The organism is Aquimarina sp. 2-A2, assembly GCF_045505135.1.
Lineage (GTDB): Bacteria > Bacteroidota > Bacteroidia > Flavobacteriales > Flavobacteriaceae > Aquimarina > Aquimarina intermedia.
This window is the reverse complement of record NZ_JBJKFI010000005.1, coordinates 1-115343: the sequence shown is the minus strand read 5'-3', so window position 1 is coordinate 115343 and position 115343 is coordinate 1. Positions and strand designations below refer to the sequence as shown.

101 protein-coding genes (1 of these 101 running past the window's edge) are annotated in these 115343 nt (G+C 35.8%); 57 read left to right on the top strand and 44 right to left on the bottom strand.

The features are described from left to right. The 5 genes from ACJRPK_RS12660 to ACJRPK_RS12640 all read right to left on the bottom strand — a co-directional run. Window positions 1–867, bottom strand: partial view of a glycoside hydrolase family 13 protein gene (locus ACJRPK_RS12660; protein WP_407140409.1) — the start only. It extends 990 nt beyond the left edge of the window; the window shows 867 of its 1857 coding nt (coding positions 1–867); it begins with the start codon at window positions 865–867; its stop codon lies off the left edge, out of view. Window positions 868–944: 77 nt separating this feature from the next. Beyond that, window positions 945–3251: a glycoside hydrolase family 65 protein gene (locus ACJRPK_RS12655; protein ID WP_407140407.1), complete on the bottom strand. Its 2307-nt coding sequence runs from the start codon at window positions 3249–3251 to the stop codon at window positions 945–947. A gap of 6 nt (window positions 3252–3257) precedes the next feature. Continuing rightward, on the bottom strand, window positions 3258–3923 hold the full coding sequence (gene pgmB / locus ACJRPK_RS12650; protein WP_407140630.1) for a beta-phosphoglucomutase: 666 nt from the start codon (window positions 3921–3923) through the stop codon (window positions 3258–3260). After that, on the bottom strand, window positions 3923–5302 hold the full coding sequence (locus ACJRPK_RS12645) for an MFS transporter (protein ID WP_407140406.1): 1380 nt from the start codon (window positions 5300–5302) through the stop codon (window positions 3923–3925). The genes pgmB and ACJRPK_RS12645 overlap by 1 nt, the downstream gene beginning before the upstream one ends. 127 nt (window positions 5303–5429) lie before the next feature. Then, window positions 5430–6452, bottom strand: coding sequence for a LacI family DNA-binding transcriptional regulator (locus ACJRPK_RS12640; protein ID WP_407140404.1), 1023 nt, complete (start codon window positions 6450–6452; stop codon window positions 5430–5432). A gap of 223 nt (window positions 6453–6675) precedes the next feature. Between ACJRPK_RS12640 and ACJRPK_RS12635 the strand changes: the two genes are divergently transcribed. The 6 genes from ACJRPK_RS12635 to ACJRPK_RS12610 all read left to right on the top strand — a co-directional run bounded on the left by ACJRPK_RS12635 (window position 6676) and on the right by ACJRPK_RS12610 (window position 17506). Then, a complete protein-coding gene (locus ACJRPK_RS12635; protein WP_407140402.1) occupies window positions 6676–9621 on the top strand; it encodes a SusC/RagA family TonB-linked outer membrane protein in 2946 nt (981 codons plus the stop codon). 18 nt (window positions 9622–9639) lie between these two features. Next, entirely contained in the window at window positions 9640–11205 is a 1566-nt protein-coding gene (locus ACJRPK_RS12630; protein WP_407140401.1) for a RagB/SusD family nutrient uptake outer membrane protein, read from the top strand. A 42-nt stretch (window positions 11206–11247) separates the two neighbouring features. After that, a complete protein-coding gene (locus ACJRPK_RS12625; RefSeq protein WP_407140400.1) occupies window positions 11248–12372 on the top strand; it encodes a SusE domain-containing protein in 1125 nt (374 codons plus the stop codon). Window positions 12373–12381: 9 nt separating this feature from the next. Beyond that, window positions 12382–13830 (top strand): alpha-amylase, encoded by a 1449-nt coding sequence (locus ACJRPK_RS12620; protein ID WP_407140398.1) that lies wholly within the window; start codon window positions 12382–12384, stop codon window positions 13828–13830. Between the two features lie 160 nt (window positions 13831–13990). Then, window positions 13991–16195 carry a peptidase domain-containing ABC transporter gene (locus ACJRPK_RS12615; RefSeq protein WP_407140397.1) on the top strand — a complete coding sequence of 735 codons (2205 nt, stop codon included), beginning with the start codon at window positions 13991–13993 and terminating at the stop codon, window positions 16193–16195. Between the two features lie 18 nt (window positions 16196–16213). Next, window positions 16214–17506 carry an HlyD family secretion protein gene (locus ACJRPK_RS12610; protein WP_407140396.1) on the top strand — a complete coding sequence of 431 codons (1293 nt, stop codon included), beginning with the start codon at window positions 16214–16216 and terminating at the stop codon, window positions 17504–17506. Between the two features lie 137 nt (window positions 17507–17643). Here ACJRPK_RS12610 and ACJRPK_RS12605 read toward each other — a convergent pair whose 3' ends face one another. From ACJRPK_RS12605 to tilS, 4 genes are all read right to left on the bottom strand, one after another. Continuing rightward, entirely contained in the window at window positions 17644–19506 is a 1863-nt protein-coding gene (locus tag ACJRPK_RS12605; RefSeq protein WP_407140394.1) for a DUF885 domain-containing protein, read from the bottom strand. Between the two features lie 14 nt (window positions 19507–19520). Further along, window positions 19521–21371 carry a CocE/NonD family hydrolase gene (locus ACJRPK_RS12600; protein WP_407140392.1) on the bottom strand — a complete coding sequence of 617 codons (1851 nt, stop codon included), beginning with the start codon at window positions 21369–21371 and terminating at the stop codon, window positions 19521–19523. 91 nt (window positions 21372–21462) lie between these two features. Then, entirely contained in the window at window positions 21463–23445 is a 1983-nt protein-coding gene (locus ACJRPK_RS12595; protein ID WP_407140390.1) for a protein-disulfide reductase DsbD family protein, read from the bottom strand. Continuing rightward, a complete protein-coding gene (gene tilS / locus ACJRPK_RS12590; RefSeq protein WP_407140388.1) occupies window positions 23442–24716 on the bottom strand; it encodes a tRNA lysidine(34) synthetase TilS in 1275 nt (424 codons plus the stop codon). The genes ACJRPK_RS12595 and tilS overlap by 4 nt, the downstream gene beginning before the upstream one ends. Before the next feature lie 206 nt (window positions 24717–24922). Here tilS and ACJRPK_RS12585 point away from each other — a divergent pair, with 206 nt between their 5' ends. Further along, window positions 24923–25624, top strand: coding sequence for a hypothetical protein (locus tag ACJRPK_RS12585; protein ID WP_407140387.1), 702 nt, complete (start codon window positions 24923–24925; stop codon window positions 25622–25624). A 21-nt stretch (window positions 25625–25645) separates the two neighbouring features. On the opposite strand, the gene pabB is transcribed toward ACJRPK_RS12585, so the two are convergent. Together pabB and ACJRPK_RS12575 are read right to left on the bottom strand one after the other, a co-directional pair. Next, window positions 25646–26941: an aminodeoxychorismate synthase component I gene (gene pabB / locus ACJRPK_RS12580; RefSeq protein WP_407140385.1), complete on the bottom strand. Its 1296-nt coding sequence runs from the start codon at window positions 26939–26941 to the stop codon at window positions 25646–25648. Window positions 26942–26944: 3 nt separating this feature from the next. Further along, window positions 26945–27484: an NADPH-dependent FMN reductase gene (locus ACJRPK_RS12575; RefSeq protein ID WP_407140384.1), complete on the bottom strand. Its 540-nt coding sequence runs from the start codon at window positions 27482–27484 to the stop codon at window positions 26945–26947. A 76-nt stretch (window positions 27485–27560) separates the two neighbouring features. On the opposite strand from ACJRPK_RS12575, the gene ACJRPK_RS12570 reads away from it, so the two are divergent. Beyond that, a complete protein-coding gene (locus ACJRPK_RS12570; protein WP_407140382.1) occupies window positions 27561–28922 on the top strand; it encodes a DEAD/DEAH box helicase in 1362 nt (453 codons plus the stop codon). An 11-nt stretch (window positions 28923–28933) separates the two neighbouring features. Continuing rightward, complete coding sequence (locus tag ACJRPK_RS12565; protein WP_407140380.1) at window positions 28934–30709, top strand: ABC transporter ATP-binding protein; 1776 nt, start codon at window positions 28934–28936, stop codon at window positions 30707–30709. 64 nt (window positions 30710–30773) lie between these two features. Here ACJRPK_RS12565 and lpdA read toward each other — a convergent pair whose 3' ends face one another. Next, window positions 30774–32180 (bottom strand): dihydrolipoyl dehydrogenase, encoded by a 1407-nt coding sequence (gene lpdA / locus ACJRPK_RS12560; protein ID WP_407140378.1) that lies wholly within the window; start codon window positions 32178–32180, stop codon window positions 30774–30776. Between the two features lie 304 nt (window positions 32181–32484). Between lpdA and ACJRPK_RS12555 the strand changes: the two genes are divergently transcribed. Continuing rightward, window positions 32485–34023: a choice-of-anchor Q domain-containing protein gene (locus ACJRPK_RS12555; protein WP_407140376.1), complete on the top strand. Its 1539-nt coding sequence runs from the start codon at window positions 32485–32487 to the stop codon at window positions 34021–34023. Between the two features lie 10 nt (window positions 34024–34033). On the opposite strand, the gene ACJRPK_RS12550 is transcribed toward ACJRPK_RS12555, so the two are convergent. Both ACJRPK_RS12550 and glyA read right to left on the bottom strand, forming a co-directional pair. Beyond that, window positions 34034–34843 (bottom strand): hypothetical protein, encoded by an 810-nt coding sequence (locus ACJRPK_RS12550; RefSeq protein WP_407140375.1) that lies wholly within the window; start codon window positions 34841–34843, stop codon window positions 34034–34036. Window positions 34844–35056: 213 nt separating this feature from the next. Further along, entirely contained in the window at window positions 35057–36331 is a 1275-nt protein-coding gene (gene glyA, locus ACJRPK_RS12545) for a serine hydroxymethyltransferase (RefSeq protein ID WP_407140373.1), read from the bottom strand. Between the two features lie 110 nt (window positions 36332–36441). Here glyA and fahA point away from each other — a divergent pair, with 110 nt between their 5' ends. The 5 genes from fahA to ACJRPK_RS12520 all read left to right on the top strand — a co-directional run bounded on the left by fahA (window position 36442) and on the right by ACJRPK_RS12520 (window position 40410). Continuing rightward, the gene (gene fahA, locus ACJRPK_RS12540; protein WP_148783110.1) at window positions 36442–37722 is read left to right on the top strand and encodes a fumarylacetoacetase; all 1281 of its coding nucleotides are present in this window, start codon (window positions 36442–36444) and stop codon (window positions 37720–37722) included. Window positions 37723–37838: 116 nt separating this feature from the next. Further along, window positions 37839–39023, top strand: a complete 1185-nt coding sequence (locus tag ACJRPK_RS12535) for a hypothetical protein (protein WP_407140371.1) — start codon at window positions 37839–37841, stop codon at window positions 39021–39023. Window positions 39024–39036: 13 nt separating this feature from the next. Next, on the top strand, window positions 39037–39639 hold the full coding sequence (locus ACJRPK_RS12530) for a Crp/Fnr family transcriptional regulator (RefSeq protein ID WP_407140369.1): 603 nt from the start codon (window positions 39037–39039) through the stop codon (window positions 39637–39639). 87 nt (window positions 39640–39726) lie between these two features. Then, window positions 39727–39999 carry a hypothetical protein gene (locus ACJRPK_RS12525; RefSeq protein ID WP_407140367.1) on the top strand — a complete coding sequence of 91 codons (273 nt, stop codon included), beginning with the start codon at window positions 39727–39729 and terminating at the stop codon, window positions 39997–39999. Window positions 40000–40008: 9 nt separating this feature from the next. Continuing rightward, window positions 40009–40410, top strand: coding sequence for a group III truncated hemoglobin (locus ACJRPK_RS12520; RefSeq protein WP_407140365.1), 402 nt, complete (start codon window positions 40009–40011; stop codon window positions 40408–40410). Window positions 40411–40420: 10 nt separating this feature from the next. Here the strand turns inward: ACJRPK_RS12520 and ytxJ are convergent, their stop codons facing one another. Beyond that, window positions 40421–40825 carry a bacillithiol system redox-active protein YtxJ gene (ytxJ, locus tag ACJRPK_RS12515; RefSeq protein ID WP_407140363.1) on the bottom strand — a complete coding sequence of 135 codons (405 nt, stop codon included), beginning with the start codon at window positions 40823–40825 and terminating at the stop codon, window positions 40421–40423. Between the two features lie 197 nt (window positions 40826–41022). Here ytxJ and clpB point away from each other — a divergent pair, with 197 nt between their 5' ends. From clpB to ACJRPK_RS12500, 3 genes are all read left to right on the top strand, one after another. After that, window positions 41023–43623, top strand: a complete 2601-nt coding sequence (gene clpB / locus ACJRPK_RS12510) for an ATP-dependent chaperone ClpB (protein WP_407140361.1) — start codon at window positions 41023–41025, stop codon at window positions 43621–43623. 141 nt (window positions 43624–43764) lie between these two features. Continuing rightward, the gene (locus ACJRPK_RS12505; protein ID WP_407140360.1) at window positions 43765–44361 is read left to right on the top strand and encodes a TetR/AcrR family transcriptional regulator; all 597 of its coding nucleotides are present in this window, start codon (window positions 43765–43767) and stop codon (window positions 44359–44361) included. A gap of 17 nt (window positions 44362–44378) precedes the next feature. After that, window positions 44379–44861: a thioesterase family protein gene (locus ACJRPK_RS12500; RefSeq protein WP_148783118.1), complete on the top strand. Its 483-nt coding sequence runs from the start codon at window positions 44379–44381 to the stop codon at window positions 44859–44861. Between the two features lie 241 nt (window positions 44862–45102). Here the strand turns inward: ACJRPK_RS12500 and ACJRPK_RS12495 are convergent, their stop codons facing one another. Next, entirely contained in the window at window positions 45103–45288 is a 186-nt protein-coding gene (locus ACJRPK_RS12495) for a CsbD family protein (protein WP_407140358.1), read from the bottom strand. Window positions 45289–45389: 101 nt separating this feature from the next. Between ACJRPK_RS12495 and ACJRPK_RS12490 the strand changes: the two genes are divergently transcribed. The 3 genes from ACJRPK_RS12490 to ACJRPK_RS12480 all read left to right on the top strand — a co-directional run bounded on the left by ACJRPK_RS12490 (window position 45390) and on the right by ACJRPK_RS12480 (window position 48561). Next, a complete protein-coding gene (locus ACJRPK_RS12490) occupies window positions 45390–46523 on the top strand; it encodes an esterase-like activity of phytase family protein (protein WP_407140356.1) in 1134 nt (377 codons plus the stop codon). Window positions 46524–46527: 4 nt separating this feature from the next. Beyond that, window positions 46528–47037: a SixA phosphatase family protein gene (locus tag ACJRPK_RS12485; protein WP_407140354.1), complete on the top strand. Its 510-nt coding sequence runs from the start codon at window positions 46528–46530 to the stop codon at window positions 47035–47037. Between the two features lie 294 nt (window positions 47038–47331). Further along, window positions 47332–48561: a hypothetical protein gene (locus tag ACJRPK_RS12480; protein WP_407140352.1), complete on the top strand. Its 1230-nt coding sequence runs from the start codon at window positions 47332–47334 to the stop codon at window positions 48559–48561. A gap of 77 nt (window positions 48562–48638) precedes the next feature. On the opposite strand, the gene ACJRPK_RS12475 is transcribed toward ACJRPK_RS12480, so the two are convergent. Further along, window positions 48639–49385 carry a DUF6503 family protein gene (locus tag ACJRPK_RS12475; RefSeq protein ID WP_407140351.1) on the bottom strand — a complete coding sequence of 249 codons (747 nt, stop codon included), beginning with the start codon at window positions 49383–49385 and terminating at the stop codon, window positions 48639–48641. Window positions 49386–49536: 151 nt separating this feature from the next. On the opposite strand from ACJRPK_RS12475, the gene ACJRPK_RS12470 reads away from it, so the two are divergent. From ACJRPK_RS12470 to ACJRPK_RS12445, 6 genes are all read left to right on the top strand, one after another. Beyond that, a complete protein-coding gene (locus ACJRPK_RS12470; protein ID WP_407140349.1) occupies window positions 49537–49893 on the top strand; it encodes a DUF3887 domain-containing protein in 357 nt (118 codons plus the stop codon). Window positions 49894–49985: 92 nt separating this feature from the next. Further along, window positions 49986–50447, top strand: a complete 462-nt coding sequence (smpB, locus tag ACJRPK_RS12465; protein ID WP_407140347.1) for an SsrA-binding protein SmpB — start codon at window positions 49986–49988, stop codon at window positions 50445–50447. 55 nt (window positions 50448–50502) lie between these two features. Continuing rightward, window positions 50503–50769 carry a carboxypeptidase-like regulatory domain-containing protein gene (locus ACJRPK_RS12460; RefSeq protein WP_407140345.1) on the top strand — a complete coding sequence of 89 codons (267 nt, stop codon included), beginning with the start codon at window positions 50503–50505 and terminating at the stop codon, window positions 50767–50769. A gap of 29 nt (window positions 50770–50798) precedes the next feature. Continuing rightward, window positions 50799–52982 carry a DUF5686 family protein gene (locus ACJRPK_RS12455; RefSeq protein WP_407140343.1) on the top strand — a complete coding sequence of 728 codons (2184 nt, stop codon included), beginning with the start codon at window positions 50799–50801 and terminating at the stop codon, window positions 52980–52982. Window positions 52983–53122: 140 nt separating this feature from the next. After that, on the top strand, window positions 53123–53878 hold the full coding sequence (locus tag ACJRPK_RS12450) for an alpha/beta hydrolase (RefSeq protein ID WP_407140342.1): 756 nt from the start codon (window positions 53123–53125) through the stop codon (window positions 53876–53878). 23 nt (window positions 53879–53901) lie between these two features. Then, window positions 53902–54540: a class I SAM-dependent DNA methyltransferase gene (locus tag ACJRPK_RS12445; protein WP_407140340.1), complete on the top strand. Its 639-nt coding sequence runs from the start codon at window positions 53902–53904 to the stop codon at window positions 54538–54540. A 103-nt stretch (window positions 54541–54643) separates the two neighbouring features. Here the strand turns inward: ACJRPK_RS12445 and ACJRPK_RS12440 are convergent, their stop codons facing one another. Both ACJRPK_RS12440 and ACJRPK_RS12435 read right to left on the bottom strand, forming a co-directional pair. Beyond that, complete coding sequence (locus ACJRPK_RS12440; protein WP_407140338.1) at window positions 54644–55858, bottom strand: fibronectin type III domain-containing protein; 1215 nt, start codon at window positions 55856–55858, stop codon at window positions 54644–54646. Between the two features lie 136 nt (window positions 55859–55994). Beyond that, window positions 55995–56642: a protein-L-isoaspartate(D-aspartate) O-methyltransferase gene (locus tag ACJRPK_RS12435; protein ID WP_148783129.1), complete on the bottom strand. Its 648-nt coding sequence runs from the start codon at window positions 56640–56642 to the stop codon at window positions 55995–55997. Between the two features lie 143 nt (window positions 56643–56785). Between ACJRPK_RS12435 and ACJRPK_RS12430 the strand changes: the two genes are divergently transcribed. The 8 genes from ACJRPK_RS12430 to miaA all read left to right on the top strand — a co-directional run bounded on the left by ACJRPK_RS12430 (window position 56786) and on the right by miaA (window position 65813). Beyond that, window positions 56786–57751, top strand: a complete 966-nt coding sequence (locus ACJRPK_RS12430; RefSeq protein ID WP_407140336.1) for a Gfo/Idh/MocA family protein — start codon at window positions 56786–56788, stop codon at window positions 57749–57751. A gap of 26 nt (window positions 57752–57777) precedes the next feature. Continuing rightward, the gene (locus ACJRPK_RS12425; protein WP_407140334.1) at window positions 57778–58668 is read left to right on the top strand and encodes a 3-hydroxybutyryl-CoA dehydrogenase; all 891 of its coding nucleotides are present in this window, start codon (window positions 57778–57780) and stop codon (window positions 58666–58668) included. 12 nt (window positions 58669–58680) lie between these two features. Next, on the top strand, window positions 58681–59922 hold the full coding sequence (locus tag ACJRPK_RS12420) for a DUF1015 domain-containing protein (RefSeq protein ID WP_407140332.1): 1242 nt from the start codon (window positions 58681–58683) through the stop codon (window positions 59920–59922). Window positions 59923–59995: 73 nt separating this feature from the next. Beyond that, entirely contained in the window at window positions 59996–60658 is a 663-nt protein-coding gene (locus ACJRPK_RS12415; protein WP_407140331.1) for a YggS family pyridoxal phosphate-dependent enzyme, read from the top strand. Window positions 60659–60715: 57 nt separating this feature from the next. Further along, complete coding sequence (locus ACJRPK_RS12410) at window positions 60716–62089, top strand: exonuclease domain-containing protein (protein WP_407140330.1); 1374 nt, start codon at window positions 60716–60718, stop codon at window positions 62087–62089. Window positions 62090–62354: 265 nt separating this feature from the next. After that, window positions 62355–64052, top strand: a complete 1698-nt coding sequence (locus ACJRPK_RS12405) for a hypothetical protein (RefSeq protein ID WP_407140328.1) — start codon at window positions 62355–62357, stop codon at window positions 64050–64052. Window positions 64053–64081: 29 nt separating this feature from the next. After that, on the top strand, window positions 64082–64915 hold the full coding sequence (locus ACJRPK_RS12400) for an ion transporter (RefSeq protein ID WP_407140326.1): 834 nt from the start codon (window positions 64082–64084) through the stop codon (window positions 64913–64915). After that, window positions 64908–65813: a tRNA (adenosine(37)-N6)-dimethylallyltransferase MiaA gene (gene miaA, locus ACJRPK_RS12395; RefSeq protein WP_407140325.1), complete on the top strand. Its 906-nt coding sequence runs from the start codon at window positions 64908–64910 to the stop codon at window positions 65811–65813. Before ACJRPK_RS12400 ends, miaA begins: the two co-directional genes overlap by 8 nt. A 54-nt stretch (window positions 65814–65867) precedes the next feature. Here miaA and ACJRPK_RS12390 read toward each other — a convergent pair whose 3' ends face one another. The 19 genes from ACJRPK_RS12390 to ACJRPK_RS12300 form a co-directional block, all read right to left on the bottom strand. Then, the gene (locus ACJRPK_RS12390; protein ID WP_148783138.1) at window positions 65868–66581 is read right to left on the bottom strand and encodes a response regulator transcription factor; all 714 of its coding nucleotides are present in this window, start codon (window positions 66579–66581) and stop codon (window positions 65868–65870) included. A gap of 4 nt (window positions 66582–66585) precedes the next feature. Beyond that, entirely contained in the window at window positions 66586–68154 is a 1569-nt protein-coding gene (locus ACJRPK_RS12385) for a sensor histidine kinase (RefSeq protein WP_407140323.1), read from the bottom strand. Window positions 68155–68238: 84 nt separating this feature from the next. Further along, window positions 68239–68817, bottom strand: a complete 579-nt coding sequence (coaE, locus tag ACJRPK_RS12380; protein ID WP_407140321.1) for a dephospho-CoA kinase — start codon at window positions 68815–68817, stop codon at window positions 68239–68241. Then, window positions 68814–69764, bottom strand: a complete 951-nt coding sequence (locus ACJRPK_RS12375; protein ID WP_407140319.1) for a CdaR family protein — start codon at window positions 69762–69764, stop codon at window positions 68814–68816. Before ACJRPK_RS12375 ends, coaE begins: the two co-directional genes overlap by 4 nt. 35 nt (window positions 69765–69799) lie before the next feature. Continuing rightward, entirely contained in the window at window positions 69800–70792 is a 993-nt protein-coding gene (locus ACJRPK_RS12370; protein ID WP_407140317.1) for a glycosyltransferase, read from the bottom strand. 78 nt (window positions 70793–70870) lie between these two features. Further along, a complete protein-coding gene (locus ACJRPK_RS12365) occupies window positions 70871–71689 on the bottom strand; it encodes an enoyl-ACP reductase (protein ID WP_148783143.1) in 819 nt (272 codons plus the stop codon). Window positions 71690–71821: 132 nt separating this feature from the next. Beyond that, window positions 71822–73477, bottom strand: coding sequence for a DNA repair protein RecN (recN, locus tag ACJRPK_RS12360; protein WP_407140315.1), 1656 nt, complete (start codon window positions 73475–73477; stop codon window positions 71822–71824). A gap of 74 nt (window positions 73478–73551) precedes the next feature. Next, window positions 73552–74442 carry a DUF4835 family protein gene (locus ACJRPK_RS12355; RefSeq protein ID WP_407140313.1) on the bottom strand — a complete coding sequence of 297 codons (891 nt, stop codon included), beginning with the start codon at window positions 74440–74442 and terminating at the stop codon, window positions 73552–73554. Between the two features lie 47 nt (window positions 74443–74489). Beyond that, entirely contained in the window at window positions 74490–75701 is a 1212-nt protein-coding gene (gene coaBC, locus ACJRPK_RS12350) for a bifunctional phosphopantothenoylcysteine decarboxylase/phosphopantothenate--cysteine ligase CoaBC (protein ID WP_407140311.1), read from the bottom strand. A 2-nt stretch (window positions 75702–75703) separates the two neighbouring features. Further along, a complete protein-coding gene (locus tag ACJRPK_RS12345) occupies window positions 75704–76036 on the bottom strand; it encodes a DNA-directed RNA polymerase subunit omega (RefSeq protein WP_148783147.1) in 333 nt (110 codons plus the stop codon). Between the two features lie 15 nt (window positions 76037–76051). Continuing rightward, the gene (locus ACJRPK_RS12340) at window positions 76052–76843 is read right to left on the bottom strand and encodes an outer membrane protein assembly factor BamD (protein ID WP_407140309.1); all 792 of its coding nucleotides are present in this window, start codon (window positions 76841–76843) and stop codon (window positions 76052–76054) included. A gap of 171 nt (window positions 76844–77014) precedes the next feature. Beyond that, on the bottom strand, window positions 77015–77887 hold the full coding sequence (dapA, locus tag ACJRPK_RS12335) for a 4-hydroxy-tetrahydrodipicolinate synthase (protein WP_407140307.1): 873 nt from the start codon (window positions 77885–77887) through the stop codon (window positions 77015–77017). Further along, entirely contained in the window at window positions 77884–78402 is a 519-nt protein-coding gene (locus tag ACJRPK_RS12330; RefSeq protein WP_407140306.1) for a DUF6913 domain-containing protein, read from the bottom strand. Before ACJRPK_RS12330 ends, dapA begins: the two co-directional genes overlap by 4 nt. A gap of 104 nt (window positions 78403–78506) precedes the next feature. Next, on the bottom strand, window positions 78507–79205 hold the full coding sequence (locus tag ACJRPK_RS12325) for a hypothetical protein (protein ID WP_407140305.1): 699 nt from the start codon (window positions 79203–79205) through the stop codon (window positions 78507–78509). Window positions 79206–79237: 32 nt separating this feature from the next. Then, window positions 79238–79942, bottom strand: a complete 705-nt coding sequence (locus ACJRPK_RS12320; RefSeq protein ID WP_407140303.1) for a hypothetical protein — start codon at window positions 79940–79942, stop codon at window positions 79238–79240. A gap of 289 nt (window positions 79943–80231) precedes the next feature. Further along, window positions 80232–82226: an NAD-dependent DNA ligase LigA gene (gene ligA, locus ACJRPK_RS12315; RefSeq protein ID WP_407140301.1), complete on the bottom strand. Its 1995-nt coding sequence runs from the start codon at window positions 82224–82226 to the stop codon at window positions 80232–80234. Window positions 82227–82251: 25 nt separating this feature from the next. Beyond that, window positions 82252–82842 carry a TIGR00730 family Rossman fold protein gene (locus ACJRPK_RS12310; protein ID WP_407140299.1) on the bottom strand — a complete coding sequence of 197 codons (591 nt, stop codon included), beginning with the start codon at window positions 82840–82842 and terminating at the stop codon, window positions 82252–82254. A 6-nt stretch (window positions 82843–82848) separates the two neighbouring features. Beyond that, window positions 82849–83721, bottom strand: coding sequence for a peptide chain release factor N(5)-glutamine methyltransferase (gene prmC / locus ACJRPK_RS12305; RefSeq protein ID WP_407140628.1), 873 nt, complete (start codon window positions 83719–83721; stop codon window positions 82849–82851). Between the two features lie 21 nt (window positions 83722–83742). Beyond that, complete coding sequence (locus tag ACJRPK_RS12300; protein WP_407140297.1) at window positions 83743–84228, bottom strand: GNAT family N-acetyltransferase; 486 nt, start codon at window positions 84226–84228, stop codon at window positions 83743–83745. Between the two features lie 247 nt (window positions 84229–84475). Between ACJRPK_RS12300 and ribD the strand changes: the two genes are divergently transcribed. The 4 genes from ribD to ACJRPK_RS12280 all read left to right on the top strand — a co-directional run bounded on the left by ribD (window position 84476) and on the right by ACJRPK_RS12280 (window position 87603). Beyond that, window positions 84476–85522, top strand: a complete 1047-nt coding sequence (gene ribD / locus ACJRPK_RS12295) for a bifunctional diaminohydroxyphosphoribosylaminopyrimidine deaminase/5-amino-6-(5-phosphoribosylamino)uracil reductase RibD (protein ID WP_407140296.1) — start codon at window positions 84476–84478, stop codon at window positions 85520–85522. After that, window positions 85515–86123, top strand: a complete 609-nt coding sequence (locus tag ACJRPK_RS12290; protein ID WP_407140294.1) for an HAD family hydrolase — start codon at window positions 85515–85517, stop codon at window positions 86121–86123. The genes ribD and ACJRPK_RS12290 overlap by 8 nt, the downstream gene beginning before the upstream one ends. 80 nt (window positions 86124–86203) lie before the next feature. Then, window positions 86204–86989 (top strand): EamA/RhaT family transporter, encoded by a 786-nt coding sequence (locus tag ACJRPK_RS12285; protein ID WP_407140292.1) that lies wholly within the window; start codon window positions 86204–86206, stop codon window positions 86987–86989. Window positions 86990–86997: 8 nt separating this feature from the next. Continuing rightward, window positions 86998–87603, top strand: coding sequence for an IMPACT family protein (locus ACJRPK_RS12280; protein ID WP_407140291.1), 606 nt, complete (start codon window positions 86998–87000; stop codon window positions 87601–87603). Here the strand turns inward: ACJRPK_RS12280 and ACJRPK_RS12275 are convergent, their stop codons facing one another. Next, window positions 87604–88011 carry an acyl-CoA thioesterase gene (locus ACJRPK_RS12275; RefSeq protein WP_407140289.1) on the bottom strand — a complete coding sequence of 136 codons (408 nt, stop codon included), beginning with the start codon at window positions 88009–88011 and terminating at the stop codon, window positions 87604–87606. Window positions 88012–88204: 193 nt separating this feature from the next. Between ACJRPK_RS12275 and dnaA the strand changes: the two genes are divergently transcribed. The 3 genes from dnaA (at window position 88205) to ACJRPK_RS12260 (ending at window position 91102) form a co-directional block, all read left to right on the top strand. Next, window positions 88205–89632: a chromosomal replication initiator protein DnaA gene (gene dnaA / locus ACJRPK_RS12270; RefSeq protein WP_148783193.1), complete on the top strand. Its 1428-nt coding sequence runs from the start codon at window positions 88205–88207 to the stop codon at window positions 89630–89632. Window positions 89633–89693: 61 nt separating this feature from the next. Next, window positions 89694–90161, top strand: a complete 468-nt coding sequence (locus ACJRPK_RS12265) for a low molecular weight protein-tyrosine-phosphatase (RefSeq protein WP_407140288.1) — start codon at window positions 89694–89696, stop codon at window positions 90159–90161. Window positions 90162–90373: 212 nt separating this feature from the next. Then, window positions 90374–91102, top strand: coding sequence for an SAM-dependent methyltransferase (locus ACJRPK_RS12260; protein ID WP_407140286.1), 729 nt, complete (start codon window positions 90374–90376; stop codon window positions 91100–91102). Window positions 91103–91223: 121 nt separating this feature from the next. On the opposite strand, the gene ACJRPK_RS12255 is transcribed toward ACJRPK_RS12260, so the two are convergent. From ACJRPK_RS12255 to dapF, 4 genes are all read right to left on the bottom strand, one after another. Continuing rightward, window positions 91224–91907: a peptidoglycan-binding protein LysM gene (locus tag ACJRPK_RS12255; RefSeq protein ID WP_407140284.1), complete on the bottom strand. Its 684-nt coding sequence runs from the start codon at window positions 91905–91907 to the stop codon at window positions 91224–91226. A gap of 263 nt (window positions 91908–92170) precedes the next feature. After that, window positions 92171–93214, bottom strand: coding sequence for an endolytic transglycosylase MltG (gene mltG, locus ACJRPK_RS12250; RefSeq protein ID WP_407140283.1), 1044 nt, complete (start codon window positions 93212–93214; stop codon window positions 92171–92173). Further along, the gene (locus ACJRPK_RS12245; protein WP_407140281.1) at window positions 93205–93735 is read right to left on the bottom strand and encodes a GNAT family N-acetyltransferase; all 531 of its coding nucleotides are present in this window, start codon (window positions 93733–93735) and stop codon (window positions 93205–93207) included. The genes mltG and ACJRPK_RS12245 overlap by 10 nt, the downstream gene beginning before the upstream one ends. After that, window positions 93729–94517, bottom strand: coding sequence for a diaminopimelate epimerase (gene dapF, locus ACJRPK_RS12240; protein WP_407140279.1), 789 nt, complete (start codon window positions 94515–94517; stop codon window positions 93729–93731). The genes ACJRPK_RS12245 and dapF overlap by 7 nt, the downstream gene beginning before the upstream one ends. A 154-nt stretch (window positions 94518–94671) precedes the next feature. Here dapF and ACJRPK_RS12235 point away from each other — a divergent pair, with 154 nt between their 5' ends. From ACJRPK_RS12235 to ACJRPK_RS12180, 12 genes are all read left to right on the top strand, one after another. Beyond that, the gene (locus ACJRPK_RS12235; protein WP_407140278.1) at window positions 94672–96087 is read left to right on the top strand and encodes a trypsin-like peptidase domain-containing protein; all 1416 of its coding nucleotides are present in this window, start codon (window positions 94672–94674) and stop codon (window positions 96085–96087) included. A 131-nt stretch (window positions 96088–96218) separates the two neighbouring features. Beyond that, a complete protein-coding gene (locus ACJRPK_RS12230) occupies window positions 96219–97667 on the top strand; it encodes a glyceraldehyde-3-phosphate dehydrogenase (protein ID WP_407140276.1) in 1449 nt (482 codons plus the stop codon). 121 nt (window positions 97668–97788) lie between these two features. Then, on the top strand, window positions 97789–98889 hold the full coding sequence (locus ACJRPK_RS12225; protein ID WP_407140274.1) for a DUF748 domain-containing protein: 1101 nt from the start codon (window positions 97789–97791) through the stop codon (window positions 98887–98889). 175 nt (window positions 98890–99064) lie between these two features. Further along, entirely contained in the window at window positions 99065–99688 is a 624-nt protein-coding gene (locus ACJRPK_RS12220) for a tRNA (guanine-N1)-methyltransferase (protein ID WP_407140272.1), read from the top strand. A gap of 54 nt (window positions 99689–99742) precedes the next feature. Then, a complete protein-coding gene (gene trmD, locus ACJRPK_RS12215; protein WP_148783168.1) occupies window positions 99743–100420 on the top strand; it encodes a tRNA (guanosine(37)-N1)-methyltransferase TrmD in 678 nt (225 codons plus the stop codon). Between the two features lie 136 nt (window positions 100421–100556). Beyond that, a complete protein-coding gene (gene rplS, locus ACJRPK_RS12210) occupies window positions 100557–100907 on the top strand; it encodes a 50S ribosomal protein L19 (RefSeq protein ID WP_407140270.1) in 351 nt (116 codons plus the stop codon). Window positions 100908–101778: 871 nt separating this feature from the next. Then, on the top strand, window positions 101779–104001 hold the full coding sequence (locus ACJRPK_RS12205) for an NADP-dependent isocitrate dehydrogenase (protein ID WP_407140269.1): 2223 nt from the start codon (window positions 101779–101781) through the stop codon (window positions 103999–104001). Window positions 104002–104083: 82 nt separating this feature from the next. After that, window positions 104084–104701, top strand: a complete 618-nt coding sequence (locus ACJRPK_RS12200; protein ID WP_407140268.1) for a hypothetical protein — start codon at window positions 104084–104086, stop codon at window positions 104699–104701. Window positions 104702–104893: 192 nt separating this feature from the next. Continuing rightward, on the top strand, window positions 104894–107269 hold the full coding sequence (locus ACJRPK_RS12195; RefSeq protein ID WP_407140266.1) for a TonB-dependent receptor: 2376 nt from the start codon (window positions 104894–104896) through the stop codon (window positions 107267–107269). Window positions 107270–107306: 37 nt separating this feature from the next. Beyond that, window positions 107307–108125: a DUF4249 family protein gene (locus ACJRPK_RS12190; protein WP_407140264.1), complete on the top strand. Its 819-nt coding sequence runs from the start codon at window positions 107307–107309 to the stop codon at window positions 108123–108125. Window positions 108126–108149: 24 nt separating this feature from the next. Beyond that, window positions 108150–108971, top strand: a complete 822-nt coding sequence (gene murQ, locus ACJRPK_RS12185; RefSeq protein ID WP_407140263.1) for an N-acetylmuramic acid 6-phosphate etherase — start codon at window positions 108150–108152, stop codon at window positions 108969–108971. Continuing rightward, window positions 108952–109188: a DUF6095 family protein gene (locus ACJRPK_RS12180; protein WP_148783175.1), complete on the top strand. Its 237-nt coding sequence runs from the start codon at window positions 108952–108954 to the stop codon at window positions 109186–109188. The genes murQ and ACJRPK_RS12180 overlap by 20 nt, the downstream gene beginning before the upstream one ends. 2 nt (window positions 109189–109190) lie before the next feature. Here the strand turns inward: ACJRPK_RS12180 and ACJRPK_RS12175 are convergent, their stop codons facing one another. Beyond that, the gene (locus tag ACJRPK_RS12175) at window positions 109191–109700 is read right to left on the bottom strand and encodes a DinB family protein (RefSeq protein ID WP_407140261.1); all 510 of its coding nucleotides are present in this window, start codon (window positions 109698–109700) and stop codon (window positions 109191–109193) included. A 261-nt stretch (window positions 109701–109961) separates the two neighbouring features. On the opposite strand from ACJRPK_RS12175, the gene ACJRPK_RS12170 reads away from it, so the two are divergent. From ACJRPK_RS12170 to ACJRPK_RS12160, 3 genes are all read left to right on the top strand, one after another. After that, complete coding sequence (locus ACJRPK_RS12170) at window positions 109962–110771, top strand: hypothetical protein (RefSeq protein WP_407140260.1); 810 nt, start codon at window positions 109962–109964, stop codon at window positions 110769–110771. Between the two features lie 152 nt (window positions 110772–110923). Continuing rightward, window positions 110924–112138, top strand: coding sequence for a DNA polymerase IV (gene dinB, locus ACJRPK_RS12165; protein WP_407140625.1), 1215 nt, complete (start codon window positions 110924–110926; stop codon window positions 112136–112138). A gap of 91 nt (window positions 112139–112229) precedes the next feature. Then, window positions 112230–115190: a DNA polymerase III subunit alpha gene (locus ACJRPK_RS12160; protein WP_407140258.1), complete on the top strand. Its 2961-nt coding sequence runs from the start codon at window positions 112230–112232 to the stop codon at window positions 115188–115190. The last annotated feature ends 153 nt before the right edge of the window (window positions 115191–115343 follow it).

The following is a 115343-nucleotide window of genomic DNA, read 5'->3' as shown; positions in this document are numbered from 1 at the left end:
ATCAAACCAACCATTCATACACCCTTTTTTGTCTACTTCGGAGGCATAGCTATCAAACTGAGTTGCCATTCTGTAATTACTTCTGGTAAAACCTTCTGGCCACTGGTGAATCCATTCTGCAAAAGGTAAATCCTTTATAATCCAATGCTTGGATCCCCAATGATTCGTTACATAGTCCATAATTAATTTCATATCACGCTCGTGCATCTCATCAGCTAACTTTTTATAGTCTTCGTTAGTTCCATACCGAGGATCAATACGATACAAATCGCTTTGGGCATACGTATGATAAGAGTATTTTGGCTCGTTATCTTCTAAGAGCGGCGTACTCCATATAGCAGTAGCTCCCAAATCATGAATATAGTCCAGATTATTGATCACCCCTTGAATATCACCACCGTGTCTGCCGCCGCCATTAGATCGCTCAACTTTTTCGCTCATCTCAGGATGAGAATCATTATCCCGATTGCCATTTGCAAAACGATCCGGCATAATAAGATATACGACATCACTGCTATCAAAACCTTTGCGTTCGCGAGAAGAAGGGTTTCTAGCTACAATTTCGTAAGGATGTGTAAACGCAATGGAGCCATCTTTTGAAAAACTAAAGGATGCAGTGGATGGCACTACATTTTTAGTGTTTACAGTAACAAAAAGGTAATTAGGATTCACAACTTTATCTACCTTGATGATTTGAAGTCCATCCGACTTTACCTCATAATTAGCGAGACTATCGCCATAAAATAATATTTGAATTTCAGAGGTTTCCATATCACTCCACCAATGTGGGGGTTCAACTTTCTTAATCTGTGCATTCCCAAAGGCTATAAAACAGCAGATACTTACTATAAACAGTTTAATTTTCATCGTTACTTCTCTTTTAATTACTTGCGTGAATCACTAACTACAAAGTTAATGAGAGTTTTCTATACAACTTACTTTACTTACACTGTTATCAAATTATTGGGTGCGACAAGAATTGTTTTATTATTTACAAGAATAGTCAACTCTTCACTCCCTTCTAATACAAAAGATACCCCTTCATGAGAAACAGAAACTTTCAAAATTTGATTCCTAAAATTCACTTTAAACGAATAGGCAGACCATTGTGATGGAATTTTGGGTGTAAAGGACAATTGATCATTTATGATACGTAGTCCACCAAATCCTTCCACAATACTCATCCATGTACCAGCCATACTGGTAATATGTAGGCCTTCTTCAACCTCTTTATTATAATCATCCAAATCCAATCGGGAAGTCCTTAAATAAAAAGTATAGGCCTGATCCACTCTTCCCAAGCTTGCTGCCTGAATACTATGTACACAAGGCGATAATGATGATTCATGAACAGTGAAAGGCTCGTAGAAATCAAAATGCTTTTCAAGTTGCTCCTTTGTGAAATGATCTTCAAACAAATAAAAACCTTGTAATGTATCCGCCTGCTTGATATAGGGTGAACGCAAAATACGATCCCAACTCCATTTTTGATTTATAGGACGTTCTGAAGGCTCCAAATCTGATACCGTAATCAATTCTTTATCCAGAAAACCATCTTGTTGTAGATATACGTCATGCTTTTCAGAATATGGAAAATACATACCTTCCGCCACAGCTGACATTTTTACAATTTCTGAAGCCGTCAAGTTAGTCTTCTTAATAATTCTGTTATAATCTTCTGTAAAATCAACTTTTACTCGGTTAAGATTCTCGATACAATAGTTTATACACCACTGCGCTAGGTAATTCGTGTACCAATTATTATTGACGTTATTTTCATACTCGTTGGGCCCCGTAACACCAAGAATAACATACTTATTCTTATCTGTAGAAAACGTTGCGCGCTGCTGCCAAAATCTAGCAATGGCTATCATAACTTCTAATCCCTTTTCCGGGATATAAGAGTAATCTCCCGTATAACGCACATAATTATAAATAGCAAACACCATAGCCCCATTACGATGAATTTCTTCAAAGGTTATTTCCCATTCATTATGAGATTCTTCTCCATTCATGGTAACCATTGGATACAACGCAGCTCCATTAGTAAAACCGAGTTTCTCTGCATTCTCTATAGCTTTATCCAAATGGTTATAGCGGTATACTAGTAAATTGCGTGCCACCTCATGATTTTTGGTAGCCATGTAAAACGGAATACAATACGCTTCGGTATCCCAATAGGTACTCCCGCCATATTTCTCACCGGTAAATCCTTTTGGACCGATATTCAATCGTGGATCTTTTCCTAAATACGTTTGATTAAGGTGAAAAATATTGAAACGAATACCTTGCTGTGCCTTAACATCGCCTTCAATTACGATATCGGCCATCTCCCATATTTGGGACCAAGCATCTTTTTGTTGTTGAAGTAACATGTCAAACCCTTTGTTTACTGCCGCATCAAGGGATTTTTTACTGGCTGCTTTTAACTGGTTCTGTGAGTGGTTTAATGAAACTGTATAACCCCCAAATTTGTGTAAAGCCACAGTTTGACCTTGTTTCACTGTTAGTTCATACGACTGTTCAATATATGTGTTATCTTGGGATATTTTTGCCTCTATATCTTGAACAGTACCATCTAACAGTACTGTATTAACCATACCTGTACAGACATGAAAGTCGGTTTTTAAGGTTTTAGAACAGATTTGGGATACTTGATTATCTTGTATAACCTCGTAAGTCTCCCAGAATTGGTCATCCCAATTCGTATCTTCATTGGTAATGCCAGAGTTAAGATAAGGTGTCAGTTTGATTGTAGCATCATGAGTCAAAGGTGTTACTTGATATTTAATAGCGCCTACCTCATCCTGAGACAAGCTTAAGAAACGAGTAGCTTTAACCTGAACTGTGACATCATTAGGTAAAACGGCTTCAAAGGAACGCTCATACCAACCTTCTTTCATGTTAAGCTCTCTCTTAAAATGAGCCACACTCTTACACGTATAGAGATCCAATACTTCACCATTAACCTCTACATTAATACCTATCCAATTGGGTGCATTTAGCACTTTAGCAAAATATTCCGGATATCCGTTTTTCCACCAACCAACTTTGGTTTTATCCGGATAATAAACACCAGCTATATAACTTCCTTGAAAAGTAGGTCCTGAGTAATGTTCTTCAAAATTTGCTCGTTGTCCCATAGCACCATTCCCGATACTAAAGAGGCTTTCTGAAGATTTGACACGAGCCACGTCAAATTCTTCTTCGATCAGTGACCAAACATTTGGTTGTATATAATCCTGATTCATAATTTTTTATACTTTTTCTGTGGTTATTAATTGGTTTATAAACTGGTCGTCCATCTCTTTAAAGTTCTTAAATACATGATCCGCTTCATATAGTATAGCGCTATCCCCTATACCTATACTGATCATTCCCGCAGCATTTGCTGCTTGAATTCCGGCTACAGAATCTTCAAAAACTACACAGTGTTCTGGCGCTATATTGAGCCGCTCTGCTCCTTTCATAAATACCTCGGGATCGGGTTTCGCCTTCGTTACATCTGTGCCATCAATAATTGTCTCAAAATGTTCGCGTAGGCTTACTTTATCGAGAATGATACGTGCATTTTTACTTGCAGACCCAAGAGCAATTCCACAATTCTGTGTCTTTAGATATTCTAAGACTCTGACAACATCAGGGAGAATTTCATTCTGATCCATTTTATCGATATACGACAAGTACTCTTCGTTCTTCTCTACAAGTAGCTTATCAAATTTATCCTGTGAAATTTCTAAATTCCCCCATTCTAGTATCTTTTCGAGAGATCGAATACGACTAACTCCCTTTAACTGTTCATTTTGTGTTTCTGAAAATGATATACCAAGTTCTTCTGCTAAATTTTTCCATGCGAGATAGTGGTATTTGGCTGTGTCCACAATGACACCATCTAAATCAAAAATAAATCCTTTCTTTTTCATCATTCTGTTACTTTTGGTATGTACGTAATTGCGTCTTTATTTGTTATAAATAAGTTGCACGCAGCTGCTATAATTAAACTAATACCAGCTACAATCATTGCATTAATCGTTTGTTCGCCAATTAATTTATACGCAAAATTAACGCCACCCAGTGCTGCAATAATTTGCGGAATCACAATAAACATATTGAAGATCCCCATGATTACACCCATTTTCTTGGGATCGACGGAACTTGACAACATAGCGTAGGGCATGGATAAAATACTTCCCCATGCAAATCCTACAAGAATAAAAGACCCCATCAGCCAAATCGGTGAGGGTACAAAATACATAGATATAAATCCTACCCCTCCCAACAATAGTGAGCCAAGATGTACAAACTTGCGATTGATTCGTTTTTTTGAAGTGTAAAAAGTTAGTAATAAAGCAAATGCCATAGAAGACAAACCGTAATATCCCATATAACGACCTACTTCGTTAGAAGATTTTTGAAATGCAGTATTAGCAACATTAAACGCTGTAGCAGATGCTGGTTGTTCCATATTAAAATTAGCTTCTACTGGTGCTGGGGTATCAAAGACATGTTCTGTGAGCGCGGGGTTGGCTAAACTCCACATAGTGAAAAATGCAAACCAACTAAAAAACTGAACAAGTCCCAGTTTTTTCATGGTTGTTGGCATATTTCCTATATTATTAAGAATATCAGGTATAAATTGATTTTTCTTTTTCTTCTCTAACTCAAATTCAGCCATATCCTCGGGAGGATATTCTGTCGTTGTAAATACGGTGTATAAAATACTTATTAGAAATACAAAAGCTCCTATTGCGAAAGCCACCTTTACGGACATTGGTATCACACCAACCGGAGCAGCATCGCTAACCCCCAACTGTGAGACCATCCAAGGCAAATTACTAGCAACCCAGGTTCCTATACCTATAATCAGTGTCTGAGTTACAAACCCATAAGAACGTTGAGAGTCAGGTAATTTATCAGCTACTAACGCTCTGAAGGGTTCCATGGAAATATTAATCGATGCATCAAGTATCCACAAAAAGCCGGCAGCAACCCATAGAACGGGTGAATGCGGTACGAGAAATAAAGCAATAGAACTCAAGATAGCTCCTATTAGAAAATAGGGTCTTCTTCTACCCCAACGAACGCTCCAGGTACGATCACTCAAATAACCTATAATAGGTTGAACCAGTAATCCTGTGAGGGGTGCTGCAATCCATAAATATGGTATAGCATCTTTGTCTGCTCCTAGTGTTTGGAAGATTCTAGACATAAAACCTCCCTGTAGTGCAAAACCGAATTGTATTCCCAGAAAACCGAAACTCATGTTCCAAATTTCCCAGAAACTTAACTTACGCTTGTTCATCAAGTATTTGTTTGAATATTAACTTGATAAGCGGTGAGACTTATCAAAACTTATTTCGTAGAAAGTAGAAATATAAGTTCTGATAGGTGTCAAAGATATTATATTTTTTTGATTAAACACATACCTATTATTTTTTTGTTGACTGACGTTCAATCAAACTTGTATCTATAATAACTGTTTTATATTCTTCGGTAGCTAGTGGATCACCTTCTAACTTATCGATTAATAGCTTTGCTGCGCGCTCTCCCATCTCCTCTCCATGTTGACTTATGGTGGTCAAACTTGGAATAAAATGTTTAGATAATATTCCATCGGTAAATCCTATCAGAGAAACATCATTAGGTATACTTTTACCTCGTTCACTTAAAATTTTTGCTGCTGTAACAGCAAATAATTCGTTTACGGCAAAAATTGCATCAAATTCATTACTCGCTAAAAAGGCTGCAATTTCTTCTTCACAATGCTCGATATCTTCAATTTTCAAAATAAACTCTTCGCGTTCGGGGATATCATGTGCTCTTAGCGCTCTCAAATAGCCGGTAGTTCTCAATTTACCAACACTTATATAGTCAACGGTCGACAAGATCGCAATTTTAACACAACCCTTTGACACTAAATGATTTACTGCTTTTTGAGCCCCTTTGGCGTCATCAATAATAACTTTATCACACACTAATTCATCAATGATTCTATCGAATAACACTACCGGCATCCCTTGACTCATGGTTTCTTCGATATGATGATAATCTTTGCGTTGTTGTGTTTCTTTTGCGACAGATATAATGAAACCATCAGCACTGCCACTAGCTAACATCTCCATATTAATTACTTCTTTGTCAAAAGAATTGTTAGAAGAACATATAATTACGTTATACCCTTTGGCATTTGCAACCTTTTCTACTCCACCTATTACTGTTGTAAAGAAATGATGTACTATTTCGGGTATAATGACACCAATAGTTTTAGTCTTTCTATTTTTTAAGCTTAACGCTATATTATTAGGTTTGTAGTTATAAAGCTTAGCAAAGGCCTTCACTTTTTCTCGGGTATCCTTACTTATCTCAACACTGTCTTTTAAAGCTTTTGAAACGGTGGAGATGGAAACATCAAGTTCTTTTGCAATTTGTTTTAAGGTCACTTTCTGTTTCATAGACTGAATATCAAATTAATAAATCCTGAATTTAAGCACGAAAATATAGTATATGAACAAATTATTACTTAAAATTTTACAGTAAATACAAAAGTTTTCCACACGAAAACGTTTGCGTAGACCCAAGAACGTTTTCGTAACAATTTTTAACATAGAAATTATCTACATTGTGAGCAGAAAGTAGAAATATAGGTTAAGTATACATTAACAAATCATTTTATTTATGAAAACATTTACTATAAGCTCTTGGATCTTTTTATGGTTGATTCCATTGAGCTTTTTTGCACAGTCTACGGTTAGTGGAGTCGTTTCTGACGCTGGCAATGGACAACCCATCCCTGGTGTAAATATAATTGTTAAAGGCACTTCGAACGGAACCACATCAGATTTTGATGGTAGATATTCTATCTCAAATGTAAACCAAGGTGACATTCTCACATTTTCCTATGTAGGTTTTAAACCTCAGGAAGTTACTTATGCCGGAAACAACACAATCAATGTTTCTCTAGAGGTTGATGCAGCCGAACTGGAGCAAGTAGTTCTTATAGGATATGGAACTACCAGAAAAAAGGACCTTACAGGTTCTGTATCTACGGTTACGGCCGAGGAACTGAACAAAGGTGTAACCACTTCTCCTGCGGATTTGTTAACAGGGAAAGCTCCAGGTGTTCAGATAACTTCTGCCGGAGGTGCTCCAGGTAGCGCTCAAACCATTCGTATTCGTGGTGGTGCTTCTTTAAATGCATCCAATAAACCGCTCTTTATTATCGATGGAGTACCTATCGATAATGATGATATTGCCGGTTTACGTGATCCTCTGAATATTATTAATCCGAATGATATTGAAAGTTTTACTATCCTGAAAGATGCCTCTGCCACAGCGATTTATGGTTCTAGAGCATCCAATGGTGTGATTTTAATTACCACAAAAAAAGGTACGAGTGGTAGTGATTTAAGAGTAAACTATGAGAGTAATATCTCAATACAAGACGTAACACAGAGTATCGATGTCTTATCTGCCGATCAATTTAGACAAGTTGTAAACGAGCGAGGTAATCCTACGCAAATTGGATTATTAGGTACCGCTAATACAGATTGGCAAGATGAAATTTTTCAGCAATCAATTAGTCACACTCATAACATTAGTCTTTCTGGTGGGATGGAAAATTTTACGTATCGCGCTTCGGTAGGTTATAATAATCAAGAAGGGGTGTTATTGACGTCGGCATTGGAACGTACTACGCTTTCTGCTGCTTTATCTCATAAATTCTTTGAAAACCACCTTAAGATCAATTTGAACACGAAAACAGCATTGATCAAAAATCGTTTTGCCGATACCGATGCTATTGGTGCTGCAATTGTTTTTGATCCAACACAGCCTGTATTCGGAGATTTTCCGCAATATGATAATTTTTATCAATGGACTGAGGCTAATGGAAGCCCAATAACTTTGGCAGCTAAAAATCCAGTAGCAATGCTTAGACAGCAGGATGACTCTTCAAACGCCTTCAAATCGATAAGTAATATTCAATTTGACTACAAATTTCACTTTTTACCAGAATTAAGAGCAAACCTAAATCTAGGTCTTGACAAAACTTCCAGTAATGGTAGCAAGGTTAGAACGCCAAGTTATTTTTCTTCTTATGCTTTCAATACTGGCTTATCTGCTCAAGATACTTATGCTCAAGAGAAAGAAAATAAGTTGCTAAATGCTACTCTTAATTATACGAAGGAATTTAACAATCTCAATTTTGGAGTGTTGGTAGGATATGAATACCAGGATTTTCATACAGAGCAAATAGACTTCACTAATATTCAGGATCCTGAGATTGAAACATTAAAAGATACTTTTCTTAATCTTAATCTACAATCCTATTTCACGCGTGTAAATCTGGGATATGACAGTAGATACTTATTTACTTTTACGTATCGTAGAGATGGAACATCTCGATTCAACGAAGATAATCGTTGGGGTAATTTTCCGGCTGCAGCCGTTGCATGGAATATCTCTAATGAATCTTTCTTAGAAGATTCGTCAACAGTATCTGATTTGAAGCTAAGAGCAGGATGGGGTATTACAGGACAACAGGATTTAGGTACTGGTTTCTACTTACCCTACATTCCAACTTATACCGGTAGTAATCAAAATTCTCAATATCCAGTTGGTAATGGATTTGTTACAACATTTAGAGCTGATCCCTACAATGACAACTTAAAATGGGAGGAGACTACCACCTACAATATCGGTTTAGACTACGGTTTTTTTAATGATCGTTTAAGTGGTAGCATTGACGCCTATTACAGAGAAACTGAAGATTTATTAATTACAAATCTTTCATTTCCTGCAGGATCAGGACTTTCAAACAAGGGAGCTGCTAATGTGGGGGTGATCGAAAATAGAGGTGTAGAATTTTCTGTTAATGCAATTCCTGTTCAAACAGATGATTTGAAACTTAATATTGGATTTAACATTACTTATTTTGATACTGAAATAAGTGAACTATACGCAACTCAAGATCCTAATTTTATAGGTATACCACAAGGAGGTATTGCAGGAGGAACAGGAAACAATATTCAAATTCATTCGGTAGGATATGCACCGTTTACTTACTACGTTTATCAACAAGTGTATGATACCAATGGTGATCCAATTGAAGGTGTATTTGTCGATCGTAATAATGACGGTCAAGTTAATCCTGATGATCTTTACCGTCACGAACAACCAACAGCTGAGATTTTTGCAGGACTTAATACAGATTTGAGCTACAAAAATTGGGGATTTAACATGGCATGGAGAGGAAGTTTTGGAAATTATGCTTATAATAACGTACAATCAAATACGGGGTATTATAATAACATGTTGCGTTATGACAATACTTTATCCAATTCGGTTGAAAATGTATTGGAAAGTAATTTTACTTCAGAAAACTTCTTATCTGATTATTACATACAAGATGCATCCTTTGTAAAACTGGATCGTGTAACGTTGAGTTATGATTTTAATAACCTCTTCGAAAAAATAAGAAATGTACGTTTGTATGCAACCGTTCAAAACGTATTGACCATAACTGATTATGATGGATTAGATCCGGAAATTCAAGGTGGAATTGATAATAACATCTATCCAAGACCTACCACCTACTTATTTGGAGTAAACGTAGATTTTTAATTGAAAAAAATTAATACAATGAAAAATTATAAAACATATTTAATCTTATTCTGTACAGGGATGTTTTTATTGGCATCATGTTCTGATGATCTCAACGTAGCTTTAGAGGATCCGGATATTACTGCTGCCGATGATTTATATAGTTCTGAAGATGCTTACTACAACGTTCTTATTCGTTTGTATGCAGGTTTATCTGTTTCCGGTCAAAGTGGCACGGAGAGTACTGATCTTTTTGACACCGATGTTAACGAATCGCAATATATTCGTGCCTATTGGTTACCACAGCAGCTTACAACCGATGAAGCCGTAATCGGGTGGGCTGATAGATCAATTGCTGACTTTCATGCACAAAGCTGGACCGTTGCCGATCCATTTATACAGAATATTTATGATCGTATTTTCTTTCAGATAAGTGCATGTAACGAATTTATCCGTCAGGCTTCAACCAGAGAGAATACTCCTGCAAATATTCAGGAATTAATTGCTGAAGCGAGATTTCTGAGAGCCTTAAGTTACTGGCATGCGATTGACCTTTTTGGTAATGTTCCTTTTGTTACTGAAGAGGATCAGGTTGGATTTTTCTTTCCGGAACAAATAGAACGCAAAGATTTATTCACTTATATAGAATCAGAGCTGTTAGCGATTGAGGATACTGTAAAAGCAACCTTGCAAAATGAGTATGGCCGTGCTGATCAAAGTGCAGTTTGGACACTACTTACAAAATTATACCTTAATGCAGAAGTATATACCGGACAGGAGCGTTATGCTGATGCGGTTACCTATGCTGCTAAAGTTATCAATACAAGTCATACGCTTGAAAGCAACTACCAACATTTATTTTTGGCCGACAACTTTTTGTCAAAGGGAATTATTTTCTCAGCGAATTTTGATGGTTTAAGAACTCAAAACTTTGGAGGAACCACCTTTTTGACGCACGCACCGGTAGGTGGTAAAATGAACCCTGCCGATTTTGGAATTAATGGTGGATGGGCCGGATTGAGAACTACCTCTGCATTTGTGAATAAATTTCCGGACACAACCGGAGATATTGACAGTAGAGCGTTGTTTTTTACCGACGGACAAACTTTAGAAATTGAATCCATTGGAACTTTTGAAAATGGTTATGCAATTACAAAATGGAGAAATGTGGATAGAGATGGCAACCCGGGAGTTGATGTAGCCGGAGATTTCGTGGATGTTGATTTTCCGATGTTTAGATTAGCCGATGTGTATTTAATGTATGCAGAAGCGGCTCTACGTAGTAATACTGGTTCTATTGCAGATGCAGTTTCTTATGTAAACCTCATTCGTGAGCGTGCTTATGGTGACACTAGTGGAAATATAACAAGCGGGGATTTAACTCTAGATTTTATTCTTGATGAGCGTTCTAGAGAATTGTATTGGGAAGGACATCGTAGAACTGATTTAATCAGGTATGGTAGATTTTCTGCCAGCTCATATGTTTGGCCATGGAAAGGTGGTGTACCGGCAGGAATTTCAACTTCTTCGCATCTTAATCTATTACCTATCCCTTCATCAGATATCAATGCAAACACAAGCTTAAAGCAAAACGATGGTTACTAATTGAATTAGATGATGTTTTTCAAAAATTTAAAAATAAAACAAATGAAAAAAATAATATTTCTTTTGGTAACAGCAATTTTCTTTATAGGATTACAGTCCTGTGAAGATGATAATGATAAGATCATAGCTGAACCAAATGCGGCTTTACAAATCAAAACTCCAAATTCTGAATTAGTATTACAAAAATCAGATGTGGACACTACGGCAATCACCTTAGAATGGGAGCCTAGTGATTATGGAGTTGCTACACAGATAGATTATGTTATCGAGATGGGTGTTGCAGCAACAGGATTCGAAACCTCAAGAGTAGTTGGTCAAACCAATGAAACCTCTTTTTCTTGGACGGTAAAAGAATTAAACAGCGAAATTCTAAAATTAGGTTTAGAACCTAATGCTCAAAGTGATCTGGAAATTCGAGTCAGTTCTTCTATAGGTACAACACAAGTAGAGAAGCTAGTTTCTAATACGGTAATTTTTACAGTAACTACTTACGGAGAAGTGATACTTCTTAGAGACTTGTTTTTAGTAGGTAATGCGGTGGATACAAATAAAGATGGAATCGCGAATAATGATGATTGGAGTAACAATGCAACCAACACCTATTTATTCAGAGATGCTGAAAACACCAATACTTACTATTTTTCAGGGTATTTTGATGCTAATGAATTTAAATTGTTAGAATCTAAAGGAAATTGGCAACCACAATGGGGACTTGATGGAGGAAGTTTTACATCAAGTGATATTTTGGGGGGTGATCCTGGTCCTTTTGTAACAAGTGCAGCAGGTTATTATAGTCTTCAGGTAAATACAGAAGACCTAACCTATACATTGGATCCTATAGACGCATCTGCAGCACCAATGTATACAACTATTGGTTATATCGGTACGGCTCGAACGGGAGATGATACGGGATGGAACGAGGATGCAGATTTAGTTCAGTCTTCATTTAACCCACATATATGGTACGCAAATGATGTAGTGCTATTTGACGGTGTTATGAAGTTTAGACATAGTAATGACTGGCCCGGTAACTGGGGTGGTACAACTGCGCTTAGTGGAACTACTACTACTGCTGGAGATCCACCGGCAATACCTGTCATCGCAGGAACATATGATATTTGGTTCAATGATTTAGATGGTCGTTATATCCTTATACCTAAAAGTTAAAATTATATCATGATAGATTTTTTAAAAAAATATACTACAAAAACTGTTCTTCTTTTGGGAGGAATAGTTTTTGTTTTTAACGCATGTTCTAGTGATGATGATTCTTCCAATGAAGAAGAAACTACCGCTATAAACAAGTTGGACTTAACCCAATACAACGGAGATTCTAAGGGTGTGATGATGCAGGCCTTTTATTGGGATGTTGAACCTATCGGAGAATGGTATACTACAGTAGAGACGAAATTAGCCGATTGGTCTGCTGCGGGTATTAATCGTATATGGCTTCCGGCACCCGGTAAAGGACAATCCGGAAGTTTTTCGATGGGGTATGATCCGTCAGATTATTTTGATGTCGGTGAATTTGAACAACATGGAACAATTGAAACTCGTTTCGGTTCGCGGGCTGAATTAGAAGGCTTGATAAGCACAGCGCATCAAAATAACATTGAAGTGATCGCAGACATTGTTCTCGGTCATAACTCTGGAGGGGGTCAACAAGATAATCCTTATAGACCTGGTGATACAGAAGTGTATAGCTTATTTAATGAAGCGAATGGAAATGCTTCCGGTAAATTCAATCGGTCTTATGAACATTTTCATCCAAACGCCATTCATGCCAATGATGCCGAAGCTTTATTCTTTGAAAAAACAGATCTCTGTCATGATCAGCAATATGTAAAAGACTGGCTATGGCTTCGTGATGACTCCGTTGCTAATTTTTACAAGGATGTCTTAGGCTTTGATGGTTGGCGTTTTGATTATGTAAAAAGCTTTGCTCCATCAGTTGTTACTGAGTGGAATAAGAAAGTAGGTGGGTTTTCTGTGGGAGAGAATTTTGATGGTAATGCCAATACATTGAAGGATTGGGTAGATGCCTCAGGATCCGCAGCCTTCGATTTTGCTTGTTTCTATCGATTGGAAGAAGCATTGGATAGAGATAAGGATCTGAGTATTCTTGCAGAATCTAAAAATATGCTTCGTAAAATTTATCCTGAAAAAGCAGTTACATTCATTGCTAACCATGATACAGAAAAAGAAGAAAACCTGAATAATCGCATTAGTTATGCTAACAAAATGATGGCACATGCGTATATTCTGACTCATGATGGGTATCCAACACTATTTTATAGTGATTATGAAAATCCGTTATTTAAAGAACAGCTCAAAAATTTAATAGTAATTCGTAATAGCTTAGCTAGTGGAAAGGTTAAAATTCTGAAAGCTGTGCAGAATGAATATATTATGCAAAGAGAAGGTACCGATGGTAATCCTGGTCTAATACTCTATATTAACATAGGAACTGAAATTGCTTCTCATGAGGTTACTACTTCATGGAAAAATAAAACTTTGATTGATTATAGCAATAATATTAAAGACAATCCCAGTACTAATTTAAGCGGAACCACTACCCTAACGGCTCCACCTAAAAGTTTTAGTATCTGGTCAATTGCACAGTAAGCTAACCTTTTTCCATATTTTTTGATCAAAAGAAGCGCAAGATGCGCTTCTTTTGCTTTTTATAAATAGTTCCTATACGTAACCTTTAGCAGATTCAAATGAAATTTCTTACTTTGTGAACATATTTATCAGTTAGAACCAACTTAACCTAGTTCCCTTAATGGCTAAATTTCCATTTTACAAGCAGGCTGAATCGAAAGATTGCGGGCCCACGTGTATTAAAATTATTGCAAAACATTATGGTCGTGTGCTTAACACAGCCAACTTACGAATGCTCAGCGAAACTACCAGAGAAGGAAGTTCACTTCTCGGATTAAGTGAAGCAGTAGAAAAGATTGGTTTTAGATCCTTAGGTGTCAAGCTTTCTTTAAATCAATTGAAAGAAGCTCCCCTACCCTGTATCGTGCATTGGAATAAAGTTCATTATGTAGTGGTATATAAAATAAAAACTTCTCGCAACGGAGGGGTTACTATCTATGTATCTGATCCAGCACATGGTTTGATAACCTATACAAAAGATGAATTTATAACAGCTTGGATTGGTAATAATGCTGATGAAACTACCGAAGAAGGTGTCGCGTTGCTGTTAGAACCCACTCCCAATTTTTATAGTGATACCTTACAAGATGAGAATGAAAAATTTGGTTTCAAATTTATCTCTAAATATGTCATACAGTATCGTAAGTTTATTTACCAACTCATTCTTGGACTGACTGCGGGTAGTTTATTACAGCTAATCACTCCGTTTCTTACGCAAAGTATTGTTGATGTTGGTATTAAGAATCAAGATATCCATTTTGTCTATCTAGTCCTTATTGCAATGCTTTCGCTTTTTATAGGACGGACTCTAATTGATGTTTTGCGTAGTTGGATCTTACTCCATCTTAGTACGCGTATAAACATTTCTCTGATTTCTGATTTTTTTATCAAATTAATGAACTTGCCTATCTCTTATTTTGATGTCAAGATGACTGGGGATTTATTGCAGCGTATTAATGATCACAAGCGAATTGAGCGTATCCTGACCATGTCCTCATTAAATGTTCTTTTTTCACTGGTGAACCTGTTAGTTTTCAGCATTGTTCTTATCTACTACAGTCTGGCTATTTTCGGGATTTTTGCCGTCGGAAGTGTATTATATTTTTCTTGGGTACTGCTATTCTTTAAAAAACGAAAAAAACTTGACTATAAACGCTTTGCGCAAATTAGTGAAGAACAAAGTAAAGTGATAGAATTGGTTAATGGCATGCAGGAAATAAAACTGCACAATGCCGAAAAACGGAAACGATGGAACTGGGAGTTCGTTCAGGCTAAATTGTTTAAGATTTCGGTTGAAAATTTAGCGTTAGAACAATATCAAAGCGTAGGTTCTGCTTTTATTAATGAGCTTAAAAATATTTTGATAACAGTATTTTCTGCCAAACTAGTTATCGACGGCGAAATTACATTGGGTATGATGCTTGCCATTACTTCTATTGTTGGACAGCTAAACGCACCGATCACACAGTTCATTAATTTTTTAAGAGAGCTACAAGACGCCCAAATATCGCTGGAGCGTTTGGGTGAAATTCACAATAAAGAAGATGAAGAAGTTTCTAAGGATCAAAAAATAAAAGATATTCCGGAAAACGCCGGATTCGACATCAAAGATTTAAGTTTTAGGTACGTTGGTAGTGATCAGCCCGTATTGGAGGATCTTAATTTATCGATTCCTGCAAATAAAATTACTGCCATTGTTGGTGTTAGCGGTAGTGGTAAAACTACCCTTATGAAATTGCTGTTGAAGTTTTATGAACCTAACAGTGGTAAAATATTCTTAGGCTCTCACGATTTACAAAACATTTCGCAAAAAGCTTGGCGTGATCAATTTGGTGTAGTGATGCAAGAGGGCTATATATTTAATGATACCATTGCTAATAATATCGCAGTAGGAGATGATTATATAGACAAAACTAAATTGGCTCATGCAGTGGATGTTGCCAATATAAAGGAGTTTATTGAGTCGCTTCCGTTATCCTACAACACCAAGATAGGAATGGAAGGTGTAGGCTTAAGTACCGGACAAAAACAACGTTTGTTTATCGCAAGAGCCGTGTATAAAGATCCTAAATTTCTGTTTTTCGACGAAGCTACTTCCGCGTTAGACGCGAATAATGAAAAGGTGATTATGGAAAAACTTGATCAATTTTTTGAAGACAAAACCGTGATGGTGATTGCCCATCGGTTAAGCACTGTAAAAAATGCTCATAAAATTGTAGTTTTAGAACATGGACACATTGTAGAAGTGGGAAATCATCAGGAACTCATAGCCAAAAAAGGTAGCTACTTCAATTTAGTTAAAAATCAATTGGAGTTGGGGAACTAACCGCAAAAGCTTTAAAAAATGTCAGATCAATTAGATACAATACAACTAAGAAGCGAAGAGGTACAAGAAATCTTAACCAGAGTGCCTCACTGGATGATCCGTTGGGGTAATGCACTTATCCTTATACTGGTGCTATTATTACTGTTTCTATCCTGGTTAATCAAATATCCGGATGTCATTCCGGCTGAAGCTACCATAACCACACAAATACCCCCACAAAAAGAATATGCCAAGGTTACAGGTAAACTTGAGGCCATCTTAGTAGAAGACGGTCAGTTGGTACCTGAGAATACACCTTTGGCTATACTACAGAATAGCGCCAACTATAAAGATGTTTTTTTATTACAATCCATTATCGATACCATTAGTATTACAAAAGAACGGTTCTCCTTTCCTATCGATGAATTGCCGGTATTATTCTTAGGAGATATTGAGACGAGTTTTGCTCTTTTTGAAAACAGTTATTCTGAATATATCCTTAACCAAGAGCTGCAACCTTTTTCTAATGAAGCTTTAGCGAATAAAATATCATTGTCTGAGTTGTACCGCCGCTTTGAGAGTTTAAAAGCACAAAAGAACATCAATAAAGCCGAATTGGAGTTTAAACAAAAAGATCTGGAACGTCAAAAGAATCTTTTTTCCAAAGGAGTAATTTCTGCTCAGGAGTATGAGAATAAGGAGTTAGACTTTTTACAAACAAAACGAAATTATGAAAATAACAACGTTCAGTTGTCCCAAATTACTGAAAGTATAAGTAATGCCACCAAAACCTCTAAAGGAACCAAAATTAATCAACGAAAAGAAGAAATTGCCTTATACAAACGCGTATTACAAGCCTTTGATCAACTTAAAAAAAACATCAAAGATTGGGAACAGACGTATGTACTCGAGTCTAATATTCACGGTCATGTATCTTTCTTAAATTATTGGACAATAAATCAAAATGTAACGGCCGGAGACTTAGTTTTTATTGTGATTCCAGCAGAAGACTCGTCCTATATTGCTAAAATTACAGCACCAACCCAAAATTCTGGGAAAATAAAAGTGGGTCAAGTGGCGAATATAAAGTTAGAAAACTATCCGGATAATGAATTTGGAATGCTTACAGGTACTGTAAAAAGTATTTCTCTCCTACCTAATGCAGACGGTTTATACCTTATTGATGTTGAGTTACCTGATACCTTGATTACTTCTTATGGCAAAGAGATTCAGTTTAAACAAGAAATGAGAGGTGTGGTAGAAATTATTACCGAAGATCTAAGGCTTATCGAGCGTTTCTTTTATCAATTTAGAAATTTACTTGATAAATAAAACAGTTCTTTTCTTCAGGAATTAGTAGAATTCATCTTTTACTCTTACGTAATCGAATAGACCTGCTTATATAGAATTATTGTATAAAAAAAGAGGTCTTATAAGACCTCTTTTTTATGATTATTAAGACTATCAATCTAAGCGTCTTCTTCCTTAGTATTTGAAGCCAAAGTCATATCGATCCAATCCTTGACAAGTTGTTCTAAAACATTTAATGGTAAGGCTCCATTGGTTAAAACCACATCATGAAATTCTCGTATATCAAATTGCTCGCCCAACTGTTCTTTAGACATTTTGCGCAACTGAAGGATTTTATTCATTCCTATTTTATACGCTGTTGCCTGACTTGGCATCACAATATGACGTTCTACCATTTTGATCGCATCACTCTCTGCATTCGGAGTATTCTCTGTATAATACTTAATCCCTTGCTCACGTGTCCATTTTTTGGCATGGATTCCTGTATCAACTACCAAACGGCAAGCTCTCCACAGCTCCATAGCTAAGCGACCAAAATCTGAATACGGGTCACTATACATTCCGATTTCTTTTGGAAGGTATTCGTTATACAATCCCCAACCTTCAATATATGCGGTATAGCCCCCAAATTTTCTAAATTTCGGAATATCTTCCAATTCCTGAGCAATAGAGATTTGCATATGGTGACCGGGAATTCCTTCGTGATATGCCAGCGCTTCCATTTGATATTTTGGCATCGCTTCCATATCATATAGATTGGCATAATAAGTACCTGGGCGTGATCCATCCGGTGTTCCTCTTTGATAAAAAGCTTTACCTGCACTTTTTTCTCTAAAAGGCTCTACAGCTTTTACTACGATATCAGCTTTGGGCTTTGTGATGAATAATTCATCTAATCTTCCTTTCATGGTATTAATCAAAGCTGTTGCCTCATTCAGGTATGCTTTTTTGCCCTCTTCCGTATTAGCATAGTAAAACTTCTTATCTTCTTTCATAAACTTAAAGAAATCCTGTAATGTTCCTTTAAACTCTACTTGCTTCATGATATCCTTCATTTCGCTATGAATTCGCGCTACTTCCTTTACTCCCAACTCATGAATTTCATTGGCAGTCATATCTGTCGTTGTCGTACGCTTTAAAGCAGTATTATAAAAAGCTTCTCCTTTCGGAAATTTCCAAGCACCATCATCGGTTGTTGCACGTTGTTGTTGATCTTCTAACGTGGCTATCAACTTTTGATAGGCGGGTTTTACACTACTCACTAATGCTTTTTTTGCCTCTTTCAGGTATGCATCCTCTTTTTGCTTGTCTAACTTTAAGGTCTCCAGTTTAGTTCTGAAATCTGTTAATAAGGTACTTTCTTCTTTTGAGTTGTCAAACGGTTTACCGGTTATGATATTTTTACTATCACCTAATACTTTGGTGTAAACAAATTTGGGAAGTAAAATGCCGTTCTTTTCTCTGATTTTCAAATTTTCAACCAGTTGATTAAATAATCCTTCAATCTTATTGAGTCTGGAGATATAGGCCTTAGCATCTGTACTGTCAGCAATACGATGCATATTAATTAAAAATGCCGGGATTTCTGCCTGCATCCCATGCATTTGATTTACAGGGTAGGTATAAAAGCGATATTCAAAATCTTCAATTTCATTTTCCAAATCCTGCTTTAATAAGGTATAGCTTAAAAGCGTTTCATCGTTCAATTTTGCTACATCTACTGAGTCTTTGAGATACGACAGACGTCGTTTTGTCTTTTCTAAATCTGCAACCTCTCGTTGGGTAGAAATATCATCCCAACTGCCATAATCCTTTGTTTTGACTCCCAGATATGTTTGCATCATTGGAGAATCGGCTAGCTCTATTTGAAACTGTTCTTCGAACCAAGTATTCATTTTTTGTGAATATTCGGCAATCTCTTGATCATTGACAACGGTAGCGGCGTTAGTATCAGTAGTATTCTTACAGCTTACTAATGTAGCTATAGAAAATAAGATAATACCTATGGATAACTTATTCATAATCTATAATTAGGTTATTTATTTAATGTAAATTCAATTGATGAGTCATGATACACTTTGTGCGTTTGTTTTGTAAAATCAGAAGCACTCGCTTTAAAAATATTGGGTACAAAAGTTTGAGGGTTTCTATCAATTAGCGGAAACCAGGTACTTTGGATTTGCACTTGCATCTTATGCCCTTTCTTAAAGGTGTGGTGCACATCCTGAAGTTTGATATTTACTTCTGTTTTCTTGTTTGCTTCAAAAGGTTCAGGGGCTTCAAAACTGTTTCTGAATCTCCCTCTCATTACCTCACTACGTACCATCATGTGGTAGTTACTCATTTTCAAGTGATCCTGAGTTTCTTCTGTGTCTTTAGCGTCATTGGGATACACATCAATTATCTTCACTACCCAGTCAGCATCCGTTCCACTGGTGGCAACTTGCAATTTAGCCAAAATTTCGCCGGAGAGTGTCATATCTTCTTGCAGAACAGAAGTTTCAAAAACTAAAACATCAGGACGTCGTGCAGCGAATCGCTGATCATCAGTCATATACTTACGTGGAGTGAATACCATTTTTATATCTTCAGAATAGGGTACCGGTTTTGCCGGATCGCTAATAAACTCTTCCACTCCCTCACCAGAAGTTTCTTTTAAACTTTGATTGTCGCCTAAATACATCGTTTTTTTAACCGAAGATTTTGGAGGCCAAACTTCGAATGAATTCCATTCATTTTTACCGGTATCAAAAATTTGAATCTCTGATAGACCAGTGTTATTAGTTCCATCACCTTTCAGAAAATTATTAAAAAACTTTGTTTCAATATTTTTTTGATAGTTTAGAGAAATATCGTCACCAAAATATACATTCCCAACAGCCTGACGTTTTTTATTACGTGCCCAATCTCCATGACTCCAAGGGCCAAAGACCATTATATTATAGTTATCACTTTTCTTTTCAATATTTTTATAAGTTTCAAAAGGACCATAAAGATCTTCTGCATCAAAGAGTCCGCCCACAACCATCACCGCTGGCTTGATATCTTTGAGATGTTGGATTATACCGCGTTTCTGCCAAAACTCATCATAATTTGGATGCTCCTTGAGCTGTGTCCAAAATTCATTATCTTCCTTATAATATTGATCTAATGAACTTAATGGACCTGCATCTAAGAAAAATTGATATTGATCTTCACTTTCCAGTTTCGGAAATTCATACCAGCTCTCTGTAACCGGCTTTTCTTTTTGATAGCCAAAAACTGCGGTGGCTCTCCAATAACTTAATAAGTAGGCTCCATTATGGTGAAAGTCATCAAAAAAGAAATCCCCGATACAAGCCTGTGGTGATACCGCCTTTAATGCAGGGTGTGCATCAAGCAAAGAATACGTAGCATAAAATCCGGGGTACGAAATTCCCCATACGCCTACTTTCTTGTTTGTGTTTTCCAAATTGTTTACAAGCCAATCTATGGTATCATACGTATCACTTGCCTCATCTATTTGCTTTCCTTTTTTATTTGGAATGTACGCACGCATATTATCATAAGAACCCTCGCTCATCCATCGTCCTCTTACATCCTGATATACAATTATATTGCCTTCTTTCATTAAGAACTCATTAGGACCAATTTTAGACCTAAATTGATCTTCTCCATAAGGTCTTGAACTATATGGAGTACGATGCATTAATATGGGATATTTCTTTGATGTATTCTTAGGTGTATAGATGGTAGTATGAAGTTTTACGCCATCACGCATAGCAATGTCCACTTCGGTCTTGGTATAATGTTCCTTTACATCATAACTAGTCTCCTGCTGGGCAAAGGATGCAAATGATACTAGCAGGGTTAATCCTACTAGTAAGTTTAGTTTAAATAGTTGCATTTAATTGTATTTAGTTCGTCGCTGAAGATAAAAAAATGACCGTGTGCCACTTCTTATTTTAAGGAGATTTTAACACATTGAATTTTGCTTGTTACTTATTTGCCGAGAGACCTTCCTTCAACCAAGACAAATACTCCTGTATATCAGGGGTGTAACCTATCGTAGAATTCAATAGATTAAGATTAGTATCCAGCAGTACATAGAAAGGCTGCGAATTATTTCTGAAATTTAATGTTTGAAAGGTAGCCCACTGATCCCCAATTGTTTTTATTCGTTTTAAGCTACCATTTGCTTTTAAATAATTAAATTGTTCTGTTTCCGGCAATGGTTTTCGATCATCGACATATAAAGAAATAAGAATATATTCATTTTTTAGTACATCCATAACCGCCGGATCACTCCAAACTTGTTCTTCCATTTTGCGACAATTGACGCATGCCCATCCAGTGAAATCGATAATCATAGGCTTATTTTCAGCCTTGGCCGCAGCTAATCCTTCGTAAAAATCTGTGTACGCATTAAGTCCCAAAGGCCCATGCGCTTCTTTGTCATAGACACTATAAAATAACGGCGGAGGAAAACCACTTAGCAGTTTTAAATTTGCGTAGGCGGTATTAGTTAATCCGGGTAATAAGTACAACACAAAGATCAAAGTAATCGCTCCAAGTGCTTTACGGCTTGCACTTATTTTTTGCTTTGGTCCGTCATGTGGAAATCGAATTTTACCAAAGAGGTATAAGGTCATGGCTACACCTATTACAATCCAGATACCAATAAAAATTTCTCTTTTGAGTAACCCCCAATGCTCAACCAAATCAGCGTTTGACAAAAATTTAAAGGCTAAGGCTAGTTCGATGAATCCAAGAACTACTTTTACCGTATTAAGCCATCCACCACTTTTGGGCAAGGAATTTAGCCAATTAGGGAACAGCGCAAAGAGCGCAAATGGTAAAGCCAATGCTAAACCAAATCCTCCCATACCAAAACTTAGCTGTATTGCCCCGCCATCGCTACTCAAAGAACCCCCTAAAAGTGATCCCAAAATAGGACCGGTACAGGAAAATGAAACTAAAGCAAGAGTCAATGCCATAAAAAAGATTCCTACCACTCCCCCAATACTTGTCGCTTTGTAATCCAAACTATTACTCCATGAAGCAGGCAGCGTTATTTCAAAATATCCAAAAAATGAAATTGCAAAAACTATAAAAATGATAAAGAACGCAATATTTAAAATAACGTTAGTAGAGATTGTATTTAAGATCTCGGGGTCCACCGAGTCCAGTAAATGAAAAGGTAAACTCAGTAATACATAAATTGCAAAAATAAAGACTCCATATAAAATTGCATTGAACACACCTTTTTTACGGTTTCGAGCGCTTTTAGTAAAAAAGGAAACCGTTAATGGGATCATCGGAAAAACACAAGGTGTTAACAGTGCTATCAATCCCCCCAGAAAACCTAATATAAAAATGCTAACGTAGCTTTTATCCTCTGTTGTATCCTGCAAAAATGATTCTTTATTCTTAAGATCTAATTGCAAGGCTTTGGATTTTTTGAGATCCTCATCGGTGAGGCTTACGGTCTTTTGATTTCCGGTAGCAGCGTTGTCTTTCGGATTTAAAACTATTTCAAAAACAACTGTATCCGGCGCCAAACATCGTACATCATCACAAATAGCAAAAAACACCTCCGCTGTGATACTTGTTAATGATGGATCTAAAATTTTTACTTTTTGAGTGAATCGCGCTTTGTTTTCAAAATATTTGATATTCATTTCGAAAATCTTATCAAACTTTTCAATACCCTCGGGTTCTACAGTCTCTCCTATTAGCTGAAACTTTTCAGGTGCAGGCGTAAAACTGAATTCAGTCGGAGTCGGAGCAATTTCGTCGGTTTCTGCAGCGCGTTGTGAGTACAAATGCCAACCTTTATCAAGGGTAGCTTCAAAATATAAGGTGTATTCTGTATCTGACTCTTTTACAACTCCGGACGTCCACTTAATAGGGTCAAATGTTTGAGAATTAACTCCCGTTAAGGAAAAACAAGTTATGATAAATACTAGAAGAATTCTCATGTAGCTAATGTAATTTTTAATAGTTGTTTCGTATCAGGGAGTATTTTAAACCGGTCATCTGCCCTGTGATTTATCACCCAAACAATTTCTGTTCCCGAGCAAAGCACCCATATACGCTCTTTGTCCAACAAAGATAATTTTTCGTCTTTAAAATATTTACTTAATTTCTTTTTTCCTTTCATTCCGATTGGATAAAAATAGTCGCCTTTTTCCCATCTCCTTACAATCAGGGGATAGCTTAATTTTTGCTGATCAATATATATCGTATTTTTTTCAAGCGGTTGTATGGTTGTTGTATTTTTAAGCTGTAGCGTACCTATCGGAACCATAACCGTAGTTTCTTCTTTTTCTATGCGATAGGTTCTGACCGGTGCTTTTTTTATTGCCAACGGAGCAATGATGAGAATATCTCTGTTTTTTAATAACCGATGCGTAGCAGAAAAAATCTGTTTTCCGGATTGCGAGGTTATTAGTTTTGCCATATCCTGCCAAGCTGTAAAACCAAAGTCCTTCAACACAAAATATAGATACACTTTGGGGTCACCATATTTTAAAAGCTTTGGAATTGAAATATGAATTTCTCCATTTTTTTGAGTTTTAAACAACTTGTCTCTAATTCGTCTCGCTTCAGCTTCGATAAAGAATTGACTTTTACTGAGCTGTATCCTGGTAGTTTCAAAATTCTTTAAAAAATGCTCATTGGCACCTTTTAACTTTGGCACCACCTCATGGCGAATTTTATTTCTGAGGTATTTTGTACTCTGATTACTTTGATCCTCCCTCCATTCAATCGAATTTTGTGTGGCATAATTTTCAATTTCTTCTCTCGAAAACGGTAACAATGGGCGTACAAAAATATCATTAATTTCAGGGATGCCGGTCAGACCATCAAGCCCCGTGCCTCGTGACAAATTAATCAAAAAGGTTTCTAAAGTATCATTGAGATGATGCGCCGTAAGTACATACTTGAAACCTTGTTGTACAGCTGTTTTTTTAAACCACCTGTATCGCAATGTTCTTGCTGCCATTTGTATAGAAAGCTTATGTCGCTCGGCATATTTTTGTGTGTCAAATTCGATTTTAAAAAGAGGTACAGTGAGCGTTTCTGCGAGTTTAGTCACAAATTGCTCATCCTTATCACTATCACCTACCCGTAATTTAAAATTACAGTGCAATATTCCAAAGTCGAGGTTGAAGAGCTTACACAGATGCAGAAGCACAATACTATCCAATCCCCCACTACACGCGACCAAAAATCTTTCTTTATACAAAAAAGAAAGATTCGTTTCTAAATGTTTCTTAAAAGCTGCTAGCACCTCTTGATAGATAGATTGATTATTTTATATTTTTCAAAGATACAACTTTGCTCACGGTGCTAATAAAGAATAATGCATTTTACTTGTATTTGATTTTCAGGTTTTTAACAATTATATTCCATTGTTTTAGTTATTTTTAAAGGACACAAAATTTCTTTATTATGGGCAGGATACAAGAAACTACAGAAGATACCGTAAAATCTAAACGAAAGGATTTTGAAAAAAGACTTTTATCTATCTTACCGCATTTACATCCTTATGTAAAGCACCGCATATATATTGCAGAAAGTACCGGTATTCTTCCCGGTAATATGTATTGCTCTAACGGGATCATTGATGATGCAATTGTACAGTTATTTAATACTCCTGTAGATCATGATATACAATGTCTTGCTTTAGAACTTAAATTGTTTAAAATAGCTGATGAAATCATTGATGAGCTCTATATAAAGGAAGGCTGGCACCAACATACGATAAGCACTAATGACATCTTGAAAGAAGAATTAGATCGCTTAGAAGAAGATTTTTTTGCAGAGGCCGATGATGATTTGATCATGAGTGATGAGCTTACAGACATAAGTTACCATCAAAATCTGGAGAATAAAAAACCCTTTATTTATGATGATTCAAACTCTGAGATACTAAAAGTGATCGACAATCATCATTCTTCGGACCTAAAGAAAAAGAAATTACTTGGAAAGTTTTACAGCTGGCTGCCCTTAAAAACATCCAATATTATCGACTTATTTGTGTTTGGCAAACTCAACTTTGAAGAAATCGCCATTGTAAAAGGTATTAGTAGCCGAGAAGTAAAAGAAATCATTATTGATGTCAGAAAACGATTTCGTCGTAATCTTATCTAAATAAACTAGCTGTAATGTTCGCTATTTCTCTAGCACCTGTCGCATTGCTTTAGCTTTAAGTAAACATTCTTCATATTCTTTTTCAGGTACCGATTTTGCCGTAATCGCACTTCCCACCGTGTAGGATATGTAATTGCGTTTTTGATTATACAGGATACTTCGTATCACTACATTAAAATCAAAATCTCCGGAGGGTGTAAAATATCCAATCGCTCCGCTATATAATCCGCGCTTGGATGTTTCCAATTCCTCAATAATCTGCATCGCCGAAACCTTAGGAGCGCCTGTCATACTCCCCATCGGGAAAGTAGTTCTTAGAATTGAAACCGGGTCGGTAGTAGGTTCCACCTTTGAAGTAACGGTCGATATCATCTGATGCACCTGTTTAAAGGAATACACACGACATAACTCTTCAACGTTTACACTTCCCTTGACCGCCGTTTTCGACAAATCGTTTCTAACTAAATCGACAATCATGATATTCTCAGATCGTTCTTTTTGATCTCGCTCCAGTGCAGTAATACCCGCCAGATCCTCATCTATATTTTGAGATCTTTTGGCAGTACCTTTGATTGGTTGCGTGATTACCCGGTCACCTTCTTTTTTGATATAACGTTCCGGTGAGGTTGATAAGGCATAACAGGATTCAAATTTTAGAAAAGCTGCAAAGGGTGCTTTCGATATTTCATTCAGTTTTTCATATACTGGAAGCGGAGCGATCTCAGCCTCATTATCATAAAATTCCTGGCAAAAATTAGCTTCATAAATGTCACCGCGCTGTATGTGATTGAGAAAAGTTTTTACGCTTTCCAAATACTCGAATTTGGTTATTTTTGACTTTATGGTTACCTGATGTGTTCGGAGAGTAAACTCTTCAGAGAAATCAGTTTGAGAAATAGCTTCAAAATCTGAGTCCATCTCATCATCGACCATATTCAGATACTGTACTTCAACCACGTTCCCTTTCAACAAAAACAAGCGCTTTGGCTGGAAAAAATAAAGCTCCGGAAATTTTAAACCATCTTTATTTTTGGACGTTAAATTCTCAACATTGTTTTTTAAGTCATAGGAAAGATAGCCGAAAAGCCAATCTTTTGTAGTCTGCTGATATTCTGAAAGCTTTGCAAAGGCTTCGGTTTCATCGGTTCGTAAAACGGTAAAAGCATCAACTGCTAAAATAGCGTCGTAGCTGGTATATGTCTGCGGATATTCGTTAGAATCAAGCCAGGTAACTTCTTCGAACTGTTGCGCCCATCGCAAAAGTTTCTTTTTATATTCTAAAATATTATGTATTGAATATTCCTTAAGGGTACGCACGTGCTACTTGATTTGATGGGCAAAAGTACTGAGAACTTCTTTTAAACCCAACAACAAAGTTTCATCGGTAATCTCTTGAGTTTCGATTGAAAAGTTATGATGAAATGACGGAAACGTAAAACTCTCTAAAATTTCGGCACCAAAACGTGGCAACAGATTTTTTGCCTGTTCCAGTGAACCAACACCTCCCCTTTGTCCCGGTGATGTACTCATCAACAAGATCTTTTTACCTGCTAAAAAATTACGATCAATACGTGATAACCAGTCCATGGTATTTTTAAAAAAAGCACTCCAGCCTCCATTATGTTCTCCAATAGATATAACCAAGGCATCAACATCTGCAATATCCTGACGTAATGCAAGCGCCATCCCGGGAAAACCATCACTTTTTTCCAGATCTTCACTATACATTGGTATGGAATAGTCGGTAAGCTTTATAACCCTAACATGATGCTCTAACAATTCTTTTGCCACATACTTTACCAAATGATGATTAATTGAGTTTGCACTATTAGAACCTGCAAAGGCTAGAATTTTTGCCATAATCAAAGAGTTTATTTCAAATGTAACTAAAAAGTAAACAAATGAACTACCTTTGCCTTCTATTAAAACATTACTTGTGACTTTTACAGATTTAAATTTAAGTACTCCTCTTTTAAACGCATTAGAAGACCTTGGTTTTCAAACCCCTACTCCAATACAATCAGAAGCTTTTTCTGTAGTAATGTCTGGAAAAGATGTGGTTGGAATTGCTCAAACCGGTACTGGTAAAACCTATGCATATATGTTACCGATTTTGAGAATGCTCAAATATTCGGTTCAGGATAACCCCAGAGTATTGGTCTTGGTACCCACGCGTGAACTGGTTGTTCAGGTAGTTGAAGAAATCAACAAACTTTCTACCTATATTAACGTTAGAGTAACGGGTGTATATGGAGGTACAAATATTAACACACAAAAACAAGTAGTCGCTCAGGGTTTAGATATTGTAGTTGCTACTCCGGGTAGGTTGTACGATCTTGCGGTGAGTAGAGTATTGCAACTCAAATCTATCCAAAAATTAGTAATTGATGAAGTTGATGTGATGATGGATCTTGGTTTTAGACATCAATTGATGAATATTTTTGATATCTTACCTCAACAACGACAGAACATTATGTTTTCAGCCACCATGACCGAGGATGTAGAGTCTATAATTACAGAGATTTTTAAAAACCCTTTAAAGGTTTCAGTTGCCAAAAGTGGAACACCTTTAGAAAACATACAACAATACGGTTACAAACTTCCTAATTTTTATTCCAAAGTAAACCTTCTTAATCACCTTTTATCTGATAAGGAATTATATAATAAAACATTAATTTTTGTTGGAAATAAAAAAATGGCCGATCGCCTATTTGATCGGATGGAGCAAGAGTTCCCAAATGAATGTAGTGTGATCCATTCTAATAAAACTCAAAATTATCGCTTGCAAAGTATCGAAGATTTCGGAAACGGAACGCATCGTATTCTAATTGCTACCGATGTGATGGCCCGCGGACTTGATATTGACGACATCTCGCATGTAATTAATGTGGACACTCCAGGGTATCCCGAAAATTATATGCACCGTATCGGACGTACAGGACGTGCTCAAAAAGAGGGAATTGCACTCGTATTAACCACCCCGGCAGAAGAAGAAGCCCTTGAAAATATTGAAACTTTAATGGAAATGCAGGTGGAACAACTAGACACGCCCGAAGCGGTTGAGATGTCTACGGAACTGACTCCTGAAGAAGAACCTAAAGTTTTTGAAATAAACAATCCTCACAAACGTCCGAATGATGATGAAGTGGGTCCTGCTTTTCATGAGAAAAAAGCTAAGAATAAGAAGGTCAATCTTGGAGGTAGCTACCAACGAGAAATTAAGAAAAAATATAAAAAACCAAAGACTAAAGGTGACAAAACCTTTAACTTGAAACATAAGAAGAAAAAAAAGAAATAAACATAACTTCTATGAGAGCAGCAGCGGATATATCATCACGCAAAGATCCCAAAGATAAATCAAGAGTTACCATTGCGCAGGCGTTCAAAACCATAATTTGGCCTCGTCGAAATTTAGTATTTATTGGATTGATCTTAATTGTTTTCAGTCGTTTGGCCGGACTCGTTTTACCAATTGCGAGTAAGTACCTGATGGATGACGTGATTGCGAAGAAAGATTATCAAATGCTCAAAATTTTATTGGCAGTTGTTTTTATCGCCATTGTAGTGCAAGCTGTTACCTCATATTTACTCACTCGTATTTTAAGCGTTCAAGCTCAATTTTTAATTTCAGAACTGAGAGCTCAGGTTCAAAAAAAAGTACTTTCCCTACCAATTCGATTTTTTGACAACACAAAATCAGGAGCCTTGGTCTCTAGAATTATGAGTGATGTTGAGGGTGTACGTAATCTTATAGGTACGGGATTAGTACAGCTTGTTGGTGGGGTGATCACTGCGATAGTATCCTTAGTCCTGCTAATTAATATCAGTCCGTCGATGACATTGTTTGTCTTGGTTCCGGTAGGTTTATTTGGTTTAGTTGCCTTAAAAGCGTTCAAATTTATTCGGCCTATTTTTAGAAAGCGGGGTGCGATTAATGCCGAGGTTACCGGTCGTTTAACTGAAACGCTCGCAGGGATCCGTGTCATCAAAGGGTTTAATGCCGAAGCACAGGAAAACACAACCTTCGAAGAAGGTGTAAATCGATTATTTCTAAATGTAAAAAAGAGTTTGACAGCCACTGCCTTGATGGCTAGTTCGTCTACCTTACTATTGGGAATTGCCTCTACGGGAATTATGGGCATCGGAGGCTATAAAATCATGATAGATCAGATTACCGTAGGGGATTTTTTGTCATTTACTTTATTACTGGGGTTCATGATCGCACCAATTGTGCAGATGAGCAATATAGGAAGTCAGCTTACCGAGGCCCTGGCTGGGTTGGATAGAACCGAAGAACTGATGAACCAAACCGCCGAAGAAGATGTCGCTCAGCGTACAGAAACCTTAAACAATATTGAAGGAACGATTGTTTTTGACGATGTTTCGTTTGCTTATGAAGAAGACAAAGAAGTATTACATAATATTTCATTTACAGCCTCCTCGGGATCGGTCACGGCCCTCGTTGGGAGCTCCGGGTCCGGTAAATCCACTATTGCCGGACTGGCAGCCACTTTTTTAAATCCTCAATCAGGTGTAGTTACAGTCGATTCAATTGATATTACCAAAGTAAAACTAAGTAGTTATCGTCGTAATCTAGGCGTAGTTTTACAAGACGAATTTTTATTTGAAGGAACAATTAGAGAAAATATTGTTTTTCCGCGGCCAGATGCTTCCGAAAAACAACTTCAAGATGCAGTAAAAGCTGCGTATGTCAATGAATTTACCGATCGTTTTGAAGATGGGTTGAATACACTAATTGGAGAGCGCGGAGTTAAATTATCAGGTGGACAACGTCAACGCATAGCTATTGCCCGTGCCATTCTTGCAAATCCCAAAATTATTATCTTAGATGAAGCTACTTCAAATCTGGATACCGAAAGTGAAGCGTTAATTCAAAAAAGTTTATCCGAACTTATGAAAGGGCGAACAACCTTTGTTATCGCACATAGATTGAGCACGATTCGCAAAGCCGATCAAATACTGGTTATCGAAGGTGGAAGGATTGCGGAGCGCGGTACACATGATGAGCTTATTAGTAAAGAGGGACGCTATTTTGATCTATATACGTATCAGGCGAGAATATAAAAAAAACTCTCAAGGTGCATACCTTGAGAGTTTTTGAATGATATTTTACAATATATAATTTTACTTATACGTGCAATGCTCTATTATCTGTAGCAGCTAATGCAGCTTCTTTAATTGCTTCAGTAAATGTCGGATGCGCATGAGACATACGGGAAATGTCTTCGGCCGACGCTCTGAACTCCATTGCAGTAACAGCTTCAGCAATCAAATCGGCGCAACGTGCACCAATCATATGAACTCCTAAAACCTCATCTGTCTTCTCGTCTGCAAGAATTTTAACAAATCCATCAAGATCTGCACTTGCTCTCGATCTCCCTAAAGCTCTAAACGGAAACTGACCGGATTTATATTTTTTACCTGCTTCTTTTAGCTCTTCTTCAGTTTTACCAACTGCAGCAACTTCTGGCCATGTATATACTACTCCCGGAATTAAATTATAATCAATATGAGGTTTCTGTCCTGAAATCGTTTCTGCAACAAATACTCCTTCTTCCTCGGCTTTATGAGCCAACATTGCTCCTTTTACCACATCCCCGATAGCATAGATATTTTTTACTGATGTTTGTAAATGATCATTAATCTCTACCTGACCTCTATCCGTAAGTTTTACGCCAGCTGCCGCTGCATTCAGTCCATCAGTATAAGGTCTTCGACCTACAGAAACTAAGCAATAATCTCCTTTAAATTCTACAGGATTTCCTTTTTTATCATCTGCGGTGATCGTTACTTCATTTCCTTTTCGGGTCACGGCCGTCACCTTATGAGAAGTGTAAAATTTCACCCCTTGTTTTTTCATCACTTTGGTTAACTCTTTGGACAGCGCTTTATCCATACCAGGGATGATACGATCCATAAACTCTACCACAGATACCTCAGCTCCAAGTCTACGGTATACTTGTCCGAGCTCTAAACCAATAACTCCTCCACCAATAATCACCATGTGCTTAGGAATCTCTTTTAGCTTCAAAGCTTCTGTGGATGTAATGATTCGTTCTTTGTCAATTGTTATAAACGGTAAGGAAGATGGCTTTGAACCGGTAGCAATAATGGTATGCTTGGCCTCAATAGTTTCCTGACCACCTTTGGTCTTATCAATAGTAATATGAGTGGCATCTTTAAAAGAACCAACCCCTTCAAAAACATCAATATCATTTTTCTTCATCAAAAAACTCACCCCATCACAAGTTTGGTCTACAACGGCTTGTTTACGAGAGATCATTTTTTCAAGATTAATCTTAACCTCTCCCGGAATTTCGATACCATGATCTTCAAAATGCTTCACAGCATGCTCGTAGTGATGTGAGGAATCTAACAATGCCTTACTTGGGATACACCCAACGTTTAAACAGGTACCTCCTAAGGTTGAATATTTTTCAATTATTGCAGTTTTCATACCTAGTTGTGCGCATCGAATTGCGGCCACATATCCACCAGGTCCAGAGCCAATTATAGCTACATCATATGTACTCATATTGCTGTTTTGTCTAGTATATTGTTGATAAATTCACTTAAAAATTGTCTTATAAAATAAAATCTGCATTGCTTCATCTTGCTTTTTAAGAAAATTGACTTTCAAAGTTTAAATCGTAAAAAGCAGTTGATTTTTCTAATGCAGAACAAATGTACAAATGTTTTGTTTGTTACCGAAGTAAAGCGTTGCGCAATTTCTACCCTTTCCTGACCTGCTTGAGTCACAAAAAAATGATAACTTTAAGCGCTCAGAAATATTGCTATGATACAGCATACTTCTTTTAACCTTCTTTTTAACTTGCTATATGCGTACGATATATTTTCTTTTTTTAGTGATTAATCTTATTGTATGGAGCTCCTGTCGTACTGATTTTGAAGCGCGTCCAAGTAAAGGTAATCTGCAGTTTTCTACAGATACTTTATTCTTGGATACACTGTTTACGAATATAGCGTCAAGTACGTACAGCCTAAAAGTTTACAACCGCGCCGATGAGACTATTTCGATTCCGTCGATTGCTTTGGAACGCGGACTCGAATCTACTTACAGACTCAACGTTGATGGCCTCTCCGGTAAAGCATTTAAAGATATTCAGATTTTAGCTAAGGACAGTATTTTCATTTTTGTTGAGACCACCACAGATATCACAGCTCAGTCAACAGCTACTGAATTTTTGTATACAGACCGTATTCTATTTGACAGTCAGACTAAGCAACAAGATGTAGATTTGGTCACATTGGTCAAAGATGCAGTATTTTTATTTCCTGAAAAGAATGCGATGACCGGTCAAAAAGAAACGTTACTGCTCGGTGAGGATGAAACTGCTAACGAAATACGTATCGAAGGATTCTTTTTAAATGATAACCAGTTACATTTTACCAATGAGAAACCTTATGTTATTTATGGATATGCAGCCGTTCCTCCGGAAAAAACTTTGATTATAGATCCAGGAGCTCGTATTCACTTTCATAAAGATTCCGGTATTATCGTGGCTAATAAGGCAACATTAGAAATTAACGGAGCAATCAGTGAAGATCCCGAAGCGCTAGAAAACGAAGTTATTTTTGAAGGTGACCGACTGGAACCCGGGTTCAGTGATATACCCGGCCAATGGGGCACTATTTGGTTAACTGCAGGTAGTACAGGTCACACGATCAACCATACAACAATAAAAAATGCAACGGTTGGTATCCTTATGGACTCAAATGATGGGAGTACCTCACCCACGCTGTCCATCAAAAACACGCAAATATATAACGTAGCTACTGTTGGGCTATTGGCAAAAAATGGGTTTGTTGAAGCAGAGAATATGGTAATCAACAATGCAGGTCAGTCTGCATTAGTATGTAATCTGGGAGGAAATTATAGTTTTACACATTGTACTTTTGCTAATTATTGGCAGGCTGGTTTCAGAGAATTTCCGGCAGTTATTTTACGCAACTTTTTACCAATCTCATCCAGTGAGGTAATAGCGGCAGATCTGGTCAAAGCCACATTTACAAATTCCATCATTTATGGAACAGAAGCCATAGAGTTAAATCTTGAACGTGTTGAAGAAGCTTCGTTTAATTATCTCTTTGATCATTCGTTGTTTCGTTTTGAATCCAATAGCATTGACACCGGTAACTTCGGGTTATATGATTTTTCTAATACCAGCAGGTATAATAGGATACTTCTCAACGAGGACCCTTTATTCAAAGCTCCCTTTGACAATGAACTTTCTATCAGCGAGAACTCTCCTGCTAATAATAAAGGTATAACCACACCCGTTACCACAGATATTATCGGAAATGCTCGAGATCGTGTTAATCCCGATATGGGTGCTTATGAGAGTATATTTTTTTAAAGAACTAGTTTTATCTTCTATTTTCTTTATTCAACATATAAGTCAAACACTGATTTTCTTTGATTTTTATGGTTCCCTCCCAACTTATTGTACCTCTGCCCGCACCTTTAAACTGATATGTTCCAGGTTTAAGGGCTAAACTAATAGTTCCAAATTCAAAACAATCCGGTTTACCATCTTCAAAGCGCTTGTCCAACTCACCATAATATTTTTTATCCAGCCATATCTTAACGCTTTTCGCTTTTTTTAGATCTGACCAAAAACAGACATATCCCGGTTCTAAAGGTTTGGCGGTTATATTTGGAGCATCTAAATCACTCATAAAATATACCTCAACCGTATCAGTTATATCTTCTGATAAATGCAAACTCAGCATACTTTTTGCATTTTTTATTGGAGATATAATATCAAAAGGTATATCAAATTGAGAATAGTTATCAAGGATAAATTTTTGGATTCTATTATTGTCTGTAAAGACCTTAGCTTGTGCGCAATAATTGTAATTATCTGTAACGATTACAAGATGCCATCCATTTTCAATTTTATCTGGATAATTTTCTATTTCAGAATATTTTTGCTTAATTAAGTCTAATTGTGCCTGTGCTTTCGCAATATTCCTTTCTCTCTTCTTATTATCTTTCCAAGAATTTCTAAAAGCATCAATTGCACCGGCAATTAAATTCAGCCCACTATTATTTGAGTAATTAAAGTTATTTTGTTGAACTACAACTATACCCTGTTTTAGTTGGGTATAATTATATTGTTGCGCGTTTAAAATAAATCCGAGTAAAAAGATTAAACTATATACTAAACATTTCATTGATAATTACTTTTAATAAAGTTAATCATAATATTTAATATTCATCTTTTTTAAAATTTGAATTTCTTAACGTCAGGGATAGCAGTGTAAATCCCGCCGTTTGACTTCAGTCAATCAAGGAATTGCAACGGATAGCCCGCCCGGACGCCAAAAAAAAACCTGTCAATAGTTATTGACAGGTCATCATATAGTTAATTGCGTGAATGTATCTTATTACGCTACAAATAGTGGTTTGTCTGACATCATATCGTTCACATCATTCGCGATGTCGTGCAGCATATCGTCATTCTCAACATTTTGTATCACGCGATCGATCAATGTTACGATGGTGGCCATATCTTCTTCTTTAAGACCTCGTGTTGTAACCGCAGCCGTACCGATACGTATTCCGGAAGTTACAAAAGGGGACTTATCATCAAACGGCACCATATTTTTATTCACTGTGATTTCGGCTTTTCCTAGAGCTTCTTCAGCTTGTTTTCCTGTTACATTTTTGTTACGTAAATCAATCAACATCATGTGATTATCGGTACCTTTGGAAATTACATCATAACCAAGTGCTACAAATGCTTCTGCCATTTTGGAAGCATTTTTCTTCACCTGAACAATATAATGTAAAAACTCATCGGTCAATGCTTCACCAAAAGCGATAGCCTTTGCAGCGATAATATGTTCTAAGGGTCCTCCCTGGTTTCCTGGAAATACTCCGCTATCCAGTAAGGAAGACATCATTCTTTTCTTCCCATTTTTAAGTGTGATACCGAATGGATTTTCAAAGTCTTTACCCATCAAAATCAATCCACCTCTGGGTCCTCGTAAAGTTTTGTGCGTTGTAGTGGTTACTACATGACAATGCGGAATCGGGTCTGCAATGACGCCTTTGGCAATCAATCCTGCAGGGTGTGCTATATCTGCTAATAACAGCGCACCAACACTATCTGCTATAGCTCTAAAACGTTTGTAGTCAATTTCACGAGAATAGGCAGAGGCTCCGGCAATGATCATTTGCGGTTGCTCTTTTTCTGCAATCTCTTGAATTTTATCATAATCAAGCATCCCGGTCTCCTTATCTACACCGTAAAAAACAGGATTATATAGTTTACCCGAAAAGTTAACCGGTGATCCATGCGTTAGATGGCCTCCATGAGAAAGATCAAATCCCAAAATTTTATCTCCCGGGGTGAGACATGCATGATACACTGCTGTATTCGCCTGTGAACCTGAATGAGGTTGCACATTAGCATACTCAGCTCCAAATAATTCCTTTGCGCGATCAATAGCTATTTGCTCGACAATATCTACAACTTCACAACCACCATAATATCGTTTTCCCGGATATCCTTCGGCATATTTATTCGTTAATACCGATCCGGCAGCTTCCATAACCTGTTCACTAACAAAATTTTCTGAAGCAATAAGTTCTAATCCGTTTATCTGACGTTCTTTCTCGTCCTGTATTAAGTCAAAAATCTGTTCGTCGCGTTGCATGTAGTATAGTTTGTTAATTAAAGTTCAAAAATAGCAAATACATTCGTTAAATTAGATGAAAATTATATATTTGATCATAAGAAATACCAGTAACCTATAAAAGACACACAATGCCCATAACAGCAAATAATCCAAAAAGAAAGACGTGGATTGAAACCACTCCTAATACCGACTTCCCAATACAGAATATACCGTTTGGTGTGTTTCTTACACGAGACGATATTATTACGATCGGAACGAGGATAGGAGACACGGCTATTGACCTTGGTGCATTACATCAATTAGGATACTTCAAAGGCATACCGCTTACCGATGATATTTTTTTGCAGGATTCATTGAATGATTTTATCTCTGATGGTAAGAAAACATGGCGATTAGTTCGTAACCGTATTGCTGATATCTTTGATGAAACGAATGAAACACTTAAAAATAACATCGAGCATCGCAAAATTGTACTCTTTGCTCTCAATGAAATAGAGATGCAATTACCGGTGAGTGTTGGGGATTATACAGACTTTTACAGTAGTATAGAACATGCTACCAATGTGGGTAAAATGTTTAGAGATCCTGATAACGCATTACTTCCTAATTGGCTACATATGCCAATAGGATATCACGGACGTAGTAGTTCGATCATACCTTCGGGCATCCCGGTACACCGCCCTCAGGGACAAAAAATGATCAATGGTGAAGAAAATCCGATTTTTGGCCCTTCACGTTTAGTGGATTTTGAACTGGAAATGGCTTTTATAACCACTGATGCAAATCATTTGGGTGAACCCATCCCAATTGAAGAAGCCGAGGATTACATCTTTGGATTGGTCTTATTTAATGATTGGAGCGCGCGTGATATTCAAAAATGGGAGTACGTACCTCTAGGACCATTCTTAGGAAAAAGTTTTGCATCCTCGATGTCTCCCTGGATTGTAACGCTTGACGCTCTTGAGCCTTATCGTGTAGCGGGTCCAAAACCTATTAAGGAACAGTTTCCGTATTTACAGTATAGTGGTAAGAAGAGTTTTGATATTAATCTTGAAGTTGCTATTCAGCCGGAGAATGCTGTCGAAACCGTTGTTGGTAAAACAAACTTCAAATATATGTATTGGAATATGGCACAACAATTAGCGCATCATACCGTTAACGGATGTCCTATAAACTCAGGTGATATGATGGGTAGTGGAACAATTTCCGGACCTACTGAAGACTCGTTTGGTTCTATGCTCGAATTAAGCTGGAGAGGTGAAAAGCCTGTACAACTTAACGAGGGTGGCAGCCGAAAATTTATTGAAGATAATGATACTGTTATCATGAGAGGACATTGTGAAAAGAACGGAATTCGTATTGGATTTGGTGAAGTTGCTTCAAAACTATTGCCGGTTTTTAAGAAATAATCTAAGTACTCCTTATACCCATAAGCTTCAAGACCTAGTGTTTTGAAGCTTTTTTTATGAATAAATGTTAAATTTGGCACCACTATTGTTTTTAACTAGCTCCTAAATCAATCATTATGAAAAAACTATTACTTATTCTTTTCACTATATCCCTTGCTCAAGGATGTAGTAGTGTGAAGCAAAATCAGAAAGCTCTGAACAAAGGTAATTATGATACTGTTATTAATAATAGCCTCAAAAAATTACAAAGCAATAAAAACAGCAAACGTAAGCAACCGCTCATTTTAATGTTGGAACAGGCTTTTGAGAATGCGGTACAACGTGATCTTGATTATATAAAATTTGCGGTGCTCGAGGACAATCCCGCAAATTACGAAGGCATCTATAAAACGTATAAAAAACTTGCGAATAGACAGCAACGCATAACTCCTATCCTACCCTTGTATCATGTAGCAGAAAACCGAAATGCACAATTCGACTTTAAATCCTACGATGCTAAGATTTTAGAATATCAAAAAAAGTTAGCAGCATACCTTTACCAAAAAGCTAATCAAAGTTTATTAGAACGTCTGTCTAAAACCGAGTATCGCTCATTATACAGAGATCTTCAATATCTCAATAGAATTTCACCCAACTATAAGGATGTAAATAAACTAATGGATGATGTGCATTTTAAAGGCACAAATTTTATAATCGTTTCTTTAGAAAACACTTCCAACAAAATCATTCCAAAAAAGTTAGAAGTAGATTTACTTGATTTTAGCACCTACGGATTGAATGATTTTTGGACCGTTTTTCATAATACACCGCAACGAGAATTGGATTATGATTTTGTAGTTATCGTAGAATTTCGAGAGATTTTACTTTCTCCGGAGCGAATAAAGGAATTCGAAGCGAAGCGTGAAAAAGAAGTCATTGATGGCTGGGAGTATGTGATGGACGAAAACGGAGAACATATGTTGAATGAAGAAGGAGAATATCTTACCAGAGACAAGTATATAAAGGCACAATGTCTTTACAACGAATTCATCCAGCAAAAAGCAGTGAATGTATCCGGAGTGGTAACATTCAAAAATATTCGAAACAGACAGACTACTGATATTATTCCATTGGGCAGTGAGTTTATATTTGAACACCACTATGCGCGTTTATTAGGTGATATAAGGGCGTTAAATGATAGTGAGCGCTCCTATCTAGAAAATAAGCCACTACCCTTCCCCTCAAATGAGCAATTAGTTTTTGATGCCAGTCAGGAGTTAAAAAATGAATTGAAATCTATTTTATCTAATTACTCATTCTAAAGATCAACTCACTATGATTCCTGAAGATATTTTAAATGCTGTCGGCGCAGAACTTAAGTCTTTCTCAAAGGGAGAGCTTTTATTTACAGAAGGTTCTGAACCACATTTTTATTATCAAATCAAATCAGGAGCAATTAAGATGAATAACTACAATGACGACGGAAAGGAATACATTCAGGGGATTTTTGAGACTGGAAAAAGCTTTGGAGAACCCCCGTTACTTGCCAAAGTGCCCTATCCTGCAAATGCTGAAGCTATTGTAGATAGCAAAATTTGGCGCTTGCCGAAAATAGAGTTTATTTCGCTGCTTTCTAATCATCCTGATATACATATAAAATTTACCACATTATTAGCATCGAGATTATATTATAAGGCTGTGATGGTTTCTGAGATTTCAAATCAAGAGCCTGAGCATCGCATCTTGAGAATCATCGATTATATGAAGAAACAATCAGGGAATGTTGATCAGCGAGCTACACAGTCTTACAGAGTAGATCTTACCCGACAACAATTAGCAGATCTAACTGGGCTACGAGTAGAAACTGTTATACGAACAATAAAAAAACTGGAAAATAAGGGTGAGTTGTATATAAAAAACAGAAAAGTTTATCGTTGAGCTTCTAATTAATCCTAATGTTATGATCTCAATCATAAAATCGTAGCATCCCGTAATAGTACTTTTGAATCATAAAATAATAAAGCTATGTATTCAAAGTTATTAGAAGATTTCAGATCCAATTATATGATGTATGTACCACTCATGATAATTTTATCAAGCTGCATGGGATCAATCGCTGCGATGTTTATTCTTGGTCAGGAACGTTCGTTTGCACAATACGTCGAACTAACCTTATGTGTAAGTGTGTGTATGATTTTTAATGCCGCTATACTTGCACAAATGAAAACAAAAATAGTTTTTAACTTGTTAATTATCAGTCTTCTTAGCACCACACTTTTGATCCTTATTAATATCTAGCAGAAACGTATGCAACTGAACGATCTAGAAACTAGAAATGATATCATCAAATTGATAACTATCTTTTATAGTAAAGTAAGAAAAGACAGCGTGTTAGGTCCTATTTTTAATGGAATCATTAACGATTGGGAAAATCATATCATTCATATCGCTGATTTTTGGAATACAAATTTATTTAGTGTACCTGCCTATAAAGGGAATCCTATTTCAAAGCATATTGAAGTTGATAAAAAACAACATCATACGATCAATAATGAGCATTTTGGGATATGGCTAAGGCTATGGATTACAACAATCGATGAACTTTTTGAAGGAAAAATCGCAACGCTAGCCAAAGACAGAGCCCGCAGAATGGCTACGATTTTTTTTATTAAGATTTTTGAGAATCAACAAAACGTACCCAAAGAATAAATGTAATGTCTTATAAATACTTTGCTAATGCATCGGTTCCGATTTCGCTATGGGAAGCATGATGAACGACCGAACCATTTTTTAGCAAGATCAACTGTGGAGATTCATGCATTACGTCAAATTCTGACGCTATTTTTGCTGACAAGTCCCGGTGATTTAGCAAATCAAGAAAATACATATCTGCGATATTAAATTCTGAAGAATAACTACCTTCAAAATTTTTGAGTACCATACGGCTAATACCACAACGTGTGGAATGTTTAAAAATAGCCTGCAAGCGTGCATTCGAATCAACTTTAATGGTTTTTAAGGTCTCATGATCTGTTAAAGGAATCCAAGGAACGTCCTTTTTATCTGTATCCCTATTATTCTTCTCTCCAGAATCAGAGCCTAAAAATTTGTTAAAAAATCCCATACGTATCGTTATCCTTTTATTAATTGCCCTCAAAGTTACTTAAATCATGAGTAACTTTATACTACCAATCATTAAGATTATACTAAAATTTATTCCGTCAAAAAGTCAGTTAAATCTTACATAATTCTGTCATTTTGACTCTTAAATTTTCAAGGAATACAATTTGATATAACCAAGAAAACAATAAATGACAACTTATGAACTTTAATAACTTCACTATAAAATCCCAGGAGGCTATACAGCAGGCACAGCAATTAGCGCAGAGTCTTGGGCATCAGCAAATAGAAAACGAACACCTTTTTAAAGCTATATTTTCGGTAGATGAAAATGTGCTTCCTTTCCTTTTAAAGAAACTCAACGTAAATCTTAGTTTGCTTCAGCAATTACTAGACAGCACCTTAGAGAGCTTCCCGAAGGTAAGCGGCGGAGATATCCAACTTTCTCGTGAAGCAGGGAAAACGCTGAATGAAGCAAGTATTATTGCAAAAAACATGAGCGATGAATATGTGTCCATCGAACATCTTGTAATTGCAATTTTTAAATCGAAGAGTAAAATCTCACAAATCCTAAAGGATCAAGGTGTCAATGAAAAACACCTCAAAGAGGCCATTAATGAAATTCGAAAAGGCGAACGCGTTACATCACAAAGCGCAGAAGAGACCTATCAATCTCTTTCAAAATATGCTAAAAATCTCAATGAGCTAGCTGAGAGCGGAAAATTAGACCCCGTGATTGGCAGGGATGAAGAGATTAGACGTGTATTACAAATTTTATCGCGCCGTACGAAAAACAACCCCATGTTAGTTGGTGAGCCGGGTGTTGGTAAAACAGCCATTGCTGAGGGATTAGCACATCGAATCATTGCCGGAGATATTCCCGAAAATCTAAAGGATAAACAAATTTATTCGTTAGACATGGGTGCATTAATTGCAGGAGCCAAGTTTAAAGGAGAATTTGAGGAACGATTAAAAGCTGTGGTAAAAGAAGTAACCACCAGTGAAGGCGATATCGTTCTTTTTATAGATGAAATTCACACCCTTGTCGGTGCGGGTGGCGGACAAGGTGCAATGGATGCGGCAAATATTCTCAAACCTGCTCTAGCCAGGGGAGAATTGAGAGCCATAGGCGCCACCACATTGGATGAGTATCAAAAATATTTTGAAAAGGATAAAGCGCTCGAAAGACGTTTTCAAAAGGTTACCGTCGACGAACCCGATACGGAAAGCGCAATATCAATTCTAAGAGGTATTAAAGAAAAGTACGAAACCCATCATAAGGTTAGAATTAAAGATGAGGCGATTATTGCAGCAGTAGAATTATCTCAGCGATATATCACAAATCGATTCTTGCCCGACAAAGCGATTGATCTGATGGATGAGGCTGCTTCAAAATTACGTATGGAAATAAACTCCAAGCCCGAAGAGCTAGACGTATTGGATCGTAAAATCATGCAATTGGAGATTGAGATTGAAGCTATCAAACGTGAAAATGATGAAGTAAAATTAAAATCATTGAATGCAGATTTGGGGAACATCAAAGAAGAACGCAATGAGATGTTTTCAAAATGGCAGAGTGAAAAGGAAGTGGTAGATGCTATCCAGAATGCAAAAACGGAGATCGAGGAATATAAACTTGAGGCCGAACGAGCTGAAAGAAATGGTGATTACGGTAAGGTAGCAGAGCTTCGGTATGGTAAAATCAAAGAAGCGCAGGAATCGCTGGATGAGTTGCAAAGACGATTAGACGAACAACAAAGCGCGTCCTCATTAATAAAAGAGGAAGTGACCAATGATGACATTGCCGAGGTAGTGGCCAAATGGACGGGAATCCCTGTGACCAAAATGTTACAGAGCGAACGAGAGAAACTATTGCACCTTGAAAATGAACTTAAAAAACGAGTTGTAGGACAACGCGAAGCGATTCTAGCGGTTAGCGATGCTGTAAGAAGAAGTCGCGCAGGACTTCAAGATCAAAAACGACCAATTGGTTCCTTTTTATTTTTGGGTACTACCGGTGTTGGTAAAACAGAGCTTGCCAAAGCACTGGCCGAATATTTATTTGATGATGAAAGTGCAATGACGAGAATTGACATGAGTGAATATCAAGAACGTCATTCGGTTAGTAGACTTATAGGAGCACCTCCCGGATATGTAGGTTATGATGAAGGTGGACAATTGACCGAAGCTGTACGTAGAAAGCCTTATTCTGTAGTCTTGTTGGATGAAATTGAAAAAGCGCATCCGGATACGTTCAATATTTTATTACAAGTTTTGGATGAAGGACGTCTTACCGACAACAAAGGTCGTGTTGCTGATTTTAGAAATACCATAATCATAATGACCAGTAACATGGGAAGTCATATCATACAAGAGAAATTCGAAGCTATTAAAGATATGGACACCGCAATGGAAGGTGCCAAGGTTGAAGTTCTCGGTTTACTCAAACAAACCGTACGGCCCGAATTTCTCAACAGAATTGATGACATCGTAATGTTTACTCCGCTTACAAAAGCTAATATCAAAGAGATTGTCCGTCTGCAATTAAAGAATGTGTCAAAGATGTTGTTACAGCAAAATATTACACTGGATGCCACTGATGAAGCGGTTGAGTATTTAGCTAAAAAAGGTTTCCAACCTGAGTTTGGAGCCAGACCGGTAAAGCGAACGATTCAAAAAGAAGTGTTGAATACTTTATCCAAAGAAATCTTATCTGCTAAGATAACTACAGATAGTGTTATCCTAATTGACGCATTTGACGATCAATTAGTCTTTAGAAATGAGGGAGATTTGGTTACATAACAAGAATATTTACAAATATCTTTTGAAAAAGGGTTGTAAGCGGTGCGTTTACAACCCTTTTTATTCACTGCAAATTTAGCACGACATAAAATATACCGATTGGTATATTTTGTATATTTGCATTAGATTCAACAATCTTTTATGTTATCTAAAGCGGACCACACCAAGGATTTTATCATTAAAACCATCGCACCAATTTTTAATCGCAATGGGTATGCTGCTACGAGCATGAGTGATCTGGTCAAAGCCACAGGGTTGACCAAAGGTGCGCTCTATGGTAACTTTAAAAGTAAGGAGGAATTGGCAATAGCCGCCTTTACCTATAGCATTAAATCTGTATTACGTCAAATTACAGATCATCAAAATTTAAGCGACTCACCTATCCAAAAATTATTCTTAGTATCTGATTTTTATCGCAATTATTATGATTTCAGTAAAGAATTAGGTGGGTGTCCCGTACTAAATATAGGTGTGGATGCGAATAATAAACATCCAAAGCTTCTATGCGAAGTACAGCGATCTATTGATAAAATACAAAGCAACGTGGTGAAATTAATTGAGCTTGGAAAATCCAGACATGAGATTAAGCCGACCGTAAATGCAGCTGTCTTTGCAAAAAAATTATACACGATTATACAAGGCGCCATTTTTATGGCGTATACTATGGAGGATACTTCCTATCTAAAAAGTACAATGGATCAGGTTGATCAATGGATCCATCAAGAATTAAAAATATAAATTATAAAAAAAATAGCATGTCCTTACCTAAAATATTAGAATGTCAAACAAAAATCCGATTTCAGGATTGTGATCCTTTTAATCATCTCAATAATGCTGCATATATCAACTACATGATTAACGCAAGAGAAGATCAGGTAGAAAAACACTATAAGCTGGACATTTTTGAAATGGCAAAAAATCATGGCGTCAGTTGGGTTGTGAGCACTAATCAAATCGCATATATGCGACCTGCTTTGCTAATGGAAACTGTGACTGTACAATCACAACTCATTCACTTCAATGAAAGTGAACTGTTTGTAGAACTACGGATGTATAACGAGGATAAAACAGAATTAAAAGCAGTAATGTGGAGCACATTTGTTCATTTTAATTTATTGAAACAAAAACGTTGGAAACACGATGAACAATTGCACAGTCTCTTTGAATCTGTAAAAAATCCAACTCCGCAAAGCTCATTTGAAGAACGAATTAAGAGTTTGAAACCGCAAAAGGTGTAACATAGAAAGATTTTATACGTCCTTGTAAAACATGGCAATTATAAATCGCTTCTTATGAAAATTATAGCACTTTCAAAAGGAATTTTAAATATAGGCTCATATATTATTTATGCAGCTTTCTTTAGTTTAGCTACACTCTGTATGATATTGGTTTGGTGGTTTTTGATAGCGTTTTAATCTTTAAAAAAATAAAGCTCAATACTGCATAGCAGTATTGAGCTTTATTTTTTTAAAAGTTACTTTACATTGTTTCAATTTCTTTTTTCAAATTGTCTTTAGTTTTACCTGTCTTTTCCTGAAGACGACCTAACATTTCATCAAACTTACCTTCAGAATACTTTACATCGTCATCGGTCACTTTACCATACTTCTGCTTAAATTTTCCCTTAACTTGGTTCCATTTACCCTCTAATTCTGTGTTGTTCATACTATTGATTTTAAAAGATTAATATAAATCCTAAATTACAGTAAATAGCCCCAATCTAAAGCCAAAAATTCCTTATACTTGTCTTAATAATCTGTTACTTTATGCACCAAAATTTAGTAATTTTAATACGTTTTTTAGTTTTACCCGGCCTGGCTTTAGCTTTGTACAATTGCAACACTATTAGAACTGCTAAACAAAAAAGGATTTCCATTAATTTCTTGGATGAATTCGTGATAGAAAACGACTCCCTATTCACCAAAAATAAAATTGGCGGACTCTCCGGTCTTGATTATAATCCAATTCTTGACAGTTACGTCTTCATCAGTGACGACCCAATATCACCTCGTTATTATACAGCTTCTATTAACATCGCTAATAAGCAAATTCAAAATGTTCGTTTTGATAGTATAATATATCTAAACAACTTAAGTAATTCATATTTAGACAAACAGCACTTTGACTTAGAAAGCGTTCGGTTTTACGGTATGGATAAGATGATTATATCCAGTGAAGGTTCTATTAAGCATAATAAAGACCCGTTTATTTACGTACAAAATATTGCTGGGAATTTTAAAGACCTTTATATCTTACCATCATACTTCAAACCTTCAAGCAACGGTGACAACTTCCCAAGACACAATGGTGCCTTAGAAGCTATAACTTTATCAAAAGACAAAAAAGGTTTGTGGACCGCTATGGAACTTCCGCTGGTAAATGATGGTGAAGAGCCTAGTTATGCTAGTAATGGAGCCCCTGTACGTTTTACCTATTTTGACAATAAGTCAAAACAAGCTACACGTCAATTTGTGTATTCCTTAGATAAATTAGCTAAAGATCCTAAAGCGGAATTTGGAGTTAATGGAGTGACTGATATACTTCAGCTAACCGCTGATTCATTTCTAGTCCTGGAGCGTTCTTATAGTGTTGGATATGGCAGACATGGAAATACAGTTCGCTTATATTTGGCCACTATAAAAAACACCACAAATACACTGGATTTTGTATCTTTAAAAAATAATAAATTTAAGGTCGCTAAAAAAACATTGATTTTTGATTTCGAATCGGTAATATCAAAGTTAACAGATCAAAGCATAGATAATATTGAAGGAATAACTTTTGGACCAAAATTAGAGAACGGAAATCAAACGCTTTTGCTAATTTCTGATAATAATTTTAATCCTAGATCAATTCAAAAAAATCAGCTTATTGCATTAGAACTTTTATTAGAAAAATAATGATATGAAAAAAATATTTGTTTTACTACTCATTTCGTGCACCTTACTTAGTTGTGGTCAAGAAAAATCAGATGCTACTACAACCTATATTTTTATTCGTCATGCTGAGAAAGATTTAAGTAATCCCGCCAATAATAATCCCGCTTTGACTCCAGCAGGTCTGGTACGTGCGCAACGATGGGCACATATCATTGATAGTATTGCAAGTAACGTTGATTTAGTATATAGTACAGATTATGACAGAACAATTTCAACTGCAAAACCAGTGGCTGATCAATTTGATCTAAAAATTCAAAAGTATAAAGCTTCAAAGTTATATTCTAAAAGTTTTCGGGAGAAAACTAAGGGAAAAACAGTTGTAGTAGTGGGACATAGTAACACTACTCCCATTTTTATCAATAAAATAATAGGCAAGGATACCTATACTGATATTGCGGATGATGACTACAGCAAACTCTTTATTGTTACCATGAAAGATGACGAAATTATTGATAGAACCCACTCTTTCAGATAAATTACTGCAAAAAACCCATACATTACGTCGAAAACTTATTTTCTGTTTACGGGAATTATCACCATTTTAATTTGGGGAAAATTCTCCAAAATGTATCACAAACTCTGTATTAGGAGACAATATCTAATGGAACGAAATAGCTTACAGAAAGAACATTATAAAAGCAAATAGTTACGTCTTGTCGAAAAATCTAAATAGTTGATTTTTTGAACGTTATATTTTATTAACTTTACCTATCTCTATCCCATATATTCTCTTTTTTCATAATTAAGTTTAACTATAAAAACCTTAACAATGAAAAAAGCAATTTTAATTTTAGCAGTATTTGGCACAGCGTTTTGCTATGCTCAAAGTGTAAACAATGTTACACAAACCGGTGTTAACAATGTAGCGGATGCCGCTCAAACAGGTCTAAACAAATACTCTTACGTCGTACAAGAGGGTGATGACAACAAAGTGAAAGTACGCCAAGGTTTTGGCGATGCAGCATCGATCAATGAATATTCCAATGTCACACAGAAAGGAAATAAAAATACTTCTGAAGTGGTGCAGGATGGTACAAAAGATCGTGTTTATCAACTTCAAAATGGTAATGAAAATACACTTGATGCAAAGCAAGCAGTTGGCGTTTCTGAAAATTTGATTAGTCAACGGCAATATGGGGTCAAAAACAACGCTACAGCCTTGCAGGAAAAGAGCGAAAAAAATAAGATCGCTCAATATCAAAGTGGAACGTCTAATAATGCAAATGCCAAGCAAGAAAAAGCAGCTACTAGTACAATATCTCAAACACAGTTTGGACTTTCTAATGAAGTTTATGCATTGCAGTCCGGTGAGCTGAAAAATGGAACTATCTATCAGTATCAGAACGGTACAAAGAACAGAGCGTACGCAAAGGGATATGATGATAGTCACTATATTCGTCAAGTTCAATATGGTAAACACAACTATGCCTTTGGATATGATACCGGAGTTACAAATAGAATTGATCAATATCAATCCGGTGAGAGAAATAATGCAGGAGCTTATCACTTTTTAGGACGAAGAAATAATATAGTTCAAAATCAGGTAGGGAATGAAAATAAAGCTAATGGCTATCAGAATAGAGGCAGTTATAATTCAATTGAGCAAGTTCAACGTGTTTATAAGAATAAAGCGGAAGCAAATCAGGTGGCTGGAGTATCAAATAAGATAAAACAACTTCAATCCGGAGATCAAAATAATGTAGTAGCTAAGCAATATTTTGGTAGAGCTAATTCTATTGAACAAATACAATATGGAAGTTTGAATAATGCAAGAGCTATTCAGGGAAGCAATAAATTAACGACTGGAACTATCGCTATACAGTATCAAAGAGGAGTTAGAAATGTATCTTCTATGACGCAAGATGGTATATTCAATTATGGAAGAAGTCAACAAATTGGAACCGCTAACAGCCACAGCTTACTACAAAACGGTAACTTACTCTCCAGTACATCAATTCAAACGGGGACAGGAAATGTTGCAATTATCAGTATGTTTTGAAGTGATTTTACTGAATTCTTTGTAAGTTTAAAAAGTGCTAAAGGCTCTGAAACCAAAAATTTCAGAGCCTTACTATTTTAAGTTTTCGGAAGATATACGCTTATATTTTTAAGCAGGATTTTTGACACTTCTTGTAGCTTGTTTGTCTCAAACATCTTGTCTAAATGGTCCAGAGGTGCTTTCAAATTATCTGTCTTGTAATTCATGTAGTCAACAAATCGTAACCCATTAACAACGCGCGGATTTATGGCTTTCCTGAATCTTGTTCCACCACCGTTTACTGCATACTTATATGCCAAATAATCCACGGTGTATGTTTTTTTATTTATCCAGTACATAAATTTATCTTCATAATCTGTACCACCACCTTCTTGATCAAATGTTACTAAAATTTTATAGTATTCATTTTTATCAATTTGAGATGTTCCCACCAGTTTTTTATTTACAGCTTTATTATCCAATCCATAAGGTAACATGGCGAAATAATGTACTGAATTGACTCCGTCACTAATTTTTGTAATCAAAGAATCTACTACTTTGGTCTCACACCCGTTTACAAACCGTTGTAATCCACGGTTCGATACGACATCCTTTATCTGTTTATTATTGCTGTACTGTATTCTTTCCAATGAGAACACTCCTTCATTACGTTGACTGCGATACTTCTTACCTCTAAAATTGAAATGAACAATTGCCTTTTCATAATTTCCTCCTCCTGCTACCGCTATCGCTTTGCTAAGTATTTGAGTTGCATCTTGACTTCTTACAGTAGTGAACAAACTCAGAAAAACTCCAATACATATTGAAGATAATGATGATTTCATGTGCTTAAAATTATTTATAAAGTCTTATCTACTTTAGCCCTATTTATTGAGAGGTCGAAATTAAAGGAAAAACCTTAAAAGATTTACGGAAAATATTTATTTTTAAATAACCAAAAAGATTTTTACTTTGCAATTCCTAAATCTTTATAATATGAAACATTTTTTACTTTTACTTATAAGTATAGTAAGCTTATCAACTTTTGCGCAAGATGCCGCAAGCTATGAGAAGGTTACTACTTCTTTTCAGGAACAATTTAATGCACAAAATGTGGATGCTATCTTTGAAATGTACTCACCAGAAATGCAAGAAGGAATGACCAAAGAAGGAGTTACCCGCTTTGTTCAAGGATGCTTTAAACAATTCGGAAATCTGAAATCACTTACTTTCGTAAAAACTGAAGGTCCGGTGTACAGCTATTCTGCTACATTTGATAATGCAAACCTGTCAATGGAACTATTATTGTCTGAAAATGGAAAAATTTCATCCCTCCAGTTTCAAGAACTCTAAGATCTTATAAAATATTTATACTTTTCAAAGCTTTCATATTCTGAAAGCTTTGTATTTTTGTACTCTTTTCAATAGTTGATGCATCCATACGTATGAAACAAAACAAAATCAATATACTTAACCGAAAGGCCAAATTCGAATACGAATTTATCGATAAGTATACTGCAGGCATTAAACTTGCAGGAACTGAGATAAAGGCTATTCGCGAAGGAAAGGCTGGTATAGCTGAAAGCTTTTGTGAGTTTCATAATGGCGGAGAACTCTTTGTGATCAATATGAATATCGAAGAGTACTCACATGCTACTTACTTTAATCACAATCCCAAAAGTGAACGAAAGTTATTACTTAATAAAACAGAGCTGAAGAAATTAGAAAAAGAGGTTAAAAACTCCGGACTAACCATCATTCCAACACGATTATTTGTTAATGACAGAGGTTTAGCTAAACTTGACATTGCTTTAGCACGTGGTAAAAAATTGTATGACAAAAGAGAAAGCATCAAAGACCGGGATAACAAACGTTCTCTGGATCGTATCAAAAAGGATTTTAGATAATTCTTAACGCTTGCAAATGTTAAATTGAAGTATCTTGGTGATCTATAATCGCTACATGAAGATCAAAATACTTCTCCTATTTTTTATAATTTCTAAACTACTAACCGCTCAAGTTGTAGGTAAAGTTACTGATATTGAAGGGACTCCACTCCCTTATGTTAATATCTACATTGAAAATACATATCTTGGAACTACAACTAATGAGGATGGTAATTATGCCATAGAAACTAACCTCAACACAGAACAAACCTTAGTGTTTCAGTTTCTTGGTTTCAAAACACTTAAAAAGAAAGTTACTCCACACAAAATCCTTATATCCTAAACATTAGGCTACAAACTGAAACTACGAGCTTGGAAACCGTAGTTGTTAACACCCAAGAAAATCCTGCAAATCGAATTATTCGTGAAGCAATTAAATACCGTAAAGCAAATTTAGCAAAAACAAAAAAATTCACTGCCGATTTTTATTCACGGGGACTTTGGCGAATTGCCAATGCCCCAAAGCAAATTTTAGGTCAAAAGATAGGAGACTTCAATGGCGGACTGGATTCTACACGCAGTGGTCTTATTTATTTGAGCGAAACCATATCAAAAATTGCCTATCAAGCTCCGGATAATTTTCAGGAAAAAATAATTGCTTCAAAAGTCAGTGGTAACGATAACGGTTTCAGTCTTAACAGTGCCAGAGAATCAAATATTAGCTTTTATCAAAATACTATTCGTTTAAATAGTGAGATCGTATCACCCATTGCTGATTATGCCTTTAATTATTATGAGTATACGCTCGAGGGAGTGTTTTTTGATGATCGGGGAAACTTAATCAATAAGATTGAAGTGCAACCAAAACGTAAAAAAGATCGTGTTTTTTCAGGATATATCTATATTATTGAGGATGATTGGGAGATCTTTGGAATTGACCTTACCACTACCGGAGAAGCCGTTCAAATACCACCTATTGAAAATTTAATTTTTAAGCAAAATTTCACCTACTCAGAAAAAGACAAACTATGGGTGCGTATATCACAAACGCTTGATTTTAGCTTTGCTTTTTTTGGTGTTTCCGGTAACGGAAGGTTTACTGCTGTATACAGTAATTATGATTTCAATCCTGACTTTGACAAGAATCACTTTACTAAAGAGATTTTATCATTTTCTAAGGCTGCCAATGAGAAAGATAATTTGTATTGGACCGGCATTAGACCAGTCCCTCTCACTGATGAGGAGCTTAATGATTATATTAAAAAGGACAGCGTACAACAAGTTCGAACTTCACAAAAATACATGGACTCTATTGATCGTGTTACCAATCGTCCGTCGTTATTGAATCCGCTACTGGGATATAGTTACGATAACTCTTTTCAAGATTGGAAAATAGATATAAGCGCTCCCCTGCTAGGCACCCACTTTAACACCATACAAGGATGGAACATAGGTGTTGAAACTTCGTTTCAGAAAAATAAAAAAGATTCCCGCAACACCTTTTGGAAATTGTATGCCACCACGAATTACGGATTTAGTGATGACCGTCTACGCGGAACTTTTGGATACCAACAGCGCTTTAATAATTTTTCAAAAGCTATGCTGACAATTACCGGGGGAATCAAGGTCCAACAATTTAATGCTTCTGAGCCCATATCCCCCCTCATTAACGACATCACAACAACCTTATTTGAAAGAAATTACATGAAAGTCTACGAGCGTAAATTTGCTGAAGCCTCGTATGTCGAAGAAATCTTTAATGGCTTTCGTGTGCATGGAACCCTTTCTTATGAGAGACGCACACCCCTTTTTAACAACACAGATCAGGTGATCATTCCTTATGATGATAAAGCGTATACAAGTAACAATCCCTTGCTTCCAGAAAACTTTATTGATGCTCCCTTTATTGAACATACTATTGTGAAAGTGAATGTATCCACGCGAATTAATTTTGGACAGGAATATTTAAGCTATCCAGATGGAAAATTCAACCTTGGTAACGACACCTATCCAACCCTTTTTCTGGCCTATGAAAAAGGATTTGGAGCCTCTGAAAAAAATTACAATTTTGACCAAATTAAAGCGCGGCTGTTACAAAGTTTTGCCACAGGCAACAAAGGAAGGTTTGGCTATCACATAAAAGCTGGTTATTTTTTTAATGCAAACGATATTTCGTTTATAGATTATCATCATGTAAATGGTAATCAAACAAGAATAGGTACTACGTCAAACTATCTAAACACCTTCAATCTATCCCCCTACTACAGCAATAGTACAAATACTGAATATCTCGAAGCTCATGTAGAGCACGATTTTAAAGGATGGATTTTAGGAAAATTCCCTTTACTTAATAAACTCAATTGGAATCTCGTGCTAGGGGCACATGTTTTGAGTAGTCCAGCTATCAAACCCTACACAGAGTACTCTATTGGTATTGATAATTTAGGGATTGGTAAATTTAAATTACTTCGCCTTGATTATGTGATCTCTAATCAACACAATAAGCAAGAGGGCGCTTTTATTTTTGGACTTAAATTCTTAAATCTTCTTGACTAATCTTAGTCGTAAAATTTATGATAAATATGTACCTTTAACTGATACCTTATGTTTTGACTATGAAATTATTTTTGATAATACTATGTGCCGTAAGCAGTTTCCTGCCTTTTGATAGTTACTCTCAAGACCAAAATTTATCTTTGGACAAGACACTTTTTTCAATAGGTGAAACACTTACATTTCAGTCACGAATATTGAATGAATCAAGAAAAATAAACGTTTATCTTCCCGTTTCTTATGAAAAGTATAAAGATAAAAAGTATCCCGTTATTTATTTACTTGATGGATCCGGTAACGAAGATTTTATTCATATTGCCGGTATCGTACAATTTGGTTCCTTCTCTTGGATTAACATGATTCCTGAAACTATTGTTGTCGGAATTGAAAATGTAGACAGAAAAAGAGATTTCACTTATCCAACAACTGTTGAGCAGGATAAACAAGATTTTCCTACCACGGGCGGATCAGAAAAATTTATAACATTTATTGAACAAGAGTTGCAACCATTGCTTAAAAACACTTATCCAATAAATGAAATCAGCACTTTAATAGGGCAATCCCTCGGAGGATTGTTGGCTACAGAAATACTTTTTAAAAAACCTGATCTTTTTAATAACTATATTATTGTAAGTCCGAGTATTTGGTGGGATAACGAATCTATATTATCATTTATACCTAGGAAACCTGTAGCGAAAAAAACAATCTATATTGCTGTAGGAAAAGAAGGAGCCATCATGGAATCAGGCGCTAAAAAATTATTTGATATGTTAGAAAGTCGTTCGACTAATTACGACAATATATTTTTTAAATACCTGGAGAATCAGAGTCATGGTGATGCACTACACCTTGCCGTGTACGATGGATTTGAAAAAATTTTTCGCTCCAGTAAACCATAGTAAATAGAACGAATTAGAAATTTATGGATCCATACCAAATAACATTTGAGAGTTGGGACAAGGTAGCTAAGAAGTATCAGGAGGTATTTATGGATTTTGAATTATATAATGACTCCTACGATCTTTTCCTGACAACCTTACCTGAGCCTAACGCTACTATATTGGAGATTGGCTGCGGTCCCGGAAACATTACTAGCTATCTGCTCAATAAAAAACCCACTCTCGATATAGAAGCATACGATATCGCGCCATCCATGATCGAGCTGGCTAAAATTAATAATCCAACAGCTACTTTTGGCGTATTGGATGCACGAGAAATTCAAACTTTATCTTCTTTGTATGATGCTATCCTTTGTGGATTTTGCTTACCGTATCTTGCTAATAACGATGTGAGTCAATTTATTCATGATTCATACAAGCTTTTACAACCTAATGGCATACTTTATCTGAGCACTTTGGAAGGAGATTATGAAACGTCGGGTTATATAAGCGGAAGTACTGGTGATCAGATGTATGTCTACTATCATAGCGAAACCACCTTACGTACCATGTTGAGTAAACACAGTTTTGAGCTAATTGAAATTATTCGTAAACCTTATTCGAGAGCAGACGGTTCTCAGGAAATACATCTTATCATCATAGCTAAAAAAATCTGTGATTAAACTTTACTTTCTTTTAATTGGAATAGTTATCTGAAGCTGTTACAGAATATATATCATAAAGCAGGAGCACTAGAGCGCTCCTTCTTTATGATATTTCTAAATTTTATAATGTGCTATCGGATATAGCAAAATCCAATTGATAAAAAGTTCCTTCAATCTCTACAAGTACATATCCATCTCCGGCAGCTCTGATTTGATCATATTCAGTATCGCTAAAGGCATTGGTAAGAATGCTATTAGAATTCATTGTAAAATTTCCAATCTCGATTTCACCCGATACAATTCCTATTATTACTTTGTCACCGATGGGTTCAGAAAAAGTGATCCGCAACTGCTTAGCCAATGCCGAACTATTTTTGGTATATAAAATAGCCTCTGTCACGGTAAATGTAGGATGTACAGGATATTCATTGGTAGTTGTAAAAGACAATGTAGCTTCTGAAGTTTTGCTATTATCTACAGATTCTGCTGTGATTACTATATCGTACATGGTATCGCGCTCTAATGACTGCAAGTTTAAGAATGTTTCGCCTAAGGAAACATTTCCGGCAGGATATCCAATTCCATTAACTTTGATAAAATATCTGACAGCCGATCCGTCTTCCATCGTAGCTGCAGTCCAGTCAAGTCGTGCTGTAGATGAAGTAATATTTGAAACACTAATATCAAATGCTGAAGGTGTGGGGCAAACTTCTTTAAAAAATGTAATTTCTTCTGAGGTCTCAGCTCCGTTGAATGTTTTTGCAACAATCTTAACTGTATTTAGTTCGCCCTCGTTGACCAAAAAATTAAGTCCGACATTAGATTGTGAATAGCCTCTAACAAATATGCCATTTACAAAAGTTTCATAAGAATAACTGGATCCGTCTTCAACCGTAGGTGCTTCCCAGTCAATAAAGGCTACAGTACATCCATTATCCGTATAGCTTAAAGGAAATAGAGAAGGTGCAGTACCAATGGTTGTAAAGAAAAATATACGATCCACAAAGGCATCATCAGCACCTCTAGCCACAATTTTAAGTTCGTATTCTGTGTTAAGCGTTAAATTATCTAGTGCATATGTGTTTTCTACGATTCCCTCAGCGATCAATTTATCATTGATCAAAACATCATATGTCACCTTACTTTTATCAGAGGCAGCCGCCTCTGTCCAATTTACAGTAGCAGTGGTCATAGTAATAGCATCGACAGTGATCTCAAAATCTCCGAGAATTACTGCTACCTTACCTCCACCATCAGTAAAGTCATCATCACTGGAGTTACAGGAAAAAAATACTATAGAAAACAACAAAAACAGCGATGGTAAAAATTTAGTCATACTTAAGAATAAAAAGATTAAAATAGATTTATGTGAAATTAATTCCGGCGAATATAATCAAATATAATCTATGTATTTATGCTTCATTTAAGTATGACCCCATGCTTTTAAAGAAAAGTAATAGGCCTCAAGCTAATTAATTTTTATCCTCTAATAGAGGTACAAAACGAAACTCACCGTATTCTCTTTTTTGGTACTCAGTTTCACTGGTACGTACAAAAAGTGTCATGATTTGCGGATCATCACCTACCGGAATTACCAGACGGCCTCCAATAGCAAGTTGGCTAAGTAAAGGTTTAGGAACATAAGGAGCTCCAGCAGTAACGATGATACCATCATAAGGTGCATATTCTTCTAAACCTTTATAGCCATCTCCAAAAGAAAGATATTTGGGTCGGTATCCAAGCTTAGTTAAGAAAGTTTTGGTTTTTCTAAATAACTCATGCTGCCTCTCTATGCTATAGACTTTGACCCCTAGCTCACACAATACAGCAGTTTGATATCCGGAACCTGTACCTATTTCCAGTACCTTATCTCCACGCTGTACTTCTAACAACGCGGATTGAAAAGCCACAGTATATGGCTGTGAGATCGTTTGATCTGCTGCAATGGGAAATGCTTTATCCTGATAGGCATGATCTTCAAAACTTGAATCCATAAAAAGGTGTCTGGGAATTGCATTGATCGCAGCAAGTACTGCTTTGTTTTGAATTCCCTTTTTAACTAACAAGTCTACAAGCTGTTTGCGTTTTCCTGCATGGCGTATGGTGTCTCTGGCTTTCATCATGGTCGTTTAGCACGCTAAAATTACATAAACATTTTAAGGATTTCCTAACAAATTTGGCATAAAACGAATATTTTGCATTTTACGATCAAATAGGAATCAAAATTTATAAATAATACTATTTTTGTGTAAAACTTTGAATTATGCTCAAAGCCGGAGTATTAGGTGCTGGACACCTTGGAAAAATCCATTTAAGACTTTTAGAACAATCCGAAAATTATCAACTTATAGGATTTTATGATCCGAATCTTGAACAAGCACAAGCCATTGTAGATGAATTTGGGTATCGATTATTTGATTCTGCCGAAGCACTTATTGCAGCCGTGGATATGGTGGATATTGTAACCCCTACCTTTGCGCATTTTGATGTCGCAAAACAAGCGATTGAAGCAGGAAAACATATTTTTATAGAGAAACCTATAACGAATACTGTTGAAGAGGCAGATATTTTAATCGCACTAGCCAAAAAACATAAGGTAAAAGGACAAGTAGGTCATGTGGAGCGCTTCAATCCTGCTTTTACCTCGGTTGCTTCAAAAATCGAGAACCCTATGTTCATAGAAACACATCGCTTGGCGGAGTTTAATCCGCGGGGTACGGATGTGCCTGTAGTTTTAGATCTAATGATCCACGATATTGATGCTATATTGAGCGTTGTAAAATCAGACGTTAAACAAATCAGTGCCAGCGGCGTCTCAGTTATTAGTGAAACTCCGGATATTGCAAATGCACGCATCGAGTTTGAGAATGGATGTGTTGCCAACCTCACAGCTAGTAGAATCTCTTTGAAAAACATGAGAAAATCCAGATTTTTTCAAAAGGATGCATACATCTCTGTTGACTTTTTTGAAAAGAAATGTGAAGTGGTAAAAATGAAAGAAGCTCCGGAACATCCGGATGATTTTGCCATGATTTTACAAAATGCAGAAGGGATTAAAAAGCAAATCTATTTTGATAATCCAGAAGTATCTTCTAATAATGCAATCTTAGATGAGTTAAATTATTTTGCAGAAGCAGTTAAAAATGATACCATGCCAATAGTGTCGCTTGAGGATGGGGCCAGAGCATTACAAGTAGCTTTGCAAATCATCTCATGTTTTAAAAAATAAATACATAGTTAATTAATACACATACAATGAAAAATATAGCAATTATAGGCGCAGGAACAATGGGTAACGGTATTGCACATACATTTGCTCAAACAGGTTTCAAGGTTAATTTAATCGATATATCTGATGCTGCATTGGAGCGCGGCATGTCGACTATCACTAAGAATCTTGACCGCATGGTAGCTAAAGAAAAAATTACTACCGCTGATAAAGATGCAACGCTTGCTAATATAACCACCATAACTTCTATAAAAGAAGGTGTAGAAAATGCAGATTTGGTTGTTGAGGCAGCTACAGAGAATGTGGATTTAAAATTGAAAATCTTTAAAGATTTAGATACTACTTGTCCAGAAAAAACAATTCTGGCTACAAATACTTCTTCAATTTCTATAACACAAATTGCAGCGGTGACAAATCGTCCCGAGCGTGTAATAGGAATGCATTTTATGAATCCAGTACCGATCATGAAGTTAGTCGAAATTATACGAGGTTATAATACTACCGATGATGTCACAAACCAAATTATGGAGATGTCCAAAAAATTAGGTAAAATTCCGGTTGAGGTTAATGATTATCCAGGTTTTGTTGCAAATCGAATTTTAATGCCTATGATTAATGAGTCTATTGAAACCTTATACAATGGTGTTGCTGGTGTTTCAGAAATTGATACAGTGATGAAATTAGGTATGGCCCATCCTATGGGACCTTTACAATTGGCCGATTTTATTGGATTGGATGTTTGCTTATCTATTTTAGAAGTGATGTATAATGGATTTAAAAACCCTAAGTACGCTCCCTGTCCTTTACTGGTAAATATGGTACGTGCCGGTAAATTAGGGATAAAAAGTGGTGAAGGTTTTTACAATTATGCTGAAAGTCGCAAAGCAGAGAAAGTTTCAGCACAATTTAGTTCTTAAAACAATTTTATAATGGCAAAGGTACATCCATTCAAAGCAGTTCGCCCAACACGTGATAAAGTTAGTTTGATCGCTTCAAGATCTTATCAAAGCTACACACCTGATGAGCGTGACTCACGAATGGATTACAATCCTTTCTCATTTTTACATATCATCAATCCCGGTTACAAATACCACAAAGAGATCTCTGGAGAAGAACGCTATAAACTTGTACGGAACCGATACTTAGAGTTTAAAGAAGAACAGATTTTTCAAAAAGAAAGTACCCCCTGTTATTACGTGTACAAAATTGTAAATCGTGAACAACGCTCTTTTTGTGGTATTATCGCAGCTACAAGTGCTGAAGATTACGAACAAAATGTAATCAAAAAACATGAAGACACGCTACAGGAAAGGGAGCATACTTTTAAAGAATATTTAAAAACAGTAGGCTTTAATGCCGAACCCGTCTTACTTACGTATCCGGATAATGATGAAATCAGCAATATCATTTTTGAGGTGATTCAGGAGCGTGCCGAATACGAGTTTACAACAACATACAGAGACACACATTTCTTATGGGTAATTGACAATAAAAAACTGATAAAACGTCTAAAAGAAGCTTTTGCCGCTATTGATGCAGTCTATATTGCGGATGGCCACCATCGATCCTCTTCTTCACATCTTTTAACCGAGGATATGAAAAAAGAAAATCCGGAACATAAAGGAACCGAAACTTATAACTTTTTTATGAGTTATTTAATTCCTGAATCACATCTTAAAATTTTTGAATTTAATCGTCTTGTAAAAGGACTGAATGGTTTGAGCAAAGAAGAGTTCTTGATAAAATTGGATGAGTGGTATCGGATAGAAAACAGAGGGATTGACATTTATAAACCCTCCAAAAAACATCATTTCAGTATGTATCTGGATGGTGAATTCTATTCTCTTTACCTAAGAAAGACCAAATATGAATTTACAGATGCCCTTGCTGAACTCGATGCTCAAATTTTATTTAAAACAATTTTAGATCCTATCTTAAATATAAAAGATCTGCGTACTGACAATCGTATTGAATATTCACATGGAAAAAAAGGCTTTGTGTACGTAAAGAGTAAAGTAGATTGTGGAGATTTTACTGTTGGTTTTGGTTTATTTCCAGCGACAGTCGATCAAATGAAAAATATTGCCGATCAAGGTTTGACTATGCCTCCAAAAAGCACCTATATAGAACCGAAATTACGTAGTGGGGTAACTATATATGAATATGAGTAGTAAACCTAGCAATAGTTATTGATCTCTCTCTATATAATACGCTATATCTTGAAAAAAGGTATCTTTGCAGCTTATGAGTAGTATACAAAATAAATTACATGAAATAAAAAACAGCTTGCCCGAATCTATTACCTTGGTGGCTGTATCCAAAACAAAGCCTGTTGCTGATTTAATGGAAGCGTATACCGCTGGGCAACGTGTTTTTGGAGAGAATAAAATTCAAGAAATGACGGATAAATGGGAGGCAATGCCCAAGGATATCCAATGGCATATGATTGGTCATGTACAAACCAATAAGGTGAAGTATATGGCTCCCTATGTAAGCTTAATACACGCCGTTGACAGCATCAAATTACTAAAAGAGATCAACAAACAAGCTATAAAAAATAACCGAACCATAAATTGCCTTCTCCAGATCAAAATAGCCGAAGAAGATTCAAAGTTTGGACTAGACAAAGATCGTGCTATTGAATTACTAAATTCTGACACCTTCAAAGCTTTTAAAAATGTCAAAGTGGTTGGTTTAATGGGCATGGCAACAAATACTGATAACCAAAAACAGATTGCTACCGAGTTTGACTTTATACATTCCCTTTATCACAACTTAACAAAAGTATATCTGGAGTTTACAACTTTATCTATTGGGATGAGCGGAGACTATCCACTTGCCGTTGAACGTGGCAGTACTATGGTGCGAGTGGGAAGTAAAATTTTTGGAGAACGAATTTACAAGTAATTTAAAACTTATTTATCAGGAGTGTAAAACAAGGTCTATAACTCCGTTATCAATTTTATGTACGCAATATTAGATATAGAAACTACAGGAGGAAAGTATAATGAAGAAGGAATTACTGAAATTGCTATCTACAAATTTGATGGTCAGGAAGTAGTTGATCAATTTATCACATTAATAAATCCTGAAAAGCCGATACAACCATTTGTAGTTAACTTAACCGGGATTAATAATGATATGCTTCGTAATGCCCCTAAGTTCTATGAGATCGCTAAACGCATTGTAGAAATAACTCAAGATTGTATTCTTGTGGCACACAACGCTAGTTTTGATTATAGGATTTTGCGAACTGAGTTTAGTAGACTAGGGTTTGAATATGAACGCCAATCGTTGTGCACCGTCGAATTGAGTCAAGAGCTTATCCCGAATCAACCTTCCTATAGTTTAGGGAAATTAGTGCGAAGCCTGGGCATCCCCCTATCCGACCGTCACCGCGCCAATGGAGATGCTTTAGCTACAATAAAGCTATTCAAGCTACTGCTAGCTAAGGACACAAAGAAAACCATAATAACCCAATCAGTTCGCACTGAAACTAAAAAACAGGTTAACGGTAAGCTTTTAAAAATTTTGGACGATATTCCGGCAGTAACGGGTGTGTACTACATACACAATGCAGCAGGAACAATCATTTATATTGGTAAAAGTAAAAATATTAAAAACAGACTCAATCAGCATTTTACCAGTGAAAACAAAAAGTCTAGAAAAATTCAGGAAGAAGTCGATCGTGTAACTTTTGAAACTACAGGTAGTGAATTGGTTGCTTTGCTAAAAGAAGCACAAGAAATTAGAGTCAATAAGCCGGCTTACAATAGAACGTCTCGTAAAGCAAAATTTGATTATGGACTGTATCAAAGTCTTGATCAGAATGGTTACATGAACCTGCAAGTCCATAAATTACTGAAAGACGTCTCACCAATAACGACTTTCACCAATAGGCAACAGGCAAAATCCTATATGCACCGTTGGACCGATGAGTTTAATTTATGTCAGCGATACATGGGGTTGGATTCAGGAAATGGCGAGTGTTCTGGAGCACATACTGATAAGTGTCAAAAGGCTTGTACATGCCAAGAAACTACAGAATCTTATAATCGAAGAGTTCAACAATTAATTGAGCGTAACTCGTTTGCTATAAATGATATGATTATTATTGATCGAGGACGTGCAATTGACGAACAAAGCGCAATTTTAATAGAAGCAGGAGAGTTTAAAGGTATCGGCTTTTTTAATTTAAACTATCAAATCCAAAAAATTGATATCTTAAAAACTATTATCACCCCAATGCAACACGATGCGGACATCCAGCATATCATACAAAGCTATACAAGAAAACATAAACGTTTAAAGATTATAAAACCAACTTATAATGACTAAAATTACTCATATCTTATTATTTTTTCTTTTAAGTTCATCACTTTTTTCTCAAGAAACATACAATTATAGAAATATCCTTGTTAGAAATTCTGATTTGAACAATACTTCATATGATAAGGATAGTACCGCAAATGCGTTTTTCATCTATGAAAAAGGATATAGTCGAATACAAAATGGTAATAAATACAACTTACTAACCGACTACGAGGCTAAAATAAAAATTTTAAATGAGCAAGGATTTGAGCATTCGACCGTAGAATTTGTTTTGTATCGAAACAAAGCAAGAAAAGAACGTTACAGAAATCTAGAAGCTTTCACACATAACATTGATGACGGAAAAATAACCAAAATCAGTATCCAAAAAGATCAAATTTTCGAAGAAATTTATAACGAAAATTATACTGTTGTTAAATTTACTTTTCCGCAGGTGCAGCCTGGTTCTGTACTAACTTATAAATACCAAATTGAATCTCCTTTCATATTTAATTTTAATGGCTGGGACTTTCAAAATTCTCTTCCAAAAATGTACAGTGAATACGTATCGGATCTTCCTGGTAATTACCAATATAACATAGGTTTAGTTGGAACTTTAAAATTAGAAACTAACAAATCGTCCATCATAAAAAATTGTCTCGAAGTTGGCAGGGGAGGGGCTTCCGACTGTGTTCACAACATCTATGTTATGAAAGATATCCCAGCTTTTAAGACTGAGAAATATATGACTGCCAAAAAAAATTATTTCTCTCGTATCAAATATGAACTAAAAGTATTCAAAGGTTTTGATGGAAGCGTTAAGAAATATAGTGAAACATGGAAAAATGTTGACAGGCAATTACAAAAAGAACGAACAATAGGCCTTCAACTAAAGAAAGTAAAATCAACAAAGGATATTTTCCCAGATTCGCTACAGGTACTTCCTAATACTCTATCAAAAGCTAAAAAACTATATACCTATTTCACAGAAAACTACGTATGGAACAATAAATATGAAATTTTCAGATATGGTGATATACAAAATGTTTTGAAAACTAAAACTGGAAACGTTGCTGGAATTAATATCCTTCTTCATAACGCCCTAAAACAACAAGGCTTTGAAGTCAATTCTATTCTATTGTCAACTAGAGAAAATGGCTATGCAACAAAAAATTATCCAATACTAACTGATTTCAACTATATAATCGTACAGATATCAATTAACGGTAAGAAATATCTATTAGATGGAACAGAAAAAACTCTAACCTTTGGAGAAATCCCATATAGATGTTTGAATCAATACGGAAGGCTTTTAGATTTTAAAAATGGTAGTTCATGGGTGGATTTGAAACCCACTCAACGATCTCTTCACTTCTTCAAAGAAGAAATCAAATTAGACAAGGAGCTTAACTTAATGGGGGATGCCAAATATACCTACCTAGGGTACCCCGGCTTTTATAAAAGAAAAAAAATAGACCAAATTGGCAAAGATGCATTTATAGAACAAATAAAATCTCGCAATGTTGATTTAAGTATTCATGATCTTAAATTAAATAATAAAAAAAATTCAGACAAGCCCTTTGAAGAAGAGTTTTCATTTAATAGGTTAGCAGAAGAAATAGATGGCCTAATTTATGTAAGACCATTTACAAAGCCTTTTTTTAAAGAAAATCCTTTCAAGCTAACTGAAAGAAGTTTCCCTGTAGATTTCGGATTTAAGGACACCTACACATATTATATATCCCTTGAAATTCCAGACAACTATAATTTTATTGACACGCCTAAAAATTCATACTATTCCATTCCAAATAATTTGGGAAAAGTCGGGGTAAGTTATAACCAGAAGGGCCAACAACTTTTAATTACTTATAGAATTAATTTTAATTCTTCATATTACCCTACAGAATATTACCCTATACTTAAAAAGTTTTTTGAATTAGTCGTTAATATAGAAAATAACACTTTCATTACGATTAGTAAAGAAAGTTAATTTTATTTACTTTTATTTAAAACTAAGCCTTGACTGAAAACATCAAAAAAAACTGGAGAGAGAAAATTCATGAAATAATTTATGAAGCAGATACTCCTGCAGGTAAATTGTTTGATGTTGTCTTACTAATCTTGATTATTCTGAGCATCATTTTTGTAATGATGGAAAGTGTAAAAGGTTTGTCTGAAAAAATGTACGATTTTCTGTTGTACGCAGAATGGGTCATTACAATTTTCTTTACTATTGAGTATATAGCCCGGGTAATCTCTATTAAAAAAGCAACATCTTATATTTTCAGCTTTTACGGTATCATTGATCTTTTATCGACCATTCCGCTATATTTATCTTTTTTCATACTTGGGTCTAATGCGTTGCTAACGGTTCGTGCGCTACGTTTACTAAGAGTTTTTCGAATATTAAAAATTACGAGATATATCGGTGAGGCTAATAAACTGACCAGAGCATTGAAAGATAGTCGACCTAAAATTTTAGTTTTCCTATTTGCAGTCTTGGTACTTTGTATCATAATGGGAACCCTCATGTACATCGTCGAAGGAGAGGAAAGTGGGTTTAAAAATATTCCTGTGAGTGTATATTGGTGCATTGTAACTCTAACCACGGTTGGTTTTGGGGATATCGCTCCCGTCACCCCACTCGGACAGCTGATAGCTGCAATCATTATGATCATGGGTTATGGTATTATTGCTGTGCCGACAGGAATCGTTAGTGCAGAATATGCCGCTAATAAAAAAACTATTCCTCTGCGCAACAACACACAGGTTTGCTCAAACTGTAATGAAGATAAGCATCAGAACGATGCAAAATATTGTCATAACTGCGGATATACACTTTTTAATGAATAAAAATTTAATAGTCGTTACCGGTACAACTGCTATTGGCAAGACAAGTTTAGCTATCGCTATCGCAAAGCATCTAAAGTGCGAGATTATCTCTGCAGATAGTCGACAATTCTTTAAAGAAATGAATATAGGTACCGCTGTACCTTCTCCAGAAGAATTAGCTGCTATTCCTCATCATTTTATTCAACATCGCAGCATACACGAACCTTATAGCGTGGGAGATTTTGAAAAAGATGCGATGCAATTAATTACTTCCCTTTTCCAAGCAAATAAAAATATAGTTCTGGTCGGTGGTTCCGGTTTGTATATTAATGCTATTGTTAATGGGTTAGATGAATTTCCGGAAGTTGATGAAACTACTAAATCTCAAATTCAGCAGCTCTATAATGAAAAAGGAATAACCGCCTTACAGGAGCAATTAAAACTTCTTGATCCAATGTATTATAATAAAGTGGATCTTCTTAACACACATCGTGTCATGCGCGCTGTAGAAGTAAGCTTAAGTAGTGGTCAACCCTATTCTTCTTTTTTAACCAAAAACAAAAAAACCAGACCTTTTAAGTGCATTAAAATTGGTCTCACCGCCGAAAGATCTATTATTTACGATAGAATCAACTATCGCGTAGATCAAATGGTGAACGAAGGTCTTGTGACCGAAGTTTCAAATTTATATGATTATAGAAATCTAAATGCACTAAATACAGTGGGCTACAAAGAACTGTTCTCATATCTGGACAAAAAATGGGAGCTAGACTTTGCTATTAGTGAGATCAAAAAAAATACACGTAGATTTGCAAAAAGACAGCTCACGTGGTTTAAAAAAGATAAAGAAATAACATGGTTTGACATCGACACGAATCGCGAAGAAATTTTATCCTTCATTGAAAAAAACTCGTTGTAGATTATTCGTTACAACAACGAGTTTCTTCCTCAAAAGATTACCGTTAAAACTTTTTTAGGCTTCCTCGTTTCTTACAACAAGTCTAAACCCTTCTCCGTGGATGTTAAGAATCTCCACATTGTCATCTTTTTTAAGGTATTTTCTCAATTTTGCGATATATACATCCATACTTCTGGAAGTAAAATAGTTATCATCTCGCCAGATCTTTGTCAATGCTAATTCTCTTGGCATTAAATCGTTAAGATGTAAAGCCAGTAGACGTAAAAGCTCATTCTCTTTAGGTGATAATTTGATCGCTTCTTCATCCTTATAGGTCAAAAATCTAAGTTTAGAATTTAAGTGAAACCCTCCAACATTAAATTCAAACTGCTTACTGTCAGCAATTGACTCAGTGCTTTTGCGCTGCATGATTGCTTGAATTTTCATCAATAAAACTTCACTGTCAAACGGTTTGTTCAAATAGTCATCTGCTCCTACTTTATATCCTTTAAGAACATCCTCTTTCATTGCCTTTGCAGTCAGGAAGATGATAGGAATCTCTTCATTTTTATCTCTGATTTCTTTAGCTAGAGTAAATCCATCCTTGTAAGGCATCATAACATCGAGAATACACATGTCATAATCGTCCTTTTTGAATTTTTCGAAGCCTTCCATACCATTCTTGGCATGAACCACATCATAATCGTTCATAATAAGATAGTCCTTTAACACTGTTCCAAAGTTTGGATCATCCTCTACAAGTAAAATCTTTTTGTTCTCTGTTTCCATATTTTTAAGATATTAACGGTAATTTAATTATAAAAGTGGAGCCTTTTCCTTTTTCGCTCTCCACCCATATTTGACCATGATGGTCATCTACAACTCTTTTTACATAGGTTAATCCTAAACCATGCCCTTTGACATTGTGAAGATCTCCCGTATGTTCTCTAAAAAATTTTTCAAATATTTTCTTTTGAGCAATTTTGCTCATACCAATGCCCTGATCTCTTATTTTAACTATAATACTGTTCTTGGCATTCTCTGTATACACATCTATTTTTGGAGCACCTTCAGAATATTTCACTGCATTATCGAGTATATTGACAAGCACATTGGTAAAATGGTTGTCATTAGCCAAAACAGACGATTTTAACGCGCCTAAATGTGTCTTAATATAACCTCCACTATCCTCAACCAACAGCGACACATGTGTAATGGCATCTTCTATCAGATCATGAAGTTTCATCCGCTCTTTGGGTATGTTCAATTCATTTTTCTCTAATTGAGATATTCTAAGAACATTCTCTACTTGAGCATGCATTCTTTTATTTTCTTCCCGGATCATATTCATATAACGCTTAACTTTATCCGGGTCGCTTCCAATTTTTGGGTTTTTTATCGAATCTAATGCCAGATTTATAGTCGCTATAGGGGTCTTAAGCTCATGCGTCATATTGTTGATGAAATCTGTCTTAATTTGCGAAATTTGACGCTGTTGCATAAGTTGGGATAAAGCACTGGAATAGGCAACTACAATAATCAATGTGAATACAATAGATAATAACGCCATACTTCTGATTGAAGAAAGCACATATTGTTTTTTATCTGTAAACTTTACGTACAATTGATATTTACTTTCACCATCCTGATTGACAAACAACGGAACAGCATATGTATTGGCATAATCTAAACTAAAATCCTCAGACCGAATTTTGGTTGCCAAGGCATTACTATAAATGGCATATTCAAAATCCACTTTGATGTCACGCTCTTCTAACTCTCTCTGAATCATCGATCGAATTTCCTCCTTATCTACTCTACGATGAATAGGAATATAGCTAGCAATATCACTAACAACAATTTCATAATCCATGCGTTGCAAATCAGTTAGACTCTTAATACGCTGCATCTTGAGTCTTGACTTCTTACTAGACTTTTCTTCTTTTCCTTCTTCAGAAACAATATCCGCAGTACGATTTAAAATATCTTTTAACTTGATCGTATCGATATCAAAATTAATAAAAGAAGAAAAAAGCTTATAATCATCCTCTAATGCACCATTATTGTATGAAAACGTTCTGTTGGTTCTTTTATCTATACTAATATTAAGAAGCTGTCTAATAGTTGAATCATCAGGCTCCTCAATACTATCCAAAATTTCTTTTAAGGGATAGTATATTTCTTCAAATTCGTTATACTGAATTTTATTGGATACAGTAATAAGTACCTGCTTGGCATTAAACGAAAATTGTTCCTCATTATTAACAACCGTATTGTTTATCCAATACCCTTGAACAAAAATAATCCCGATCAGTGACAGACTCATTAGGATTATTAGCAATACGAATATCCTTTTATTCATAGACCAAAAGTAAGACTTTAACATTTACCTACTTTACGGTTTAACCAAATGTTAACAAAATGGGCTAATCCCACTATAATCGCCTTACTCCATGAACTTTTGATGGAGCTCCAGCACCTGTTTTTTGGCTTCTTTAAGGTCAATATTTTGAATAACAAAGTCGGCTAAAGGAATTTTTTGACTATCATTCCATTGGTTATTCATACGCTGTTTTATCTTTTCAACAGAAGTGTCATCACGATCTAAAACGCGTTGGATACGAAGTTCTTCGGGAGCGGTTACAAGAATTGTATGATCACATTGCTCTTGGCCTTTATTTTCAAATAAGATCGCAACCTCTTTGATACCATATTTGGCGTTTTGCCGGTTTTTCCAATTTTCAAAGTGCTGTGCTACTGCCGGATGTACAATGGCATTAAGTTTTTCTAATAACGCTTTATCCTTAAAAACCTGATCAGCAATAAAGGCACGATTAAGAGCGCCTTCTATATAAGCCTTTTCTCCAAAAAGATTTATTAAAGCACATTGAACCTTTGGGTCGTTATTCATTAATTTCTTAGCCTCGATATCTGCTATATAGATGGGCACACCAAGACTTTTAAACATATTTGCAATCGTTGATTTACCACTTCCTATGCCACCTGTTAACCCAACAATTTTCATTCTTTATTCACTATTACAAATTGAATTTGTTTTTCCTGCAATCGAACGTCATGTATTTTTTCAGGAGATTTTATAAGTTTCAAGAAAAGAAACGCGTTATTTTCGGAGGCCTCTCTATAATCTGCAATCACTTTGAAGTCTCGTTCTGAGATATCATCATATTTATCTAGACCTACTCTATAAACTATTTTAACTTCTTTAGGAAAAATCTTTACTTCTTCGTTCTCTGGTACATTTTCCAAAATTATAGGAACATTTTGACTCCCTTCAGTAAATTTACTTACCGAGACCGAAGCGTTTATAATTCTAGGAACAACATTTACCACCTCCTGCAGACTGTCCATTTTTATTGGCACCTCTTCCTCCCAATTCGATTTTAGTCCGTCCACTGTAAGTGAGGCCGTCACTACATAATTAATTGAGTCTAATACTTTTTTAATACCACTAAGCGTTATTGAATCCGGTTGAATCTCCAGACCTTCACTACTTCCATATCCGGCAGCATATTTTAAGCTCACATTGGGACGTACGGGTACTTTTTTATCATAAATTGTATGTAATTTCAAAAAAACAGTATCTTTTTGAAGGTCGATCACACTTCCTTTGAATTCTAATTTCCGCTTGATAAAATCTCCTTTTTTATCTAACGCAAACACGTATTCATTTGACCTCTTTTTTGCACTCTCTTTATAATCAAAAACAAGTTCGGGTGTAGTCCAGCTATGTGCTATTAATCGAAAACCATTGCCGCCCAAAGTAACCAACAATTTTGCATCACTAGTGGGATCTATAGCCTTATCTTCGGGGATATTAATATAAACAATATCCGCTTCGAGCGTACGTGTGTAGTTTTTTGAGAATTGAATAAATAGCCAAAGTATAGATGTCGCAACCAAAAAAAACAGAAAAACCTTTACATTGTTTCTTTTAAATGAAAATCTATTCATACGTTATTTTCTAAAATTCTTATTTTCTAAAATTCTTATTTAAAAAAAAGCTTTTTAAATTGCTTTTTAGGATCTCTTTTCAACAGATGAATATAATAATAAGATTTTAAGAATCCACTACCATATCCATAAAACTGAATAAGAGCAGCGGACACAGACATACATGCGATTCCAAAATTCGAGTATTTGTGCAAGGCGCTCACCCATAGTATAAAAAGATAGACCCCTAAAAACGCTAAGGGAACCCAAATGGAAAAGAAAGCTACTATTATGGAAGCTATGACGAACAAAATAAAAAAAGTAGGAAACCAATACGTTAGTTTAGCCGTCTTAGGGTGCCATAAATTTAGAATAGGTCGCACTAATCCAAACTTGTTTACCTGGATATAAAATTTATGCCATGAAATACGTCTTTTATGAAACACCTTAGCCTCTTCGATTAAAGCTGTTTCATATCCTTGTTTCCATAACCTGATAGTTAAGTCCGGATCCTCACCGGGATGGATATCTCCAAATCCCTGAGTAGCATTAAACGCTTCTCTGGACAACCCCATATTAAAGCTACGTGGTTGAAACTTACCTACAGCACTTTTTTTACCTCGTATACCACCGGTAGTTAAGTAAGACGTCATACTAAAACTTATTGCCTTTTGCAGCTTTGAAAATTTTGCATGTGCATCATCAGGTCCTCCATAACAATGCACAAATGAAGCAGATAAATATTTATCTACAGCTAACAGATAGTCGCTAGGCAGAATAACATCGCTATCGAGAATAATAAAATAATCCCCTTTTGCTCTTTGCATACCGTAATTTCTGGAATCACCCGGCCCCGTATTTTGCTTCTCATAATAACTAATGTCTAATTGGTTATGGAAACATGCTATACATTCTTTTGAATCCTCCGTTGATCCATCTTCGACAATCACTATTTCATAAGGCTTGTCAAAGGTTAAGGCTACCATACTCTCCAACAGTTCAAAAATCTCCTGCGGACGGTTATAAACAGGAATTATAAAAGAATACATAGACAACTATTTTTTAATAAACAGAAAAATCCCATCAAGTTTCTTGAATGGGATTTTGAGAGATATTTAAATTATATTTTAATTTTCTTCTGTAAATTTTTGCATGACCATTTCACTTACGCCCACGTTAGAGAATCCTCCATCATGAAATAAGTTTTGAAGGGTCACTTTCTTAGTTAAATCAGAAAACAAAGTAATAGTATAATCCGCACATTCTAAAGCGCTCGCATTACCTAGTGGTGACATTTTATCTGCATACTCGATGAATCCATCAAATCCTTTCACTCCTTTACCTGCAGTTGTTGCGGTTGGTGACTGGGAAATTGTGTTTACACGAACTTTTTTATCCCGGCCAAAGAAATATCCAAAACTACGTGCAATAGACTCAAGATACGCTTTGTTATCAGCCATATCATTATAATCCGGGAACACTCGCTGTGCAGCCATATAGGTTAAAGCTACAATGCTTCCCCACTCGGTCATAGCATCCTTTTTATATAAGGTTTGCATTGTTTTATGAAAAGAAAGTGCTGAAACATCCCATCCTTTTTGGCTCCAATCATAATTAAGATCCGTATAGTGACGACCTTTTCTTACATTCACTGACATCCCAATAGAATGCAGCACGAAGTCTAATTTTCCACCAAGTATTTCAACCGATTTTTCAACCAAATTTTCCAAGTCTTCTAGAGACGTAGCATCCGCAGGAACAATTTGAGAATTAGTCTTCTCTGCCAGTTGATTAATAGCTCCCATACGCATCGCTACCGGAGCGTTGGTAAGCACAAATGTAGCTCCTTCTTCATGAGCTCTCTCTGCTGTTTTCCAAGCAATAGAATTTTCATCTAATGCTCCAAAAATTATTCCTCGTTTACCTTTTAGTAAGTTGTGTGACATTTAATAATAAATTAAAATATGTTCTACGAGTGGTAAAGATAACAAAACCCTGTTAACAGCTATCGTTATCAAAAAATTTTACCACTCTTTTTTATACTCAAAAATTAATTACTTTTCGTAACCATAGTAATACTATACCTGTAAAAGTGATTTAGCGTGTGTTAAAGCAGATTCGGATATATCCTTACCTCCTATCATCTCTGCTATCTCATTAATTCGTTCTGTAGGATTCAATAACTTTAATCGAGTGACTGTACTCGTATCCAAATCTTCCTTAAAAACTTTATAATGCCGTTCTCCGTTTGCCGCTATCTGAGGTAAATGTGTAATACTAATGACTTGAAGGTTTTTACTCATAGATCGCATTAAATCGGCCATTTTATGAGCTACCTCTCCTGACACTCCAGTATCAATCTCATCAAAAATAATAGTAGGTAACTTTGTATATCGCGAGAGAATCACTTTTATACTTAACATAATACGAGACAACTCACCACCTGAAGCTACTTTTTTAAGAACTCCATACGTACCTCCTTTATTAGCAGAAAACAAGAAACTTAATTCATCTTTCCCATTAAATGCATAGGCATCACTCAAGGTAACTTCAGCTTTAAACGTGGCATTCTCCATTCCAAGTGATTTTAAAATTGTCTCCAATTCGTTTATCAATTTAGGTAATGCTTTCTCCCGCTTAGCATGAATTTTCTCTGCAACTTGATCTAATTGTTCTTGTATAGCTATGATCTCAGATTGTAACTTTTTGATTTCATCGTTTAACGAATCCGTTTTTACTACTTTCTCTTCCAACGCATCCCGGATTTCTAATAATTCCCGAATACTTGAAACGGCATGCTTTGTTTGTAAATCGTGAATCAGTTGAAGCCTTTGACCTACCACAGTTAAACGTTCAGGATCCGCCTCTAGTTTATCTAATTCATTTTCGAGAGACACAAGAATATCTTCTATTTCTATTGCTACACTTTCTACACGGTCCGACAACTCTTTGTAAGTAGCTGTGTACGCTGTTATTTTGTGCAAATTTGATTTTGTAGCACGCAACTGGTCAGACACCCCAAGTTCTTCGGCTCCCACCAATTGTATTGATGCCGATATGCGCTCTTGAATGTCCTCAATATTGTTAAGCGTCTCATAGGCTGTTTCCAGCTCCACAAGTTCGTCCTCTTTCAACTTAGCCTCTTCTAATTCTTTAAAAAGAAACGTATTATATTCATAAGCTTTAGTCAATTCTTCTTGACTTGCTATAAGTGATTTAACCTCTTTTTCTTTAGCTTTCAGAAGCTGTAACCCTCTTTTATAAGAATCAATTTCTCTTTCTGTTTCTGCTAACGCATCCAGTACTTCAAACTGAAAGTCATTGGATGTTACTTCCAATGTTTGATGCTGACTGTGAATATCAATAAGATGGAAGCCTACGGCATTCAAAGCGCTAAGCGTTACAGGTGTGTCGTTAATAAATGCTCTGGATTTTCCTGACGGAAGAATTTCTCGACGAATAATAGTCTCATCTTCATAATCAAGTTCCTCTTGTTCAAAAATTTCTTGAAGTTTATAGTCAGCTATAGAAAAAACACCTTCTATAATACATTTTGAAGTATTATCTTTTACACTGGTTAGATCTGCTCTTTTACCCAAAAGAAGTCCAAGCGCCCCTAAAAGTAATGATTTACCAGCACCTGTTTCTCCGGTAATAATGATAAGCCCAGAGTCAAAAGATACCTGAAGCTGGTCTATAAGGGCGTAATTTTGTATTGATAAGCTTTGTAGCAAATGCTATAAATATTAAGGTTAATCCTACGGGTAAAGATACTATACTTTTAAAAGGATTTCAAAAATATACATTTCTAAAATTTAATGGCTGACCAATTTTTAGAATATGTAGGCGCAATTTGATTTAACACAGTGACGGTTTCTGCTATGTTGACTGAAGGACCTCCTGAAAGAATACTGGATATCTCATCGGCTTTTGAATCAAAGAAAATACGCATTAAATACGAATTTGGTCTCCTGTCATGCATTTCTTCTAAAGCAGCCAAGGACTCAATAATTGCTAATTTACCGGTCTTGAGTTCTTGATGCATAACATCCAATCCTTGTCTATGATAGGTATACAGTGCTTTTCTATATCCATCAAACGTTCCTGATAGTAAGTCATCATTAAGCTTGAAACGAGTTTGCGTACCATCTTGTAAATTCCAACCTAACGAATTACTGGTCTGTGCATTACCTACGATATTTTTAGCTTCTTGGTAATATTTAGTCCCTCCGTTAAGTTCAAAAGTATCCGCATCAATACCTAGGATAGTGTATAGATAAAATGCGGTTACCGAAATAAGGTTTGATTGAAAACTATTTGCGTTATAATTGAGTGGCTGAAACTCAACATAGCTAAAAGTAAACTGTTTATCAATGCTATTAAATGTAGTGCTATTATAATTGGAACCGTAAACAGGTCGTGAGGCCTGAACCTGTATAGTCGCCGAAAATGTATCGTTATTATAAGCGTTAATATTGATTACAAAACTACAATTGATGCGCTCCTCGTTGCGATAATCAACCGCTGTCCATTTGGTAGTATTAATAAATTCTATTAATGAACGTTCGAGCGTTTTGAATACCTGAAGATTGGGCTGTCCGGTTTGTTCTGCATTCACCACTACCCTTGCATTGAATTCTTGTGCCGTACCAAAGAACCCAAAACCTACTAACAAAAATAAAATACTGTATTTATACATAGTGTTTGAATCAGTCCCGTTCTCAACTCTTAATCAAATGTAGACAATTATAAATTCAACAAAGACATAATCTTTTCAAAAATATCCATAGCTACTTCTGTTTTACTTTTTAATTCAAACGTTTGGATATTTTGTTTATGATCGATGAGCGTAATTTTATTTGTTTCATTTTTGAAACCTGCTCCGGTATCGTTCAATGAATTGAGCACAATTAAGTCTAAATTTTTTCTTTTTAGCTTCCCCTGTGCATTAGCAAGCTCATTTTCGGTCTCTAAGGCAAACCCGATCAAACATTGCTTGTCCTTATGATCTCCCAGCCATTTGAGAATATCTGTCGTTCTTTCTAAAGCAATACTCAAATCCCCATCTTTCTTTTTTAATTTTTGATCAGAAACCTGTTTAGGACGATAGTCTGCAACAGCTGCGGCGGAAATAACTACATCACACGATGGATAATGCGTTTTGACAGTCTCAAACATTTCTGCTGCACTAGTAACAGGAAGCACTGTAATATGTTTGTGAGTGACGGTAACGGCAGAAGGTCCTAAAACACATACCACCTGAGCACCTAAGTTAGCTGCAGTTTTTGCAAGCTCAATACCCATTTTTCCACTGGAATGATTCCCAATAAAACGAACAGGATCAATTGCTTCATATGTTGGTCCCGCAGTGATGAGTATTTTTTTATTTTTTAAAGGAAGTGTTTTAAGAATATGTTGCTCTATAAAGTCTATGATATTATCGGGTTCAGCCATTCTCCCTTCGCCTACTAATCCGCTTGCTAACTCCCCGGATTCTGCAGGTATCATAATATTTCCATATCCTTGAAGCGTAGAGAATGTTTTATGAGTAGATGGATGATTGTACATATCCAAGTCCATAGCGGGAGCAAAATACACTGGGCATTTTGCAGACAAATAGGTCGCCAGCAAAAGGTTATCACTGGTTCCTGATGCCATTTTTGAAAGGGTATTAGCTGTGGCGGGTGCAATCACCATGATATCCGCCCATAACCCTAAATCTACATGATTGTTCCAAACTGCGTTATCATCCTCGTCATCATAAAATGAAGAATGTACAGGGTTCTTAGAAAGCGTAGAAAGCGTAAGCGGAGTAACAAAGTCTTTTGCCGCCGGTGTCATGACAACCTTAACCTGTGCTCCACATTTTATAAAACCTCTAACTAAAGAAGCCGTTTTATAAGCGGCGATACCAGCAGTGATACCCAAAAGAATTTTTTTACCGCTTATAACAGACATTTCTATACAGTTTCTGAATCAGTCTTTGTATTTCTATGATAAATTTTACCTTCCAGCCATTCCTGAGCTGCTAATGAGTGCGGTTTTGGTAAACGCTCATAAAACTTAGAAACTTCAATTTGCTCTTTATTTTCGAAAACTTCTTCTAAGCTATCGTTATAAGTTGCAAATTCATCTAATTTTTCTAAAAGCTCCTTTTTAATATCCGTATTGATTTGATTAGCTCGTTTTGAAATAATAGAAATTGCTTCATAAATATTATCAGTAGGCTTATCAATCAAATTCTTATCAATTGTAGTAGTATTAACAGGCGCGTTACTCTTTTTTAAATCCATCTTCTCCTAAATTTTCTATTTAAATTCTTCTAATCTTGATGTAATATCTTGTGCTATATCTTCTGCTTGCTGATTAAATTCACCAGCCTTATAATATTTCTTATAGGTCAAATAATATCCCTTAGCTTCTTCAAGACGCTCCTCGACCAAACTTTGATAACTCCCAACAGCCAAAAGATATTGAGATTCAAGCTTGTAATAAAGCACACTTTCTCTAAAAGGTGATCCCGGATAGTCTACTAAGAAATTATCAAAAGAAGCTATAGCCACTTTATAATCTTCTCTATGATGATATTTCTTTGCAATTTCAAAAGCTTTCTTTTCCTTTTTGACACGAAGTTCGCTCACCATAGTATTTGCTTCTTCTAAGTAAGCACCTTCAGGAAAACCATTTATATACCCCTGAAGTTTCTCTATAGCTTTATCTGTGTCGCTTTGATCCAACGTATAACGTGGAGATAAAAAATAATAGCTTTTTGCTGCTTTATACGCTGCTTCTTCATTTTTATCACTCTTAGGATATGACTTTACAAAACGTTCAAACTGATATCCTGACAAATAAAAATCTTCTAATTGATAATACGTATCAGCATAATAGTACATAACGCGTTCTGCCTGTGGCTTCCCTCTGTATTGAGGAACAACTTGCTCAAACAGACGCAACGCCTTCTTATATTTCTCCTCTTTATACAGCTTTTCGGCCATGGTATACTTAACGCTTGCATCTTCACTCTTTAGCACTTTTTGATATTCGCTGCAAGAGGCTAACGTTATTATACTAATAAGTAATAGTACTACTTTCTTCATATTAAAAAATATCTGGCAAAAATAGCTATTTCTACCGTATTAAAAAATTTTAATTCCTCTTATAAATAACGTGTCGTAAACCTCAATGTTGCAATCTTTGATTAACTAAAATCTATCTACAAACAATAAAGAATTATTAGTTAAATTCCCATGACTGTCGGTCTCACTATTTTAAGAGTGTAAAAACTTTTCAATTTTTTGAGATAAAGACGAAGAAGCTTTTATCAATGGCAAGCGTACATAGCTTTCACACACCGATCTTACTTTCAGAATCTGTTTAATTCCCGCCGGGTTTCCTTCTTCAAAAGCATAATCAATTATTGGTAATAAGCGATATAAAATTTCAAAAGCCTCTTTACCTTTACCTGATAATCCTAAACGAACCATTTCTGAGAATTCCTCCGGGAGCCCCTGTCCTATAACACTTATAACACCATCTCCACCAGCCATAATTGCAGGCAGCGCAAGTGCATCATCTCCAGAAATAACCAAGAAATCTTTTGGACGATCTTTTAAAATCTTCAGCAATTGCATAACATCAGACGTTGCTTCTTTTATACCTATAATATTATCTAGCTGCGCCAGTCTCAAAGTCGTTTCTGCAGTCATATTGGATCCTGTACGCGATGGTACGTTGTACAACACTATCGATTTTGAAGTAGCTTCACTCAACATTTTATAATGCTGATAAATACCTTCTTGTGTAGGTTTATTATACATAGGAACTACAGAGAGAATTGCCTCAAAGGATGATAGATCACGCGATTGAATTTCCTCAATAATTGCTGCTGTGTTATTACCGCCAATCCCTAGAACCAATGGTAACCTGCTATTATTGGATTTGATAACACAATCTATAACAGCTTGCTTTTCTTCTGCAGACAGCGTTACCGATTCTCCAGTTGTACCTAACACGACTAAATAATCAATTGTACCTTTTACACAAAAATCAACAAGCTTGGAAAGCCCAGCAAAATCAATTGTTCCGTCTTGATTAAAAGGTGTTACTAACGCTACACCGGTTCCTTTAAGAACTGTACTCATATTAATTCTAAAATTTTAAGATATTTTTTTAATTCTTCTATAAACACATCTACCTCTTTCATACTAGTTGCTATACTCAAATCGTTAATCCTAGCATCAACCTCAGGAAAACCAACTTTAAACTTTGCTTTTGACAAAGATGCGATATAGTTGAGCTCTAACAGGTCTGTTTGGTAAAAGTTGATTAACAAATCATACGAATGATCAATTATTTTATTCAAATCTTGATCTAACAGCGCACCTTTATATGTAAAAGCTTTATCGGTATACCAGACTTTACTATGTAATGACCCTGGTTCTTTGTTATTTTCCTGATATTCCAGAATATGGAAGTTTTCTGAATTCACCCCTATTTCTTTGCTAAAATTCTTAAAATGGGAGACTAGATCAAAAGATTTGCTTTCTATCAGGATTACAATACTTTTAATCCGGGCTACTTGCTGAACGTTTCTATTCGCTAATTGAACTTCAATAATCCGTTTCAGCGCATTTCGCTTTAACCCCTTTAAAATCATTAACTAAAAATTAGATGACAAATGTAGCTATTTTATGATTTAAAAAAGAATACCACAACAGATAAAGCCACCTTAGAAACCCTATAACACTGTATTATATAATTTTACAGATAGATATTTTTTTCTTTAACAACTTCTCTTTCCCTAGCTTCTACCAAAAATTTAGTGTAGAAAAACAACCCTAAGGATTCAGCAATGTTAATCACTACGGTAAAGGCTACGTGATAGTAATAAAACTCGTTGATAGGTAAAAAAGCATTAACAAACAGACAGCAACAAACCGAGATGAAAAGAAGAAAACTCCCTTTATATCTATTCACTAAGTAAATATACATACTCACCCCAACAAAATTAAGCTGGGTAGTACATATAGCTATAAAAAAAGACACGGAATTTTCTATGTTTGGTGCTATCATATCGATAACAGAAATCATTAAGTAAATTACTAAAATAAAACTAGTTATAACCGGTAGCGTTAAAAGTTCTTTAATTTTAATTCTTTCAAATCGGATAAACTGCTTAAGTGCGAGGGTACATGTTATATAAAACAATGATATAATTACAGAAATAAGATGAAAATACAATAAGAAATCTAAATAAACTAAAGTGTCATTTATAATAATTAAAAACAAGCTGATATAAAACCAACGGTTACTCCATTTTTTATGAAAATAAAACACCCATACCAATAGCAATGTTATCACAGGCTTCAGAAATATTAAATTGCTTCTTTCAAAACATACGATGATAACTACCAATACGACCAGAGCAATACCAAATAAGAAAACACTTTTTTTATTCATCTTTGAATTAAGCTGGCAGCACTGATTTTAATTTAAAAAATAAAGTCGTCTGTATTTGGTTGTAATTGATCTTGAGTGATAAAAAAGCGGATAAGAAAAAATTGACCTAGAAATTGTAATAAAATGTTTATTAAATAAAAAACCTCAACATATACATACAATTCATTTAAGGTGGTCAAAATGTTTACTATCAAAAAGCACGATGCTGCAACCATGATAGCATAGCTCACCTCAGCTTTGCTATTTAAATAGATATAATATGAAACTCCTAAAAATATCGTAAACGAAATAATTACTCCTAAAAGGTGCCACTGATAAAGAGATATTTTAGGAAGTATCAAATTAGTTACCGCATAAAATAAATAAAGAATTAAAGACATGGTCACAACTAGCTGCAGAGATACCACGTTCTTAAACGTTAGCTTTAGTTTTCTAAAACTTTTCCAAAGCAAAGCAGTTGACACAAGATAATAAAGGGAAATCAAATACGTAATTTCTTCAAAAAACAGTAAAAAGTCACGATGTACGTACGTCTCTGTGACTAAAATTAACAAAACACTAATTATTACAATAACGTTTATTCTAGCTACATGAATGATGTAATATCCAATCAACACAACCAAAGTTATAGGTTTTATGTAATTGACCAGATCATGTGAAAATACTCCAACTAACATTGTGAGTAGTGACAGAAAAATAAATGATGGATAAACAAGAGATTGTAACTTTTTTCTCATAGGCCAGGTGATATTGTCCCACACATAAACGAACCTCTGACACCTGGAGATAAATCAGGTAGTTTCTTATAAATTTGAATAAATAACCTGTTAGACATCGTTACAATACTTAATTTTTGGTTAAAATTTTAAGAATTGCGCGAATTTATAACAATCTTTTCAAATAACACGACGTTCAATACACTAATTATTAAGTAAATACGTAATTAATTTACCAAAGCAACGCTTTTATTGAATATTTCAACGAAGACATAGTGATAACTATAGTTAACACCAAACCCATAAGTTTTTATCTTATCATATCTAAAAAATCAACCTCTGATATTATTGAAATGTTCAATTTTGTAGCTTTTTCTAATTTGCTGGGCCCCATCTTATCTCCTGCTACCAGGAAGGATGTTTTAGCAGAAATTGAACTTGAGACTTTACCTCCATTATCTTCAATAAGCTTTTTTAATTCATTTCTGGTTACCTGAGTAAACACTCCGGATACCACAAATGTCTTATCTGCCAAAGTTGTTGTTTGACTAGCCAACTTCTCTGCCGAAAGTTCGAGTTGCACCCCGCTTGCTCTCAACCTGTTTATGAGAGAAACAGAATATGGCTGCTTGAAAAATTCAACAACACTTTCAGCAATTTTAATTCCTATTTCATCAACCATAACAAGTTGCTCTTCTGTTGCAGACATAATAGCATCAATAGATTTGTAATGTTTAGCCAGTTTTTTAGCCACAGTCTCACCAACATAACGTATTCCTAAAGCAAACAACACCCGTTCAAACGGGATCTCGATAGATTTTTGCACTCCTTGAATTAAATTGTCGGCACTTTTTTCTGCCATACGCTCTAAGGGCAATACATCTTCTTTTTTCAATGTATACAAGTCAGCATAATCTTTTATCAAACCAGCTTTTACCAAAAGTGCTACAGTTTCACCGCCCAAACCTTCTATATCCATAGCTTTACGCGAAATAAAATGCTGTATTCTACCCACAATTTGTGGAAAACACCCAAAGGTATTTGGACAATAATGTTGTGCTTCCCCTTCGGCTCTTAACAGTGGCGTCCCACATTCGGGACAATTTTGTATATAAGTTGTAGGAATAGATTTCGAATCTCTTTTTGTAAAGTCAACTCCCACAATTTTGGGAATGATTTCACCTCCTTTTTCTACGAAAACAGTATCATTCACCCGCACATCCAGCTTTGCTATCTGATCCGCATTGTGCAAAGAGGCACGCTTAACAACGGTCCCCGCTAATGCTACCGGTTCAAGGTTAGCAACAGGTGTAATAGCACCGGTACGCCCTACCTGATAGGTAATCTCCTTTAACCGCGTACTTACTTGGTCAGCTTTAAACTTATAAGCCATAGCCCATCGCGGAGCTTTGGCTGTAAACCCAAGCTCTTCTTGTTGATACAGGTTGTTTACTTTGATTACTACACCATCGGTTTCGTATGGCAATTCACTACGATGTTTATCCCAATAGGCTATATACTCTAACACTTCTTCAATAGAACCTACCAATTTTGATTCCTTAGGAACTTTAAACCCCCATGATCTGGCCTTTTCTAAGCTTTCATGATGAGAAGCAAAACCTAAGTGATCACCAACAATTGTATATAGCAAACATTCCAAAGGACGCTTTGCAACCTCACTACTATCCTGAAGCTTTAAGCTACCTGACGCCGTGTTACGAGGATTAGCATATGGCTCCTCACCGGCAGCAATACGCTCTTCATTCATCTTGGCAAATCCAGCGTATGGCAAAACTATCTCTCCTCTAATGTCAAATGTATCGGGATACTCCCCATTTAATTTTAGTGGCACAGATTTGATAGTTTTGATATTATTGGTAACCTCATCTCCTTGAAAACCGTCTCCCCGGGTTACCGCTTGCACTAACAATCCATGCTTATATGTCAGGCTTATAGAGGCTCCATCATATTTTAACTCGCAAGTATATTGTATCTGACCATCCACTAATTTTTTGATTCTGTTTTCCCAATCCAAAAGATCTTCTCTGGAATATGAATTATCCAGCGAGTACATACGATGCGTATGTTTTATAGTAGGAAAATTTTTTGTGACCTGCCCCCCTACTCTTAAGGTAGGAGAATTAGCATCATAAAACTCCGGATACTCTGCCTCGAGTTTTTGTAATGTTTTTAATTTGGTATCAAACTCAAAATCCGAAATCTCTCGTTTGTCCAATACATAATAATTGTAATTATGCTGTCTCAACTCCTCACGCAACGCGTTGATTTGTTCTTCTTTATTCATTTTATCCAAAAACTACTTTATTAAATTATGTTCGGTCAGACTTTAACCATTTTGGCACTCGTTTTGGCGTATAATCTTTCATTTTTTGTAAAAGACCAGCTATTGAGGCGTCAATAACAAGTAACTCATAATTTTCCATTTTAAGAAATCCTTTACGTACCATATGCTCCATAAATTGCAAAAGCTCATTATAAAAACCATTTGTATTGAGAATACCAATCGGCTTTTGATGCAACCCTAATTGACCCCAGGTGATAATTTCAAACAATTCTTCCAGCGTACCGAACCCTCCTGGCAACGCAATAAAACCTTCACTCAAATCTTGGATTTTTAGTTTGCGCTGATGCATAGTCTCAACCGTTATCAACTCACTTAATCCATGATGAACCACTTCTTTTTGCTTCAAAAATTCCGGAATTACTCCGATGACAGTTCCTTTAGCTTCAAGGGCACCACTAGCTACTTCACCCATAATCCCTATTTTGGCACCACCATATACTAACGTAATGCTATCTTGAGCAAATTGTTTTCCCAATGCTCTTGCTTCATCAATTATCTTAAGATCATTGCCTTCACTACTTCCACAAAATACTGCTATTGATTTTAGACTCCTCATAATTAATTATCTTTTTGCACGAATCATTCGATCGTTAGTAAACACATCTTTGCGCAGCTCTACATCTTCAAAACCTAACTTTTGTACTAATGCTACCGTTTCCCTGCCTAAATATTGATTAATTTCGAAATATAATAACCCGTCTTTAGTAAGATTTCCGCTTGCTAACTTAGTAATTTTTCTATAAAAAATCAGCGGGTCTTCGTCCTCTACAAAAAGTGCTAAATGAGGCTCATTATCTAATACATTCGATTGAATCTCATGTTTTTCTAACATGCGTACATAGGGAGGATTAGATACAATAGTATCGAATTGATTGGGTAACAATAGAGCATCATCCGTTATATCGGCCTGTATAAATGTTATAGAAACGTTATTTCGCTTAGCGTTTTCGGTCGCCACTTGGATAGCTTGCTCTGAAAGATCCAATGCATACACTTCGGCCTGGGGAAACTCTTTTGCCAACGAAATAGCAATACATCCACTACCGGTTCCAATATCTAAAATCCTTATCGGCTGATCGACTTGTTCTCTATTTTGTAAATCATTATAGATCCAGTCAACAAGTTCTTCTGTTTCAGGACGCGGAATTAAAACATGGGGATTGACCTTAAACACCGATCCATAAAACTCTGTTTCTCCAAGAATGTATTGAATAGGCTGATGCTGCATCAATTGTTCTTTTGCTGTATTCATTAATTGCATTTCATCTGCAGTTAATAAACGATCTAGTACCAGCGCTATTTGGGCACGACTTAACCCTAAATAAGATGCTGAAAGCATATTGAAAAAGGATTTTACCTCCTCAACTTCATACAATCCCTTTAATGAATTTAGAAAATCAGCTCTATAGGTTCGAATATCAAACATGTCATTCATAGTATCCAACAGCAATCCAATTTATAGTGTTTTGAGCATCCATTCTTTACAGCTGTAATGACCTGTGTCCCCCATCGGAGCAGCTAAAGGTTCAAATTCTACTTTTCGATATAGCTTACGCGCCGACTCCATATAGGGCATGGTTTCTAAATAGCAGTGCGTATATTCATTATTTTTTGCAAACTCCAAGCATTTTTGCATCATCTGATAACCAATACCACGTCCGCGTACTTCTGATAGAAAATACATTTTTTGCAGTTCGCAAATCGTAGGTTTTTCGCCTGTCAAAGGCGCTATACCGGCACCTCCTAAAAGCCTCCCGTCTTCTTCAACTACAAAATACGCACAGCGCTCTTTATCATAGGTCTCATACATCCTATCCAAAGATTCATCCTCATAGGCTGTCCCTACTTTAGGAACCCCCATTTCAATTAAAACATCCCGTAAAACTTTGGCTAATAATTTATTGTCTTCCGGTTTAACCGGGCGTAAAATCAATGTACTCATTTGTATTATTAATAGTATTTTTGTTTCAATATTCTTACTCTAAGTAAGCGTTAATAACAGAATAAAATTTTAGTCACTAGTTTTTAAAGAAATACAAATTTACAGACCCTAGATTGTATAAGGCTAGTTATTTTTACTCCTTATGATGCTTACTAAACAAAGATAAGGCTATATCTGGAAGTAAAAGAATGTATCGAATGAATAGTACCTGGAGTTTCTTTTATAAACTAAAAAAAAATGTAAACAGTTGAGTGTACATAAAAAATATATGCAACGATGTATACAGCTTGCTAAAAACGGTTTAGGTACAACCTACCCAAACCCTTTAGTCGGCAGTGTTATCGTTTATCAAGATCGAATTATTGGTGAAGGTTGGCATTATCAGGCAGGAACAGCGCATGCCGAAGTAAATGCTATAAATGCGGTAGAGAACGAAGCATTATTATCGAAATCAACCATTTACGTTAGCCTTGAGCCCTGTAGTCATTATGGTAAAACTCCGCCGTGTAGTGATCTAATTATCGCAAAAGGCATAAAAAGAGTAGTTATCGGCACCATTGATTCCTTTGCAGAAGTAAGCGGTCGCGGAATTCAAAAATTAATACAAGCCGGATGTGATGTCATAGTGGGTGTACTTGAAGAAGAATGTAAGCAACTTAATAAGCGATTCTTTACATTTCACAACAAAAAGAGACCTTATATTATTTTGAAATGGGCAAAAACGCGAGATAATTTTATTGCTCCTGCAAATAATCGTGACGAGAGAGCACCGGTATGGATTACCGAGGCACCCGCAAAACAATTAGTTCATCAATGGAGAGCAGAAGAACAGGCGATTTTGATCGGTACGCAAACAGCAATTAAAGACAATCCTAAACTTACTTTAAGAAATTGGCAAGGCCACCAACCGACACGAATTATACTCGATAGAAGCAATAAAGTTCCCGAGAACTCTCATATATTCGACACAAACGCTGCTACAATCTGTTTTACTGAAAAATCAATTAAAAACAATAAATATACTAATACTGAATATATCACTGTACCTTTTACTCAGGATCTGCTCCCTGCTATTTGCAATGCATTGTACGAGCGGGGAATTCAATCATTAATTGTAGAAGGAGGAACAAAAACGCTACAGAGCTTTATCGACCTCAATATGTGGGACGAAGCAAGAGTATTCACAGGAGATAAATACTTTAAAAATGGTACTCCTGAACCAAAATTTAAAGCAAAAAAACATTCGCAAGTTCAAATAGGGAACGATTTATTAATAACCTACCAAAATGATTAAAACTATACTATTTGATTTTGGTGACGTATTCATCAACTTGAATAAAGAAGCCACCCAGAATGAAATTAAAAAATTAGATGTCTCACATCTAACAGATCACTTAGACGAAGTGAACACCCTTTTTGAAACTGGAAAAATTAATTCTAAGGTCTTTCTAAATGAGTATCGAAATATTTTAAAGCAAGAAACTACCGATTCGATAGTTCATGCGTGGAATGCAATTCTCTTAGATTTCCCCCAGCATCGATTTAATTTCATCTCAGAGTTACATAAAAGTCAAAACTACCAGCTAATTTTACTAAGTAATACAAATGCACTCCATATTGAGTGGATTCAAAATAACGTGCATTTTTATGAGGCTTTTAAAAACTGCTTTGATCATTTCTATTTATCTCACGAAATACAATTACGTAAACCTAATCCTGAAATATATGAATTTGTGTTAACTACTCATAACCTTAAAGCTGATGAAGTACTTTTTATAGACGACACTAAAGATAATACCGATGCAGCCAAAGCTTTGGGCATGCACGTCTGGAACATTGCTCCAAAAACTGAAGACATCGTTGATTTGTTTACAATTAAAGCCGAATTATTTTGATATATCTACTCCTTAGCATAATTGCCTCTACCCTTATTTTTATTGTCTTCAAATTATTCTCAAAATACAATATCAATACAATGCAGGCTATTGTATTTAATTACATTTTCGCTTGCACATCCGGCCTTTTAGCATATGGTGAGCCAATTAGTTTATCAGGCCTCCCACAGCAGGAGTGGTTTATAGGGGCTGTTGTATTAGGGTTGATTTTTATACTTGTTTTTAATTGCATGGCCATAACCACACAAAAAAACGGCTTATCTGTGGCTGCAGTAGCTAGCAAAATGAGCGTAGCCATCCCTATTATCTTTGGAATTATTGTATATCATGAGAGTACCGGGCTTTTAAAAATATCAGGAATTATTATTGCGCTATTTGCTGTGTATTTTACGTCAATAAAAAAATCTTCGGGCATTCACATTCAAAAAGAAAACATAATTTTTCCTGTTCTGGTTTTTATAGGGAGTGGTTTTATAGATACTAGCCTGAAGTATATAGAACTTAACTATGTCTCAAAAAACGATATTCCAATTTTTTCGGCAACCATCTTTGGATGTGCAGCACTATTGGGCCTCCTGGCATTAATATATCAGAGAATAAGAGGGACACTAAATATTGAATTCAAAAATATATTAGGAGGTATTGCTTTGGGAATTCCAAATTATGGCTCTATATATTTTTTAATACAAGCACTACGTGCTGAAAATCTAGATAGCTCGACAGTATTTACCATAAATAATGTAGCTATCTTATTAGTTTCTACGCTAACCGGAATTTTACTATTTAAGGAAGAATTAATTCTGAAAAACTGGATCGGAATTGCGTTATCTATTTTCAGTATCCTTCTGGTTGCACTTTCAATTTAGTACACATTATGATTGATGACACATATAAAACGATAGAAAAACCAGATAATGAGGTTTTGTATAAAGATAAGAACAGTAAGTTTTTCGGGTACACCTTCCCAGTAAGTTCTGAAGAACAGGTAAAAGACATTCTTGAGCAACTTAAAAAAGAACATCATGCCGCCAGACATTGGTGTTATGCATGGCAGATAGGTATTGAAGAAACATCATATCGTGCTAATGATGATGGAGAACCCTCTAACTCTGCAGGCCAACCAATTTATGGTCAAATTCAATCTTTTGAAGTTACTAATATTTTGATTGTGGTAGTTCGCTATTTTGGAGGCGTCAAATTAGGTGTAGGAGGCCTCATATCCGCCTACAAGACAGCGGCTCAAATGGCTCTTGAAAATTCTGATATTAAAACTAAAACCATTCAACATCATTTTAAACTTATTTTTGACTATAAAAACATGAATAAGGTAATGCGCATTATCAAATCAAAGCAGATAGCAATCCTTAAACAGGATCTAGAACTGGATTGCAGAATTACAATAAGTGTTCGAAAGAAAAAATCAAAAGAAATTTTTGAAACTTTTGACACACTCTATGAAGTCGACATTAAAAAATTATGATCAATACAGTTCGCTGATTTTATCCAATATTGGTTGCGGACACAGCATAGGTTTCCTAGTCTTTGCATCTACAAAAACTAAATCTGTAGACGCAGTTGTTAATAATTCGTCTTTTTGGTTGTATATTTGATATTCGAACTGAATACGAAATGTAGGAATTTTCTTAAGGGTAGTTTTAACAGTCAAAACATCGTCAAAGAAGGCAGATTTCTTAAATTTAAAAGCTAAAGTAAATACCGGAAGCATCACGCCATCATCTTCCATTGATTTATATGAGAATCCTATTTGGGATATCCAGTCAATCCTGGCGATTTCAAGGTATTTAGCATAATTGGAGTGGTGCACAACACCCATTTGATCAGTCTCTGAATAACGAACTTTTAGGGTAGATTTTGAGCTAATTGACATAAATATTAGTTAATTTTTTTAATTGGTTAGAACATAAGAATTTTATAAGTATGCGAAAAAAATAATTAAAATTCAACACCCATTAGATTTTTTTATTACAATATTTGTTCACATATTTGTCATGCAAAAAAGTAAGGAAGATTACATAGATTTCCAGATAACAACCAATAAAGACAGAAACCTGAATACTATAATGAATATAACTGCGCAATCGGTTTGGGAGAATTGTTTGTCTTTTATAGAAGACAATATTACTCCACAAGCTTATAAAACTTGGTTTGAACCCATCAAAGCTGTAAAGCTTACGGATAGCGCTCTAAGTATTCAAGTTCCTAGTAAATTCTTTTACGAATGGCTAGAAGAACACTATGTGAATCTACTCAAGGTTTCACTAACACGTGAATTAGGAGAACATGCAAAATTGGTGTATGTTATCAAAATGGAAAATACGTATGGGAATAAAAAACCTTTTACAGAAAAAATTCCTAGTGCCAATAGAATGGCCGTTCGTTCTCAAGAAGTAGATGTTCCTGTTAAAAGTAGAAATCCAGAATTAAAGAATCCTTTTATCATACCGGGGATTCGTAATGTGAAGATAGAATCACAACTCAACCCTAGTTATAATTTCGAAAATTTCTTAGAAGGAGATTCCAACCGATTAGCACGTTCAGCAGGAATGGCTGTGGCTAATAAACCTGGAGGAACATCATTCAACCCTTTACTTATTTTTGGAGGTGTTGGTCTTGGAAAAACCCATTTAGCACATGCTATTGGTGTTAATATCAAAGATAACTATCCTGAGAAAACCGTGCTTTATATTTCTGCTGAGAAGTTTACTCAGCAATATATCGAGTCGGTAAAAAAGAATAATCGTAATGATTTTATTCATTTTTATCAAATAATAGACGTGCTTATCGTTGATGATATTCAATTATTGTCTGGAAAAGCAGGTACACAAGATGTCTTCTTTCACATCTTTAACCACTTACATCAAAATGGAAAACAGGTAATTTTGACCAGTGATAAGGCTCCTGTTGATATGCAAGATATCGAACAGCGTCTATTATCTCGTTTTAAATGGGGATTATCTGCAGAGTTGCACCAACCTGATTTTGAAACCAGAGTATCTATAATTAAAAATAAACTATATCGTGATGGTGTAGAAATGCCAGAAGATATTGTTGAATTTTTAGCCAATAATATCAAAACAAACATTCGAGAGCTTGAAGGAGCGATCATTTCTTTAATCGCCCATTCTTCGTTCAACAAAAAAGACATAACTATAGATTTAGCCAAGGCTATTGTGGATAATTATGTAAAGAACACTAAGCGAGAAGTATCTATAGACTATATTCAAAAGGTAGTTAGCGATTATTTTCAAATGGATGTTGAGACATTACAGTCCAAAACAAGAAAGCGTCATATTGTACAGGCTCGTCAATTAGCTATGTTCTTTGCTAAAAAATTAACCAAAGCATCCCTAGCTAGTATCGGCACCCAAATCGGCAAGAGAGATCATGCTACAGTGTTACATGCTTGCAAAACTGTAGACAACCTTTCATCAACTGATAAGCAATTTAGAAAATATGTCGAAGATTTAGGAAAAAAACTAACTCTATAATCTCAGTATCTCTTTCAGATTGGTTTTATTCAAAAGCTATTTCTTTTAAATATTCTACCTTATGAAGACTAAAATCCTTATGGTTTGTTTAGGTAATATTTGCCGATCACCATTAGCCGAAGGTATACTTGCCTCAAAATTAGATCCTACACGTTATGAAATACAATCTAGCGGAACTAGTAATTATCATATCGGAGGACTCCCTGACCGAAGATCAATAGACATCGCTAAAAAATATGGAATTGATTTGACAAATCAACGTGCTGCACAATTTACCGTTGAAGATTTTGATAAATTCACCTACATATTTGCGATGGATCAAGCCAATAAAGATAATTTACAAAAACTCGCAAGAAACGATGAGGATAAACAAAAGATTCGCTTAATTATGGATCTGGTATATCCTGATGAAAATGTGGAGGTTCCCGACCCCTACTATGGTGGGGAGCAAGGATTTGAAGATGTCTTTAAAATGCTTGACAAAGCTTCAGATATATTAGTAACACAACTGGAGCGGGGCACTCTTTAGATTTTGCCAAGTAAATTTTAAGAATTCTCAAGCACTTTTTTTTAATACTGCAAAAAGTAGTTCTATCTGATTTACAAAAAAATTAGTACTATTGTAACCTATCAGAGTATAACATACATTGTTAATCATGTAATATAACCCAACTCTGTTACGTGATCGTTTTACAGACTAAATGTAATTGAATTTAACCGAAGAATGCCAAATAAAAATCTATGGAATCAAAACCATTAAATCCTAAAGGTCGCTTATACTTAATTCCAACTCGTCTAGGAGATGATGTCCCCTTAGAAGTCCTCCCTATATCTATAAAAAAGGTTTTAGAACAGGTAAATCATTATATCGTTGAAAACGAAAAACCAGCAAGACGTTTTATAAAAAAAATCAGTCCCAGCAAAGCACAACGCTCCTTAATTATCAATACAGTAAATAAATACACCAGTGCTGAAGAGATGCCCGGGTTTCTGGATCCTTGCTTCAACGGTGAATCGGTAGGATTGTTATCTGATGCAGGTTGTCCAGGAATTGCTGATCCAGGAGCAGAAATAATTAGAATGGCCCACGAAAAAGATATTCAGGTGACTCCTTTGGTTGGACCATCTTCTATCTTACTAGCTATGATGAGTAGCGGTATGAATGGACAGAACTTCGCTTTTAACGGATACCTGCCCATAGATAAACAAGAACGCAAATCCACGATTAAATCCTTGGAGAGAATCTCATTAGAAAAAAACCAAGCGCAATTGTTTATTGAAACGCCTTACCGTAATGATAAGATGTTTGAGGATTTGAAAACTATCTTACATGCAAGCACACGGCTATGTATCGCTTGCGATATTACCCTGACCACAGAATATATTGTGACAAAAACTATCGAAGATTGGAAAAAAACACCAGTGGATCTACACAAACGTCCTGCAATGTTTATCATCCAAAGAGACTAATTAGTAACAAACATACTTTACTGCGTATTCAACCGTATAAATTTAAACTCACGCTTATTAGCGAACCGACTTCAGTCAGCAGACAGGTATTTTTTGGAAAGTAAAAAAGTTACAAACTAACTTAAAGAGTAGCTTTAGCTTTACGATTTGCAATCACATACGAAGTGTCATACCCGGCAAATCGCTTCATGTAGTAGCGTATAGTGGTTCCAAAAGCATCTTCAAAGCCATACACTCCTCCGCTACGCAAATACTCTTTAACTGCCCCAGGACCTGCCAAGTGAGCTGCCGCCAGGATACCGGACTCTGTTACCTCAACGCCATTCATTCTGCGTCCAACAAACCATTTGATATCACGACGTAAGACCCATTTATTTCTTGCTGAATTAGCGTAGAAAGCCTTTTCCTGAAGTTCTGGTGAATTTAGAAATTTCTTGGTATCTCTAATTCCAATTAAGGCTAGTGTACCTTTTCCAAATTGATATTTACCCAGGTATCCAAATTGATTGATAACCCCGTAATCCCCTCTTGACTCTTTAAAAGCAACCGCTTCTTTAAAGCCTGTGTAAGATTTTCCGAGATTTGGCGAAACAAAAGAATCTGATGCTACTTCTTCAATCTCGTTAAAATTAGGTGCTATGTATAACAGATCTAATCCTGAAGTACTGTATGCACTAAAATCGGTTGATTTTTTGGTTGTGAAACTAGGCAATAAACCTCCACCTACAAGTAACACTATCGATAATCCTAATACCTTTTTTATCATATAAAAAATTTCTAAGTAGCCATCAAAAGATGTCCCCATCTACTTAAATTTTTGCCGTGCAAATATACAATCTTTTTTTTGATAGGTCTTTATACTGTGTTAAAGTATTTATAATATTGATAAACAATGATTTACGATATAATCATCATGTGGTAAAATTAATGAAAGCATCAAGGAAAACAGGGATTAACAGAAGCATGTGTCTCTAAAAACAGACTTAGAAAGAAGGTGTCACCAGCTATAACTTTGTTAAAACAATAGATAAAATTTATGATTCTCTTACAAAAGCTTTAAGAAAATTCCTACCTGTTGATTTTCTGCTTATTGATCCATTTTACGTACTGTGCTTTATTGCGATTATGTTGTGCCATATTTTTTGCAAACATATGATATCCGGGTTTTTCTACATTTGCTACAAAAAAGAAAAAATCATGCGATTCATGGTTCAAAACAGCGTCAATTGAAGATATATCCGGCATTGTAATAGGGCCCGGTGGTAGCGCTACATTTCTATAGGTGTTATACGGACTTTCTATTTCTAAATCTTTATACAACACTCTTTTAATTACCATGTCCCAGTCGTCATTTTTTTTCTTAATTGCATAAATGACCGTAGGATCTGCATCTAATTTCCAACCTTTTTTATAACGGTTCATATAAACACCCGCTACACGAGGGCGTTCATCCACACGTGCTGTCTCTTTTTGTACAATAGAAGCTATGGTAATAACGTCCTGTTTTGATAGTCCAATAGCTTTCGCTTTCGCTTCGCGAGCGTCATTCCAAAAAGTGGTATATTCTTTATACATACGATCTCTAAAGCCTTCTGCCGAGGTATTCCAGAAAAACTCATACTTATTAGGAATATACATTGCCAAAGCATTCTCCAAAGAAAAATTATGCGCCTTTAAGTAAGAAGTATCTTTAAAAGCTTTCAGTAGAGACAAACTATCCGCTTCTATTTGCTCTGCTATACGTCCCGCCAGATTTTCTAATCGTTCTTGATTATTAAAGGTGACCTTAATAGGAATATTTTTACTCCTCAAGGTGTTAACAATTTCATTATTGTTCTGATCTTTATAGAGAATAAAATGACCAGCTTTGATGTTTTGGATGTATCCTTTTCTTCTGGCTATTCTGTCAAAACTATAAATATCTTTAATATAAGGACTTATCAACTCAATAAACTCCGTATAGGTAGCATCTGTAGGGATATACACTTCTGCTGTTTTACTTTCAAATTTGGTATTTGGAGAAAAAACAGCATCATACACATAATATGCAAAAACACTTCCGGCAATTATGCCCATCAACCCAATAACTAATAAAATTTTCTTTATGTACATACTTTAATTAATTGATACAATATTTCGTCTTGAAATCCATCTTTATATCGATTCCAATCCTTTTTCACTCCAACTTTTAAAAAACCATTTGCCTCAAATAGCGTTCTGCTTCTAGTATTATTTCCAGACACATTGGCGTATAGCTGATGCACATGTAGATATGCAAAACTATACTGTATTACTAACCGTAGGGCTTCAGATCCATAACCTTTACCTCTATTATTTGCATTGGCTACAACTATCCCCACTCCCACTCGACCATGTTTAGGATTAAAATCATATAGATCAATTAGTCCTAAAACCTCAGCATCATTTTTACAAATTACCAAACGTAGTTGTTTTGCCTCATAGATATCCTGATGTGAGTTTTCCAGATATTGCTTAATCAAGAATTTTGAATACGGAGCCTGCGTTGAGCTTAGTTCCCAAATCTCTTCATCATTTTCTATTGTATATAAAAAATCAAGATCTGTTGGTTCCAAGGCCCGCAAATAAACCGATTCTCCCTTTAAGGTTACCATACAATTTCTCCTTTAAAAACAAACGTAGCTGGTCCGCTCAAAATAACATCCTTATAAGTGCCATCGGTATTCTTAGTAAAGGAAACACCTAGATCCCCTCCCGGAGTATTTACTTTGATAGTATTCAAAGCTGTTTTTTTAATTGCATGCATCGCCAGGGCTACAGCGGTTACACCCGTACCACAAGATAAAGTCTCATCCTCCACCCCGCGTTCATAAGTTCTCACCTTAAAAAAATCTGGGGCCAGTTGTTGAACAAAGTTTACATTTGTTCCTTCTTCAAAATAGGGAGCTCCTTGTCTAATGGCTCTCCCCTCTTTGAAAACATCCACGCAAGCAACATCCGGAACCATACTTATATGATGGGGTGACCCCGTATTCAAAAAAAGATGAGACGCATAGACTTCTATATCGTTGACATCCTGCATCTGTAGGTTTACGATTTCATTTTTTACCGTAGCATAATGCTTCCCATCAATAGCAGTAAAAGTTGCTTTATCATCGATTAACCCTAATTTTTGAGCAAAAGCAACTAGGCAACGCCCTCCGTTGCCACACATTGAGCTTTCATTTCCATCTGCATTAAAGTAAACCATCTTAAAATCATCTTCGACATCTTCCGGATTCTCCAAAAGCATGAGACCGTCTGCACCAATACCAAACTTTCTGTCACAAAGTCTTGCAACATTTTTGGTATCATTTTTGGAGATTAATTGTTGTCGATTATCAATGATTATAAAGTCATTACCAGTTCCCTGATATTTATAAAATGTACACTTCATGGAATATGCTTAAACCGCAAAGGTACAAAGATTGTTGACATATTTTCATTGTTAAGATCGCGTTAAAATCCAATTAAATAATGTTTTAGTTGTAATTTTAAAAGTTAATCGTAGTCAATAACAATACAAGTTGAATCAAAAAAAGAGAAAGAAGATGAAAAAATTTTTGAGCTTACTAATTGTGGCTGTACTCGCAGGAACCATTACACTGGGTGCATATAAAATGTTTCTTGAAGGAGAAACTACTACAGTAGCAACAACATCTGCAGCACGTCCATCGTTTATACCCGCTTCATATACATCAACAGCTGGTTATACGCCGGCCAATATTGATTTTACCGTTGCTGCTCAAAAAACTGTAAATGCTGTGGTACACGTAAAGCAATATGGAACGACCCGCACACCGCGTAATTTAATGGAATTCTTGCGTAACGGTGGTGGTTCCTCACAAGAACGTCGTATCCAAGGAGCTGGATCTGGTGTTATTATTACCGAGGACGGCTACATTGTAACCAATAATCATGTGATTGCCGGAGCATCAGAACTGGAAGTAACTCTCAACAATAATAAATCATATAAAGCAGAGGTTATCGGTACTTCTCCCCAATCAGATATTGCCTTGTTAAAGATTGAATCTGACGAGAAATTGACTTACATACCTTTTGGTGACAGCAACGCTGCAAAAATTGGAGAATGGGTGCTTGCCGTTGGTAATCCTTTTAACCTCACTTCCACCGTGACCGCCGGTATTATAAGTGCAAAATCGAGAGACTTAAATGAATATGATGATAACATTCAATCTTTTATACAAACAGATGCAGCTATAAACCCGGGAAATAGCGGAGGTGCTTTAGTAAATGGGAAGGGAGAACTCATTGGAATTAATACTGCTATCACTTCTCAAACAGGAAGTTATGTGGGGTATGCTTTTGCAGTACCGTCAAACAATGCCAAAAAAATTATTGATGATATCATCGAATTTGGCGAAGTACAACGTGGTATTTTAGGCATCCGTGGAGGCAATATTACTCCAAAGACTATGGAAGAATATGATCTGACTGAGTCACAAGGTGTATTTGTCGCATATGTCGATGAAGATAGTGGAGCTAAAAAGGCTGGATTAAAAGAAGGCGATTTGATAAAAGAAATTGACGGTTTACCTATTCGTAAATTTGCAGATTTGACAGGATACGTAAATAGCAAACGTCCGGATGATATCATACAGGTGAAAGTTTTGAGGAAACGAAGAGAATTGACACTTCCGGTTACTTTAACTAAATATGAAATTCAGGCGTATCATATCAAAGATGTAGGTGTAGAGGTTATTAATCCACCTAAAGGATATTTAGAAAAATTTAATCTTGATCATGGAGTAGTTATTAATAAGGCGCTAAGTCCTAGAATGCAACGTTATGATCTTAAAGGCATTGTGATTACAGAGGTTGACAATAAAAAAGTGAATTCTGTTTTGGAAGTAAAGAATATTATTGACAGTAAATCAGAAAATGAAGATATCATTATTAGCTTAGTGGATCGTAATGGAACTAAACGAGAGTTTATTTTTAATTAAACTTAAACGTTTTAAAACTAATCCCAATATATTATTTGTATTGGGATTTTTTTATTTAAAAAACTTTCACGAAAACGATTGAAATATATACTTTTGCACGAAATTTCATCATTGTAAAAACACAACACAGTATGAGCTCTAACGAAGTTTATGAAAAAGAATTAGCTTTCCAGGCAGACAGACGTCGTGCTACGGTAGCATTTATCAAAACAGTAAGTGATCTATGGTATGACAACTCTATCGAGTTGGTCTTATTCCGTAATCAGTTAATTGATAAAAATGTAAGCGAAATTCTAAATCTTCACGAATATGCGGGTGCATTTGTTCAAAAACCAATATCAATTTTTGATTCAGTAGAGATTGCACAAGCAATCAAACTGATGAATTTACCCCCGGCAAAATTAGACATAGGTAAACTTACCTATGAATATCACCTGGCCGAAAATCAATTTGAGTCGGCAGCTGCTTTTGTAATGGATAAACTGAAAGACGCTAAAGAATTTAAAACAATATCTCCTAAAGACGTTGTACTCTATGGTTTTGGTCGTATTGGTCGTTTGGTTGCTCGAGAACTAATGACCATCACAGGACGAGGTAGTCAGCTTAGGTTACGAGCCATCGTAACACGTGGTGCAATCACTCAAGATGTTTTAGAGAAACGCGCCTCTTTATTACGAAGTGATTCTGTACATGGAGATTTTGCAGGAACAGTAGAAACTGATTTAAAAAACGAAGCTCTATTAATTAATGGAACCACTGTACGTATCATAAGTGCAAACGCGCCAGAAGATATTGACTATACTGAGTATGGTATTGATAATGCCTTGGTAATTGATAACACAGGTGCATTTAGAGATAAAGAAGAATTAAGCAGACATTTAAACTCTAAAGGAGTTGACAAAGTTTTATTGACTGCTCCAGGAAAAGGAATTCCGAATATCGTTCACGGAGTGAATCATAAAGAACATAATCCTGATACTGTTGACATTTTTTCTGCAGCATCCTGTACCACCAATGCAATAACACCTATTCTACAGGTTGTTGAGGAGACATTTGGCGTGGTTAATGGTCATCTTGAAACGATTCATGCCTACACCAATGATCAAAACCTGGTGGATAATATGCATAAAAAATATAGAAGAGGCCGTGCAGCAGCCCTCAATATGGTAATCACAGAGACCGGAGCAGGAAAAGCGGTGTCTAAAGCCTTACCTAGCTTTGAAGGTAAACTTACTTCTAATGCAATTCGTGTACCGGTTCCTAACGGTTCATTAGCTATTCTAAATCTACGTTTAGGTAAAAATGCCTCTGTCGATAGTATGAATGCTGCGATAAAAAAGTATGCCTTAGAAGGAAATTTGGTTGAACAAATTAAATATTCTTTAGATAACGAACTCGTTTCTAGTGATATTATTGGATCATCGGCACCATCGATATACGACAGCAACGCTACAATTGTAGATGCCTCGGGAGAAAACGCAGTGTTATATGTATGGTACGATAATGAATATGGCTACAGTCATCAGGTTATTCGCTTATCAAAATATATAGCAAAGGTGAGACGTTTTACATATTATTAAATTAAACTAAACGCAAATAAAACGAGGTGCTACAAAATTGTAGCACCTCGTTTCGTTTTATGAGTTTGTTAACTGGTTCCAACTTAAGGTTGTAGTATTTTGCATGCATAAAACCCTAACAATGTCAACAGAAGAGAAAAAAAAACGGAGTCAATTTAAAAAGAAACGTAATTACATCCCTTTTGTTATCATTGGTATTCTCGTTGCCATACGGGCATTCTTACCCTATTATATTGAACAACGTATTAATAATACGCTTGCAGCTATTCCCGGTTATTATGGTCAAGTTGAGGATGTTGATCTTGCGCTTTGGAGAGGTGGTTATATCATCGAGAATCTTTATTTAAATAAAGTTGATGCCGAAACACAAGTTCCGTTTTTAAATTTTCCGAAGACAGATATTTCTATCGAATGGAGATCGCTGTTCAAAGGAAAAATTGTAAGTGAGATAAGCATGTCAAATCCAGAGGTGATATATGTTTTTGAAGATCAACAGAAAACTACTGCTGAGGATGCTGATGTAGAAGATTGGACCAAAGCATTAACCGACCTGGTACCAATTGATATAAACCGGTTTGAAGTTAGTAAAGGAAAAGTAGCTTTTGTGCAAGTTACTTCAGAACCAACAATCGATTTACATATTAATAACCTCAATGTGCTTGCCGAAAATTTAAAGAATGTACTGAGAACAGATAAAAAACTTCCTTCTACAATAAAGGCTACGGGTGTATCTATCGGACAGGGAGATTTTTCGCTGGACGGTCAAATGGACATTTTTAAAGAAATTCCCGATGTAGATATCAATATGAGTTTAAAAAATGCTAATGCTACAGCATTAAATGACCTTACTAAACACTACGCTGGCATAGACTTTAATGAAGGTCAATTTGAGCTATATAGCGAAGTTGCTATTGCAGATGGATATCTAAAGGGATATCTCAAACCCCTCCTCAAGAATAGTAAATTAGTAGGTAAAGAAGATAGTTTTTTGGGTAGCCTATGGGAAGGATTTGTTGGATTCTTTAAATTCATTTTAAAAAATCAAAAACAAAATACAATCGCTACTCGAGTTCCGATAGAAGGAGACTTGACCAAAGTTGAAGCAAGTGCTTGGTCTACCTTTTTTAATATTATCAAAAATGGGTGGATAAAAGCTTACCAAGGTGATGTGGATAAAAATATAAATTTTGAAGATGCTGAACGACCGAAAGATAAAAAATAGCAACAACCTGTGGTAACGAGTTAGTTAGAATAAATTTTAATATACTAAAACCAAAAGGGCAGCAAACATCAGCATAGAACGTTAGTTTTTCTTGAAAAATGTTTCTAGTTCCTTACAATATTGTATATTTATTATCGTTAGTGAACGTAATTAATAATTCAACTAAATAACAACAATGACTTTACGCAAATATTTACTAGTTTTAGTTACAGCCCTATTCTTTTTTCAAGGCAGTTTTGCACAAGAAGAAGAGGACAATATGTCTGCCGAGGAAGCATTAAAACAAGCAAATATTGAAAATCAATTCAGTACCGTAATCAAAAAATCCGGTAGATATCAAGAATACAAAGTTGTGAAACGTGTTTGGATGGATCAACTTAAGGTAAACACACTTGATACGCTGAAGAGTCTAGAGAATAGTCTTGCCACTTCAAATCAACGGATTATGGATCAAGAGGCTAAGATTAATGAGTTGCAACAAACCTTAAGTACTACTAATCAAAACTTAGCTTCAATTACAGAGGAGAAGGATAATATGAGCTTTTTAGGAATCGCTATGACCAAGGCTAGTTACAAAACGATGATGTGGGCATTTGTAGCGATCATATTAGCACTGCTGGGATTCTTTATTTTTAAATATAAAAACAGTAACGCTGTCACTTTAGAAGCCAAGAAAAATCTGGCAGAAACAGAAACAGAATTTGAAGATCACCGTAGAAGAGCTTTGGAACGTGAGCAAAAAGTGATGCGTAAATTACAGGACGAAATCAATAAGCAACGCAAAACAGGCGCTAAATAGTTTCTTTTCATAAGATTCTTTGCATCTTTGCAACCCTTTTGAAAAATATAAAAGATGCGCATTGATATCATAACCGTTGTACCTGATCTATTAAAAAGTCCTTTTGAAGCTTCAATTATGAAGCGATCCATAGATAAAGGCTTGGTTAGTGTACACTTCCATAATCTTAGAGATTATGTCACCGATAACTACAGACAAGTTGACGACTATCAATTTGGAGGAGGCGCCGGCATGGTAATGATGATTGAGCCTATTGATAAATGTATTTCGGCTTTAAAATCTCAACGCGATTATGATGAAGTCATATATATGACACCAGATGGAGAAACTTTAAACCAAGGCGGTGCCAATCAATTATCCTTGCTAAAAAATATTATCATTCTTTGCGGACATTACAAAGGTGTAGACCAACGCGTAAGAGATCATTTTATTACAAAAGAAATATCAATTGGAGATTATGTCCTCTCAGGCGGTGAATTAGGCGCCCTCATATTGTGCGATGCTGTGATTCGTTTAATTCCAGGAGTATTAGGTAATGAAACCTCTGCCCTGACTGACTCGTTTCAAGACAACTTACTAGCTCCCCCAATATACACACGTCCTGCAGAATATAAAGGCTGGAAAGTTCCTGATATATTAACCTCAGGAAATTTCCCAAAGATTGAAAGCTGGAGAGAAGAGCAAGCATATCAAAGAACTAAAGAAAGAAGACCAGATCTACTTGACGATTAGGTAATTATCTATAAAAAGTAATTTCACCAATCACTTGCATATTATCAAATATTATTTATTTTTGCACCCTGTTTGAAAAAACCTCTGGCGAAAATCGCGAATGTTGTTTTGACATTAATAAGAAAACTACATCAAAATGGAAGATTTAGTAAAATTCGTACAAGACGAATTTGTAACAAAAAAGGAAATGCCAGAATTTGCTGCTGGTGACACGATTACTGTGTATTACGAAATTAAAGAAGGTGAAAAATCACGTACTCAGTTTTTTAGAGGAGTGGTAATTCAACGTAGAGGTTCTGGCGCTACAGAAACATTTACTATCCGTAAAATGTCTGGTACTGTTGGAGTAGAACGTATATTCCCATTAAACTTACCTGCACTTCAAAAAATTGAAGTTAATAAACGAGGTAAAGTTCGTAGAGCTCGTATTTTCTATTTTAGAGAACTTACAGGTAAAAAAGCTCGTATTACAGAGAAAAGAAGATAATAGCTTCCCTCTTAACATAAAAAGGCTACCCGTGGGTAGCCTTTTTTTATGAACAATTGTTAATACCGTTCGTTCATAACATGTTGAAAACTAATCAAGTACAACCTCTTATTTTTTTAAGTTTTTTTAGTATATTTATTATAATAAAAGATCACCGAATGACACTAGGATTTCGAGTCTTTTGTGACAATGTTCTTCGAACATTTTGGGTAACTTTACTATTGAGATTATATTATAAAAGTTAAAGTTATTTTTTTGCGTACATCCTTGAAATAATTTTAGGGCCATAGCTTGAAATCATTTCAAAATGAAACTCAAAGGAAAAAATAAAGCTTTGTCATCAATCCTAATAGTAAAATACATTTGACTATCAAAGTCACTTTGATCATAATTATTAAAATGAATTATGGTAAAAACTTTTGATAGTTATTTTTGAATAGTTTTTCAATTGATTTAGAGTTAGTTGTTAAACGTTCAAAAACTGTAAATTTTGTTGGTATAAGCAACATGAGTTCTTATTTAATAGTTTGTAAAAAAGCTAACAATATAAATTTGCAGAGGAAAGCCATGTCAAAATTCAATATTTTGGTATGGCTTTTTAATTTTACCAGACTGTTTGTCAACTTCTCATTCCTTTTAAAGAGATTACAAATCAAACCTTGAGGTTGCATTTACCTACTTAGATTTGTATATTCGCGCTCGGAAAATCATTTCATATTTGCATTTATTTTGATTATTTATATTTTCAAAACCTTGTGTTTACGATATGTATGAAACTGATCTCTCAAAAGATTGCTACTTAAATGTACAATCAAAACCTTAGAAATGAATTCGTTTCTATTACGTATAAACACTAAAACTCGTTCAAAACATGGCAATTGAAAATTCCAAAATTGTATATACTCAAACTGACGAAGCTCCGGCATTAGCTACGTATTCTTTTTTACCCTTCGTACAGAAATTTACTGAACCCGCAGGTATTAATGTGGAAACCAAAGATATCTCACTGGCAGCCCGAATTTTGGCTAATTTTCCTGAATTTCTAAAAGAAAACCAAAGACAACCGGATGCCTTGGCAGAATTAGGAGAACTTGCCAAAAAACCTGAAGCTAATATTATTAAGCTGCCCAATATCAGTGCTTCCATTCCACAACTTAAAGCGGCAATTTTAGAATTGCAATTACAAGGATACGCACTTCCTGACTATCCTGAGGAGCCAAAAAATGATGCTGAAAAAGAAAGTAAGCAAAGATATGATAAAATTAAGGGTAGCGCTGTTAATCCTGTATTGCGAGAAGGAAACTCAGATCGACGCGCACCTAAGCCGGTAAAACAATATGCTCGTAAAAATCCTCACAGTATGGGGGCCTGGAGCAGTGATTCAAAGACTCATGTAGCCACGATGGAGAGCGGTGATTTTTGTCATAATGAAAAATCTGTAGTACTCAACCAATCAGATGATGTTAAGATTGAGTTTATTGATGATAACGGCAATGCAACCGTGCTTAAGAAAAGCACTCCCCTATTAGAAGGCGAAGTAATCGATGCTACCGTACTTAATAAAGTAGCTTTACTCAAATTTTTGGAGCGCGAGATTAAAGATGCAAAAAATAAAAACGTACTTTTTTCTTTACATATGAAAGCGACCATGATGAAGGTTTCTGACCCTATCATCTTTGGACATGCTGTAACTGTATTCTTTGAAGATGTTTTTGAAAAACATGCTGGGATACTTGAAGAGTTAAATGTAGAAGTCAATAATGGTTTTGGAGATCTTCTCAACAAAATTAAAAAGTTACCGGAAGCAAAAAGAAAAGAAATCGAAGCAGATATTGATGCTGCTTTCAAAAGTCGTCCGGGATTGGCAATGGTAGACTCTGATAAAGGCATTACCAATTTACACGTACCTAGTGATGTGATTATTGATGCTTCTATGCCAGCCATGATACGTACTTCAGGGCAAATGTGGAATGCAGAAGGAAAAACTCAAGATACTAAAGCAGTAATTCCGGATAGTAGTTATGCCGGTATTTACCAGGAAACAATTGATTTTTGTAAGGAGCATGGTGCCTTTGACCCGACGACGATGGGTACTGTTCCTAATGTTGGACTTATGGCTCAAAAAGCTGAAGAGTATGGTTCACATGACAAAACTTTTGAAATCAAGGGAGATGGAATTGTACGAGTGGTAAACGCTGCAGGTGACATCCTTATCGAACATGAAGTTGAAGAAGGTGATATCTGGAGAATGTGTCAAACTAAAGATGCACCAATTCGTGATTGGGTAAAGCTTGCTGTTAATAGAGCGAAAGCTTCTAATACTCCTGCGATTTTTTGGCTAGATGAAAACAGAGCACACGATGCACAACTGATCAAAAAAGTAAACACTTATCTTAAAGAGTACGACACAACTGGTTTAGATATTCAAATAATGTCTCCGGTTAAAGCGACGCGTTACACCTTAGCACGTATGAAGGATGGCAAAGACACTATCTCGGTAACCGGGAATGTTCTAAGAGACTATAATACTGATTTGTTTCCTATTCTCGAACTTGGTACAAGTGCAAAAATGCTGTCTATTGTTCCACTAATGAATGGAGGTGGTTTATTTGAAACAGGAGCAGGTGGATCTGCCCCAAAACATGTGCAACAATTTAACAAAGAAGGACATTTACGTTGGGATTCTTTAGGAGAATTCTTAGCCTTGGCGGTTTCACTAGAACATCTGGGTGAGAAAAACAATAATACGAAAGCTCTTATTTTAGCAGATGCTTTGGATCAGGCAACTATCAAATTTTTGGATAATAAAAAATCTCCTTCCAGAAAAGTTAACGAACTTGATAATCGAGGGAGTCATTTTTATTTAGCACTTTACTGGGCACAAGCCTTGGCGGAGCAATCTAAAGATAAGGAGCTTCAATCAGAGTTTAGCGTGCTAGCGAAGCAACTTGAAGATAACGAAAAAACAATTATCGATGAGCTAAACAATGCGCAAGGAAGCGCTGTAGACATGGGAGGCTATTATTGGCCAAATCCAGAAAAGGTTGCTAACGCGATGCGTCCTAGTAAAACGCTTAATACAATTATAAAATAAGTAGTACTAATCTAATAAATTAAAGAGGCTGTTATTGAACGAATAGCCTCTTTTTTTTATCTAATTTGAAAACCTCAACTAAATGAAAGAAAAATTACTTTGCATCATTATCACAATTCTACTAACCGGATGTGCCACTGGATATAAAAACATCAAACCAAGCAAATTATCTTATGTAGCGGAAGAATCACATGAGACAGGTATTAAGATATTTTACAAACCTGATGTCTTAATAAAAAAATATGCTAAAAAGGAAAGAAAAAAAGACGTAAATGTTCTTGCAGTAAAAATGATCAACTCTTCTGAAGAGGTTTTAGTTTTAAACGATAATTTAAAAATAACTGATATCACAGGTAATAACCTTCAGCTTTTAGATAATAATGAGATATATAAGACCTTAAAACAAAATGTGGCTACCTACCTACTATACCTGTTGCTCACTCCTTTAAAATTTTATACTTCCTCTACAAATCAATATGGCCAAACTCAGCAAGATTCTTCTTTTCCATTAGGACTTATTCTAGGGCCAGGTATAACCGCTACCAACATGATAATAGCGAGTTCTGCTAATAAGCAATTCAAAAATGATATCAACACTCTTAATCTAAAGAACAAAACTATTAAACCCGGAGATACATTACACGGAATTATCGGTATTAAAAAATATCAATATGGTAGTTTGAAATTGAAAATAAACTAATACATCCATCTTGGAAAAAAAACTAACAAAGCCTGCAATAACCTGCAGGCTTTGCTGTTTTATTAAATAATTAAATCGTTATCCTTTCCTTACGCTTAAACAAAAATGGTTGTAATTTTACGTGTGAAGCTTGTAACAATACTATGCATTTCACGTCTATCAAGTATATAAATCCTTCTAACCTATCTTCCTTTGAAAAAATTTATTACCATCAGTATCTTTTTAATACTTTTTAATAACCTACTACATAGTCAAGAGAAATATACGCTTAGCGGAACGATCTCTGAACAGTCTAGTAACGAAACCCTAATAGGCGTTAATGTTCTTTTTCCAGAAGTTTCAAAAGGCGTTGTAACAAATGAATATGGATTCTATTCTATAACGTTACCAGAGGGTATCTATCAATTGCAGATAAGTTATTTAGGGTTCCAGGATATTATTCAAACGCTGAACCTCTCCAAAGATCAGAAAATTGACTTTCAATTAGAAGAGGCTTCCGAGATGCTTGACGAAGTTGTTATAACAGAAGATGTAGAACGCATTGATATTAAAAATCCGCAGATGAGTCTTAACAAATTGTCTGCCAGTACCATCAAACAAATTCCCGTAGTATTAGGTGAAGCCGATGTGATAAAATCCATATTACTCTTACCAGGAGTAACCAGCGGTGGTGAAGGAGCCTCCGGATTTAATGTACGTGGTGGCGCTGCTGATCAAAATTTAATACTGTTAGATGAAGCTACTATTTTTAATTCATCGCATCTTTTTGGCTTCTTTTCAGTGTTCAATCCGGACGCCATCAAGGATTTAAAGTTATATAAGGGCGGAATTCCGGCAAAATATGGAGGACGCGTATCCTCAGTTTTAGACATCTATCAGAAAGAAGGAAATAGTAAAAAATTTCACATGAAGGGTGGCGTGGGACTTGTAGCAAGCAGATTACTTGCAGAGGGTCCTATTGTAAAAGATAAAGGTGCATTTTTGGTCGGCGGAAGATCCTCTTATGCACATTTATTTCTACCGCTATTCGACATAGACAATTCGGCTTATTTTTATGATTTGAATACCAAACTGAACTACAAAATTAATGAGAACAACAATATCTATCTCTCCGGATATTTTGGACGTGATGTTTTTAATCTAAATGATAGTTTCAAAAACGTATATGGTAATTCTGTTCTCAATTTACGATGGAATCATCTTTTTTCTGACAAGCTATTTTCCAACTTGTCTTTAATCTACTCTGATTACTTTTATGGCCTGGAATTAGATTTTGTTGGTTTTGAATGGAATTCCGGAATTCGTAATTTCAACCTCAAATATGATTTAAAACATTATATCAGCGATAGTTTTCAGTTAACCTATGGGATCAACGATATCTATTATCGCTTTAATCCTGGTGAAATAAAACCCAACAGAGACGACTCCGGTATTACTGAAGAAAAACTTATCGATAAGTATGCTAACGAATTAGGCATTTATGTTGATGCTGAACACAAAATTTCTAATCAACTTACGCTTCAATATGGTGTAAGGCTAAGTAATTTTATTAGATTAGGTCAGGATGAATTAAACAGCTATGAAAATGACAATCCTGTAATTTTTAATGCTCAAACTCAAAATTATAGTGGTGCCGAACCTATCGGGATAACAACATATAAACGCAGTGACCAAATAAAGACGTTTACAAACCTAGAACCCAGAGTAGCGCTATCTCTGGCTTTTAATGATGAAACATCCATTAAGGCAAGTTATAACCGGATGACGCAATATTTACACTTACTCTCTAATACAAATGCCCCTACACCATTAGACGTATGGACACCCAGTGGAAAATATGTAAAACCACAAAAACTAAATCAATACGCAGTAGGATTCTTTAAAAGTCTTCAAAATGACTCGTATTCTCTGGAAACAGAGGTTTTTTACAAGGACATCAAAAATCGAATTGATTATATTGATGGTGCCGATTTGATTGCTAATGATGCCATTGAACAAGAAATTTTAAACGGTGAAGCCAGAGCTTATGGACTCGAATTGCTTTTACGTAAAAACACGGGAAAGTTCAAAGGTTGGTTTGCTTACACTCTATCCAAATCTGAACAACGAACACCGGGAAGAACTCCTGTCGAAACTGGCATTAACAACGGAGCTTGGTACAATACTCCATATGATAAAACGCATGATATCTCTATAAACAGTAGTTATGAATACAACGATAAATGGAAGTTTGCTGCTAACTTTTTATTTCAAACAGGACAACCTACGAATTATCCCAGCGGACAATTTGTGTATCAAGATCTTATAGTTCCTATTTATGATGGACAACGGAACAGTGAGCGATTGCCGTCCTACAACCGTCTTGACATATCAGCTACCTTAACGCCGAGAAAAAATAAAAACCGAAGATGGCAGGGAGAATGGGTATTTAGTGTCTATAACGTTTATAATAGAAGAAATGCTGCATCAATAAATTTTAGTCAGAATGAAGACACCAGAAGAAATGAAGCAGTACAGACATCTATTTTTGGCATAGTACCAGCAGTTACTTATAATTTCAAATTCTAATCCTATGACTATCATTAAAAATACTATCATAATACATATGACAAAAGTTTTTTTACCCGTGCTATCGATGCTATGCTTACTAAGTTGCGAAGATGTGGTGGAGATTGACACCCCAGAGGGCACACCGCAGCTTGTAATCGATGCTTCCTTCAGAGTATATTCAGACGAGCAACCTATTCAAGTAGACAACGCTATCAAATTATCGTTATCGGCCCCTTTTTTTGGTAACAATATTCCTGCGGTGAGCAATGCTACTGTATTTATTACCGATGTGACCAATCAATCGCGTATCACCTATGTAGAATCCGATATTCCTGGAACCTTCATTCCTGATCAGGCGGATGCATTTATCCCTCAGTTTAATCGTACTTATGAGCTAACGGTTAGTTATGACAATCAAACCTATATTGCTACAGCTAATTTAATTCCGACAGTTCCTCTGGATGAAATCAAACAAGGTGATGGTAGTTTTTTTGATGAAGAAACCGAAATTTTTGCAGTCTATACAGACGTTAAAGAGCGAGAAGATTATTATTTTCTGGATTTTGGATTTGATGAATATGCTGTGAGCGAAGATCGATTTTATGACGGGCAAACTTTTGATTTTCCATTTTACTATGAAGATTTAGAGCCTAATGATCAAATTACTATTTCGATTCTGGGGATAGATAAGCAATACCTGCAGTATGCAGAAATTCTTATTGAACAAAGTGATCCGGATGGAGGGCCTTTTCAAACACCACCTGTGAATTTACGGGGTAACATCGAGAATACAACCAATTCAGAACAGAGAGCTTTAGGTTATTTTCATATCGCTCAAGCGTATAAATTATCATATACCGTTATCACCCCCTAGCAGATAAATCCGTATTTTTGAAGCATGACTTTTATAAAAACCACAGAACAAGATTCAAAATATAATGCGCTTGAAAAAATGAGCGTACATGAGTTATTAACTTCGATTAATAAGGAAGATAGAACTGTACCTCTGGCTGTCGAAAAAGCCATTCCGCAAATCGAACAAGTAGTCACACAAGTAGTAGATAAGCTCAAAAACGGCGGTCGCCTATTCTACATGGGTGCAGGTACCAGTGGTAGACTGGGTGTGGTAGATGCCAGTGAATGTCCTCCGACTTTTGGAGTAGCGCACGATTTGGTGATTGGACTTATTGCAGGCGGAGACCCGGCAATTAGAAAAGCAGTCGAATTTGCCGAGGATGATACAACGCAAGGTTGGAAAGATCTTCAGGAGTATGAAATTTCATCAAAGGATGTAGTTATCGGTATTGCTGCATCAGGGACGACGCCCTATGTGATTGGAGCTTTACAAAAATGTAACCAAAATAATATTATTACTGCCTGTATAACGTGTAATGAAGCTAGTCCGTTAGCGACTACCGCACAATTTCCTATCGTTGTAACTGTAGGGCCGGAATTTGTAACCGGAAGTTCCCGTATGAAAGCAGGGACTGCACAAAAATTAGTTCTCAACATGATCTCTACAGCCGCTATGATTCAATTAGGTCGTGTTAAAGGTAACAAAATGGTGGATATGCAATTAAGTAACGACAAACTTGTGGACCGTGGTATCCGAATGTTAATGACAGAACTAAACATAGCAAGAGAAGAAGCCACTAACCTACTCAATAAATACGGGAACGTTCGTAATGCCATAACATCTTATGAAACCACAAAAAACTAATAAGGATCTTTTAGCTAAAGGAGTACAACGCATGGCCATTGCTCTTATTTTCATGTTTATTGGCCCGGTCATTATTCATTCAGCTTTTAAAAATCAGGATCATACGATGTATATTCCTATACTCTGTCTAGGCATCGCAGGAGCAATTTTTGCAATCACCATGGGGTTTATAGGAATTAAAATAATGATGGATGCCTTCTTTGGCAAAAGAAAATAAATTTAGATTCCTGTCCGTTTGGTAACAGGCGTTGTTGGATTATATCCAAATCCCGAGATCTCGTAAGAAATCCCCAAACTGTGCATAATATATCCAATAATAGCATAATGATGTAAGGCATGACTGTTTGCATGTGCTAAAATGCTTTCGAGCGTATAATTCACTGTAATTTTACCACACCCCATATCATCGGTAACATGTAGTAAATAATCTGTATTTGTATCAATATAAGATTTTAAGGTATGTTGCACAGATCGTATGCATTGCAGCGCTGCGGTCGGATCGACGGCCAATACTTCATCTCGTTGCCTCGAAGTTAAATCGATAGTATTAGTATCCAATCCCCTTATTATACAATCAAAAAAATCCAGCGTATGGCGTATATGACTTCCTATACTTGAATGGTAAGGTCCGACAGAAGTCTCATTGTAGCTATGTATATCAATAGTTTCTAACAAGCAAATTGCTTGATCCAAAGTAGCATTAATAGAAGATATAACTGTTTTTTTCATATAAAAATATGCTCTAAGATACATTTTTAACTTACAAATACAACAAGACAAACTATATTTTAAAAGCAGAAGCTTCTCTAATTCAACTAACTATTCATCAATTTACACCTTTATTATACAAGTAGGACATAGATCACTATATCATATGGTTAAGCCGTAAAAATTAAGATAAAATACGTTTTTTATCGATAAAAGGTTAATATTTTTGGTGTGTGACTTAAAAATATTGTATACTTGTGGTTCATAAAAGCCCTATTACAAATGAAGAAAATCGTTTCGATCTTATTTATATCTTGTTTTATCTTACAAGCAACTGCACAAGATTTACATGAGGACGCATTAACTGCAGCGAGTTATGCTTATGCACATGCAAAGAAAGCTCATGCTGCCAATAATGTTTTTCATACACAGGAATATGCTGATAAAGCTATAGAGTCTTTTAGAAAAGCAGAAGATTTAGCCTCACAATGTGAATGCATGGAAGCTAATGAGACTGCTTATCAAGCAACGACTGACTTAGAAAGCGCTCTGGAGCAAGACACGTATGAACGTAGTCGCTTTTATGTAAAACGTGCAAAAGAACTTGGGTCTACTTTATTAGAACAGTTAACAAAATGTCGTGTTGATAGCCAAAATGCTGTTGCACAAAATCCGGTAGAAGCTAAAGAAGCGGCTATTGCAGAGGCTAGTGAAGAGGTTGAACAAAAACAACAGGAGTTAGAAGAAAAAAGACGTCAACTTAACCTGGAACAACAAAGATTAGAACAGCAAATTGCTGAACAAAATAAATTAAAAGCAGAATTCGAAGCAAAACGTGCCGCAGAGTTAAAGCAACAAACTGCAATAAAAGCTAAAGCTGAATTAGCCTTAAAAAAATTAGAGACTGCACTTCAAGAATTAAGTATTGTACTTAATGAAGATGCAACTTTTCAAGCACAGAAGGATTACCTGCGTAGTCAAAGTGATCTTGAAAATGAAACACTGGACGATACTAAAAATTTCTATGTAGATCGTGCTAAAGAACTTACGCGTACCGCAATGAAGCAATTTGCCGGGAATGCCGAAAATTAATATCGCTTAATTTTATTTTGTAGCCCCAAAATAAAATTTTTTCCAAACGGTATCTTTTACGAGATACCGTTTTTTTTGTGCATAACTTTTTGCATGAAAACTCTTCTTTATTGGAATTATTCCATAATTTTGGAATTATTCCAATTATAAAAATTTTGAGAACAATCCTACATCTTGATTTAGATACATTTTATGTATCTGTTGAGCGACTTATGAATAGCTCCTTACAGCATAAACCCCTATTAGTAGGCGGTGTAAGTGACCGAGGAGTTGTAGCTGCATGCAGTTACGAGACCCGAACTTTTGGCGTTCATTCTGGTATGCCAATGAAAATTGCAAAAGAATTATGTCCCGAAGCCGTAATTATCAAAGGAAATGCCGGAACCTATAGCAAATACTCTGACCTCGTTACCGAGATTATCAAAGAACAAGTTCCTGTCTTAGAAAAATCAAGTATTGACGAGTTCTACGCCGATCTATCCGGTATGGATAAGTTTTTTGGTTGCTTTGATTACTCCAAAGAGCTTCGGCACAAAGTAATAAAGGAAACAGGCCTCCCCATATCGTTTGGTCTCTCTACTAATAAAGTAGTTTCAAAAGTAGCAACCAATGAAGCAAAACCCAACAATCAGTTAATGATAGATTTTGGTACAGAAAAACCTTTTCTAGCCCCATTATCCATAAAAAAAATACCTATGGTTGGTGATAAAACATATCAAACGCTTCGTGGTTTGGGAGTAAAATACGTAAGAACCATTCAAGAGATGCCCGTCGATGTTATGAAACGTGTTTTGGGAGCTAATGGTTACACCATTTGGAAACGGGCCAATGGTATAGATGACACTCCGGTCATAGCGTTTTCTGAGCGTAAATCCATCTCAACAGAACGTACTTTTGATAAAGACACTATTGATGTATACAAGTTGAGAACGCTGTTGATAGCCATGACTGAAAATTTAGCATATCAATTACGCCGTGGTAATAAACTTACTGCTTCTATAACCGTCAAAGTTCGCTATTCTGACTTTAACACTTATTCAAAACAACTTAAAATTCCCTATACCAGCGCAGATCATCTACTAATCCCCAAAATTCTGGAACTGTTTGAAAAGCTATATCAAAAAAGAATGTTGGTTCGCCTAATTGGTATTCGGTTTAGCCATCTGGTCAACGGTAATTATCAAATCAATTTATTTGAGGATAATGAAAAACAACTCAATCTCTATAAAGCCCTGGATCACATTCGAGGGCAATACGGAGATCGTAGTGTGATACGTGCGGTGGCCATGGGATCAAAAACTATTGGTCGTATGCAAAACCCCTTTAACGGACAACCTCCTGTTGTACTCGCTCATAGAAAACAATAATTATTTGGTCGTGACCCTTATGGGTCGGGCTATACGCGCTACACGATAGCTCGCTTCTATCCCTCACGCACTGCCAACAAATCACTAATACATGTATCTCAATTGTCACTCCTACTTCAGTTTGCGATTCGGAACTTTTTCAGAAATCGCTTTATTAGAATTAGCCATAGAAAATAAAGTAGATCGCTTAGCATTAACTGACATCAATAATACTTCTGGCTGTCTCAATTTTGTACGCAAAGCCAAAGAAAAAGGAATTCAACCTGTAGTAGGAGTTGATTTTAGAAACCACCACCAACCTCTCTACGTAGGTATTGCTAAAAATAATGAAGGTTTTAAAGAACTCAATGATTTTTTATCCCATCATCTTCATCATAAACTTGATTTTCCTCAACAGGCACCAATATTCAAAAATGCATATATTATATACCCTTTTGAGCAAGTTCGAAAACTTGACAAGCAAGATTTTGAGACTCATGAGTACATAGGCATCGCTATCAAAGATTTAAATAAACTTAAATTTTCAAGTATAAAAGCATATACTGATAAACTTGTTGTGCTTCAGCCGGTAACCTTCAGGTCCAAAAAAGATTTTAATGCGCACCGCCTGTTACGGGCTATTGACAACAACATCTTACTCAGCAGACTTCCGGTAACACAACAAGCTTGCTTTTCAGAAAAAATGCTTCGAATCGACGTATTAAAAGAACAGTACGATGAATTTAAACATATCCTCAAAAACACGCAAACCCTCCTTGCCTCCTGCAGTATTGATTTTGATTTCTCAAAAAATAAACCCTCTCTTAATCAAGTAAGCTATACCGGTGATCTACAAAAGGACCAATTATTACTAAAAGAACTTTGTCAAAAAGGCCTCTCCTACCGCTATCCCGATCCCGATCAACAAGTACTTGACAGAATAGAGAAAGAACTGACTATGATCATTCAGATGAAATTTGTCTCGTATTTTCTGATTAACTGGAGAATTATCACATATGCAAGACAAAAAGGATATTACTATGTAGGTCGCGGTAGTGGTGCTAACAGCATTGTAGCCTATATTTTACGTATCACCGATGTAGATCCCATAGAACTGGATTTATATTTTGAACGCTTTATAAATACGCATCGTACGAGTCCGCCGGATTTTGATATTGATTTTTCCTGGAAAGATCGAGAAGATATTACTCAATTCATTTTTGACACCTTCGATAATGTGGCACTCATGGGGACGTATATCACCTTTCAATACAAAGGAGTTGTAAGAGAATTAGGAAAGGTATTTGGTTTACCAAAATTTGAAATCGACAAACTAAGTAGCGGAGCATATCATGCAAGTACATTAGATTCTATGAGCAAATTGGTATTGTTGTACGGCAAACTAATAGAAGGAATGCCTAATTATATAAGTATTCATTCCAGCGGAATTTTAATTAGTGAAGCGCCACTACATTATTATTCTGCAACCAATTTACCTCCCAAAGGTTTCCCTACTGTACAATACGATATGTTAATTGCAGAGGATTTAGGGTTATATAAATTTGATATTTTGGGACAGCGTGGATTGGCAAAAATAAAAGATGCCATTGAAATTATAAAATATAACCGTCCGGACCATCCTCCCATTGATGTTCATAAAATTGATGATTTTAAAACAGATCCCAATGTCAACGCGTTGATTCGTGAAGCAAGGTGCATGGGATGTTTTTATGTAGAATCACCTGCAATGCGCATGCTTTTAAGTAAATTAAAAACTGACAATTATATAGGCCTGGTTGCAGCAAGTTCAATTATACGGCCGGGCGTTGCCAAAAGTGGTATGATGCGCGAATATATTTTGCGTGAACACGATCCCTCACGTAAAAATCAATCCCATCCTATTATGCTTGATTTGATGAAGAGTACGCATGGTATTATGGTGTATCAAGAAGATGTTATAAAAGTAGCTCATGTTTTTGCCAAATTGACCTTGGATGAGGCTGATATTTTACGACGCGGAATGAGTGGAAAATTTAGATCCCGTAAGGAATTTAAAGAGGTCCGGGAAAAATTCTTTGCAAACTGTGTCTCCGAAGGGTATGAATCCTCTTTAATTACTGAAATTTGGGATCAAGTTGCCAGTTTTGCCGGCTATGCGTTTCCAAAAGGACACTCCGCCTCCTATGCAGTAGAAAGTTATCAAAGTCTGTTTTTAAAAGCGTATTTTCCATTGGAGTATTTGGTTGCGACCTTAAATAATGGTGGAGGCTTTTATCGTCCCGAAATATATCTGCATGAAGCAAAAATGTCAGGAGCCATAATACTCCCTCCCTGTATTAACAACAGCGCTTATGATCATATACTTCATGATAAAACAATATTTTTAGGATTTATACTGCTCAGGGATTTAGATGCCAAAACAGCTACCTATATTCTTGAAGATCGTATGCAAAATGGTGTTTTCAAATCATTAGAAAACTTTATAGATCGAATTCCTATTGGATTAGAGCAACTTTCAATTTTGATAAAAATAGATGCCTTCCGTTTTACAAATAAGAACGTTCACGAGTTATTATGGGAAGCTCATTTTAAATTAAATGGTACTCCGCCTAAACAATCATTACCACCGGTACTTTTTGAAGAAGAAAGAGCTAATTATACCCTTCCAGAATTCAGTAGGTCTCACTTGGAGGTAGCATTTCAACAAATTGAATCTTTTGGCTTTCCACTTTGCGGGTACTATCCCTTACTTCGTAATGCACCAAAAAATAAAAGCGGAGCAAAGCACCTACCTCACTACTTAAATAAGACCATAGATATCTATGGATATCTTATTACTGTAAAAAACACAAAGACACATACCGGAAAACATATGCTGTTTGGTACTTTTTTAGATCAACACGGAGTGGTGTTTGATACCGTAGTTTTTCCTCCTGTGGCGGCAAAGTATTCTATCAAATATAAAGGTGTATACCGTATGTTGGGAAAAGTAGTTAGTGAATTTGATTTTTTAAGTATTGAAATACATAAAATAATAAAACAAGATTACATTCAAGATCCTCGTTATGCCTAATCTTACTTTTTACCCTTGTCCTACATCAATGTAATAAGTAATACTAACATTAAAGCATAAAAAAACCCTTCATCGTTATGATGAAGGGTTTCAAAAAAGGCGGTGACCTACTCTTCCACAGTAGTAGTACCATCGGCGCTAACGGGCTTAACT

Bases quoted from the DNA above. Each gene is read 5' to 3' on its own strand.
- ACJRPK_RS12655 (WP_407140407.1), bottom strand. From the start codon at position 3,251: ATGAATCAGGATTATATACAACCAAATGTTTGGTCACTGATCGAAGAA.
- pgmB (WP_407140630.1), bottom strand. From the start codon at position 3,923: ATGAAAAAGAAAGGATTTATTTTTGATTTAGATGGTGTCATTGTGGAC.
- ACJRPK_RS12645 (WP_407140406.1), bottom strand. From the start codon at position 5,302: ATGAACAAGCGTAAGTTAAGTTTCTGGGAAATTTGGAACATGAGTTTC.
- ACJRPK_RS12640 (WP_407140404.1), bottom strand. From the start codon at position 6,452: ATGAAACAGAAAGTGACCTTAAAACAAATTGCAAAAGAACTTGATGTT.
- ACJRPK_RS12635 (WP_407140402.1), top strand. From the start codon at position 6,676: ATGAAAACATTTACTATAAGCTCTTGGATCTTTTTATGGTTGATTCCA.
- ACJRPK_RS12630 (WP_407140401.1), top strand. From the start codon at position 9,640: ATGAAAAATTATAAAACATATTTAATCTTATTCTGTACAGGGATGTTT.
- ACJRPK_RS12625 (WP_407140400.1), top strand. From the start codon at position 11,248: ATGAAAAAAATAATATTTCTTTTGGTAACAGCAATTTTCTTTATAGGA.
- ACJRPK_RS12620 (WP_407140398.1), top strand. From the start codon at position 12,382: ATGATAGATTTTTTAAAAAAATATACTACAAAAACTGTTCTTCTTTTG.
- ACJRPK_RS12615 (WP_407140397.1), top strand. From the start codon at position 13,991: ATGGCTAAATTTCCATTTTACAAGCAGGCTGAATCGAAAGATTGCGGG.
- ACJRPK_RS12610 (WP_407140396.1), top strand. From the start codon at position 16,214: ATGTCAGATCAATTAGATACAATACAACTAAGAAGCGAAGAGGTACAA.
- ACJRPK_RS12605 (WP_407140394.1), bottom strand. From the start codon at position 19,506: ATGAATAAGTTATCCATAGGTATTATCTTATTTTCTATAGCTACATTA.
- ACJRPK_RS12600 (WP_407140392.1), bottom strand. From the start codon at position 21,371: ATGCAACTATTTAAACTAAACTTACTAGTAGGATTAACCCTGCTAGTA.
- ACJRPK_RS12595 (WP_407140390.1), bottom strand. From the start codon at position 23,445: ATGAGAATTCTTCTAGTATTTATCATAACTTGTTTTTCCTTAACGGGA.
- ACJRPK_RS12585 (WP_407140387.1), top strand. From the start codon at position 24,923: ATGGGCAGGATACAAGAAACTACAGAAGATACCGTAAAATCTAAACGA.
- ACJRPK_RS12575 (WP_407140384.1), bottom strand. From the start codon at position 27,484: ATGGCAAAAATTCTAGCCTTTGCAGGTTCTAATAGTGCAAACTCAATT.
- ACJRPK_RS12565 (WP_407140380.1), top strand. From the start codon at position 28,934: ATGAGAGCAGCAGCGGATATATCATCACGCAAAGATCCCAAAGATAAA.
- lpdA (WP_407140378.1), bottom strand. From the start codon at position 32,180: ATGAGTACATATGATGTAGCTATAATTGGCTCTGGACCTGGTGGATAT.
- ACJRPK_RS12555 (WP_407140376.1), top strand. From the start codon at position 32,485: ATGCGTACGATATATTTTCTTTTTTTAGTGATTAATCTTATTGTATGG.
- ACJRPK_RS12550 (WP_407140375.1), bottom strand. From the start codon at position 34,843: ATGAAATGTTTAGTATATAGTTTAATCTTTTTACTCGGATTTATTTTA.
- glyA (WP_407140373.1), bottom strand. From the start codon at position 36,331: ATGCAACGCGACGAACAGATTTTTGACTTAATACAGGACGAGAAAGAA.
- fahA (WP_148783110.1), top strand. From the start codon at position 36,442: ATGCCCATAACAGCAAATAATCCAAAAAGAAAGACGTGGATTGAAACC.
- ACJRPK_RS12535 (WP_407140371.1), top strand. From the start codon at position 37,839: ATGAAAAAACTATTACTTATTCTTTTCACTATATCCCTTGCTCAAGGA.
- ACJRPK_RS12530 (WP_407140369.1), top strand. From the start codon at position 39,037: ATGATTCCTGAAGATATTTTAAATGCTGTCGGCGCAGAACTTAAGTCT.
- ACJRPK_RS12525 (WP_407140367.1), top strand. From the start codon at position 39,727: ATGTATTCAAAGTTATTAGAAGATTTCAGATCCAATTATATGATGTAT.
- ACJRPK_RS12520 (WP_407140365.1), top strand. From the start codon at position 40,009: ATGCAACTGAACGATCTAGAAACTAGAAATGATATCATCAAATTGATA.
- ytxJ (WP_407140363.1), bottom strand. From the start codon at position 40,825: ATGGGATTTTTTAACAAATTTTTAGGCTCTGATTCTGGAGAGAAGAAT.
- clpB (WP_407140361.1), top strand. From the start codon at position 41,023: ATGAACTTTAATAACTTCACTATAAAATCCCAGGAGGCTATACAGCAG.
- ACJRPK_RS12505 (WP_407140360.1), top strand. From the start codon at position 43,765: ATGTTATCTAAAGCGGACCACACCAAGGATTTTATCATTAAAACCATC.
- ACJRPK_RS12500 (WP_148783118.1), top strand. From the start codon at position 44,379: ATGTCCTTACCTAAAATATTAGAATGTCAAACAAAAATCCGATTTCAG.
- ACJRPK_RS12495 (WP_407140358.1), bottom strand. From the start codon at position 45,288: ATGAACAACACAGAATTAGAGGGTAAATGGAACCAAGTTAAGGGAAAA.
- ACJRPK_RS12490 (WP_407140356.1), top strand. From the start codon at position 45,390: ATGCACCAAAATTTAGTAATTTTAATACGTTTTTTAGTTTTACCCGGC.
- ACJRPK_RS12485 (WP_407140354.1), top strand. From the start codon at position 46,528: ATGAAAAAAATATTTGTTTTACTACTCATTTCGTGCACCTTACTTAGT.
- ACJRPK_RS12480 (WP_407140352.1), top strand. From the start codon at position 47,332: ATGAAAAAAGCAATTTTAATTTTAGCAGTATTTGGCACAGCGTTTTGC.
- ACJRPK_RS12475 (WP_407140351.1), bottom strand. From the start codon at position 49,385: ATGAAATCATCATTATCTTCAATATGTATTGGAGTTTTTCTGAGTTTG.
- ACJRPK_RS12470 (WP_407140349.1), top strand. From the start codon at position 49,537: ATGAAACATTTTTTACTTTTACTTATAAGTATAGTAAGCTTATCAACT.
- smpB (WP_407140347.1), top strand. From the start codon at position 49,986: ATGAAACAAAACAAAATCAATATACTTAACCGAAAGGCCAAATTCGAA.
- ACJRPK_RS12460 (WP_407140345.1), top strand. From the start codon at position 50,503: ATGAAGATCAAAATACTTCTCCTATTTTTTATAATTTCTAAACTACTA.
- ACJRPK_RS12445 (WP_407140340.1), top strand. From the start codon at position 53,902: ATGGATCCATACCAAATAACATTTGAGAGTTGGGACAAGGTAGCTAAG.
- ACJRPK_RS12440 (WP_407140338.1), bottom strand. From the start codon at position 55,858: ATGACTAAATTTTTACCATCGCTGTTTTTGTTGTTTTCTATAGTATTT.
- ACJRPK_RS12435 (WP_148783129.1), bottom strand. From the start codon at position 56,642: ATGAAAGCCAGAGACACCATACGCCATGCAGGAAAACGCAAACAGCTT.
- ACJRPK_RS12430 (WP_407140336.1), top strand. From the start codon at position 56,786: ATGCTCAAAGCCGGAGTATTAGGTGCTGGACACCTTGGAAAAATCCAT.
- ACJRPK_RS12425 (WP_407140334.1), top strand. From the start codon at position 57,778: ATGAAAAATATAGCAATTATAGGCGCAGGAACAATGGGTAACGGTATT.
- ACJRPK_RS12420 (WP_407140332.1), top strand. From the start codon at position 58,681: ATGGCAAAGGTACATCCATTCAAAGCAGTTCGCCCAACACGTGATAAA.
- ACJRPK_RS12415 (WP_407140331.1), top strand. From the start codon at position 59,996: ATGAGTAGTATACAAAATAAATTACATGAAATAAAAAACAGCTTGCCC.
- ACJRPK_RS12410 (WP_407140330.1), top strand. From the start codon at position 60,716: ATGTACGCAATATTAGATATAGAAACTACAGGAGGAAAGTATAATGAA.
- miaA (WP_407140325.1), top strand. From the start codon at position 64,908: ATGAATAAAAATTTAATAGTCGTTACCGGTACAACTGCTATTGGCAAG.
- ACJRPK_RS12390 (WP_148783138.1), bottom strand. From the start codon at position 66,581: ATGGAAACAGAGAACAAAAAGATTTTACTTGTAGAGGATGATCCAAAC.
- ACJRPK_RS12385 (WP_407140323.1), bottom strand. From the start codon at position 68,154: ATGAATAAAAGGATATTCGTATTGCTAATAATCCTAATGAGTCTGTCA.
- coaE (WP_407140321.1), bottom strand. From the start codon at position 68,817: ATGAAAATTGTTGGGTTAACAGGTGGCATAGGAAGTGGTAAATCAACG.
- ACJRPK_RS12375 (WP_407140319.1), bottom strand. From the start codon at position 69,764: ATGAATAGATTTTCATTTAAAAGAAACAATGTAAAGGTTTTTCTGTTT.
- ACJRPK_RS12370 (WP_407140317.1), bottom strand. From the start codon at position 70,792: ATGTATTCTTTTATAATTCCTGTTTATAACCGTCCGCAGGAGATTTTT.
- ACJRPK_RS12365 (WP_148783143.1), bottom strand. From the start codon at position 71,689: ATGTCACACAACTTACTAAAAGGTAAACGAGGAATAATTTTTGGAGCA.
- ACJRPK_RS12355 (WP_407140313.1), bottom strand. From the start codon at position 74,442: ATGTATAAATACAGTATTTTATTTTTGTTAGTAGGTTTTGGGTTCTTT.
- coaBC (WP_407140311.1), bottom strand. From the start codon at position 75,701: ATGTCTGTTATAAGCGGTAAAAAAATTCTTTTGGGTATCACTGCTGGT.
- ACJRPK_RS12345 (WP_148783147.1), bottom strand. From the start codon at position 76,036: ATGGATTTAAAAAAGAGTAACGCGCCTGTTAATACTACTACAATTGAT.
- ACJRPK_RS12340 (WP_407140309.1), bottom strand. From the start codon at position 76,843: ATGAAGAAAGTAGTACTATTACTTATTAGTATAATAACGTTAGCCTCT.
- dapA (WP_407140307.1), bottom strand. From the start codon at position 77,887: ATGAGTACAGTTCTTAAAGGAACCGGTGTAGCGTTAGTAACACCTTTT.
- ACJRPK_RS12330 (WP_407140306.1), bottom strand. From the start codon at position 78,402: ATGATTTTAAAGGGGTTAAAGCGAAATGCGCTGAAACGGATTATTGAA.
- ACJRPK_RS12325 (WP_407140305.1), bottom strand. From the start codon at position 79,205: ATGAATAAAAAAAGTGTTTTCTTATTTGGTATTGCTCTGGTCGTATTG.
- ACJRPK_RS12320 (WP_407140303.1), bottom strand. From the start codon at position 79,942: ATGAGAAAAAAGTTACAATCTCTTGTTTATCCATCATTTATTTTTCTG.
- ligA (WP_407140301.1), bottom strand. From the start codon at position 82,226: ATGAATAAAGAAGAACAAATCAACGCGTTGCGTGAGGAGTTGAGACAG.
- ACJRPK_RS12310 (WP_407140299.1), bottom strand. From the start codon at position 82,842: ATGAGGAGTCTAAAATCAATAGCAGTATTTTGTGGAAGTAGTGAAGGC.
- prmC (WP_407140628.1), bottom strand. From the start codon at position 83,721: ATGAATGACATGTTTGATATTCGAACCTATAGAGCTGATTTTCTAAAT.
- ACJRPK_RS12300 (WP_407140297.1), bottom strand. From the start codon at position 84,228: ATGAGTACATTGATTTTACGCCCGGTTAAACCGGAAGACAATAAATTA.
- ACJRPK_RS12290 (WP_407140294.1), top strand. From the start codon at position 85,515: ATGATTAAAACTATACTATTTGATTTTGGTGACGTATTCATCAACTTG.
- ACJRPK_RS12285 (WP_407140292.1), top strand. From the start codon at position 86,204: ATGCAGGCTATTGTATTTAATTACATTTTCGCTTGCACATCCGGCCTT.
- ACJRPK_RS12280 (WP_407140291.1), top strand. From the start codon at position 86,998: ATGATTGATGACACATATAAAACGATAGAAAAACCAGATAATGAGGTT.
- ACJRPK_RS12275 (WP_407140289.1), bottom strand. From the start codon at position 88,011: ATGTCAATTAGCTCAAAATCTACCCTAAAAGTTCGTTATTCAGAGACT.
- dnaA (WP_148783193.1), top strand. From the start codon at position 88,205: ATGAATATAACTGCGCAATCGGTTTGGGAGAATTGTTTGTCTTTTATA.
- ACJRPK_RS12265 (WP_407140288.1), top strand. From the start codon at position 89,694: ATGAAGACTAAAATCCTTATGGTTTGTTTAGGTAATATTTGCCGATCA.
- ACJRPK_RS12260 (WP_407140286.1), top strand. From the start codon at position 90,374: ATGGAATCAAAACCATTAAATCCTAAAGGTCGCTTATACTTAATTCCA.
- ACJRPK_RS12255 (WP_407140284.1), bottom strand. From the start codon at position 91,907: ATGGGGACATCTTTTGATGGCTACTTAGAAATTTTTTATATGATAAAA.
- mltG (WP_407140283.1), bottom strand. From the start codon at position 93,214: ATGTACATAAAGAAAATTTTATTAGTTATTGGGTTGATGGGCATAATT.
- ACJRPK_RS12245 (WP_407140281.1), bottom strand. From the start codon at position 93,735: ATGGTAACCTTAAAGGGAGAATCGGTTTATTTGCGGGCCTTGGAACCA.
- dapF (WP_407140279.1), bottom strand. From the start codon at position 94,517: ATGAAGTGTACATTTTATAAATATCAGGGAACTGGTAATGACTTTATA.
- ACJRPK_RS12235 (WP_407140278.1), top strand. From the start codon at position 94,672: ATGAAAAAATTTTTGAGCTTACTAATTGTGGCTGTACTCGCAGGAACC.
- ACJRPK_RS12230 (WP_407140276.1), top strand. From the start codon at position 96,219: ATGAGCTCTAACGAAGTTTATGAAAAAGAATTAGCTTTCCAGGCAGAC.
- ACJRPK_RS12225 (WP_407140274.1), top strand. From the start codon at position 97,789: ATGTCAACAGAAGAGAAAAAAAAACGGAGTCAATTTAAAAAGAAACGT.
- ACJRPK_RS12220 (WP_407140272.1), top strand. From the start codon at position 99,065: ATGACTTTACGCAAATATTTACTAGTTTTAGTTACAGCCCTATTCTTT.
- trmD (WP_148783168.1), top strand. From the start codon at position 99,743: ATGCGCATTGATATCATAACCGTTGTACCTGATCTATTAAAAAGTCCT.
- rplS (WP_407140270.1), top strand. From the start codon at position 100,557: ATGGAAGATTTAGTAAAATTCGTACAAGACGAATTTGTAACAAAAAAG.
- ACJRPK_RS12205 (WP_407140269.1), top strand. From the start codon at position 101,779: ATGGCAATTGAAAATTCCAAAATTGTATATACTCAAACTGACGAAGCT.
- ACJRPK_RS12200 (WP_407140268.1), top strand. From the start codon at position 104,084: ATGAAAGAAAAATTACTTTGCATCATTATCACAATTCTACTAACCGGA.
- ACJRPK_RS12190 (WP_407140264.1), top strand. From the start codon at position 107,307: ATGACAAAAGTTTTTTTACCCGTGCTATCGATGCTATGCTTACTAAGT.
- murQ (WP_407140263.1), top strand. From the start codon at position 108,150: ATGACTTTTATAAAAACCACAGAACAAGATTCAAAATATAATGCGCTT.
- ACJRPK_RS12180 (WP_148783175.1), top strand. From the start codon at position 108,952: ATGAAACCACAAAAAACTAATAAGGATCTTTTAGCTAAAGGAGTACAA.
- ACJRPK_RS12175 (WP_407140261.1), bottom strand. From the start codon at position 109,700: ATGAAAAAAACAGTTATATCTTCTATTAATGCTACTTTGGATCAAGCA.
- ACJRPK_RS12170 (WP_407140260.1), top strand. From the start codon at position 109,962: ATGAAGAAAATCGTTTCGATCTTATTTATATCTTGTTTTATCTTACAA.
- ACJRPK_RS12160 (WP_407140258.1), top strand. From the start codon at position 112,230: ATGTATCTCAATTGTCACTCCTACTTCAGTTTGCGATTCGGAACTTTT.